The sequence below is a fragment of the Herbaspirillum frisingense GSF30 genome, from assembly GCF_000300975.2.
Classification (GTDB): domain Bacteria; phylum Pseudomonadota; class Gammaproteobacteria; order Burkholderiales; family Burkholderiaceae_D; genus Herbaspirillum; species Herbaspirillum frisingense.
Genome location: NZ_AEEC02000002.1, coordinates 112,215 through 223,551 on the forward strand (window position 1 = coordinate 112,215; position 111,337 = coordinate 223,551).

Sequence of the window (111,337 nt, forward strand, 5' to 3'; positions counted from 1 at the left end):
GTCGCGGGCCAGCTTGATCTCTTCCTCGTGGGTCAGCATGGGCAGGCGGTTCACTGCGGAAATATACGCGTCGATATTGCCCAGGCTGCCGGAAAAACCCAGCGCGAGTGCATTGGACTCGGCAGGCATGAGTGCAGTTTGTGCAGACGCAGTTTTCATGGATTCTCCTCGTTCCTAGCGGAAACAGTATGAAGCGGTAAGCTTGGGGGCCGGCGTCGGTGGCTTGGCGCGGCAGATGCGCAGCGGGCGCGCATCGTCTCGGTTTGTTGCAGTGCTCACATAAAACTGGAGCAATTCGATAAGGTATTCTAGCACTCGTCACCCCAGAGTGCTAATAGCATGATTGGGAAGCGTTGATAGCCGACGACTATTGCCGATCAGTCCCTCATTGCATTATTTCCCCTTCATATTAGTCGCCTTTGGGCGACAAAAGTTGCGATGCGGGTCAAAAGCAGGCGAGAAACTTGTAACAATTTTTGCAGCGCGCCACGGGGCTGGAAAGAGGCAGACGCCAGGGCAGAAAAGGGAGCACAGACAGAAGTGCCGCTTTGCCGGCAGGGACCGGCGACCACCCTTGGGAAGACGTACGAGACTTGGAATTATTGCAGGGCGAGGAGTTCCACCGGTGTTTCCGATGCCAGAAAAACCGAAGCCCGCTACTGCGGGCTTCGATCTGGAGGCGCCAGGAACAGCCTCAGGCCTTGCGGGCCAGCTGCCGATGCACCGACAGCATTGCCCCGAACAGGCCCAGCAGGGCGCTCACGGCCAGCAGCAGGGCGATGGCCATGGGGCTGGGCAGGGCCAGCTGGAATTCCGACGCATACAGGTGCGCAAAGTCGAGGATGGCCGCATTGAGCGGTTGCTGTGCCGCCACCACCAACCCCAGCGCCACCAGTCCGGCGCATCCGCCCAGCAGCGCGCCGGTGTAATAGAAGGGCCGGTAGATGAAGGAATTGGTCGCCCCGAACAGGCGCGACACCTCGATCTCGTCGCGCTGCGTCATCACCTGCAGGCGGATCGTATTGAACACCACCGCCACCACCACCGCACCCAGCGTAATGCCGAGGAACAGCAGCACCAGCCGCAGGATGCGCAGCAACGCCGCCAGCCGCTTGACCCATTCCGAGTCGATCTGCACCGTATCCACGCCGGCCTGTTTCTTCAGTTGCTGGGCGATGTCATCGACGCGGCCGGCATTCATGGCGTTCTCGAAGCCCGGCAGGCGCACCACGAAGCTGTCCGGCAGCGGATTGCTGCCCAGGGTATTGAGCACATCGGCCAGGCCGGTCTTGCTCTTCAAGGCATCGAAGGCCTTTTCGCGCGGGATGAACTCGACCTTGCCGTTGGTGTTGCCGTCCTTCAACACCTGGTTGATGGTCTTGCCCACTACCAGTGCAGCATCGCGGCTGGCCTCGGGTTTCATGAAGATGCTGATTTCCGGCTCCACCGACATCTGGTCCGAGATCGGGCGCACGTTTTCCAGCGCCGACAGGCCCGCGAAGGGCAGCGCCAGCGCAATCGAGACCACCAGCACGTTGAGCACGAAGTTGCCCGGCGAGCGCAGCAGGTGGCGCAAGGCGTCGGCGATGGCGGCGAAATGCTGTCTCAACCAGTTCATGGCGATACCTCCACCGGATTGGCCACGCCGTTGTGCCAGCCATCGACGATGCGGCCGCGGTCCAGGTAGACGATGCGGTCGGCACCGGTCAGGAATTGCTCATCATGGGTCGAGATCAGGCAGGTCACGCCCACGCCATGGAAGGATTTCAGGGCCGCCAGCACCTTGTTGGCATTGGCGCGGTCCAGGTTGGCCGTCGGTTCGTCGGCCAGGATGATCTGCGGACGGTTGACGATGGCCCGTGCAATGGCCACCCGCTGCTGCTCGCCACCGGACAGTTCCAGCGGTTCACACATGGCCTTGCCCAGCAGGTCCACCTTGTCCAGCGCGGCGCGGGCGCGCTTTTCGGCGTCCTGGCGCGAGGAACCGGTGACAATCAGCGGCAGCATCACGTTGGCCAGCAGGTTGCGGTCCAGCAGCAGCTTCTGCTGCTGGAAGATCAGCCCCAGATTGCGGCGCAGGTAGGGCAGGCCGGAAGCCTTGATGCCACCGATGTCGGTGCCGTTGACGCTCAGCTTGCCCGCCGTGGGGCGCTCGATGGCCGCGATCATCTTCAGCAGCGTCGATTTGCCGGCGCCCGAAGGGCCGGCCAGGAAGATCAATTCGCCCTTCTTTACCGACAGCGTGATGTCGCGCAGGGCGTAGACCTCGCGCGCGTATTGCTTGGAAACCCGGGTAAATTCAATCATCAGTTCAGCTCAGGAGGGCATCGACGAATTCGGTGGCGTTGAACGGTTGCAGGTCTTCGATCTTCTCCCCCACGCCGATGAAATACAGCGGCACCGGGCGGGTCTTGGCGATGGCAGCCAGGATACCGCCCTTGGCGGTGCCGTCCAGCTTGGTCACCACCAGGCCGGTCAGCCCCAGCGCATCATCGAAGGCCTTGACCTGGGCCAGCGCATTCTGGCCGGTGTTGCCGTCGATGACCAGCAGCACTTCATGGGGGGCCGAGCTCATCGCCTTGGCAATGACCCGCTTGATCTTCTTGAGTTCATCCATCAGGTGCAATTGCGTGGGCAGGCGGCCGGCGGTATCGACCATCACCACATGCGTACCGCGCGCCTGCGCCGAATGCACCGAGTCATAGGCCACCGCGGCCGGATCACCGGATTCCTGCGCGATCACCTGCACATTGTTGCGCTCGCCCCAGACCGCCAGCTGCTCGCGGGCGGCGGCGCGGAAGGTGTCGCCGGCGGCCAGCAGTACCGACTGCCCATGGGCCTGCAGGTGCAAGGCCAGCTTGCCGATGGTCGTGGTCTTGCCGGCACCGTTGACGCCGGCGATCATCATCACCAGCGGTTTGTCGCGGCCCAGCACCAGTGGACGCTGCAGCGGTTGCAGCAGGTCGATCAGCAGCGTGCGCAAGGCAGTACGCACCTGGGCGGCTTCGGTCAGGCGCTCGGCCTTGACCTTCTTCTTCAGTTCGTCCAGCAGCCACTGGGTGGCCTCGACACCAGCGTCCGACACCAGCAGTGCCGATTCCAGTTCTTCGTAGAGATCGTCATCGATGCGCGCTCCCACGAACAGGGTGGTGAGGTTGCTGGACGTCTTGGACAGCCCCGCCTTCAGGCGCGACAGCCAGGAGCGCTTGACCTCCGGTTCCGGCTCGGGCGCGGCGACGATTTCCACTTCCTCTTCGACCGCATCCTCGATGGGCAGAACCGCCTCGGGCAGCACTGGCGGCGCAGGGGCCACGGTAGGCGCCGCTACAGGCGCGACTGCGGGTGCTGACACCATCGGCGCGGGGGCAACGGGAGCAGCAGGTGAGACGGGGGCTGCCGGTACGGGCTCTACCGGAGTGGGAGCCGGCTGCGGCGCCGCTTCGGGCTGGGGCGGCAGCGCGGGCTGCGCTTCCGGTTTGGGTTTTCTCTTGAAGAAACTGAACATCGGATGGCGATAGGCTGGATTCGGGCTGCGGCCGGGGCGGGAAGGCGGGAGGGGAGGCGCGCATGGCTGTCCTGACAACCGCAGTGGACAGGTTACAATTGCCCTTCCACAAGCCCCGCGCATGGCCGCCAGGGTCAATGAATCCAGCATTTTATCAGAGCACAGCCCATGAATTTGAAGATCAGAGCCCTTCTCGCCACTGCCCTCTTCAGCCTGCTGGCCGGTGGCGTCACCCCGGCACAGGCCGAGCCGGCGCGCGAATTCGTGCTCGGCAATGGCATGAAGGTGGTGGTCAAGGAAGACCGGCGCGCGCCCACGGCGGTGCAGATGGTCTGGTACAAGGTCGGTGCGGTCGACGAGTTCAACGGCACCACCGGTGTCTCCCACGCGCTGGAACACATGATGTTCAAGGGCACCCGCAACCATAAGGTGGGCGAGTTCAGCCGCCTGGTGGCCGAACTGGGCGGGCAGGAAAATGCCTTCACCGCCAATGACTACACCGCCTACTTCCAGCAGATCGAGAAGAGCCACCTGGAAAAGGTCATGGCCCTGGAAGCCGACCGCATGGCCAACCTGCAATTCGACGCCAACGAATTCGCCAAGGAAATCCGCGTCATCATGGAAGAGCGCCGCTGGCGCACCGATGACCAGCCCATGGGCCTCCTGAATGAAGCCCTCAACGCCGCCGCCTGGACCGCCCATCCCTACCACCATCCGGTGATCGGCTGGATGGATGACCTGCAGCACATGACGGTGCAGGACATCGCCAGCTGGTACCGCCAGTGGTATGCCCCCAACAACGCCACCCTGGTGGTGGCCGGCGACGTCGATGCCCAGCGCGTGCTGGCGCTGGCCAAGAAGTATTTCGGCAAGATTCCCTCCCACGCCCTGCCACGCGGCAGGCCGCAGAACGAACCCCAGCAGATCGGCATGCGCCGCGTCACCGTCAAGGCGCCGGCCGAGAATCCCTATGTGGTGATGGCCTGGAAGGTGCCGGCCCTGCGCCAGGTGGAGCAGGACCAGGAAGCCTATGCCCTGGACGTGCTCTCGGCCGTGCTGGATGGCTATGACAACGCCCGCCTCACCGCGCAGCTGGTGCGCACCAGCAACCAGGCCACCTCCGTGGGCGCCAGCTACAGCGGCGTGGCACGTGGCCCGGTACTGTTCACGCTGGAAGGCAGCCCGGCCAATGGCGTCACCACCGAACAACTGGAAACCCTGCTGCGGGCCGAAGTCACCCGCATCGCCAACGAGGGCGTCTCCGAACAGGAACTGCAGCGCGTGAAGACCCAGCTGATCGCCTCCCAGGTCTACAAGCGCGACTCCGTCTTCGGCCAGGCCATGGAAATCGGCATGCTGGAAACCGTCGGACTGGGCCAGAAGAACATCGACCGCATCATCGATCGCCTCAACAGCGTCACCGCCGCCCAGGTACAGGAAGTGGCTCGCAAATACTTCGGCGATGACACCCTGACCGTGGCCACGCTGGTGCCGCTGCCGCTGGATGGCAAGAAGCCCGCGCCGCCACCGGCCGGTCTGTTGCACTGAGGCGCGTGCCGCCAGCGGCCACCGAGAGTCTTCCCAGTCCTTGCCGGAGGAAAACATGCCCGTCATCGTCGTCGCCAACCCCAAAGGGGGTGTCGGCAAGACCACCCTGGCCACCAACCTGGCCGGCTATTTCGCCAGCCAGGGCCATGGCGTCCTGCTGGGGGATATCGACCGCCAGCAGTCTTCACGCGCCTGGCTCGCCATCCGCCCGGAGCAGGCCCGTCCGATTGCCACCTGGGAAGTCAAGGAAGACTACGTCGCCAAGCCCCCCAAGGGAACCAGCCACGTCGTGCTCGATACCCCGGCCGGGCTGCATGGCTGGCGCCTCAACGACGCCCTCAAGCTGGCCGACAAGGTGCTGGTGCCGCTGCAGCCGTCGATCTTCGACATCCTGGCCACCCAGGACTTCCTGCGTCGGCTGGCCAGTGAAAGGGCGGTGCGCGAAGGGGAGATCGACGTCGGCATCGTCGGCATGCGGGTCGATGCCCGTACCCGGTCGGCCGAGCAGCTGCAGCGCTTCATCGAGGGCCTGAAACTGCCGGTGCTGGGTTATCTGCGCGACACCCAGAACTACGTCCAGCTGGCCGCGCACGGCCTGACGCTGTGGGATATCGCCCCGTCCCGCGTACAGCGCGATCTGGAGCAATGGCAGCCCATCCTGCAGTGGCTGGCCAGCGCCAAGGGCAATGAACAAGATGCACAACGCGGATGATCCGCAGGTTTCGATTCCAGGCTTCCATGAAAAAATACTTAGGTTTTCTCCTCCTTCCGCTGAGCCTGCTGAGCAGCGCCCCTGCTTCGGCAGCCCTGGCGATCCAATCGTGGACCCAGCCCGACGGCGCCCGTGTACTGTTCGTGGCCAACCATTCCATCCCCATGCTGGACGTGAGCGTGCAATTCGACGCCGGCCAGCGCCGTGATCCCGCCGCCAAGGCCGGCCTGGCCGAACTGACCGTGGCCAGCCTCACGCGTGGCGTGGACGCCGGCCAGGGTGCTGAGGGCGTCAGTGCCACCCTGTCCGAAGCACAGATCCTGGATGGCTTCGCCGATGTCGCCGCCCAGCAGCAGGGTGGGGCCGGCCAGGACCGCGCCGGTGTGAGCCTGCGCACCCTGTCTGCTCCGGCCCAGCGCGACGTCGCATTAGGCCTGCTGGCGCGCATGCTGGCCCATCCCAGCTTCCCGCAGGCCGGGCTGGATCGCGACAAGGCCCTGGCCATCGCCAACATCAAGGAAGAACTGACCAAACCTGAAGCCATCGCCGAAAAAGCCTTCATGCAAGCGGCCTATGGCACGCACCCCTACGCCGTCGACGCGGATGAAGCCAGCCTGCAGGCCATCACCCGTGACGACCTGGTGGCCTTCCACCGCGCCCATTACGTGGCCAATCGCGCCGTCATCGCCCTGATCGGCGATATCACCGAAGCCCAGGCCCGTGCCATTGCCAGCGCACTCACCCGTCAGTTGCCGCAGGGTGCAGCCTTGCCGGCGCTGCCACCGGTGCCCACGCCTAAAGGGGGAGAAACGCGTATCGCCCATCCGGCCTCGCAATCCCATATCCTCATCGGCGCCCCGGCCCTGCAGCGTGGCGACAATGATTTCTTCGCGCTGACGGTGGGCAACTATGTGCTGGGCGGCGGCGGTTTCGTCTCGCGCCTGACCGACGAAGTGCGTGAAAAGCGCGGCCTGAGCTACAGCGTCTATAGCGGCTTCTCGCCACTGGCCCAGCCCGGTCCTTTCCAGATCGGTCTGCAGACCAAGAAGGAACAGACCGCCGAAGCATTGCGCGTGACCCGCGCCACGCTCGACAAATTCCTCCAGGACGGCCCCACCGCCGCCGAGCTCAAGGCCGCCAAGGACAACCTGGCCGGTGGTTTCGCGCTGCGCATCGACAGCAACGCCAAGCTGCTGGAAAACCTCTCCGTCATCGGCTTCTACGGCCTGCCACTGGATTACCTGGATCACTGGATCGAACGCGTCCGCGCCGTCAGCGTGCAGGACGTGCGCGCCGCCTTCCGCCGCCATGTGCAGCCGGCGCAGCTGTCCACGGTCATCGTCGGTGACGACGCCCCATAAAGGCACAATCAGCAGCAAGGAAAGTCATGAGCAAGAGCAGTCCCCCCAAGTCCGCCCCACCGGGCAAGCCCGTCAATCGCGGCCCGCACCAGGTCCGCATCATCGGCGGCCAGTGGAAGCGCACCCCGCTCCCGGTGCTGGATGCCGAAGGTCTGCGCCCCACGCCGGACCGCGTACGCGAAACCGTCTTCAACTGGATCACCCACCTGATCGATGGCGACTGGGCCCAGGTGGCCTGCCTGGACCTGTTCGCCGGCTCCGGCGCCCTTGGTTTCGAGGCCGCCAGCCGTGGCGCGCTTCGCGTGGTGATGGTGGAAAACAGCAGCCCGGCGGTACGCCAGCTGGAAGCCAATCGTGACAAGCTCAAGGCCGACGCCGTCGCCATCCTGCGCGGCGACGCCCTGGCGGCCGCCCAGAATGCGGCCCAGCGCGAGCCCGGCGGCTATAGCCTGGTGTTCATCGACCCGCCGTATCACCAGGGCTGGCTGGAAAAAGTGTTGCCTGCCTGCATGACTTTGCTCACCCCATCCGGGCTGGTCTATGCCGAAGCCGAATTCCCGCTCGACGGCGACGATGCCCCGGCGTGGATGCAAGACTGGGAAGTGGTCCGCGCCGACAAGGCCGGCATGGTCTTCTATCATTTATTGCAACGCAAAAGCAGTGCCCGAATTGAGGCATAATGCGCCTTCTGATTGAATAGCCGGTGAGGAGACACCATGGTCACAGCTGTATATCCAGGGACATTCGATCCGTTGACGCGTGGGCATGAGGACCTGGTCCGCCGCGCTTCCGGATTGTTCGACAAGCTGGTCGTGGGCGTAGCCGACAGCAAAAACAAGAAACCCTTCTTTTCGCTCGAAGAGCGTCTGTCGATCGCCAATGAAGTGCTGGGCCACTATCCGAATGTCCAGGTGGAGAGTTTCTCCGGCCTGCTGAAGGATTTCGTGCGCCAGAACAATGCCCGCGTCATCGTGCGCGGCCTGCGCGCGGTGTCCGACTTCGAGTATGAATTCCAGATGGCGGGGATGAACCGCTACCTGCTGCCGGACGTCGAGACGCTGTTCCTGACGCCCTCCGACCAGTACCAGTTCATCTCCGGCACCATCGTGCGCGAGATCGCTCAGCTGGGCGGCGACGTCTCCAAGTTCGTCTTTCCTTCGGTCGAGAAATGGCTCAAGGAAAAGATCGCCAAGCAATAAGGCCAGGCGATCCACAAGAGGTAAAGGTAGGGCAATGATGTTTCAAGCAAGCGAGGTGCGGCAATGGCACTGATGATTACCGACGATTGCATCAACTGCGACGTCTGCGAACCGGAATGCCCCAACGAGGCCATCTACATGGGTCCGCAGATCTACGAGATCGATCCGGACAAGTGTACCGAGTGCGTCGGTCACTTCGATGAGCCGCAGTGCCAGCAGGTCTGCCCGGTGGCCTGCATCCCCTTCAACCCGGCCTGGCGTGAAAGCCGCGAGCAGTTGATGGAAAAGTACGAGCGCCTGCAGGCCGGGGCCAAGGCTTCCTGATTCCATTCCCGCCGTCCTTTCCGAGATGCCGTTCAGTGTCGCGCTGAACGGCATTTTGGTTTTGTGGATGCGCATGGAAAACACCATAGGCCAGGCTTGATACCGGCTATCGGCAGGCACAGATCGGCCCCGGTGCAGAAAATGCCAGACTCGTGCCAGCCTCAGATTCATCCGCCCGGTATTCATCCACCCGGCTTCATCCTGCTACAACATGCATTCACTGCAAAAATCCGCCGTCGCCGCGCTGCTGCTCAATTCCACCCTCTGGGGCTTGTCCTGGACCGGCACGCGCGCGCTGGAAGGCATGGGCCTGCATCCGGTGTGGGCCACGGCCGCCATCTTCAGCGCCTGCGCACTGCTGCTGGTGCTGCTGCGCTGGCGTGAGCTGCCGCAACTGTGGCGCCACCCGACGCTGTGGTGCGTGGGCCTGGCCACGGGCCTGACCAACTGTTCCTTCAACGTTGCAGTGGCCTATGGCGATGTAGTGCGGGTGATCCTGCTGTTCTACCTGATGCCGATCTGGACCGTGATCCTGGCGCGCCTGGTCCTGCACGAAGCCATCACCCCGCGCTCCCTGGCCCGGGTGGCGCTGGGCCTGGGCGGCGCCTTCATCGTGCTCTATCAGCCGCGCCTGGGCCTGCCGCTGCCGCAGAGCCTGCCGGACTGGATGGCCGTGCTCTCCGGTCTGCTGTTTGCCATCACCAACGTCTTGCTGCGGCGCCTGCACGGACTTTCCGATGGCGCCCGCGCCGTCGCCATGCTGGCCGGTAGCGGTGTATTGGCGGGTCTGTTGGGTGTGGGGTTGTCCCTGACCGGCATGATCGCCTGGCCGCTGCACGTGCCGGTGGCTGCGTGGCCGGTGGTGGGACTGTGGGCAGTGCTGTTCCTGGTATCGAACCTGTGTCTGCAATATGGGGTGGCGCGCCTGCCGGCCAACATCACGGCCGTGATCATGCTGGCCGAAATCCTGGTGGCCAGCAGTTCGGCCTGGGTGCTGGGCGCGGCCGGCCTGCGTACGCAGGACATCGTGGGCGGCATCCTTATTCTGGCCGCACCCTGGATCGTGCGCGACCGTCGGCCTGCCGTGCAGCCGGCCTGATCAGTCCGCCGGCGCCAGCATCACGCGGTTGCGCCCGGCTTCCTTGGCCTGGTACAGCGCCTGGTCGGCCGCCTTGAGCATGGCCTGCTTGACCTCGCCCGCCGGCCGGCTGCGATCCGGCGGCGACAGCGAGGCCGCGCCGATGGAGGCACTGATTCTCAAGGGATCGCGCGAGCCCTCGATCATGATTCCCCGGCTGCAGATGCCGGCACGGATACGCTCGGCGATGCGGGCCGCATCGTCACGGGTGGCATGCGTGAGCAGCACCACGAATTCCTCGCCGCCGAAGCGCCCCAGCGCATCCGACAGGCGCAGCTCCTTCTTGATCCGCGCTGCCACCTCGCGCAGCACATCGTCCCCGCTCTGATGCCCGAACTGGTCGTTGACCCGTTTGAAATGATCGATGTCGATGAACAGGCAGGACAGGGCCGAGCGGTCGCGCTGGCTGCGCGCCACTTCTTCCTGCATGCGTTGCTCGATGTAGCGGCGGTTGTTCACGCCGGTCAGCGGATCGGTCAGGCCGATGTGCTTCAGGCGTTCATTGTTGATGACGTTTTCCAGGCAGACCGCGGCAATGGTGGCCAGCCGTTCGATGAAATCGGTGGCCAGTGAACGGGTGAATCGTTCGCCATAGGCACTGCCCAGCGACAGGTAGCCCAGCAGCCGGTGCTGACGTACCAGCGGCAGCACCGCCACGCTGACTGGCTGGTAGTGCGGGAACAGCGGGCCATGCAGCGCCGGCACATATTCGCCCAGGCGCGGCTTGTCCTCGGGCAGGGCATGCTGGTCGTCGATGAAGGCCAGCGGACGCGTCAGGAACAGCAGCTTGGGGAATTCGTTCACGCCGATCTGCAGGTCGCGCAGGATGCGCTGGATCGCATAATCGCCGTCGATCAACGACAGGGTCACCGTCTCCAGGCTGAACACGCCCGGCATCACGGTCAGCATCACATCGATCAGTTCGCGGAATTCGCTGGCGCCGATCAGCTTGAGGTCGAACGCCTGATGACGCTCGATGATGGACTGGTTGATGTGCGCCTGCTGCAGCAGGTCCTGCAGTTCAGCCCGCAGTTGTTCGTTGTCGGCAATCAGCGATTCCATAGCGATGGTCGATCTCATGTGCTCATCTGCATTTTCCGGCACCCGGCCGGCCCCTTGCCCTGACCGGTCGCCCGGCCTCCCAGCGGCCGGTTGCGCTTGTGGCGGCCGGCCTTGCTCTCATGCAATATATCGACAGCATCGGCGCCGGCTTGATGCCGCCGCGCCTGATTTTTTACCAGCAAGAAACGTTCCTGTCCCGCTGCCTGCTCAGGCCGCCTGCGGCGCGAAGAAGCGCGTCCCCATCTCTTCCAGGCCCAGCGTGCGCAACACCTCCTGCAGGCGCTCGGCCGGACGGCGGCGCGGCAGGTCGCGGTATTGGGCGATGATCAATTCATTCTTCATCGAATGTTCCCAGCCCACCAGTTCGGTCACGCTGACCTTGTAGCCATGCGCTTCCAGCTGCAGGCAGCGCAATACATTGGTGACCTGGCTGCCGAATTCGCGGGTATGCAGCGGATGGCGCCAGATTTCGGTCAGCGAATTGGCCAGCGACTTGCCCTTGTTGCGGTTCAGGACCGAGGCCACCTCGGCCTGGCAGCACGGCACCAGGACGATGAATTTCGCCTGTTTGGCCAGCGCGAAATGGATGGCGTCGTCGGTGGCGGTGTCGCAGGCATGCAGGGCGGTCACCACGTCGATGCGCTCCGGCAGGCTGGGTGAGCTGATCGAATCGGCCACCGACAGGTTGAGGAAGGACATGCCACCAAAACCCAGGCGCGCCGCCAGTTCCTCGGACTTGCGTACCAGTTCTTCGCGGGTCTCGATGCCATAGATGCGCGGCGTACCGGCCAGCGCCTTGAAGAACAGGTCGTACAGGATGAAACCGAGGTAGGACTTGCCCGCGCCATGGTCCACCAGGCTCACGTCCGGATGGGTGGCCAGCACTTCCTGCAGCAGCGGTTCGATGAACTGGTAGAGGTGATAGACCTGCTTGAGCTTGCGGCGGCTGTCCTGGTTCAGCTTGCCGTCGCGGGTCAGGATGTGCAGTTCCTTGAGCAGTTCGATGGACTGGCCGGGACGGATCTCATGCGCCTGCGGCGCAGTGTCGGCATGGCCGGTGGCATTGGCTGCACCGGCGGCATCGGCGGGTTTGCCACGGCGCTTGTCGCGGCCGGGGGCGCTGGGGGCTTGCTTGCTCATGGTGCTGCACTGGCGAAGAGCCGGCGCGGAGCCGGCGGGTTGGAATCGGGGGCGGGACGGGTGGCGCGCGTGCGGGTACAAGTGCAAGTACCACAAGTGCGCAGCCAGGGCCTGCCGTGGCCGGGCATTTTACCCGATCCCGATGTCAAGCTCGTGAAGTGTCGTCGCCGCGCCAAGCCCTGTTGTCAGCCTGAAAACATCCCTGCCCCGGGTCTGCAGACCGGTGGTGAATTCAGTGGCCGCTGAACACCGCTGCCCGTTTCTGCTGGAAGGCCGCGATGCCTTCCTGGCGATCGGCACTGGCGGCCATCAGCGAAAAGGACTTGCGCTCCAACAGCAGCCCGGCCTCCAGGCCCAGTTCGAAGGATTGCAACATGGCCTCCTTGGCCAGGCGCACCGCCAGCGGCGATTTCTGCGCAATGGTGGTGGCCAGCGCCAGGGTGCGGCCCAGGGTGTCGGCATCGTCCACCACCTCGGCCACCAGGCCGGCGCGCAGGGCCTCCTCGGCCGCGATGAATTCCCCCGACAGCACCATCTTCATCGCCAGCGGCTTGCCCACCGTGCGGATCAGGCGCTGCGTGCCACCGGCGCCGGGCAGGGTGCCGACATTGATTTCCGGCTGGCCGATGCGGGCGCCGCGCCCGGCGATGGCGATGTCGGCATGCATCAGCAGTTCACAGCCGGCCCCCAGCGCATAGCCGTTCACCGCCGCCAGCAGCGGTTTGGGGAAACGGGCGATGGCGCGCCAGTACTGGGCACGCACATCAAGCTGGGTGGCGATGGCGTCCTTCTGGATCATTTCATTGAGATCGGCGCCGGCAGCGAAGGCCTGCTCGTTGCCACTGATCACCACCGCCCGCACGCTGTCGTCGATTTCGGCGCGTGCCAGTTCGCCGGCGATTTCCCGCAGGCTCTGGTTGCGCAGGGCATTGCGCAGCGCCGGCCGGTTCAGGCGCAGATGCAGCACGTGCGGCCCATGCCGCGCTACCAGGATGTCTTCCGGTTCTGGCTGCGCCGACATCAGGCCACCCTCTCGATCACCAGCGCGATCCCTTGCCCCACGCCGATGCACATGGTGCAAAGCGCATAGCGGCCGCCGCTGCGTTCCAGCTGGTTGATGGCCGTGGTCACCAGACGCGCACCCGAAGCGCCCAGCGGATGGCCGATGGCGATGGCGCCGCCATTCGGATTGACGTGGGCGGCATCATCCGGCAGGCCGAGCGCACGCATCACCGCCAGCCCCTGTGCGGCAAAGGCTTCGTTGAGTTCGATCACGTCCATCTGCGCCAGCGTCAGGCCCACTTGCGCCAGCACCTTGCGCACCGCCGGTGCCGGGCCGAAGCCCATGATCCGTGGTGCCACCCCGGCACTGGCCATGCCCAGTACGCGGGCGCGTGGCCGCATGCGGTAGCGGTCGACCGCCTTGGCCGAGGCCAGCAGCAGCGCGCAGGCACCGTCGTTGACGCCGGACGCATTGCCGGCCGTGACCGTGCCGTCGGGCCGCACCACGCTCTTGAGCCGCGACAGCGTCGCCAGCGTGGTCTCGGGGCGCGGATGTTCGTCGGTAGCCACGAGGAGCGGATCGCCCTTCTTCTGCGGGATCGCCAGCGGCGCGATCTCTCCCGCGAAGAAGCCGTTCTCCTGCGCCGCGCTCCAGCGTTGCTGGCTGCGCAGGGCGAAGGCGTCCTGGTCGGCGCGGGCGATGCCGAATTCCTCGGCCACGTTCTCGGCCGTCTCCGGCATGGAGTCGATGCCGTGCAATGCCTGCATCAGCGGATTGACGAAACGCCAGCCGATGGTGGTGTCGAAGATCGCCGCGCTACGCGAGAAGGCAGTGTCGGCCTTGCCCATCACGAAGGGCGCGCGCGTCATGCTCTCCACGCCACCGGCGATCATCAACTGCACCTCGCCGGAGCGGATGGCGCGGGCGGCCATGCCCACCGCATCCAGGCTGGAGCCGCACAGGCGGTTGATGGTGGTACCCGGTACCTCCAGTGGCAGGCCTGCCAGCAGCCCCGCCATGCGGGCCACGTTACGGTTGTCCTCGCCAGCCTGGTTGGCGCAACCGTAGAGGATGTCGTCGACCTGGCCCCAGTCCACGCCGGGATTGCGCGCCATCAGGCTGCGTATCGGTGCGGCTGCCAGGTCGTCGGCGCGCACCGCGCCCAATGTGCCGCCGTAGCGGCCGAAGGGTGTGCGGATGGCGTCACAGATGAATGCGTCCATGTGTATTCTCGTCGCTTGTGTCGTGAAGCTGCGGGGTTCAGGCCGGCACGGCCGGGGAAGAGGTGGCAGCTCCCAAGGCGGGCGCGCCCTCGTTCTTCCTGCGGTTGTCGATCACGCGCCGGGCCTTGCCCACGGAGGACCGTTCGATCATGCCCGCCGGCACCACGGTGACCTTGGTGGAGATGCCCACATAGGTCTTGATGCTGTGCTGCAGCTCCTTCTCCAGTGCCTCCACATGTTCGATGGAGGCATCCTCGCGCAGTTCGGCGAAGACGCACATGCTGTCCATGTGACCATGGCGCTCGATCTGCAACTGGTATTGCGGCGCCAGTTGCGGCAGCTTCAGGATCAGCTCCTCGATCTGGGTCGGGAACACATTCACCCCGCGGATGATGAGCATGTCATCCGAACGCCCGGTGATCTTGCCGATGCGGCGCATCGAGCGCGAGGTCGGCGGCAGCAGGCGCGTCAGGTCACGGGTGCGATAGCGGATCATCGGGAGTGCCTCCTTCGACAGCGAGGTAAAGACCAGTTCGCCCTCCTCGCCATCGGGCAGCACTTCGCCGGTATCGGGATCGATGATTTCCGGATAGAAGTGGTCTTCCCAGATCACCGGGCCATCCTTGCTCTCGATGCATTCGCTGGCCACGCCCGGCCCCATCACCTCCGACAGGCCATAGATGTCCACCGCATCGATGCCGGCGCGTTGCTGGATTTCGCCGCGCATGGCATCGGTCCAGGGCTCGGCACCGAAGATGCCGACCCGCAGCGAACTGGCCGCCGGGTCCAGGCCCTGGCGCTGGAATTCCTCGATCACGTTGAGCATGTAGGAGGGCGTGACCATGATGATGCTGGGCTTGAAGTCGCGGATCAGCTGCACCTGCTTCTCGGTCTGGCCGCCCGACATGGGGATGACGGTGCAGCCCAGTTTTTCCGCACCGTAGTGGGCGCCCAGGCCGCCCGTGAACAAGCCGTAGCCATAGGAGATCTGCACGATGTCACCACGCCGGCCGCCGGCTGCCCGGATCGAGCGCGCCACCACGGTGGCCCAGGTATCGATGTCGTTGCGCGTATAGCCGACCACCGTGGGCTTGCCGGTGGTACCGCTGGAAGCATGCACCCGCACCACCTGCTCCCGCGGTACCGCGAACAGGCCGAAGGGATAGTGGTCGCGCAAGTCTTTCTTGCTGGTGAAGGGGAAACGGGCCAGGTCCGCCAGGCTCTTCAGGTCGTCCGGATGCACGCCGGCCTGGTCGAAGGCGTGGCGATAGTGCGGCACATTGTCGTAGGCATGCCGGAGCGACCACTTCAAACGCTGCAGTTGCAGTGCCTGCAGCTCGTCGCGGCTGGCGGTCTCGATGGCGTCCAGCTCGCCGGGTTGGGGGGTGCGGGTGGTCATGCTCGTCTCCAGTCTCGTTGTCGTTGTTCGGGATGTTCTGGTTCTGGTGGTGCGGTGGTGCTGCCGTAGGTACGGCCTGGTGGGGTCAAGGCGCGGCGTGCAGGCCGGCGATCACCTCTCCCTTGATGCGATAGGACTTGCCCCGGAACAGCGCGATCAGCTTGCCGTCCTGGTTGTTCACGGTGATGTCGTAGACACCGGTGCGCCCGCTCAGCAAGCGCTCCTGCGCTTCGGCGGTCAGCACATCGTTGCGCAGGGCCGGTGCCACGTATTCGATGCTGCACCCCGATGCCACGGTGTTGAGGTTACGGCTGTTGCAGGCGAACGCAAAGCAGCTGTCGGCCAGTGCAAAGATCAAGCCGCCATGGCAGGTGGCATGGCCGTTGAGCATGTCGCTGCGCACCAGCATGCTCATGCGTGCGCGGCCCGGTGCGATGGCCAGGATCTTCATGCCCAGTCCCTGGGAAGCGTTGTCACGCGGGTACATGGCCTGGACCGTGGCCTCGGCCAGGGTTTGCGGGTCCGGCCCGGTGTCCGGGGTGCAGGTGGAAAGTGCGGACTCATTCATGGAATTTCCTCTTCGCGGCTTGCAGGCGTTGCAACAGCGGCGAGACGCGGTAGCGGTCCTCGCCATAGGTGGCGCTGAGCCGTTGCAGCACCTTGACCACGTTATCCACACCGATTGCATTGGCCCATTCCAGCGGTCCTCGCGGATAGTTCAAGCCCTTCTGCATGGCCATGTCGGCGTCGGCGGCGCTGCACACGCCCTGGTTGACGGCATCGGCGGCTTCGTTGATCAGCATGCAGACGGTGCGCATGACGATCATCCCCGGCACATCGTCCATCGGCGAGAGTGCGAAGCTGCAGGCCTGCAATACCCCGGCCACGGCCTGATAGGCGCGCGGGCTGCACTGGTCGGACCGGGTCACTGCCAGCCGGCTGGTGGTGGCATAGTCCAGCGCCAGGTCCACCAGCACCACGTCAGGCATGTCGTAGTCGTAGGATTGCTGGGTGGCGGTGCGCCCTTCGGTGACGTACAGCCGACCGGGGCCAGCCTTCAGGAGCAGGTTGTCGGCGCGTGCCCCATGGTATTCAATGCGGCCCTTCTTGTAGCGCTTCCGGATGACTTCCACCAGCGGATGGGAGCCGAAGATCTGCAGTGCCACCGGAGGCGTGCTGCACGGCAGCTCGTCGTCGATCGGAGGTGGTATGTGCTCCGGACCGTGATGATAGAAACCGCGCCCGGTCTTGCGGCCGAGATACCCCGCATGCACCAGTTCCTGCTGGATCAGCGACGGCGTGAAGCGCGGATCATTGAAGCAGGCCTGGAACACCGATTGGGTGACCGCGAAATTGATATCGTGGCCGATCAGGTCCATCAGCTCGAACGGCCCCATGCGAAAACCACCGGATTCGCGCATCACGGCATCGAGAGTGGCCGGCTGGGATGCCCGCTCATTGAGTACCCGCAGGCCTTCGGCGTAATACGGACGGGCCAGGCGATTGACGATGAAGCCGGGCGTGGAACTGGCAAACACCGGCGTTTTGCCCCAGGCGAGGGCGGTGTCGTGCACGCATTGCACCACGGCGGCGTCGCTGGCCAGGCCGCGGATGACTTCCACCAGCTCCATCTGCGGCACCGGGTTGAAGAAATGCATGCCGACCAGGCGCTGCGGGTGGCGCAGCGAGGCAGCGATGCGCGTGATCGAGATCGACGAGGTATTGCTGGCCAGGATGCATTCCGGGCTGACGATGTCTTCCAGCTTGCCGAACAGTTCCTGCTTGGCCGGCAACTGCTCGACGATGGCTTCGATCACCAGCCCGGCACAGGCCAGTTCCCGCAGAGACGTGGCCGGGGCCAGGCAGTCATTGGCCTTCTCGGCCTGCTCCCTGGTGATCTTTCCCCGGCTGGCCAGGCGGTCCAGGCCGAGGCGGATGCTGGCGATGGCACGGGCGCAAGCACCTTCGCCGCTGTCGTAGATCAGCACGGGGTGCCCGGCGGTGGCCGCGACCTGGGCGATGCCGGCGCCCATGGTGCCGCCGCCGACCACGGCAACGGTGGTGTCCACGGGTAGCGCCCGCGCTCCCGGTTGCGACTGTGGCGCCAGTCGCGACCGTTGCGTGACGCGTAGATATTTCGGTGTGCGTTCTGCCTCCATCTCACTGCCCCGTAAAGTGTGGCGCACGCTTTTCCTGGAAGGCGGCCACGCCCTCCCGGTAATCACGGCTATGGCCGAGGGTGCGCATGGTGTCGCGCTCCAGGTCCAGTTGCTGTTCCAGCGTGTGCGCCGGGCTACGGTACAGGGTGGCCTTGGTCGCGGCCAGACCCAGGGTAGGCGCGCTGGCGAAATGACGGGCCATGGCGCGGGCCTGTTCCATCAGTTGTGCATCGTCCACGCATTTCCAGATTAGGCCCCATTGCTCGGCCTGCTCGGCGCTGATCTTCTCGCCCAGCAGCGCCATGCCCATGGCGCGCGCGGTGCCGACCAGGCGCGGCAGGAAATAGGTGCCGCCGGTATCGGGGATGAGACCCAGCTTGCAGAACACTTCGACGAAGCTGGCCGAGCGTGCCGCGATCACGATATCGCAGGCCAGCGGCAGGTTGGCGCCGGCCCCCGCGGCGACGCCATTGACGGCGCAGATCACCGGAAAGCGCAGGGCGCGCAGCGATTTCACCAGCGGGGCGTAATACTGATCGATGGAGTGGCCCAGGTCGACGCCTGCGCTGCCCTCGTCCCCGGGCTTGACGGCGCGGTCGCCCAGGTCCTGGCCGGCGCAGAAACCGCGTCCGGCGCCGGTCAGCAGCAGCACGCGCACCTCGGGATCGGCTTTCAGCTTGTCGATGGCCTCGCGCAGTTCCAGATGCATCGCCACCGTGAAGCTGTTGAGCTTGTCGGGACGATTGAGGGTGATGACGGCAACGCCGTCCTGTTTTTCGAAGAGGATGGTTTGATAGCTCATGGCATGGAGGGGGAGGAATCAGTGGGCCCGGATCAGTTGTCCTGGTCGAAGTCCAGCAACAGCTTGTCGGTGACCGGGAAGGACTGGCAGCTCAGGACGAAGCCACGCGCGATCTCGTAGTCTTCCAGCGCGTAGTTGGCGTCCATATCGACGTTGCCCTCCACCACCTTGCAGCGGCAGGTGGCGCACACGCCACCCTTGCAGGAGTGGCGCAGGTCGATGCCGCTCTTGAGGCCGGCTTCCAGCACCGACTCCTTTTCCTTGTCCATGGTGAAGACATTGTGGGTGCCGTCCACGATCACCGTCACCTCGCACTGGCTGCTGCCGATCACCGGGCGCGCTGTGTGGTTGCGCGCCGGCACGCTGGCGGCGAACAGTTCGGTCTTGATCTGCGACTTTGGCAGGCCGTGCGCCTGCAGCGATTCACCGATGGCGTCCACCATCTGCTGCGGGCCACACAGGAAGGCGGCATCGATATCGTCCAGCCTGATCCAGGACGCCAGGAAGGCATCGCACTTGGCGCGATCGATGCGGCCATTGAACAGTTCCACATCCTGCTGCTCGCGGCTCATTACGTAGACCACGTTCAGGCGGTCCAGGTAGCTATCCTTGAGGTCGGTGAGTTCGTCCTTGAAGATCACCGAGGACGACGCCCGGTTGGCATAGACCAGCGTGAACCGGCTGCGCGGCTCGGTCAGCAGGGTGGTCTTGATGATGGACATCATCGGCGTAATGCCGCTGCCGGCGGCAAAGGCCAGGTAGTGCTTGCGGTTGGCCGCATCCAGCGGCACATTGAACTGCCCCATGGGCGGCATGACCTCGATCTGCTGGCCGGCCTGCAGGTGGTCATTGGCCCAATTGGAAAACAGCCCGCCCGGCGCACGCTTGATGGCCACCCGCAGGCGCCTTTCCTGCACGGCCGAACAGATCGAGTAGGAGCGGCGCAGTTCCTCGCCATTGACCTGCGAGCGCAGCGTCAGGTGCTGGCCCGGCAGGTAGGAAAAGCTGTCCTGCAATTCGCCGGGAACGGCGAAGGAGACCACGATGGTGTCGCGCGTATCCTGCTTCACGCTGTCGATGGTCAGTGGATAGAATTTGCTCATGTTGTTGTGCCTTCTGTCATGTTCTGGGTGAGACCGGGTGCCACGCTGCGGTCCGGTTCAGTGGGCCTTGAAATAGTCGAATGGCTCGCGGCAGTCCTTGCACTGGTACAGCGCCTTGCACGAGGTCGAACCGAACTGGCTCACGCACACGGTCTGCGTCGATCCGCAGTGCGGGCAGGGCACTTTCGGCGCGGCGTGACGCTGCGGGCTGATACCGCCGATGTCGATCACCTGTTGTGCCGGCGGGGCAATGCCGTAGTGGTTCAGGTTGCGGCGGCCTTTCTCGCTCATCCAGTCGGTGTTCCACGCTGGTGCCAGCTGGGTGCGCACGCTGACCTGGGCTACACCATGTTGTTGCAGCGTGCTAACGATGTCTGCGGCGATCACGCCCATGGCCGGGCAGCCGGAGTAGGTGGGCGTGATCACCACCGTGCAGTGCATCTGCTGCGCCGGGTCGCGCTGCAATTCCACCGCACGCACGATGCCCAGGTCGACCACCGAGATCGCCGGGATCTCGGGATCGGCGATCTGGTCCAGCCAGTGCCAGATCTGCGCTTGCAGCGCCTCCAGGTCGCTCTCCGCCTGCGCGGGAAGCGGCCTGGCCTGGATTGCCGGGCTCACGCTCACCACGCCGCTCCGGGATAGCTGCGCTGCAGGAACTGCATTTCCGCCAGCAGGTAGCCGAGATGTTCGGTATGCCGGCCCTGCTTGCCACCGCTCTGCATCCACAGTCCGGCCGCCGGGATGCGCAGGGTGGCCATCTGCAGGACCTCGGTCACATGCTGCTGCCACTTCTGCTGCAGTTCATCCAGGGCAGGCGCCAGGCCCTGTTGCTGCATCGCCGTGTCCAGCGCGTCGGGCGTGAACAGTTCGCCGGTGTACATCCACAGATCATCGATGGCGGCCTGCATGCGGCGATGGCTTTCCTCGGTGCCATCGCCCAGGCGGACCACCAGGTCCGTGCTACGGCGCACGTGGTAGGTCACCTCCTTCAAGCACTTCTGGGCGATCTCGACGATGCGGGCATCGTCGGACTGGCACAGGCCCTGCAGCAGGAAGTAGTGCCACACATCGAACAGGAACTGGCGCGCCAGCGTATCGGCATAGCTGCCATTGGGCAGCTCCACCAGCAGCAGGTTGTGGAACTGGTGGGCGTCGCGCAGGAAGGCCAGCTGGTCTTCGCTGCGGCCCTGTCCCTCCAGCTCGCCGGCGTAGCTCAGCCACAGGCGAGCCTGGCCGATCAGGTCCAGCGAGACGTTGATCAGGGCCATGTCCTCTTCCAGCGCCGGCCCCTTGCCACACCATTCGGAGAGGCGTTGCGAGAGCACCAGGACGTTGTCGCCCAGGCGTCGCACGTAATCGGTTTTGCTTGTCATGTCGGGCTCCGGTTCAGAGGTTCTTCAGTTCGGCCGGCATGGGGAAGAAGGTCGGGTGGCGATAGACCTTGCTGTTGGACGGCTCGAACAGCGGCGCCTTGTCACCCGGGCTGGAGGAGACGATATCGGCGGCGCGCACCACCCAGATGCCCACGCCTTCGTTGCGGCGGGTGTAGACATCGCGGGCATTGTTGATGGCCATCTCGCCATCGGGGGCATGCAGGCTGCCGACGTGTTTATGGGCCAGACCGTGCTGGCTGCGGATGAAGACTTCCCAGAGAGGCCATTCCTTGCTCATGATCGATTTCCTTGTTGGCGGGCCGCGCAGGGGGCGGCCACTGGCATTGTTGTGAATTGAAGCGAAAGGGATTGAAATCGGACAACCGGCGGATCAGGCGGCCTTCCGGCTGGCCTGTTTGTCGGCGTGCGCTACCAGGGCATCGCGGAACCAGGCGCCGTCCTCGTACGCCTGCCTGCGGGTGGACAGGCGCTCGCGGTTGCAGGGGCCATTGCCGCGCACGACGTTGTGGAATTCGTCCCAGTCGACCTGGCCGAAGTCGTAGCGACCGCGTTCTTCGTTCCACTTCAGATCGGGGTCGGGCACGGTCAGGCCCAGGTATTCGATCTGCGGGATGGTCTGGTCCACCATGCGCTGGCGCAGTTCATCATTGGAGAACAGCTTGATGCGCCACTGCATCGATTGCGCGCTGTGCACCGAGGTCGCATCGGACGGGCCGAACATCATCAGTGCCGGCCACCACCAGCGGTTCAACGCATCCTGCGCCATCTGCTTCTGCTCGGGGGTGCCACGACACAGCGCCAGCATGATGTCGTAGCCCTGGCGGGCGTGGAAGGATTCTTCCTTGCACACCCGCACCATGGCGCGCGAGTAGGGACCGAAGGAACAGCGGCACAGCGGAATCTGGTTGATGATGGCCGAGCCATCCACCAGCCAGCCGATGGCGCCCATGTCGGCCCAGTTCAGGGCTGGGTAGTTGAAGATGCTGGAATACTTGGCACGACCGGCGTGCAATTCGGCCAACAGGTCTTCGCGGGATACACCTAAGGTCTCGGCGGCGCTGTACAGGTACAGGCCATGGCCGGCCTCGTCCTGGATCTTGGCCAGCAGGATGGCCTTGCGTTGCAGCGTGGGCGCACGCGTGACCCAATTGCCCTCGGGCAGCTGGCCGACGATTTCCGAGTGCGCGTGCTGCGAGATCTGGCGTACCAGGGTCTTGCGATACGCCTCCGGCATCCAGTCCTTGGGTTCGATCTTGACGCCCGCATCGATGCGCGCCTGGAACGCCAGTTCTTCCGGCGACATCTCCTCGGCTTTGCGCACCTGGGTCAGGCCGGTGTCTACCATCTGTGCATACATGGTACTTCTCCGTGAAAAGGTTGCACGCTGAGCGACGGGCGAACGAGATCCTGACCGCATTGGCCCGCTTCAGGTGGGTGAAACTGAAAAGCTGAAAAGCTGAAAAAACTGCTGAATCGAAAATCGGTAAAACTGTCCTGTCGCAACGCTACGCGCGCCTGGCGGCGATCAAGGGCTGGACCCGGGGCGCGGCAAGGACCGGCCGGTTCTCCTCGATCTCGCTCAACGGGCTGACCTCGCGCAGACTGCGCAGGCTGCGCCGGGTCAGGTCGTGATACGTGCTGGTGCCGGCCTGCTTCCAGTCGATCTCCTCGGGCGAGAGTTCGCGCACCACCTTGGCCGGCAGGCCTGCCACCAGCGTGCGCGGTGGCACCTGCATGCCGGCCCGCACGAAGGCACAGGCCGCCACGATGGCCTGCTCGCCCACCACCGCTTCATCCATGACCACCGCGTTCATGCCTACCAGCGCATCGCGTTGCACGGTGCAGCTGTGCAGCACCGCGCCGTGGCCGATATGGCCGTTTTCCCCGACCACCGTGTCGTGACCGGGAAAGCCGTGGATCACGCAGGTGTCCTGCACGTTGGCACCACGCTGCAGCACGATGCGACCGAAGTCGCCGCGCAGGCAGGCCGCCGGGCCGACATAGCAATCGGCACCGACGATGACGTCGCCGATCAATACCGCCGTGGGATGCACATAGGCCGTGGGGTCGACCACCGGAATCACATCTTCGATTGCATAGCTGGGCACCGCGTCTCCTTGTGCAGCGGCCCTTGCCGGGCTGCGCCGCCTTGTCGTTGCAGCGAAACTGGCTGGCTTGTCCGCTGCTTTCTTCCTGGCTGAAGGCGGGAAAAAAGCATTTGCCTGTCGCTGTTTTTTAGGGAATAATAATTTCGACCGACCGGTTGGTCAATAATGTTTTTAGAGTTTTTCCTGACCGATATCGGAAAGTTCGGGATGCACCGGTGGTCGGGCAGGGCAGCTGGAGAGGTCGGACGCTGTGCTGGTTGCAGATGTTGCGTAGATGTTTCGTAAGAGTTTTGATTTACGGCACAATCATGACTTTGCGGAAATATCAAAGAGGACGCACTTATGCCACGCAAGCGTGCAGCGGGATACGACAACCAGCGCGAGACCATCATCGAACAGGCGGCAGCCTTGTTCGCGCGCAACGGTTTCGCCGGCACATCGATGAATGAAGTGGCACTGGCATGTGGCCTGTCCAAGGCCTCGCTGTATCACTACTACACCGACAAGCATCAACTGTTGATGACCATCTGCGAAGGCCATATCGACCGCCTGTGCGCTCTGGTCGATGAAGTGGCACAGCAGGACCTGCCACCCGAGCCACGCCTGCGCCTGCTGATCCAGCGCTTCGTGGAGGAATACCGCGACGCCCAGAACGAGCATCGCGTGCTGACCGAGGACGTGCGCTTCCTGGCGCCGGAGGACCAGGAAAGCATCCTGACCGGCGAACGCAAGGTGGTCAAGGCAGTGGCCGATGCCATGTGCGCGGTGCGCCCGGAGCTGGATCGCAGTCGCATGGCCAAGCCGCTGGCGATGCTTCTGTTCGGCATGATCAACTGGATGTTCATGTGGCTCAAGCCCGATGGCGAGCTGACCCATGAGCGCATGGCGGTGGTCGTGTCCGATCTGTTGTTCGGTGGTATCGGCGCCGTGGGCCTGGACGGCGTCCCCAGGAAGAAACGATGACGTGAGCCCTTGATCGGTCGCGTCATTGCAGGCATGCAACACCACAATGACAACACCATCAAGGAGACTCCATGCCGTACCGCTTGCCCTCTATTTGTCCACCTCGACTGCAGTTTTTCCGTCCGCTGTTTGCACTGGCCCTGGCCGGCTGCATGCACCTCGCCCACGCCGACATCAACGTCGGCGTCACCGTCTCCACCACCGGTCCGGCCGCCTCGCTGGGCATTCCGGAGAAGAACACCATCGCGCTGCTGCCGACCACCATCGTCGGGCAGAAGATCAACTACATCGTCCTCGATGACGCCTCCGACACCACGCAGGCGGTCAAGAATGCACGCCGCTTCGTTACCGAAAACAATGTCGATGTCATCGTCGGTTCCTCCGTCAGCCCCAACTCGATCTCGATGATCGAGGTCGCCGCCGAGGCGCAGACGCCGATGATCTCGCTGGCCGCTGCGGCCCGCATCGTCGAGCCCATGGACGCCAAGAAGAAGTGGGTCTTCAAGACCCCGCAGAACGACATCATGATGTCGCTGGCCATCGCCCGCGACATGGTGGCGCGGGGCTATCAGCGTGTGGCCTTCATCGGTTATGCCAATGCCTACGGTGAAGGCTGGTACGAGGAATTCAAGAAGGCTGCCGGCCTGAAAAAGCTGGAGCTGGTGGCCAACGAACGCTTCGCTCCGACCGATACCTCGGCCACCGCACAAGCCCTGAAACTGGTGGCGGCCAAGCCGGACGCGATCCTCATCGCCGCCTCCGGCACCCCGGCCGTGGTCCCGCAGCGTGCTCTCAAGGAGCGCGGCTTCAAGGGCCAGATCTACCAGACCCATGGCGTGGCCAATGCCGACTACCTGCGGGTGGGCGGCAAGATGCTGGATGGCACCCTGCTGCCGGCCGGCCCGGTGCTGGTGGCAGCGCAACTGCCGGCTACCAATCCCATCCGCAAGGTGGCGCTGGACTATACCGCCCGCTATGAGGCCGCCCACGGCAAGGACAGTGTCTCCCTCTTCGGCGGTTATGCCTGGGATGCCGGCGTGCTGCTGCAATCGGCCATTCCCGTGGCAATGAAGCGTGCCAAGCCCGGTACCCCGGAGTTCCGCGCCGCGCTGCGCGACGCGCTGGAAGCCACCCGTGAAGTGACCGGCGTACACGGCGTCTACAACATGTCGGCCAGCGACCACCTGGGTCTGGACCAGCGCGCCTCGGTGATGGTCAAGATCGTCGATGGCGCCTGGCAATACCAGCCCTGATCCGCTTTGCAGGTCGGCCTCTTCAGGCCATTTGATACCCATGCCGGCCATGCACCCGGGCTGACCTTCAGCCGGGTGCGCCAGCATCTTCACGTCTACAGGAGTTCCCATGACGGTACGTACACCGCAGCTACAGAGTTTCATTGCCGGCCGCTGGCTCGGCGAGAGTCCAGCCCAGATCTTGCACAGCGCCGTCAACGGCCGCGCCGTCGCATCCACCCACGCCGAGGCGATCGACTTCGGCGAAGCACTGGATCACGCCCGCCAGCAGGGGCTGCCCGGCCTGCTGGCGCTGGACTTCCAGCAACGCGCCGCCCGCCTCAAGGCCCTGGCGAAATACCTGACCGAACACAAGGAGACGCTCTACGCCATCTCCGCCCACACCGGCGCCACCCGCGCCGATAGCTGGATCGACATCGAAGGCGGTAGCGGCACGCTGTTCACCTATGCCAGCATCGGCACCAATGAATTTCCGTCCTCCAACTTGCTGCATGAGGGGCCGGCCTTTGCGCTGGGCAAGCAGGGTCGCTTCGCCGGCAGCCACATCCTGGTACCGCGCGGCGGCGTGGCGGTGCATATCAATGCCTTCAACTTCCCGGTCTGGGGCATGCTGGAAAAATTCGCGCCGAGCTTCCTGGCGGGCATGCCCTGCATCGTCAAGCCGGCCACCGCCACCAGCTATCTGGCCGAGGCGGCAGTGCGGCTGATCCAGCAATCCGGGCTGCTGCCGGCCGGCAGCCTGCAGCTGGTGATCGGCAGCACCGGTGACCTGCTGGATCGCCTGCAGCCGCAGGACGTGGTGACCTTCACCGGCTCGGCCGACACCGCCGCCCGCCTGCGCGTCCACCCCAATCTGGTTGCCAATGCCATTCCCTTCAACGCCGAGGCCGACTCGCTGAACTGCGCCATCCTTGGCCCGGATGTCGGCGCGGATGATGAAGAGTTCGAGCTCTTCGTCAAGGAGGTGGCACGCGAGATGACTACCAAGGCCGGCCAGAAATGCACCGCCATCCGGCGCGCCATCGTGCCGCGCCAGCATGTCGATGCGGTGGCTGAACGGCTGGCGGCGCGGTTGCGCAAGATCGTGGTCGGCGACCCGGCGCTGGAGTCGGTGCGCATGGGGCCGCTGGCTTCCCGTGACCAGCAGCGCGATGTCGAGCAACGGTTGGCGCTGTTGAAGCAGGGCGCCGACATCCTGCTCGGTGCCGGCACGGCATTCCAGCCGCAGGGCGAGGGTGTGGCCGAGGGCGCCTTCTTCGCGCCGACCCTGCTGCTGGCACGCGACACGGCCGCCGGCAGCCCGGTGCATGAAGTCGAGGCCTTTGGCCCCGTCAGCACCCTGTTGCCCTACGATGACCTGGACGAAGCCTTGGCCCTGGCCGCCCGCGGACGCGGCAGCCTGGTGGCCAGCCTGGTCACGCGCACGCCCGCCGTGGCGGCGCGGGTCATTCCTGCGGCCGCCGCCTGGCATGGTCGCCTGCTGGTATTGGATCGCGAATCGGCACCGGAATCCACCGGCCATGGTTCACCCCTGCCGCAGCTCAAGCACGGCGGCCCCGGTCGTGCCGGCGGCGGCGAAGAACTGGGCGGGGCCCGGGCGGTCAAGCATTACCTGCAGCGCAGTGCGGTGCAGGGTTCGCCCACCATGCTGGCGGCGGTGGTCGGCGAGCATGTGCGCGGCGCCCAAGTCCGCGAATCGGACATCCACCCCTTCCGTCACTACTTCGAAGACCTGCAGATCGGCGACTCGCTGAGCACCCATCGACGCACCGTGACCGAGGCTGACATCGTGAATTTCGGCTGCCTCTCCGGTGACCATTTCTACATGCACTTCGACGACATCTCGGCACGCCAGTCGCCCTTCGGCAAGCGCATCGCCCACGGCTACTTCGTGCTTTCGGCGGCGGCCGGGCTGTTTGTCTCGCCGGCACCCGGGCCGGTGCTGGCCAACTACGGGCTGGACACGCTGCGCTTCGTCAAGCCGGTCGGCATCGGCGACACCCTGCGTGCCCGGCTGACCTGCAAGCGCAAGATCGACCGCAACAAGAAGGACGCCAATGGCCAGGGGCAGGGCGTGGTCGCCTGGGATGTGGAGGTCAGCAACCAGGAGGACGAGCTGGTCGCGTCCTACGACATCCTGACCCTGGTGGCCAAGCGACCGGTGGCAGCATAGTCATATGACAGAACGGCTGGATGCCGGCAGTCATTGATTGCGTAAATGATATAAAAAATATAAACGGCTCGACGGAGCCGGAGACCTGCCCGGCCAGCCGCAGCCCGAACTGCGAGGCCCGGGCAGAACAGGAGGAGACAAATGGATGCAAGCATATTGACCGTGCTGGTGCAGGACGGCATCACCACCGGCGCCATCTATGCGCTGTTGTCGCTGGCGCTGGTGCTGGTGTTTTCGGTGACGCGGGTGATCTTCCTGCCGCAGGGCGAATTCGTCGCCTTTGGCGCCTTGACACTGGCGGCGATCCAGAACGGCCAGGCACCCGGCACGGCCTTGCTGTTATTGGCACTGGGTGGCGTGACGCTGGCGGTGGAAGCCGGCAGCGCATTGCGCCTGCCGCAATCCCGCGCGCGCCTGCGGCGCCGCTGGCCCTGGATGCTGGCCACGCAGGTACTGATGCCGCTGCTGGTGGTCGCAATCACCCGTTACGTTGACCTGCAGACACTGGCCATGCCGCTGCAGATCCTGCTGGCACTGCTCATCGTGGTGCCGATGGGGCCGATGATCTATCGCGTGGCATACCAGCCGCTGGCGCATTCTAGCGTGCTGGTGCTGCTGATTGTCTCGCTGGGTGTACACCTGGCCATGGTCGGGCTGGGGCTCTTGATGTTCGGGCCGGAAGGCAGCAACACCCGGCCCTTCACCGATCTGCAGTTCAACCTGGGCGAGAGTCCCGTATCGGGACAGAGCGTGATCGTGCTGGTGTCGGTGGCGGCGCTGATCGCGGTGATCTATCTTTTCTTCGAACGTACGCTCACCGGCAAGGCCTTGCGTGCCACCGCCGTCAACCGGCTCGGCGCCAGGCTGGTGGGCGTGGGCATCAACCAGGCCGGCAAGCTGTCCTTTGCGATGGCGGCCGGCATCGGTGCGCTGTGCGGCATCCTGATCGCGCCCTTCACCATCGTCAATTACGAATCGGGTTTCATCATCGCCCTGAAGGGCTTCGTGGGGGCCATCTTCGGCGGACTGGCCAGCTATCCGCTGGCGGCGCTGGGTGCGGTCTCGGTGGGCCTGGTCGAGAGCTTTTCCTCATTCTGGGCCAGCTCGTTCAAGGAATTGATCGTCTTCACGGTCATCCTGCCCATCCTGCTGTGGCGGTCGCTGACCAGCCACCACATCGATGAAGAAGCCTGAGGTCTCCACCATGCCATCCATGCCATCCTTCATGACCCATCGCGCCGCATGGCCGGTGCTGTTCTTCGCCATCGTACTGGCCCTGCCGCAGCTGGGCCTGCCGCCGTTCTGGGTGACCCTGCTGTCCTATGTCGGCCTGTATGCCATCGTCGCCCTGGGGCTGGTCTTGCTGACCGGCGTGGCCGGCCTGATCTCGTTCGGGCAGGCGGCCTTCGTCGGCATCGGTGCCTACACCACCGCCTATCTCACCTCGCAATTCGGCCTCTCGCCCTGGGTCGGCTTGTTGGCCGGTATCGCCCTGACCGCCTGCTCGGCGCTGGTGATCGGCGCGCTGACCATGCGCATCTCCGGCCACTACCTTCCCTTGTCCACGATTGCGTGGGGGCTGTCGCTGTACTACCTGTTCGGCAATCTGGAGATGCTGGGTAAGCACGATGGCATCAATGGTATCCCCGCCATCAGCATCGGCAGCTTCGAGTTCGGCAACGGTGGCTCGATGTATCTGTTGATCTGGGGCGTAGTGATCCTGGCGCTGGTTTCGGTCGTCAACTTCCTCGACTCGCGCGCCGGTCGTGCGGTGCGGGCGCTCAAATATGGGTATGTCATGCCCGAGTCCATGGGTGTGGATACCGCCCGGCTGAAGATCGTCATCTTCGTCTATGCCGCCGTACTGGCGGGCATCTCGGGGTGGCTCTACGCGCATCTGCAACAGGCGGTCAATCCCACGCCCTTCGGACTGAAATACGGCATCGACTACCTGTTGATGGTGGTGGTGGGCGGTGCCGGCCATGTCTGGGGTGCGCTACTGGGCGCGGGATTGCTGGCGGTGTTGAGCAACTTCCTGCAGGAGTGGCTGCCGGGCCTGTTGGGGAGCGGCGGTAACTTCGAAGCCATCGTCTTCGGCATTGCCCTGGTGATCTTCCTGCAGTTCGCCAACGAAGGCCTGTGGCCGCGCCTGCAGGCGCGCTTCGGCCAGCGCCGGGTGCATAGCTTGCGAACAGGTGGCGCGCCGCTGGCACAGTTGCCCAAGCCGCAGCGGGGAGAAGTCATCCTGCAGGTAGAATCCGCCCGCAAGCAGTTCGGCGGACTGGTGGCGGTCAACGATGTCAGCTTCGCGGTCAAGGCTGGTGAGATCGTCGGCCTGATCGGGCCGAACGGCGCCGGCAAGTCGACCACCTTCAACCTCGTGACCGGGGTGTTGTCGATCACCAGCGGCAAGCTCGACTATCGCGGCCAGTCATTGGCGGGATTGTCGTCACGCGAAATCTGCAGTCGCGGCATCGCCCGCACCTTCCAGCATGTGCGCCTGGTGCCGGGCATGAGCGTGCTGGAGAACGCTGCCATGGGGGCCTTCCGTCGTGGTGAATATGCCCCGCAGCGCGGCATCCTCGCCAGCCTGGTGCGCGCCAATGCCTCCGAGGAGGCGCGCATCCTGCAGGAAGCCCGTCACCAGCTGGAGCGCGTCGGCCTGGGCAACATGCTGGACCGGCCTGCCGGCAGCCTGGCGCTGGGCCAGCAGCGCATCCTCGAAATCGCTCGCGCACTCTGCTGCGACCCCGCGCTGCTCCTGCTGGACGAGCCCGCCGCCGGCCTGCGCCTGAAGGAGAAGCAAGCCTTGGCAGCCCTGCTGGACAAGCTGCGCGGCGAAGGCATGGCGGTGCTGCTGGTGGAGCATGACATGGACTTCGTCATGCAATTGACCGACCACATCGTGGTCATGGAATTCGGCACCAAGATTGCCGAGGGCACGCCGGCACAGATCCAGGTCCACCCGGCCGTGCTGGAAGCCTATCTCGGAGGAGCCCAATGATGACCGCCGCCACCATGAGCCTGCCGCTGCAGGAGCAGGCTGAAGTACGCACTGCCGTCGCCCCGGTCCTGCTGGAGGTCAGTGGCCTCTCGGCCCGCTACGGCAAGGTCGCCGCGCTGACCGATGCCACGCTGTCCCTGCGGGCCGGCCAGATCGTCACCGTCATCGGCCCCAACGGCGCCGGCAAGTCCACCCTGCTCAACGCCATGATGGGCGCGCTGCCCACGGGCGCCACGGCCAGCGGCAGGATCGTCTTCCAGGGCGAGGATGTGGGGCGGATGGAGATCGAAGAGCGCGTCGCACGCGGCCTCTCGTTGGTGCCGGAAAAGCGCGAACTGTTTGCCAGCATGACGGTGGAAGACAACCTGCTGCTGGGGGCCTACAAGCGTCGTCGCCATGGTGAAGCGGGCTATCTGGATCAGCAGGATTTCGTGTACACCCTGTTCCCGCGCCTGAAGGAACGCCGCAAGCAGGCCGCCGGCACGCTCTCCGGCGGAGAACGCCAGATGCTCGCGGTAGGCCGAGCATTGATGGCCAAGCCGCAGGTGTTGATGCTGGATGAGCCCAGCCTGGGCCTGGCACCATTGGTGACGCGCGAAATTCTTGCCATCATCAGCCAGCTGCGCAGTACCGGCGTGGCGACCTTGCTGGTGGAACAGAATGCGCGGGCGGCTTTGCAGGTGGCTGATTATGGCTATGTGCTGGAGATGGGGGAGATCGCCTGCGAAGGGGCGGCGGCGGTGCTGGGGGCGGATGGGCGGATTGTGGAGAGTTATCTGGGGGTGGGGAGGGGGTGAGCCTCGGAGCGGGCGGCGGCGATAGTCGGTGGACGTGATTTTCGGAACTTTCCCTCGCCAGGCGTTGCATACAGATTCCTCACGCAATCGCCTGGATGCCTTTCTTTTCGACCACGGTCAGCAGACGAAGAGCCGGTCCGCCTGGTTTCTTGACACCTCGCTCCCAATCCGAGATCAGGTTCCTGCTCACATTCAGATAAAGGGCAAAGATGGGCTGCGACAGGCATTCACGCTCGCGCAGCGCACGGATGCGCTCGGGTGGCATGGCTTGTATCGGCGTCAGGCAGCTTTCGTCGAACGCGCGCATGGTCTGCTTGTCGATGGCACCGATGTCATGCAGGGCCTCCATCGTTTCATGGAGTGCCGCATAGGCTTGGCTACGGTATTTCTTGGTCATGGTGGTCTATCTCCGTCAATTGCCCCTTGTCTATCAATGCGACGAGCTGGTCTTCCGTCAGCCGGAGGATATGCTGCGCTGCTTTTTTGAACGCGACCTCTTCATCAGCATCGATGTTGTCGCGATCATTCTTGGCGAATCCGTACACAAAGAAGGCACGCTCCGCCGTGCGATACAGGATGATGGTGCGAAAACCTCCGGCCTTGCCGTGGCCGGTGCGTGCTACGCGTTGCTTGATGACGCCGCCGCCAAGGTCCGCATCAAGCTGTCCACGTTCGGCTCGAGCAACCGCTGCCAGGAGCGCCGCGTCCGCGATACCCTGCTTGCGGCTGAAACGCTCGAACCAGGCGTTCTTGAAAATCCGCATTGAGCGGGCTCCTTAAAATATAACACAAAGTATTATATTTTTAGCTGGGAGCTGGCGGTGCGACTGGTGTGCGTAATGAAGCCGGTCAGCAGCGAACAATAAAAAACCCCGAAATTATTCGGGGTCTTTGGATGGGCCTGACTTGGGGATGTCTGGGTGGATAGGGCTCAGACGTTAAACAGGAAATTCATCACATCCCCATCCTTGACCACATATTCCTTGCCTTCTGCCCGCATCTTGCCTGCTTCCTTGGCACCGGTCTCACCCTTGCAGGCGATGTAGTCCTCGAAGGCGATGGTCTGCGCACGGATGAAGCCGCGCTCGAAGTCGGTGTGGATCACACCCGCCGCTTGCGGGCCGGTGGCGCCGACAGGCACGGTCCAGGCGCGCACTTCCTTCACGCCAGCGGTGAAGTAGGTCTGCAGGCCCAGCAGCTTGAAGGCAGCACGGATCAGGCGGTCCAGGCCCGGTTCTTCCATGCCCATGTCGGCCAGGAAGTCGACCTTGTCGGCGTCGTCCAGGTCGGCGATCTCGGCTTCGATGGCGGCGCAGATGGCGACGATGGGGGCGTTCTGTTCCTTGGCGTAGCCGGTCAACTGGTCCAGCAACGGGTTGTTGGTGAAGCCGCTATCGGACACGTTGGCCACATACATGGCCGGCTTGGCGGTGATCAGGCACAGCGGCTTGATCAGCAGCATCTCTTCGGCATCCAGGCCCAGGGCGCGCACCGGCTTGGCTTCGTCCAGCGCCGGCATGATGCGTTCCAGCAGGGCGACCAGCTTGGCGGCGTCCTTGTCGCCGGAACGGGCTTTCTTCTGTTCGCGGTGGATGGCCTTCTCGACCGTGCCCATGTCGGCCAGGGCCAGTTCGGTCTGGATCACGGCGATGTCGTCCAGCGGGCTGACGCGGCCGGCAACGTGGATCACGTTGGGGTCTTCGAAGCAGCGCACCACGTTGACGATGGCGTCGGTCTCGCGGATGTGCGAGAGGAACTGGTTGCCCAGGCCTTCACCCTTGGAGGCACCCGCCACCAGGCCTGCGATGTCGACGAATTCGACGGTCGCCGGCAGGATGCGCTCAGGCTTGACGATCTCGGCCAGCGCCTTCAGGCGCGGATCGGGCACTTCCACGATGCCGACATTGGGCTCGATGGTGCAGAACGGATAGTTCTCGGCGGCGATGCCGGCCTTGGTCAGCGCGTTGAAAAGGGTGGACTTACCGACGTTGGGCAGACCCACGATGCCGCATTTGAGGCTCATGACAGATTCTTCCGAAAGCAAAACCGACATTGTAGCAAGCCGTGCGCCGCAACCCTATGCTTTGCTTGGCGGCATTGTTCTTCCGGGCTGGTCCTCCGGATGCCGGCATCCCTGTCGCGAAACCATCAGGCCCCCTCCACATGGAGCGTTTTGGGGGCGAATCACACCTGTATTGTCTTTTATGTATTAATTCGTTGCGTATATGCCACGCAATGGGAAATATCTGAAATGCACAATATTTAACTGACTCATTCGTCAGCAAGTTGGTTGTTGGCAATAGTTATCAAGTTCCTCTAAATTGCAGGCAACTTGTAAAGAAAAGGCTCGTTTCGCCGCGGCCATTTACACGCTGTATTGCCCTCTTGAAAGCGATTTGTAAAATTTGCTCTACAATGTCGGTTTTCCAAAGAACTCGAAGAATCCCTTTGCCTAATATCGTTGAAATCCGCGATCTGCACTTCCGTTATGGCGACCGGCCGATCCTGTCCGGTCTCCATATGGATTTCCCGCGCGGAAAGGTGGTGGCGGTCATGGGCGGTTCCGGTTCGGGCAAGACCACCATCCTGCGGTTGATCGGCGGACAGTTGCAGCCGCAGCAGGGCAGGGTGGAAGTGGATGGCGAAAACGTGCCCGACCTGGGGACCGGACAACTGTATTTGTTGCGTCGCAAGATGGGCATGCTGTTCCAGAACGGCGCGCTGTTTACCGACATGACGGTGTTCGACAACGTGGCCTTTCCACTGCGCGAGCATACCGACCTGGATGAAACGCTCATCCGTGACCTGGTCCTGATGAAGCTCAACGCCGTCGGCCTGCGCAATGCGGCAGCGCTGAAGCCGGCGGAAATCTCCGGCGGCATGGCGCGGCGCGTGGCGCTGGCCCGGGCGATCGCGCTGGACCCGGCGCTGATCATGTATGACGAGCCCTTCGCCGGCCTCGATCCGATTTCCATGGGTGTGACCGCCAACCTGATCCGTCGTCTCAATGATGCGCTGGGGTCGACGTCCATCCTGGTGTCGCACGACGTCAATGAATCCTTCGGTATCGCCGATTATGTGTATTTCCTGTCCGCCGGCAAGATCGTGGCCCAGGGTACACCGGAAGAGATGCGTCATTCCACCGATCCCTATGTGAAGCAATTTGTCCACGCCGAGGCCGATGGGCCGGTGCCTTTCCACTATCCCGGCAAGTCGCTGGCCGAGGACCTGGGTCTGGGAGGCGGCGCATGATCGTCGGTCTCGTCAGCGGCCTGGGCCGCAGTATCCGGGAGTTCGTGGTCGGGGTCGGTTTTGCTGCACGCATGTTCGTCAACATGCTGGGCGCCTCGTTGGGCTTGCTGCGTCGTCCGCGCCTCATTACCGACCAGATCCACTTCATCGGTAACTATTCGCTGGTGATCATCGCGGTGTCCGGCTTGTTCGTGGGCTTCGTACTGGGTCTGCAGGGTTATTACACGCTCAATAAATACGGTTCCGAACAGGCGCTGGGTCTGCTGGTGGCCCTGTCGCTGACGCGTGAACTGGGTCCGGTGGTGACTGCGCTGCTGTTTGCCGGGCGCGCCGGGACCTCGCTGACCGCCGAGATTGGCCTGATGAAGGCCGGCGAGCAACTGTCGGCCATGGAGATGATGGCCGTGAACCCGCTGCAACGCGTGGTCGCGCCGCGTTTCTGGGCAGGTGTCATCGCCATGCCGGTGCTGGCGGCGATCTTCAGTGCCGTGGGCGTCATGGGCGGTTATGTGGTCGGCGTGCTGCTGATCGGCGTCGATGAAGGTGCCTTCTGGTCGCAGATGCAGGGCGGGGTGGACGTCTGGAACGATATCGCCAACGGCGTGCTGAAAAGCGTCGTCTTCGGCGTGGCAGTGACCTTCGTGGCGCTGTTCCAGGGTTACCAGGCGCAGCCCACGCCGGAGGGGGTGGCCCGCGCCACCACCCGCACCGTGGTGATCGCTTCGCTGATGGTGCTGGGCCTGGACTTCCTGCTGACCGCGCTGATGTTCAGCTGATCGCGGCAAAGAATGTAGAGCGCCCGTACGCGGGCGACGATGAATATAGAGGGTTGAACTATGCAACGTAAATCACTGGATGCCTGGGTTGGAATCTTCGTGCTGCTGGGCGTGGCTGCGCTGGTGTTCCTGGCGCTCAAGGCCGGCAACATGAGCTCGATGTCCTTCGGTCAGAAGACCTATGCGCTCAAGGCCAGCTTCGACAACATCGGCGGCCTGAAGTCGCGTGCGGCGGTCAAGAGCGCCGGCGTGGTGGTGGGCCGCGTGGACTCGATCCGCTTCGACGACCAGACCTTCCGCGCCGTGGTGATGCTGAACATGGACGAGGGCTACAAATTTCCCAAGGACAGCTCCGCAAAGATTCTGACTTCGGGTCTGTTGGGTGAACAATACATCGGCATCGAACCGGGCGGCGATACTGCTAACCTGGCTTCGGGCGATACCATTAAGATGACGCAATCCGCAATCGTGCTGGAGAACCTGATCGGTCAGTTCCTCTACAGCAAGGCGGCAGAGGGAAAGGATGATTCAAAATGAATAAGAAGACCATCAACACCGCCTACGCGAGCCACCTGGGCGCCATCGCCCTGGCAGCCGCAGCCCTGACCGGCTGCGCCAGCACCAGCAACAATCCCAATGATCCGCTGGAAGGTTTCAACCGGACCATGTTCAGCTTCAACGACACGGTCGACAAGGTGGCCCTGAAGCCGGCAGCGCAGGCCTATGACGCGGTGGTGCCCAATCCGGTGCAGCATGGTGTGGGCAACTTCTTCGGCAACATCGGCGACCTGTGGTCGTCGATCAACCAGCTGCTGCAGGGTCGCGTCGAGCAGGGTGTATCGACCTTCATGCGCGTGGCCATCAACACCACCTTCGGTCTGGGTGGCGTGCTGGACGTGGCGACCGAAGCCCGCCTGCCGCGTGAAAAGTCCGATTTCGGCCAGACCCTGGGCAAGTGGGGCGTAGGCTCGGGCCCGTACGTGGTGCTGCCGTTCTTCGGCCCGTCGACCGTGCGTGATACCGCCGGCCTGCCGGTGGACCTGTATGGCGACCTGTGGACCTACAAGCGTCCGGTTCGCTGGCGCAACGTCGGTGCGGTGGTGCGCATCGTCGACCGCCGCGCCCAGTTGCTGGATGCCTCGACCCTGCTGGAAGACGCCGCGCTGGACAAGTACGACTTCGTGCGTGATGCCTACCTGCAACGTCGCCAGAGCCAGATCAATGGCGCCGGTGGTGGCAAGGATCAGCCGGAAAACACCATCGAGCCGTAAAGGCCTGATCGGCTGGCCGGGCTGAATGGCCCGCCAGCGCCGCAGCCCTTGAAAATCCGCTGAACTGCATTATCTGTAACACCCGTAGCCAACTGTGACGGCACGGGAACCCCGTCATTTGGCGGGTTTCGAAGGAGTTGCCGGCGCTGGTCGCCGACGCTGGTTGCCGGAAGCATGCCGATGCGCATGCCTGCCCGTGCAGAATCCGGCCCCTTCCGCTGACTCGAATGGAAAACCACTTATGAAGATGCTTGCCAAACTTTTCGCCATTGCCGCCATCGCCGTTCCCGCCCTGTCCTTCTCGGGCGCCGCTTCCGCCCAGGAGGCTCCGGATGCCCTGGTCAAGCGCATCAGTTCGGAGGTGCTGGACACCGCCAAGAACGACAAGGACATCCAGGCCGGCAACAACGGCCGCATCATGCAACTGGTCGAACAGAAGATCCTGCCGTACGTGGACTTCGAGCGCATGACCCAGCTGGCTGCCGGCCGTTACTGGCGCCAGGCCACGCCGGAACAGCAGAAGCAGCTGATCACCCAGTTCCGCAGCCTGCTGGTGTTCACCTACTCCGGCGCCCTGTCGCAGGTCCGTGACCAGAAGATCGAATTCAAGCCGCTGCGCGCCGCTCCTGGCGATACCGAAGTGGAAGTGAACTCGCAGGTCATTTCCTCGCGTGGCGGTGAACCCATCCAGCTGAGCTATCGCCTGGAAAAGAAGGCCGACGGCTGGAAGCTGTATGACGTCAACGTGCTGGGCGCCTGGCTGGTCGAGGCCTACCGCGGCACCTTCTCCAGCGAGATCAGCAAGGGCGGCATCGACGGCCTGATCAAGGCGTTGAGCGACAAGAACCAGCAGCTGGCTGCCCGCAGCAACGGCAAGAAGTAATTTTCTTCACCGATCCGAAAGAACCTGCACCATGTTCAAGCCCGGCGCCTCGCTGACCTTCACCAATGCCAGTACTGTCCTGCGCGACGGCCTCTCGGCCATCGCCGCCGGACAGGGCCGCATCGATGTGAGCGAGGTGACCGTGGTCGATTCCTCGGCCGTGGCCACACTGCTGGCCTGGCGGCGCGCGGCTGCCGAGCGTGGCGCAGCGCTGGAATTTGGCACCCTGCCGGCCAATCTGCAGAGCCTGGCCGACCTCTACGGTGTTTCCGCCCTGCTGCAAGGCACGGCGGCGCCTACCTCCGCGACCGATCGACATCACTGACCGGTCCAGTCCCTCCGGCCGGTGCGGATGACCCGCGGCGGCCCGGAAAATCGAATTCCCCTATAATCGAATGTTTTGCAGGCGCGCTTGCGGCCTCGTGCACCGGATTTTCCTCCCTTGAACGTGGCTTCACCTGAGCCCGGCAAAACCTGAATACCAGCGATCTGCGGCCTGACCGCGATAGCATAACGACAACATGGCTGCGTCACCGCCGTACTTCCCCTACAGGACGGCAGGCGGCACGGGGCCAGGGCGAGGCGGGTGAGGGATTCCTGGTGGATTCCCGCTCCCTCATTTCTTTCTGGCAAATAACGTATCGAATGGGCGAGGCAATGGCCGCTCTCCAAATCACAGACATCAAGAAGCGTTACCAGTCGCTGCAGGCGCTGGGCGGCGTTTCGCTGGCAATCGAGGAAGGTGAGTTCTTCGGCTTGCTGGGCCCCAACGGCGCCGGCAAGACCACGCTGATCTCCATCATCGCCGGCCTGAACCGGGCTGATTCCGGTTCGGTCACCATCCACGGTCACAACGTCGTCAGCGACTATCGCGCGGCCCGCATGAAGCTGGGCGTGGTGCCGCAGGAACTGGTGTTCGATCCCTTCTTCACGGTGCGCGAGACGCTGCGCATGCAGTCCGGTTACTTCGGCCTGCGCAACAACGACAAGTGGATCGACGAGGTCATGGAAAACCTGGGCCTCACCAACAAGGCCGATACCAATATGCGCGCCCTGTCGGGCGGCATGAAGCGCCGCGTGCTGGTGGCCCAGGCGCTGGTGCACAAGCCGCCGGTGATCGTGCTGGATGAACCCACGGCCGGCGTGGACGTCGAGTTGCGCCAGACCCTGTGGCATTTCATCGGTCGCCTCAACCGCGAAGGCCATACCATCGTGCTGACCACGCACTACCTGGAAGAGGCGCAGGCGCTGTGCAACCGCATCGCCATGCTCAAGTTCGGGCAGGTGGTGGCGCTGGATTCGACCGAGGGCCTGATCCGCCGCATCTCGGGCTCGCAGATGGTGCTCAAGCTCAAGCGCAGCGCGCTGCCGGACGGCCTCAAGGCGCTGGTGACGCATCCGGAAGAACTGCTCGCAGGCAACACTGCCAACAAGTACACGCTGCGCGTGAATGACTACAAGGAAGTCGAACCCATCCTGGCCACGTTGCGCGCCGCCGGCGCCGAGATCGACGATCTGCAGTTGCAGCAGGCCGACCTGGAAGACGTCTTCATCCAGATCATGGGAGATGAAAAATGATCGGTTTCCGTACCCTTTTCTACAAGGAAATCCTGCGTTTCTGGAAGGTCGCCACCCAGACCATCACGGCCCCGGTGGTGACGGCGCTGCTGTATCTGCTGATCTTCGGCCATGTGCTGCAGGACCGCGTGCAGGTCTATCCGGGCGTGAACTACACCGGTTTCCTGGTGCCGGGCCTGGTGATGATGAGCGTGTTGCAGAATGCCTTTGCCAACAGTTCGTCCTCGCTGATCCAGTCCAAGATCACCGGTAACCTGGTGTTCGTGCTGCTCACGCCACTGTCGCACTGGGAAATGTTCGGTGGCTATGTGCTGGCGGCCGTGGTGCGTGGCCTGATGGTGGGCGCCGGTGTGTTCGTGGTGACGGTCTGGTTTGGCCATCTGGACTTCGTGGCACCGCTGTGGATCCTGGTGTTTGCACTGCTGGGCGCAGGCATTCTGGGGACCATGGGCCTGATCGCGGGTATCTGGGCCGAGAAGTTCGACCAGCTGGCGGCGTTCCAGAATTTCCTGATCGTGCCGCTGACCTTCCTGGCCGGCGTGTTCTATTCGATACACTCGCTGCCCCCGTTCTGGCAGGCGGTATCGCATTTCAACCCGTTTTTTTATATGATCGATGGCTTTCGCTACGGCTTCTTCGGTCAGTCCGACATTCCCCCCATGACCAGCCTCGGTATCGTCGCCGTGTTCTTCGTGGCGCTGTCCACGCTGGCCGTGCGCATGCTCAAGAGCGGTTACAAGCTGCGCGCCGGTTCGCATTGAGCCCCCCGGCAATCCCCCTATTCCTGTGAAGAGCCTCACCATGCTACCCACCCCCGAACTCGTCAAAAGCTATATCGCCGCCGGCCTGGAGTGCCAGCACCTCGAAGTGGAGGGCGACGGCCAGCACTTCACCGCCGTCATCGTCGCCGATGCCTTTACCGGCAAGCGCCTGATCCAGCGTCACCAGCTGGTCTACGCCGCCCTGGGTGACCGCATGCGCGAAGAAATCCACGCGCTGTCGATGAAGACCCTGACCCCCGAAGAATTCCAGAAATAAGGCAATACGATGGACAAGCTCCTGATCCGTGGCGGCAAGCGCCTCTCCGGCGATGTCACCATTTCCGGCGCCAAGAATGCCGCCCTGCCCATCCTGTGCGCGGGTCTGCTGACGGCCGATGATCTGCACCTGACCAATGTGCCGCACCTGCAGGACGTGGTCACGATTACCCAGCTGATGAAGCAGATGGGCCTGCGCGTGCGCGAGAACGGCGAGGAGATGGTGCTCAACGGCAACGACATCACCCGTCCCGAAGCACCCTATGAGCTGGTCAAGACCATGCGCGCCTCGATCCTGGTGCTGGGTCCGCTGCTGGCCCGCTTCGGCCAGGCCAAGGTCTCGTTGCCGGGTGGCTGCGCGATCGGTTCGCGGCCGGTGGATCAGCACATCAAGGGCCTGCAGGCCATGGGTGCCGAGATCCATATCGAGGGCGGCTACATCCACGCCAAGGCCAAGCGCCTCAAGGGTGCGCGCATCGTGACCGACATGATCACCGTCACCGGCACCGAAAACCTGCTGATGGCGGCAGTCCTGGCCGATGGCGAGACTGTGCTGGAAAACGCCGCACGCGAACCTGAAGTGGGCGATCTGGCCCAGTTGCTGGTGAAGATGGGCGCCAGGATCGAAGGCATCGGTACCGACCGCCTGGTGATCCAGGGCGTGGACAAGCTGCACGGCGCCTCGCACCAGGTGATCGCCGACCGCATCGAAACCGGTACCTTCCTGTGTGCCGTGGCTGCCACTGGCGGTGACGTGACCCTGCAGCGCACCCGCGCCGGGCTGTTGGATGCCGCGCTGGACAAGCTGCGCGACGCCGGTGCCATCCTCACCTCGGGCGAGGACTGGATTCGCATCCAGATGGCACGTCGGCCCAAGGCCGTGAGTTTCCGCACCACCGAATATCCTGGCTTCCCGACCGATATGCAGGCGCAGTTCATGGCGCTGAACTGCATCGCCGAAGGCACCAGCCACGTTACGGAGACCATCTTCGAGAACCGTTTCATGCACGTGCAGGAATTGAACCGCCTGGGCGCGGCCATCGATGTGGAGGGCAATACCGCCATTGTCACCGGCGTGGAAAAATTCATCGGCGCGCCGGTGATGGCTACCGACCTGCGTGCTTCGGCCTCGCTGGTCATCGCTGGCCTGGCTGCGCAGGGCGAGACGGTGGTGGAGCGCATCTACCACCTCGACCGTGGTTACGACCGCATGGAAGCCAAGCTGTCGGCCATCGGGGCGGACATCCAGCGCATCAAATAAGTTTTCGGATTGAAAAGTACAACATCATGACCCAACAACTGACGCTGGCGCTCTCCAAGGGCCGCATCTTCGAAGAGACCCTGCCGCTGCTCAAGGCGGCCGGCATCACCGTGTCCGAGGACCCGGAGTCGTCGCGCAAGCTGATCCTGCCGACCAATGATCCTGACGTGCGGGTGATCATCGTGCGCGCTTCCGACGTGCCGACCTATGTGCAATATGGTGCGGCAGATTTCGGCGTGGCCGGCAAGGACGTGCTGCTGGAACACGGCGGCGAAGGCCTTTACCAGCCGATCGACCTGAACATCGCCAAGTGTCGCCTGTCGGTGGCGGTGCAGGAAGGCTTCGACTATGCCAGTGCGGTGCGCCAGGGTGCGCGCCTGCGGGTGGTGACCAAGTACGTCAAGACCGCACGCGAGCACTTCGCCGCCAAGGGCGTGCACGTGGACCTGATCAAGCTGTATGGCTCGATGGAACTGGGTCCGCTGGTCGGCCTGTCGGACGCCATCGTCGACCTGGTCAGCACCGGTGGCACGCTGCGCGCCAACAAGCTGGTGGAGGTCGAGCACATCATCGATATCTCCTCTCGCCTGGTGGTCAACCAGGCCGCGCTGAAGTTGAAACGCGAGCGTTTGCAGCCCATCCTCGATGCCTTCGAGAAGGCGTCCAAGGCCAAGTAATATCCGTCATTCCAACGACCCCAGATTTCCTCGCAGAGCAGGTGAGACCATGAGCATTGCCATCCGAAAACTCGATTCCGCCGATGCCGGCTTCCGTGACAAGCTGTCGGCCGTGCTGGCCTTCGAAGCCAGCGAGGACGAGGCCATCGACCGCGCCGCTGCCGGCATCCTGGCCGACGTGAAGGCGCGTGGCGATGTCGCCGTGCTGGAATACACGCAGCGTTTCGACCGCGTGCAGGCCGCGTCCGTGGCCGCCCTGGAAATCGGCAAGGAAGCGCTGCAGGCGGCACTGGCCGGCCTGCCCGAGGCACGTCGCCATGCGCTGCAGACCGCCGCCGACCGTGTGCGCGCCTATCACGAGCGCCAGAAGAAGGAATGCGGTTCCGACGGCTTCCTTTATCGCGAAGCTGACGGCACCGAGCTGGGCCAGAAGGTCACGCCGCTGGACCGCGTGGGCATCTACGTGCCGGGCGGCAAGGCGGCCTATCCTTCGTCGGTGTTGATGAATGCGATTCCCGCCAAGGTGGCGGGCGTGCAGGAAGTGATCATGGTCGTGCCCACGCCGGATGGCGTGAAGAATGAGCTGGTACTGGCCGCCGCGGCCATTGCGGGCGTGGATCGCGTCTTCACCATCGGGGGCGCGCAAGCGGTCGGTGCGCTGGCCTATGGCACCGCGACCATCCCGCAGGTGGACAAGATCGTCGGCCCCGGCAACGCCTATGTGGCCGCTGCCAAGCGCCGCGTGTTCGGCGTGGTGGGCATCGACATGATCGCCGGCCCCTCGGAAATCCTGGTCATCTGCGACGGCGCCACCGATCCCGACTGGATCGCCATGGACCTGTTCTCGCAGGCCGAACACGATGAACTGGCGCAGTCGATTCTGCTCTGTCCGGATGCCGACTACATCGCCAAGGTCGAGGCCTCGATCAACCGCCTGCTGGACGAGATGCCGCGCAAGGAAGTGATCCGTACCTCGCTGACCGACCGTGGCGCCCTGGTCAAGGTGCGCGACATGGAAGAGGCCTGCGAGATCGCCAACATGATCGCCGCCGAGCACCTGGAGATTTCGGCACAGGAGCCGCAGCAATGGGCGGACCTGATCCGTCATGCCGGTGCCATGTTCCTGGGACGTTTTTCGTCCGAATCGCTGGGTGATTACTGCGCCGGCCCGAATCACGTACTGCCGACCTCGCGGACCGCGCGTTTCTCCTCGCCGCTGGGGGTGTATGACTTCCAGAAGCGTTCCAGCGTGATCCGCGTGTCGGAAGAGGGCGCGCAGACGCTGGGCAGGATCGCCGCCGAACTGGCCTATGGCGAAGGCCTGCAGGCGCACGCCCGCTCGGCTGAATTGCGGCTGAAGAAGTGACCCCATGACGGCGGCCATCGACTCCTGTGCAGGCGACGGCTGGCTGGACCGCGTGCATTGCGAGGATGCGCTGGACGCCGTGGGTGGACTGGCGCGCATCCCCGATGGCAGCATCGATCTGCTCATCGCCGATCCGCCCTATGGCTTGGGCAAGGACTACGGCAACGACTCCGACAAGCTCGATACGGCGGCCTACCTGGCCTGGACCGAGCAGTGGGTGGATGCCGCACTGCCCAAACTGAAGGCCAACGGTAGCCTTTACATCTTCCTCACCTGGCGTAATTCGCCGGAGATTTTCGTCATGTTGAAGCAGCGCATGATGATGATCAACGAGATCATCTGGGACCGCCGCGTGCCTTCCATGGGCGGCAGTACCCGGCGCTACTCGTCGGTGCATGACACCATCGGCTTCTTCGCCCGGGCCAAGGATTACTTTTTCGATCTCGATGCGATTCGCATCCCTTACGATGCGCAGACCAAGAAGGCACGTTCACGCTCCATCTTCGTCGGCGCCAAGTGGCTGGAGATGGGCTACAACCCCAAGGATGTGTGGAGCGTGTCGCGCCTGCATCGCGAGCACCGGGAGCGCGCCGACCATCCCACGCAAAAGCCGCTGGAAGTGGTGGAGCGCATGGTCAAGGCGTCCTGTCCGCCGGGCGGGGTGGTGCTCGATCCCTTCATGGGCAGCGGTACCACGGCGGTGGCGGCGCGACGCTGCGGGCGCCATTTCACCGGTTTCGAACTCAATCCCGATTATTGCGAACTGATCCGCCAGCGCCTGGATGCGCTGGCCCCTGCGAGCCAAGATGATGAATCCCTCCAAGCCTGATAGCGCCGAAGCCGTGGTCGCCAACGTGATTCGCCCCGTGGTGCGGGACTGGCAGTCCTATCACGTGCCCTCGGCCGAGGGCATGGTCAAGCTCGATGCGATGGAAAACCCCTACGTGCTGCCGGCCGCATTGCGCGAGGAACTGGCGCAGCGACTGGCGGCGCTGGAGCTGAACCGTTATCCGGTGCCGTCCTATACGCGCCTGAAGGCCGCCATCTGCGATCGCCTGGGCGTGCCGGCGGGTTACGACGTGCTGCTGGGCAATGGCTCGGATGAGCTGATCACCATGCTGTCGGTGGCCTGTGCCATTCCCGGTCGGACCATCGTGGCGCCGGAACCGGGTTTCGTCATGTATGGCGTCTCGGCCAGGATGGCCGGGCTGGATTACGTGGGCGTGCCGCTGCGCGCGGATCTGACGCTGGATCTGCCGGCCATGCTGGCCGCCATCGCGGAACACAAGCCGGTGGTGACCTGGCTCGGCTATCCGAACAATCCGACCGGCACACTCTATGAGATGGCCGACGTGTTGCGCATCGTCGAGGCCGCCGTCCCCTATGGACTGGTGGTAGTGGATGAGGCCTACCAGCCGTTTGCCGCCTCCACGCTGATGCCGGCATTGCCCCAGCACAACAACCTGATCGTCATGCGCACCGTTTCCAAGCTCGGCCTGGCGGGGGTACGCCTTGGCTACCTGGCGGCCGCGCCGGCGCTGTTGCGGGAATTGGACAAGGTCCGCCCGCCCTACAACGTCAACCTGCTCACCGAGGCGGCGGCGCTGTTCGTGCTGGATCACCTGCAGGTGCTGGAAGGGCAGGCGGCGCGCCTGCGCGAGGCGCGGGGTGCGCTGGCGGCCGAACTGGCGGCGCTGGACGGGGTGCAGGTCTTCCCGTCGGCGGCCAATTTCATCTTGATCCGCGTCCCGGATGCCGATAAAGTCTTCGCCGCTTTACTGGCGCGCAAGGTACTTGTGAAAAATGCCGGTAGAATGCATGTACTGCTGCAAAACTGTTTGCGCATTACCGTCAGTTCGGAAGAGGAAAACAGTCTCTTCCTGACGGCCCTGAAAGCGGCACTGCGCGACCTGTAGAGGACGGCGGCGCCAAGGCAATCCCCCAGGCATCACCCAACGATAGAACCCCGTCTAACCCTGACCATGTCTACACCGAGAACCGCGGAAGTCGTCCGCAACACCAACGAGACGCAGATCCGCGTTGCGATCAACCTGGATGGGACCGGCCAGCAGAAGCTGGATACCGGCGTTCCCTTCCTAGACCACATGCTGGACCAGATCGCCCGCCATGGCCTGATCGACCTGGATATCCACGCCAAGGGCGACCTGCACATCGACGCGCACCATACGGTGGAAGACGTGGGCATCACCCTGGGCATGGCCTTCGCCAAGGCCATCGGCGACAAGAAGGGCATCCGCCGCTACGGCCATGCCTATGTGCCTCTGGATGAAGCCCTGTCGCGGGTGGTCATCGATTTTTCCGGCCGTCCCGGCCTGGAATACCATATTCCCTTTACCCGTTCGATGATCGGCTCCTTCGATGTGGACCTGACCAGCGAGTTCTTCCACGGTTTCGTCAACCATGCGCAGGTGACCCTGCACGTGGACAACCTGCGCGGCATCAATGCCCATCACCAGGCCGAGACCGTGTTCAAGGCCTTCGGTCGCGCATTGCGCATGGCCGTCGAACTCGATCCGCGGGCTGCTGGTACGATTCCGTCGACCAAGGGCAGCCTGTAAGCTGTCGTCCGCTGGGTATCGCTAAATCATCTGGGTCTACCGGTGCGTGAGCATCGATCATTTTCGCCATGAATAAAATTGTTGTAGTCGATTACGGCATGGGCAACCTGCGCTCGGTGGCGCAGGCGCTGCGCCATGTCGCGCCTGAAGCCGATGTGCGTATCTCCGGCGAGGTCGCCGATATCCGTGCCGCCGACCGCGTGGTCCTGCCTGGTCAGGGTGCCATGCCCGATTGCATGCGCAGCCTGCGCGAATCCGGTGTCCAGGACGCCGTCATCGAGGCTTCCCGCACCAAGCCGTTGTTCGGCGTGTGCGTGGGAGAACAGATGTTGTTCGACCGGAGTGAAGAAGGCGACACCCCTGGCCTGGGGCTCTTGCCCGGCAAGGTGGTGCGTTTCGAGCTGGAAGGTGTGCGTCAGGACGATGGATCGCTGTTCAAGGTCCCGCAGATGGGCTGGAACCATGTCCACCAGACCAGCGCCCACCCGCTGTGGGAAGGCATTGCCGACAACGCCTTCTTCTATTTTGTCCACAGCTACTACGCCGTACCGGCCGAGACCGCCCATGTGGTCGGCCAGACGCCGTATGGCCGCGAGTTCGCCTGTGCCGTGGCCCGCGATAATATCTTTGCAACCCAGTTCCACCCGGAAAAAAGTGCCGCGGCGGGTTTGCAGCTGTATCGGAATTTCGTACACTGGAAACCTTGATTTTTGTCTTTCAGGCAAGAACCTCGTAGCTGATCGTCGACAACCCTTCTCTTTTACTGACTAGTCATCCCCTAGCCATGCTGCTCATACCCGCCATCGACCTGAAAGACGGTCATTGCGTACGCCTCAAACAAGGTGATATGGAACAAGCCACCGTTTTCTCCGAAGATCCGGCGGAAATGGCCCTGCACTGGCTCAGGCAGGGCGCGCGTCGCCTGCACCTGGTCGACCTGAATGGCGCCTTTGCCGGCAAGCCCAAGAACGAGGCGGCGGTCAAGGCCATCCTCAAGGCGGTCGCCAGCTTCGCCGAGGAAAACGACGTCGAGGAAATCCCGGTGCAACTGGGTGGCGGTATCCGCGACCTCGATACCATCGAGCGCTATCTGGACGATGGCCTGTCCTACATCATCATCGGCACCGCCGCGGTGAAGAACCCCGGCTTCCTGCATGACGCCTGCAGCGCCTTCCCGGGCCAGATCATCGTCGGCCTGGACGCCAAGGACGGCAAGGTGGCCACCGACGGCTGGAGCAAACTGTCCGGTCACGAAGTGGTGGACCTGGCGCAGAAGTTCGAAGGCTATGGCTGTGAGGCCATCGTCTACACCGACATCGGCCGCGACGGCATGATGGGCGGCGTCAACATTGAAGCCACTGTGCGCCTGGCGCAGGCGGTGACCATCCCCATCATCGCTTCGGGCGGCGTGCACCATGTGGGCGACGTCGAAGCCCTGTGCCGCGTCGAGGATGAAGGCATCGAAGCCGTCATCTGTGGTCGTTCCATCTACGAAGGTACGCTGGATCTGCGCAGCGGCCAGGATCGCGCCGATGAACTGACGCGCGAACTGGAAGCCAACCGCCTGTCCGGCAGCAAATAACATGGCCCTTGCTAAACGCATCATCCCTTGCCTGGACGTGACCGCGGGTCGCGTGGTCAAGGGCGTCAACTTCCTGGAACTGCGCGATGCCGGCGATCCGGTCGAAATCGCCCGTCGTTATGACGACCAGGGTGCCGACGAGCTGACTTTCCTCGACATCACCGCTTCTTCCGATGGCCGCGACCTGATCCTGGACATCATCGAAGCCGTGGCCTCGCAGGTCTTCATCCCCCTGACGGTAGGGGGCGGCGTGCGCGCCGTCGAAGACGTGCGCCGCCTGCTCAATGCCGGCGCCGACAAGGTCGGCATCAACACCTCGGCCGTGACCAATCCGCAACTGGTGGCCGATGCCGCCAGCAAGTACGGTTCGCAGTGCATCGTGGTGGCCATCGACGCCAAGCGCGCCGGTGACGGCAAGTGGGAGGTCTACACCCACGGCGGTCGCAAGGCCACCGGCCTGGATGCGGTCGAATGGGCGCGCAAGATGGCGCAGCTGGGCGCGGGCGAAATCCTGCTGACCAGCATGGATCGCGACGGTACCAAGAGCGGCTTCGACCTGGACCTGACCCGCGCCGTCTCGGAAGCGGTCAGCATCCCCGTGATCGCCTCCGGCGGCGTGGGTGGCCTGCAGGACCTGGCCGATGGCATCACCAAGGGCAAGGCCGACGCGGTCCTGGCCGCCAGCATTTTCCACTATGGCCAGCACACCGTGCAGGAAGCCAAGCGCTTCATGGCCGATCAGAACATTTCCATGAGGCTGGCATGAGTATCAGCGCCAAATGGCTCAACAAGGTCAAATGGGACGAAGTCGGCCTGGTGCCGGTGATCGCCCAGGAAGTCGGCAGCAATGACGTACTGATGTTCGCCTGGATGAATCGCGAGGCGCTGGCGCGCACCGTCGAAATCGGCCAGGCGGTCTACTGGAGCCGCTCGCGCAAGAAGCTGTGGCACAAGGGCGAGGAGTCCGGTCACTTCCAGAAGGTGCACGAGATTCGCCTGGATTGCGACGAAGACGTGGTGCTGCTCAAGGTCGAGCAGGTCGCTGGCATCGCCTGTCACACCGGTCGTCATTCCTGCTTCTTCCAGAAGTTCGAAGGCAGTGCCGACAGCGGCGAATGGGTCACGGTCGAGCCTGTCCTCAAGGACCTGGCTCCCGGCGCCGGTGGCGGTCCTGCTGCCACGGCGGCAGAGCCGGCCCTGGCCAAGCCCAAGCGCGTGCGCAAGAGCATTCCCAAGCCAGTCGACAGCGACAAGACCCCATCATGAGTGAAACCCTGAAGCGACTGGCCGAAGTCATCGAGTCGCGCAAGCTGGCCAATGGCGGCAATCCAGAGAAATCCTACGTCGCCAAGCTGTTCGCCAAGGGCGACGACGCCATCCTCAAGAAGATCGGCGAGGAGGCCACCGAAACCGTGATGGCGGCCAAGGATGCCCGTGTCTCCGGCGACAAGTCCAAGGTGCTCTACGAATGTGCGGACCTGTGGTTCCATTCCATGGTGTTGCTGGCCCAGTTCGACCTGCAGCCCCAGGATGTGCTCAATGAACTGGCGCGGCGCGAAGGCCTCTCCGGCCTGGAAGAAAAGGCAGCCCGCAAGGATTGATTTCCCCTCATACCGTGTTTCCCAGGAGTACGGCGTTGGATAATTGCATTTTCTGTAAGATCGCTGCTGGCCAGATTCCCTCGAAGAAGATCTACGAGGACGAGGACCTGATCGCCTTTCACGACATCAATCCGGCGGCGCCGGTGCATTTCCTGATCATCCCGCGCCAGCATGTGGCCACGCTGGCCGATTGCGGCGCGCAGCATGTCGAACTGCTGGGCAAGATGCTGGCCCTGGCACCGCGTCTGGCGGCAGAGCAGGGCTGCGGCTACGGGCTGGATGCCGAGGGTCAGCCCACCGGGGGATTCAAGACCCTGATCAACACGGGACCGGATGGTGGCCAGGAGGTGTACCATCTGCACATGCACGTCATCGGCGGCCCCCATCCGTGGCGGGTACGGTTCGTGCAACAATGAGGATTCGCCGGCCCGGGGGCCGGCAGGTTTGTTCGTACACAGGGCAGGGATGTCCGCTTAGGAGAAGAGAATGGGTTCGTTCAGTATTTGGCATTGGCTGATTGTTCTGGTGATCGTGATGCTGGTCTTCGGCACCAAGAAGCTCAGCAACATGGGTTCCGACCTGGGCAAGGCAGTCAAGGGCTTCAAGGATGGCGTCAAGGGCGGCGAAGGCGAAGAAGAAGCTAAGAAGGAAGCCGCCATCGACGTGCAGGCCAAGGAAAAAGACAAGTCCGGCAGCTGATCTGCTGGCGTCCGCCCGGCCTGGTTGGCGGGTGCTTCGGGGTGCCTGTGCTCCTGCGGTGCAGGCAACCCGGTCTTCGAGGCGCTACAGGCGCCATCGCTGTCCTCTTAATGTCCACACAGACTCATGATTGATATCGGCCTTACCAAGCTGGCCTTGATCGGCGTGGTCGCGCTGGTCGTGATCGGCCCCGAGCGCCTGCCCAAGGTGGCGCGCATGGCCGGCACCCTGTTCGGGCGCGCCCAGCGTTACATCAACGACGTCAAGTCCGAGGTCAGCCGCGAGATGGAACTCGACGAGCTGCGCAAGATGCAGAAGGACGTGCAGGATGCGGCCAGCGACGTCAGCAACAGCATTCACAAGAGCATGTCCGACACCGAATCCTCAATCAATGCGGCCTGGAATGGCGCCGATGAGAGTTCGGATGAATACGGTGACGGTAGCAGTGGCAGCAGCTGGAAGCGCAATCCCGACCCGTCGCTGCTGGCGATCAAGGCCAAGGCCTTCCGTCGCAAGAAGCTCTCGCGCACCACCGGGGTCCCGGCCTGGTACAAGCATCAGAGCGGCCACAGGACCCGCGTGATCTCTGCCTCCGCCCGCGTGGCCAAGTACCGCCGCCCGGTAGGTGTGGGCAAGTCGGCCGGTTTCTTCTAATTTGGCGCAGCGCGTCTCACTTCATCAGAATGCTCCGAATCCATGGCTGAAGAAAACACCCAGGCCGAAGATACCTTCATCTCGCACCTGATCGAACTGCGCAGTCGCATCGTCAAGGCGGCTGCGGTGGTGTTGGTGGTGTTCCTGTGCATGATGCCGTTTGCGGCCCATATCTTCGACGTGCTGGCTGCACCGATGATCCATGCGCTGCCCGCTGGCAGCAAGATGATCGCCACCGGCGTCATCACCCCTTTCCTGATCCCCATCAAGGTCACCATGCTGGTGGCGGTGCTGATTTCACTGCCATGGGTGCTTTACCAGTTGTGGGCCTTTGTCGCTCCCGGCCTGTATGCGCATGAAAAGCGCCTGATCGCGCCGCTGGTGATTTCGTCCTCGCTGCTGTTCGTGACCGGTGTTGCGTTCTGCTATTTCTTTGTGTTCGGCGTGGTCTTCCCGTTCATCAACAACTTCGCACCCAAGTCGGTCTCGGTAGCGCCCGATATCGACAGCTACGTCGACTTCGTGCTGACCATGTTCGTGGCCTTCGGTGTCACCTTCGAGGTGCCGGTGATCGTGATCGTGCTGGTGCGCATGGGTCTGGTTCCACTGGCCAAGCTGAAGCAGATTCGCCCTTACGTCATCGTCGGCGCTTTCATCGTGGCCGCCGTGGTCACCCCACCCGATGTGATGAGCCAGTTGATGCTGGCCGTGCCGCTGGTGTTGCTCTACGAAGTCGGCCTGCTGGTCGCGCCCATCTTCGAGCGTGCCACGCGTGCGCCGGATGCCGAGCCCAGCAGTACCGCCTCTCCGGAGTAGGCTGGATCGCAGACGCTGATGACAACCCAAAGACAAAGCCCGCTGATGAAGCGGGCTTTGTCTTTGGTACATGCGCTGAGGCGTTGGATTACTCCTCCGTGCTCACCAGCGGGATATCTCGCAGCCACTGCACGAGCGGATAGGCATTCTTGAAACCTTCCAGGACGTGCTTGCCCAGGTCGGTCGGAATCTTCTTGCGGATATCTTCTTCGGACCAGACGATGAAGCTCTTCAGCTTCACATATTCGATATTGGGACTGTCCGGATCGAAGCCCTTGGGTGGACGTTGCAGCTTCCCTTCCTTCTGCAGGTCACCATAGGCGGTCGTCAGCTTCTTGTTCTTGCGCATCTTCGTAAAGCCGGCCGCATCTTCCACGACGCGGTTGCGGATGGCGCGCAGGCGCGGTGTCGGCGGCATGTACTCGCCCCCGGCGATGAGCAACTGCCCGGCTTCGTTGATGTGGAAGTAGTAGGCCGGGCCGCCGCCCTGGCTGGGCTTCTTCAGCCCGCTGGCCGTGATGGCCGCCGAAAAATGTGTCTTGTAGGGGCGCTTGTCGTGCGAGAAGCGCATGTCACGATTGATACGGAACAGCGCTTTCTTCGGATTGCAACCGGCGATGGCCGGATCGAACTTGCTGATTTCGGCGATCAGCTTGATGGTCAGCGCCAGGAATTCCTCACGCAGGATGTCGTAACGCGGCTTGTTCATCACGAACCAGGCGCGGTTGTTGTTCTCGGACAGTTCACCCAGGAACTGGATCAGGTCACGCACATGCATGGATGGCTTCTCCTCGCTTATTCTTCGTCGCTGTCATCGCTCTTGGGCGGCGGCGGCCGCTTGCCCACGGTGATGTTCAGCTTGGTTTCCTGCGACTTGCGCAGGACCGTCATGGCGATCTCCTGGCCCGGCGTCAGCTGGGCGATGACGTTGAGCATTTCGGTGGTATCGGCCACGACCTTGCCGTCGATGCTCACCAGGATGTCACCCGGACGCATGCCGGCGCGATCAGCAGGACCGCCCTTGAGCACGCCGGCGATGATGGCGCCGGTCTTCTTGCCCAGTCCGAAGCTTTCCGCCAGTTCCGGCGTGATGTCCTGTGGTTCCACGCCGATCCAGCCGCGCACCACCTGGCCATGGCTGATGATGGCTTCCATCACCGTCTTGGCGGTCGACATCGGGATGGCGAAACCGATACCCAGATTGCCGCCGGTGCGCGAGTAGATCGCCGTGTTGATGCCCAGCAGGTTGCCATTGGTATCGACCAGCGCCCCGCCGGAGTTGCCGGGGTTGATGGCGGCATCGGTCTGGATGAAGTTCTCGAAGGTATTGATGCCCAGGTGGTTGCGGCCCAGCGCCGAGACGATGCCCATGGTGACCGTCTGCCCCACGCCGAAGGGATTGCCGATGGCCAGTACCACATCGCCCACCGAACTGTTCTCGGGATGGCCCAGGGTGATGGCCGGCAGGTTGGGCAGGTCGATCTTGATGACCGCCAGGTCGGTCTCGGGATCGATACCGACCACCTTGGCGCTGGCCTTGCGACCGTCGGCCAGGGCCACTTCGATCTTGTCCGCCGCTTCCACCACGTGGTTGTTGGTGAGGATGTAGCCCTGCGGGCTCACGATCACGCCAGAACCGAGGCTGGACTGCTTGTCGTCCTGCTGCTGCTCATCGAACTGGTCACCGAAGAACTTGCGGAAGAACGGATCATTCTGGAACGGGCTCTTCTGGGGGCGTGCCTCGGTGGTGGTGAAGATGTTCACCACCGATGGCATGGCCTGGCGTGCGGCGTTGCGATAGGAGTCGAGGGCCGGTGCATTGGGCGTGGCTTCCTGCATCTGGACCGTGGACTGGGCGGGCCTTGCACGCGAACTGAAGGAACCGGACAGCCAGTCCGGCTTCAAGGTCGCTACAATGAACCACACGGCCAGACCTACTGTCACGGTCTGTGCAAACAACAGCCATAAACGTCGCATAAATAATTCTTGGTATTGATTTGAAATCGGATGAGGAAGAGATGACCCGCCACATTAACAGAGATGAGTTCTCGGCATATCTGGGACAGACGCTTAACGCGGCGCAATACCGCGATTATTGCCCAAACGGCTTACAGGTGGAAGGGCGCACCACGATTGCGCGCGTGGTCAGTGGCGTCACGGCCAGTCTGGCCTTGATCGAAGCAGCCAGGGACTGGCAGGCTGATGCCATCCTGGTCCATCATGGCTATTTCTGGCGCGGTGAAGATATGCGCGTGATCGGTCAGAAACAGCGTCGCCTCAAGCTCTTGCTGGCGCATGACATCAATCTCTTCGGCTATCACCTGCCCTTGGATTCACATCCGGAGCTGGGCAACAACGCGCAACTGGCAAAGCGACTCGACTTTGAAGCCACCGGCCGCTTCGGCGAGAACGATATCGGCTGGATCGGACGTTGCCATGCGTCGTCGGTGAAGACGGCTGCCGATCTGGTGATGTTGATCGAAAAGCGCCTGGGCCGCATGCCACTGCTGATCGGTGATCCACAGCAGCCAGTGGGCAAGGTGGCGTGGTGCACCGGCGCAGCGCAGGGCATGCTGGGCGAAGCAATCGACGCCGGTGCTTCGGTCTACATCAGCGGGGAGATATCCGAACCGACCGTGCATCTGGCACGCGAGACCGGCACCCTCTATCTCGCCGCCGGCCACCATGCCACCGAGCGTTACGGCATCCAGGCTCTGGGTGAACATGTGGCGGCACACTTTGGCATCGAGCACCGTTTCATCGACATCGACAACCCGGTGTAGGCCGCCTGCCCTGCGCGGCGGCTTGTCCTGGCGCGGCGCTTAGCCCTGCTTCTTGAGCGAATCGCGAATTTCGCGCAGCAGCAGCACGTCCTCGGGTGTCGGCGCGGGAGCCGCCGGTGTGGCTTCCTCATGCTTGCTGGCCAGGTCGCGGGCCTTGTTGATGGCGCGGACCATCTGGAAGATGATGAACGCCAGGATCAGGAAGTTGATCAGGATGGTCAGGAAGTTGCCATAGGCAAAGACGGCGCCGGCCTTCTTGGCTTCGGCCAGCGGCATGCCGTAGGCCTGGCCGTTGAGGGGCAGGTAGTAGTTCGCGAAATCCAGGCCGCCGAAGATCTTGCCGACAAGGGGCATGATGATATCCTCCACCAGCGAACTGACGATCTTGCCGAAGGCCCCGCCGATGATGACACCGACGGCCAGGTCGACCACGTTTCCCTTGATCGCGAAGGCGCGAAAATCCTTGAGCATGCTCATCCCTGGTTTCTCCTTTGAAAGTTGCTGTTTAAACATGAGGCGGGCTTACAACGGGTTATATCCTGCCCGCCGTCAAAAGTAAATCGGACAAGCGCTGACGCCGCACTGCAAGAAAACCGATAAAAAGAGCAGATTGACAATGGGTTGCGCTGCGTCAAATGTCGATTTTTGCCAGCCTGTACCATACCGGCCGTTAGCTACAAAACCCTATTCAGCTTATATATAATCGAAAAGTTGCATGAGGGTCACTTAGAAGGTCCACGCTAACTTACATTTGGAGATTGGGGTCTTTATGACTGACGAGAATCAGGTCGACGCAAGTCGACGAGGTTTGCTTGTTGCGACTTGTGCGGCCGGCGGTGTAGCGGGTTTGGCCACCGCTGGAGCGTTTGTCTCCACCCTGCAACCTTCTGAACGTGCCAAGGCTGCGGGTGCACCGGTGGAAGTGGATATTTCTTCACTTGTTCCCGGTGAGATGCGCACCGTCGAGTGGCGCGGCAAGCCAGTCTGGATTCTCAAGCGTACACCCGAAATGATCGAGTCCCTCAAGAAGACCGATGGCGAGGTGGCCGATCCCAATTCCAAGCGCACCGATTTCTCCGAAACTCCCGACTACGCCCTCAACGAGTGGCGTTCCCTGCGCAAGGACATCCTGGTCGTGGTGGGTATCTGCCCGCACCTGGGTTGCTCGCCCAGTTCGCGCTTCCAGAGCGGCCCCCAGCCCTCGCTTCCGGACGACTGGCACGGCGGTTTCCTGTGCCCGTGCCACGGCTCGACCTTCGACCTGGCTGGACGCGTGTACAAGAACAAGCCGGCGCCGGACAACCTGCAGGTCCCGCGCTACATGTTTGAAGGCGAAAACAAGCTCGTCATCGGCAAGGACGAGAAAGGGGAGGCCTGATCATGGGAGCATTTCACGAAAAGAAGCTGCCGGATGATGCGCCGGTCGCAGCCAAGGCCCTGAACTGGGTCGATTCCCGCTTTCCGCTGACCGCTACCTGGAAAGCCCATCTGTCCGAATACTACGCACCGAAGAATTTCAACTTCTGGTACATCTTCGGTTCGCTCGCCCTGCTGGTGCTGGTGATCCAGATCGTCACCGGCATTTTCCTGGTGATGCACTACAAGCCGGATGCCACCCTGGCATTCGCCTCGGTCGAGTACATCATGCGCGATGTACCCTGGGGCTGGCTGGTGCGCTACATGCACTCCACCGGCGCCTCCGCCTTCTTCATCGTGGTCTACCTGCACATGGTGCGGGGCCTGTTGTACGGCTCCTACCGCAAGCCGCGTGAACTGGTGTGGCTGTTCGGCGTGGGGATCTTCCTGTGCCTGATGGGTGAAGCATTCTTCGGTTACTTGCTGCCCTGGGGGCAGATGTCCTACTGGGGCGCGCAGGTGATCGTGAACCTGTTTGGTGCCATTCCCTTCATCGGCCCTGACCTGTCGCTGCTGATTCGCGGCGACTACGTCGTTTCCGACGCCACCCTGAACCGCTTCTTCTCCTTCCACGTGATCGCCATTCCGCTGGTGCTGATCGGGTTGGTGGTCGCCCACATCATCGCGCTGCACGAAGTGGGATCGAACAACCCGGACGGCGTGGAAATCAAGGAAAAGACCGATGCCAATGGCGTGCCGCTGGACGGCGTGCCGTTCCATCCCTACTACACGGTGCATGACATCTTCGGCGTGTCGATCTTCCTGATGGTGTTCTCGGCGGTGGTGTTCTTCGCACCTGAAATGGGCGGCTACTTCCTGGAATACAACAACTTCATCCCGGCAGACTCGCTCAAGACCCCGCCGCACATCGCCCCGGTGTGGTACTTCACGCCGTTTTACTCGATCCTGCGCGCGACCACGGCGGACTTCATGGGCTGGCTCATCGCTGGCGTGGCAGCCTACGTGGCACTGCTGGCCATCAAGTCGCGCCTGAGCGCAAAACTGAAGATCGCTTCCATCGTCATCGGTCTGGTAATCATTGCCGGCATGCTGGTGTTCGACGCCAAGTTCTGGGGCGTGGTCCTGATGGGCCTGTCGGTGGTCATCCTGGGCGGCCTGCCGTGGCTGGACAAGTCACAGGTCAAGTCCATCCGTTACCGCCCGAGCTGGCACAAGTACGTGTACCTGGTCTTTGGCATCGCCTTCGTCATCCTTGGCTACCTCGGCGTGCAACCGCCGACGGCCATCGGCACCACCGTCTCGCAGGTGTGCAGCTTCATCTACCTCGGCTTCTTCCTGCTGATGCCCTGGTGGAGTGCTGCCGGTACCTTCAAGACGGTTCCCGAGCGCGTCGTCTACCACCCGCACTAAGCCAGCCGCCAAAGGACAAGAACATGACATTGCTCAAGAAAGTGATTGCCGCGCTGGCCTTGCTGCCAGCGCTGGCCTGCGCCAACGAAGGGGGCTTTCCGCTGGATCACGCCCCGGACCGGACCAAGGACGTGTCGTCGTTGCAAAACGGCGCCAAGTTGTTCGTGAATTATTGTCTGAATTGCCATTCGGCCTCCGCGATGCGCTACAACCGCCTGCGCGATATCGGCCTGAGTGAGGACCAGATCAAGAACAACCTGATGTTTACCGGGGAAAAAGTCGGCGACCTGATGAAGATTTCGATGTCGCCGCAGGATGCCAAGGCCTGGTTTGGCGCCGCACCACCGGACCTGTCGGTGATTGCGCGTGCCAAGGCATCGGAGGCAGGCAGCGGTCCGGACTGGATTTATACCTACCTGCGCAGTTATTATACGGACGACAGTCGTCCCACCGGCTGGAACAACATGCTCTTCCCCAACGTCGGGATGCCTCATGTGTTGTGGGAATTGCAAGGAATTCGCAAGGCCAAGTTCGTCGAGGAGAAGGACCCCCACGACGCCAACAAGACCACCCACAAGTTTGCCGGCTTCGAGCAGGTCAAGCCCGGCAAGATGAGCACGGCGGAGTATGACAACAACGTCGCCGATCTCGTTGCCTATTTGCAATGGATGGGTGAGCCGGCGCAGAATACGCGCAAGCGACTCGGGGTCTGGGTTCTGTTGTTCCTGGGCATCTTCTCGGTATTGGCGTGGCGTTTGAACGCGTCCTATTGGAAGAACATCAAGTAAAAACGTACAATCACGTATCCGCGCGGTTTTGCGGAATTGCGTACCGGGGTGAGCGTTATGCGTCTCGCCCCCCTTTTGTTTTTAGGGCTCTGAAAAAATGATGGTTCTCTACTCGGGCACGACCTGCCCATTTTCGCAACGTTGCCGTCTCGTCCTGTTCGAAAAGGGCATGGATTTCGAGATCCGCGACGTGGACCTGTTCAACAAGCCGGAAGACATTTCGGTCATGAACCCCTACGGCCAAGTGCCGATCCTGGTCGAACGTGACCTGGTGCTGTACGAATCGAACATCATCAACGAATACATCGATGAACGTTTCCCGCATCCGCAACTGATGCCGGCCGACCCGCTGATGCGCGCCCGTGCCCGCCTGATGCTGTTCAATTTCGAAAAGGAACTGTTCGTCCACGTGCACACGCTGGAAAACGAAAAGTCCAAGGCGGCCGAAAAGAACCAGGAAAAGGCGCGCAACGAAATTCGCGACCGCCTGACCCAACTGGCACCGCTGTTCCTGAAGAACAAGTACATGCTGGGTGACGAGTTCTCCATGCTGGACGTGGCACTGGCACCGCTGCTGTGGCGCCTGGATCATTACGGTATCGAGCTGTCCAAGACTGCAGCCCCGCTGATGAAGTATGCCGAGCGCATCTTCTCGCGTCCGGCCTACATCGAGGCGCTGACCCCGTCCGAGAAGGTGATGCGTCGTTAAGCCGCATCCCGGAGTATCCGCTGCGCGTCTGCCATTAATGGGCGCGCAGCGTGTTCCACCTGCAGTCCGATTTGCAGTTTCACCCCGGCTCAGCCGGCAGATGCGGGCATGCCTCGCATCGCACACCACATAGTCATGCAAGAAGTCTCCACCAAGCCCTACCTGCTGCGCGCCATCTACGAGTGGTGCACCGACAACGGTTATACGCCGCACATTGCCGTGGTCGTCGACAGCCGCACGCGCGTGCCGATGCAGTTCGTCAAGAATGGCGAGATCGTACTGAATATCAGCTTCGAGGCCACCAGCGGCTTGAAGATGGAGAATGACAGCATCCATTTCAGCGCCCGCTTTGGCGGTGTCTCGCGCGACATCATGATCCCGGTAGAAAACGTCATCGCCATCTATGCCCGTGAAAACGGCCAGGGCATGGCCTTTGAAGCGCCGGTTGCCGTTGGTGAGGATAACGCCCAGGACTCACCTGTGTCTGAAAGCGTCGCGCCGGCCCCGGCACTGTCCTCGGTTCCCGTTTCCGAACCCGAGAAGAAGCCTGCAGATACTGGCTCAAAGGACGATGACGATCCGGAACCACCGAAAAAAGGTGGCCGACCTGTACTGACCCGGATCAAGTAGGCTATAATCGCGGGCTCAAGTTTTGCTGGCTTAGCTCATCTGGTAGAGCACCTGACTTGTAATCAGGGGGTGGCGGGTTCAAGTCCTGCAGCCAGCACCAGTATTTAAAAGGCTCTCCGACCGGAGAGCCTTTTTATTTTGCTCCGCAATTCCGGTTTTGCTCCGCAATTTTTTCACTTAAGCGATATTGCCAAAAAATACTCGCATTATACTGAGCGAAAATATAGTGAACTGCGGGGCTGAGCCGCTCTGCATTTCGCCCACTCAACATCGAGGTGCAGACGTGCCGATCTATGAATATGAGTCCCCAGCGCGTGAGTTTCGATATAGGGTCTGGTATTCACAACACACAGAGGGATGGAAGGTGGATGCCGCCCAGGTTTTACGTTTCAACAATCCGTTGACGCCACGGCAACCTCTGCGCGGCGCCTATGCCGAATCCTCAGAAGCAATAGCGAAAGGCGTTCAGTGGTGCGAAGAAATCGTCACGCAGCTGAAACCGATTGATCGCAATAAGATGTGAAAAGCCGCCTGATGGCGGCTTTTCTATTCGGTCGGCATGACCTTCCGTCCGCGGCGCTTTCGGACGTAGTTCTCCGTCATTACTACACTAGCGTGGCCGAGCTGCTGCTGGGCCTCACGGATATCCTTGGTTTTGTCCGTCTTGTCAGTGGCCGCCTTTGCGCGCAGGTCGCGGAATTGGAAGTCGTCACCCTCAATGCCGGCGGCAGCTCGGGCGGCCTCGAATCGGAATCGCAGCGCAGCTCTGCCCAGCGGCTGGCCCTCTTCATTGACTATTAGTCTTGTCGAAACCACGACGCCAGAGATGCCGCGTTTTCTTGCCTTGATGCGCTCGATCAGCTCCGCGAGCTTTCCTTCGATGGCGATGCGCAGCTTATGCCCAGTCTTATTCTGCCGCACCTCGATACTGCCATCACGGAGGTGCATTTCATCGATCTTCAGTAGGTCCGCCGGGCGGCCGCCGGTGAGGTATGCTAGGTCCATTGCCTCGCGAGTTGGTACGTCGGCTTTGCTCCACACTGCCTGGAAGGCGTCGTCATAGACATAGGTTTCACGGCCATACTCGCGGAACGATTTGATGCCGGCGCATGGATTCGGAAGGTCGGTCAGCCCCTCTGCCCGCGCCGCATTCCAGATGTGCGAAATGAGCGACTTCTCACGATTGGCCGCTACTCGGCCTTCGTTGCCTTCCACCGGTTCCCCCTTCTTGCGTAATGCATCTTGGGTTCGCTGGACGCGCCACGACAGGAACTGCTTGATGTGGATAGGCTTGATTTCCTCCAGGGGCGCCGGCGGATTGTCGAAAAACTCAAGCAGCGTTTCTATCTGCCTCAATTTTTCTTCCCGCGTCTTTGGCGCGTTCTCGATCAGATACTTTTTTTGATAGACCTCACAGGCGTAGCGGAACGTCACCACCTTGGAGACGGCGGCCTGCGGGAGCACCTCCAGCTCGGCCCATTTGCGCACGGCCTCGACGTAGTTCGAGCCGAGTGGAATCTCACGGCGTGGCGTACCGCCGGCGTCATAGTAGTAATAAATCATCCCACTGCGTTGCTTGCGCGCACGCACGCCGCGTGGAAGATTCGAATTTTTCGATGGCCTGCGCCCCATGTCATGCCCCAATCACTGCTGGTTTCCATCCCTTTTTCGGGGCCTCTGCCGTGCGGCGCGATTCTACCGCCGACAGCAGGACCACCGGACGGCCGCGCGCATTTGAGATAAAGGGAATCCCGATTTCGCGCAGGAATGCCGCCTGCATCTCATACTTGGTCTGCTTGACGCCGGCGCGGGTAGAACCGCGCCGAATGCCTGTGAGACGATCCAAGCTCTCGTCATCAAGAAACAAATCACTCATGACCGTGGTTCCCTCTTCCCCATTTCAACACTCAGATTGCCGCTGTAGTCGCCCAAGCAAAGACGCCTGGCTTTACGATTCGCGGTATTGCGGCGTAAATCTCCCGCATCATCGCAAGTGAGGATGTCCGCCAGCGGCACACCCCGGAATTGCCCCGCCAGCTCGTTGTCCAGCTCCACCCATGCGAATTTCTGGCCGTTGCCCAGGTGCTGACGGATGACCGACACATAGCCCGCCAGCACGCCGTCATCGGGTGTATTGAACGTAATGCGGTCCAGGGCCTGCGGTGGCAACATGACGAAATCACGCTGTTTCGGCTGCTTGGCGAAATACTTGGCAGCGTAGCCTTCGGCGCGGTAAGACAGAGCGGGATTGGTGGTTGTGGTTGCGTTCACTTCTGGTTCTCCTGAATGGCCGTAACAGAACACACGCCAAAGCGATCGACGGCGGCGGCGATCACGTCGCAGCTATGGGCTGCGATGGCGGTGTATGAATGGCGTGCGCTGGCGGTGCGCACGACGACACGAAACGCTGTCATAGGGCGTTCCCTTTCGTTGGGTTGGTATCAATCGGAAGTTCGGTCACATCGAGCCGGCCAGCGCGCCAGTCGGCCACCTGGCGCGGCGTGCCGAGGCGCGGGGACTTGTCCGGCACAGGCACCACGCGCGGCCAGGGGCACGCCTTGATGGCATCCCAGGCGGCCAGGGCCCGGCGCTGTTCGTCGGCCGTCATAGCCGGTGCTGGCCATGTCTGCATGTCGTCCACCATCGGTCGAGGCCAGGGACATGCGCCCAGGACGAGCCATGCATGCTCGATTTGGGCAGCCTGGTCCGGCTTGAACATGACCGGTGCGGGTGCTGTCTTCTGTTCGAAGGACGCATTGGCCGAAGATCCAGTCCCGGCGGGGGCCGTACAGTTATTTACACGAGTCCAAGGGAACCGCGAACCCGCCGTAGTGCGGGCGTCGTGCCCTTGAACTGGCGTCCATGTGTGACGAACGGATTTAAAGACCACTCCGACCATCTGACGGCATTGCACGCCATAGGGCATGACACGCTCGCACTCTTCATAGCGGCCGGTGACAGTCTTGGTTTCTTTGGCCAGTGTGACCATCAGATCGTCGCGCTTCACCAGGGCGCCACCTTGGGCACGCAGGTAACTGGCCCAGCAGGCACGCTTCTCGCCCTCGATCTTTTGCACCGCACCCCATGCAGCGGCCATGGCAGGCGGGGCCTCTTTGACCATGTCTGCCGGAACGCGCCGCAGCTCGCGCCAGACGCTGACTGGTGCGCCACCCCATTGCTGGAACTGACGAATCCCCCAGCGGGCCGCCCAGGCTTCCACGCGGGCAGAGGGTGTTAGCTCCCGATCTCCCGCCATATCGGTAGTGATGAGGTAGCCTTCTTTGGTCTTGTGGTCGGCCACGCCATCAATGTTCTTGGCCACGTACTTGGCGATGTAGCCTGCAGCACTGCCTTTTGCCCAATCAATGCGTTTCACATCCAGGCGACGCTTGAATGCGCCTGGTTCGCCGCGATCCACGCGCCAGGCGTATCGCTTCATCACGCGGATAGCGCGGCTGGCCACGTCCTTGACGTGCGGCGTGGTGTAGTCCGGCAGAGCCCGCACGAATACCAGCATGTGCCAATGCGGGCAGCCATCGTGATGCGGTTCAGCAATCCGAAAACCGTACAGACCGATCCCGCGACGGGCCAACGCCGAGCGAGCCAACGCAGTCATCTTGCCTAGGTATCGATTGGCTGTGCGCGGGTCCGAACCGTCATACTTCGGATTCGGCTTGCCCGTATGCAGCGTCGCATGGAAGCGCGATGGGCATGACCATGTGAGGAACAGACCCTGATCGTTGCACTCCTTCGCGATGACCTCGAAACCGTTGATGCGCAGCATGAGCTCACCGCGACGAAGAGTCTTGTTCGCGGTCGTCTTCTCCGCCAGTTCTGCAATGCTGAATTCCTGGCCAGCCTCATTGCGCACAATGGTTGCTTCCAGAGCGGCGGCATTTCTCCGGTTCTGTGCGAGGCGAGAGAGTACGGCGTCATTACTGGCATAGGGCTCGCCGTGGTAGTGGACATAGCCCAGGCGGATATTCCCGCCCTCAAAGGCGCGGCCGACCACCTTGCGCAGCTGCCGACGCCACCAGCGCGGATCCACCACGCGGGCAATAATGGCGCGCAGGTCATCATCGTCGACTTCCGGCATATCAATGCCGTAGTCGCTGCACTCTTGTTCGATGAGGTCGCGTGCGTGGGTATCAGAAATCGCCCTCCACAAGAGCTTTTTGACGTTCTCGGCGGCTTTCTCGGCCGTGGCGCAGATATCGGCGTCATCCTGAGACAGATCCACCCCGGCCGGCACGTACTGCTCAGCGAACTCACGGACGAACTGAACGGCGACCGGTTCAAAGATCTTGTTCCAGTGCCATACCGACATCAGTTCCAGGGCCTGGCTCACGACACGCCCGCGCCACTTCAGCGGAATACGTGCCAGTTCCCCGGAAAACTGGTGCGACTCGACGAAAGCCCGGTGCCGACGCCGTGTCTTCGCATCGACTTTTCTAGACTGCATTGAGAGCTCTTTCATACGTCGTAATGGCACGCAGCACCGCATGGCGCATGGCCAGGCGTTCGGCTTCAGTGAAGGAGTGAATAGGACATTCCCAGCGATCCGCCGAGAGTCCTGCCAGGGCCAGAATGTGTCGACGCACTGGCCTAGCCATTGCCGCCCAGGAATAGGCAATGCCAGTTTGTAGGTTGGGCCGCCTGCGATTGCGCAGCAGTGAAATGGATTTACTTAGCTCAGCCTTGGCAGCTTCATTACCCGGAGGTGTGGGCACCCATGCCGCTCGCTCGCGCAGCAGGTCCGCTGCCGGACGGAATGACGCATGGTCCTTAATTCGTGCACCGCGCATGATCACCCTTTCACTAGCCCGAGTGCCGCCAGAAGAGCCGGTGCAAGCAGCAACAGAACAGCGATGCCATGAGCGATCAGAGTACGCATTACCATGCTCCCATCAGGCCACCGAGGCGCTGCAAGCGCTGGACAAGACGCGCCGCAATAGCGCTCTTACCTTCCCAGATCACATTCCACTGCAGGTCATCCTGTAGCACTGCCTTGCGCAGCAACATCCGCTGCGCGCACTGAAATTCTCTGATGTCGTCGCCCAGGCGAAGCCGCAGCGAGGCGATGGCAAGGACGGCCGGTTGCTGATCGAGAGCCATGGTGAGCTTTCTTTAGGGTGAGCGAATCCCGCGTGCGCCGAACGGCGCACGACAGGTCCTAGTTAAATTGGGATTCAGCGACCGGCTAAGCGGTCACCAGCAGGTCAGGCAGCGCCTGTTCCTTGGGGCGCGAGATAGGCACGTGGCGAGATGGGAAGGCTCACCTCGGGATTAGGCATCGCGGACATCGATACAGTACGGGAAATCTCCAGCGTGGCTACGAAGGTATGGCCGCAATCGACGTTCTGGCATCGATAGGTGATTTCCTTCATCAGCGTAGACATGGTCCGGCTTTTGGCTGCACGCACAGCGCTTTGGCAATGAGGGCACGGCAGGCTGATTACACGCATGTTGTTTTCTTTCCCTTGATGGCATAGAGTGCACGCCCCTTGCCAGTAATACGTTTGATACCTTCTCGAACAGATTGCGCTAGAGCGAACTCAGCGGCCTGTTCAATCGTGTCAAAGCCTTCGCGGTTCATGATCACTTCCAGGGCTTCGACTAACGCAGGATGGGTGAACGGCAGTTCGATATCAGGCATTGCGAGGCACTGAAAAGTGGCTCGTGAGCGCCTTGGCTTGCACGTTCTGCTCGGATAAGATCGGCATCGAATAGGATTGCGCCAGGGCGATGGCCTGATGCATCAGCAGATCATGGGCCAAGGTGGCCAGGTTCTCACCCTGGTATTGGGCCAGGGCCTTCATGATGTCGTAGTTGTCGTCGTTGACGCGCACAACGATGCGGCGATGACGGATTTTGCGGGGGTCGTCGTACATAGCAGCCTCCGTGCTCAAGCCCGTTCGGCTTTAACGTCGTTGTCGTAGGCGGCCATGCCGCGCAATATCAGCAGGCGCACAAAGGACGAGCGCGTGCGCAGATCCTGGCGGGCCAGCTCAGCCAGTCGTTCTTCTTCATCAGCTTCAAGGCGGAAGGTAACGGCCACCGAGGTATCGGTGTGGGGGCGGCATACGGGCTTGGAGAGAGTGGGCATATGGGATAATGGTTGTACACGTCACTTAGCAATGACGTGAATATAGCGGTCGTATGACCGCAAGTCAAACAATATATTGCGGTCAAATGATGGAATTTAACGAGCGTCTAAAGTTGGAGCGTAAGCGGTTAGGTCTGAGCCAAGAGAAGTTTGCTGCCTTGGGTGGCGTTACGCGTGATACGCAAATGAACTATGAGAACGGATCGCGAAAGCCCGACTCGGCTTATCTCACTGCTATGGCAGTGGCGGGAATTGATGTGTTATTTCTCTTAACGGGAGAGTCGAGCAATGCTCCGCTAACCAAAGATGAAAGCGATTTACTTGAAGGATTTCGCAGCCTGGATATTCGAGGCAAAGCTGGCGTGCTTGGAATGATTTTTGGATTGACCTCCGGCTCTGAGTCGTCGCCGGGAGCGCGGACGCCAGCCATGAACATTAAAGGTAACGTTGGTCACCAAATTCACGGAGATGTATTTGGCACCATTAAAGGCGTCGTCATGGGGAACAAGATCGTCAAAAAGAAATAGGAGAGCCAGCCGTCTTGTATTGATCGTTTCAAAGACGCTGTATATGGAGCCAGGAGGCTTTTGAGAGTACGGATGCCGCGAGTCCTGCAACGGGAAATTCCGCGACGCACTAGTCAACAGAGAAATCTTCTATACCCGCCGAGAAGCTCTGGTCGTCATCGAGCGATGGTGTCGCCAGTACGATACCGATGGGCCGTACAGCGTAATGAGATACCGCCTGCCGACATCGCAGGCAACAATGCCGGTAATGGGAACGGTCACAGCCGTCCAGAATCTACGCAGAGCGGCTTGTCGCGTACCTTTAAGCACTCCCTTTACAACCGCCTTGCTTGAACACTCGCTCAGTCGTTGCTGGACTATTCACGAGCTTTTCCACGGGCCTTCGAGGACGTGCGACCAGTTCGCCGCCGCAATTAGGGCAACTGCCTTTCAATATGTCGATAGTGCAATCAGTACAGAAGGTGCACTCGAAGGAACAAATCCTTGCCTCAGTCGATTCTGGCGGGAGGTCTTTATCGCAGCATTCACAGCTGGGTCGTAATTCAAGCATTTTTTCTCCGTTGCGGAACAACTTTTTTTGGCCGAATGGAATATCTCAAGAGCGTAGACGAAGATCTGCTGGGGACTCGATCATAGTTATCACAGACCCGATGATAAATCAGATTCAAGTTCTCGCAACGATAGCTTTCGATGGGTAACTTGCCAAAATTACTGAAGTAGTAACAGGCCCAAACTTTGCCAAGGTGTCGATAGCGGCTTCCAGCTGCGCCATCTCTTCAACTAGGAGCCGAACAAGAAAGCAATCTTCTCCGGTGATGCGGTTGGCATCAATAATCTCGGGCATTGTCACGAAGGTAAGCAAGCAGCGTTTGATCTCCGCGTGCGTCTTCCACAGGCCTGAGTGGCAGATTTTTGCAGCAGCGGATATTGGTTTGGTGCGGAAAATTTTATTGCACAGGCCTGTCATTTCAATAATAATTGAAATATTGAATTAATGAGGCAGGCCATGGAAACAAAATCCGTTATCGCCGCGCTTAGCGCGTTGGCCCAAGAGTCCCGTCTGGGCATCTTTCGCCATCTGGTTCAGGTCGGGCCGGACGGCAGTGCAGCGAGCAAGATTGGCGAGGTGCTGGACATCGCACCATCTTCGCTGTCCTTTCACATGAAGGAGCTGTCACACGCAGGCCTGGTGACGTCGCGGCAGGAGGGGCGTTTCGTCATCTATGCCGCCAATTACGACGTCATGAACGAGGTTCTCAGCTTTCTCACCGAGAACTGCTGCGGTGGCAATCCCTGCTCTCCAGTTAGTGCATGCTGTCCACCATCAGCTGCTGCTACTTGAGGCGGAGTAAGCATGCTGGTAGCGTTTTTCATTTTCCTGATTACCTTGGTGCTGGTCATTTGGCAGCCCCGGGGTCTGGGCATCGGTTGGAGCGCTTGCGGGGGCGCAGCCGTGGCGTTGCCCTTGGGCGTAATCCATTGGGCTGATATTCCAACGGTTTGGCACATCGTCTGGAATGCCACTGCGACCTTCATTTCCATCATCATCATCAGCCTGCTGCTGGACAAGGCTGGTTTTTTTGAATGGGCGGCGCTTCATGTGGCTCGCTGGGGAAAAGGTAACGGCCACTGCCTGTTCGTATTGTTGGTGCTGCTGGGTGCCACAGTATCGACGATCTTTGCCAATGACGGTGCCGCTCTGATCTTGACGCCCATCGTCATCGCTATGCTTCAGGCGCTGCGGTTCTCGCCGCAAGCGACCCTGGCATTCGTCATGGCGGCGGGCTTCGTTGCGGATACAGCGAGCTTGCCGCTGGTGGTGTCGAACCTGGTCAACATCGTTTCGGCGGACTACTTCAAGCTTAGCTTTGCTCAGTATGCCGGTGTCATGATTCCGGTCGACCTGGCCGCGGTAGCCGCTACGCTCCTCGCGCTCGTTGCCTTCTTCCGCAAGGATATTCCAAAGAACTACGACCTTTCGCAGCTAGCAGCGCCGGCTGCGGCTATACGCGACAAGGCCACTTTTACGGCTGGTTGGTGGGTGCTTGTGCTGCTCCTCTTAGGCTTCTTCTTGCTAGAAGGCCTGGGTGTTCCCATTAGCGTGGTAGCAGCCGCCGGTGCGTTGATTCTTTTTACCGTGGCCGCGCGGGGGCATGTGATCGCGACGAGAGATGTGATCAAGGGCGCACCATGGCAGATCGTCTTCTTCTCATTGGGCATGTACCTGGTGATCTATGGCCTGCGTAACGCGGGCCTGACGAATCTGCTGACACAGGTGCTGAATGGTCTGGCGGAGCATGGACTCTGGATCGCTACACTCGGGACTGGCTTCCTGACGGCAATTCTGTCTTCCATCATGAACAACATGCCGACCGTGCTGGTCGGTGCACTATCCATAGACGCCGCAACGGCGCATGGCACGGTACGCGAAGCCATGGTCTACGCCAACGTGATCGGCTGCGATCTCGGGCCGAAGATCACGCCAATCGGTAGCTTGGCGACCCTGCTTTGGCTCCACGTGCTGGACCAAAAGAAACTCCACATCTCGTGGGGATACTACTTCCGCGTCGGTGCTGTACTCACGATGCCAGTGCTGCTGGTCACGCTCGCAGCGCTGGCGATCCTCCTCCAATAGAACCTGACACATCACCCTGGAAACTCCATGACCACCATCTTTCACAATCCTGCTTGCGGTACATCCCGTAACACTCTGGCCATGATCCGCAATAGCGGGGAAGAGCCAACTGTCATTGAATATCTGCAGCATCCGCCAAGCCGGGAGCAACTGGCAAAGATGATCAAAGATGCCGGCCTGACCGTACGCGAGGCGATTCGCCAAAAGGGCACGCCCTACGCGGAGCTGGGACTGGATAAGCTCAGTCTCACGGACGACCAACTGCTGAATGCCATGCTGGCGCACCCCATCCTGATCAACCGGCCGTTTGTGGTGACAACCAACGGTACTCGCTTGTGCCGCCCGTCGGAGTTGGTGCTGGATATCCTCTCCAATCCGCAGCAGGGCACATTCACAAAGGAGGATGGTGAAGTCGTAGTGAACGCGGAGGGGCAACGTGTCGCACCGGCTCAGTGATCTGCCGAACATCGCGGCAGGCGAGTTTCAAGTCCCGGCGACTAGCGATTTCAAAGGACTCGGCGTATCTAGCCATAGGCCGCGCTTCCTCCTGCTTTACGGCTCCGTCAGAGAGCGCTCATATAGCCGACTGTTGACGATGGAGGCGGCCCGCCTACTGGAGGCATTTGGCGGTGAGGTCAAGGTTTTCGATCCGCGTGGGCTGCCTTTACCGGACAGCGAGCCGGATACGCACCCGAAAGTTGTAGAGCTGCGCGACCTGGCCAACTGGTCCGAGGGGATGGTCTGGTGCTCACCCGAACGCCACGGGGCCATGACCGGCATCATGAAAGCCCAGATCGACTGGATTCCGTTGTCGCAAGGGGCGATTCGCCCCACTCAGGGAAAGACTCTCGCCGTCATGGAAGTATCGGGCGGCTCGCAGTCTTTCAATGCGGTTAATCAGATGCGAGTGCTCGGCCGTTGGATGCGGATGCTGACGATTCCAAACCAGTCTTCGGTCGCCAAAGCGTACCAAGAGTTTGATGACGCAGACAGGATGAAAGCCTCGCCCTACTACGAAAGAGTCGTCGACGTAATGGAGGAGCTGTTCAAGTTCACCCTGCTGACCAGGGATATCTCACCATATCTGACCGATCGCTATAGCGAACGGAGGGAAGCTGCGGCAGAGTTGGAAAAGCGTATGAACCAAGACAAATTGTAGCTGGCGTTTCACCATTGCAGGATGCCTACTCTTGGCTGGGAGAAGATATTCCATCCTATTCGTAAGTCTTCCCCATTAACAGGATATCGGCAACCTTACGCCAGGGATTTATTGAAACTTCGTAGAAATGGGGACCATTTCTTGAATTCTCCACCCAACGAACGGAGGCATTTAGAAATGCACCGATATTGCCGTTCTTCCAGCCCAATATACCCGAAGAGTATGGTGATGGAAGTAAAGCCGCGTGTAATTCAGTTTCTGCGAACCAGTCTGCGGAGAGTACATTCAGAAAATTGATGAAACTCACTTCATCCACCACAGCATCTCGTGCGGACTCAAGTTGTCTCTCCATTTCTTGTTTGATGTATTTCGCGCTCGTCTAATATCCTCGTCACATAGCCCGCTTCTGGGCGATAAGCCGTAGCCTCCAATGCAAAGCCGCTATGGGTAATCCAAGGCGGATTCCCCCATGTCCTATTTTCTAGCTGACTGGCCGTTTTTTGACTACCAAACGATGCCTGGAGGTAGATGTCGTTTGCTTGATGTTTGCCTCATTATCGGTTATTGGCAGTGTATTCGTGACTATTTTGCTTGTCGGAAATGGGCGCTGCATAGACTGTAAAGCATCTGACGCAGCCCGCCATATGAGTGCAGAAAAAGGGCACATAACGATCACGACCAAGGAGCGCGTCCAGGAAAATGCAGCGGGCGAGAATGAAGAACACTCGAACAAGGGGAAATTGAGCGCGGTCACGAGATGCTAATGTGGCGGGAAAAGTTGCAGCTGATTAGGAGCTGTCTGAGCCGTCGCAATCGAGAATCGCCCAGGCTAGTGAGTCGGACATACGCCGATAGCCGAAGCCCGGGAGCTCTTACGCTGCCGCGATGAATTACTACGTGTGGCTCCGATCCTTTTCAGGTTGTAGCAGCTGATAATCCTCTAGGCCTGAGAAAGCGCAACTACTTCTGCGCACGCATTTAACGGGACATCATTTCTAGGTTATTGCTATTTGATGCGTTCCCCACTGAGCTTCTTCCATTAATCCTACGTGTCTGTCGGAGATAGACTCTCCGCTTTAGCGAATTGCCTGATGTTCATAAGGCAGATTTTTTCTCATACTATTTGTAGCCCTCTGATATCCGACTCTGGACCCATGGCCACTATTTGGGAGGGGGCATGGGCGGATTGTTTCGAGGGCGCACAATATTACTTGTCGAGGACAATGTCGATGTTCGGACCATCTTTTCAGAGGTGTTTAAAAATGAGGGTTACCGCGTTCTGGAAGCTACAAACGGTCGAGAAGCCTATGACCTAATGATGGGGTCTGATGATTCTGTGAACGTTGTTTTGACAGATTTGCGAATGCCGATCATGGATGGGTTAGAGTTGGCGACCTTACTCAAAAATAACCCGCGATTTTCTTCCATTCCGATTGTTCTCCTGAGTGCGACCCCTTTGAAAAACTCTTGGAAAGCATTGGAGGTTTTTGACGCGTTGCTTGTAAAACCCTGCCTCTTCGATGAAGTGGTCTCGACCGTTAAAGCTGTTCAGTAGAAGCGATTCCATATAGCTCACTTTTAGTTTCTGTTATCGTTGCATAGGTCCTCGGGTGCTTCACGCGATGGGCCCGACGGTAAAAAATCGAAGATTGGCCCTAAAAATTACGTGAGATCACTTCGTCTTAGCTTCGTTTCTTCTCTTGCGTCTTCGACGAGCCGTCTAATAACAACCCTCCTTCGTACAATTTCTGCGTGAACCGTTGAGCTCATCGGCATAGTTGTTGTTAGCTCCTTGAGGCTGGCAGTGCTTTCGTTAAATCGCTTCTTCATTAGATCTTCTATTGAGAGGTGCCATTTGAACACGATTTCTGCGCCCTTTACTGCGTCGGAAAAATAATTGGACAGGACGCATGTCTCGACGCTATCACCATGACTCCACCGATAGAAAAATAAATGAGGTGCATTTCCGTTTTAGAGAAGTAATGGGAGTAAGGTCTGTGCATCCCTTTGCGAATCAAGGTCAGGTAAAAAGCAACTCGCTTGATTCGTTTCCCCCATCCCGACTCTGCCGCCTCTTCAGTTCATTGAGTCCCTCCGTTGAGATGCTTTGCTATCTTTCCCATTGGAGAATCATATGAACAAGATGAATCGCCTTCGAATGGCGGAGCCGGTTCCCGATCACCAAAATTTTCTGGTTGCGGGAAGTGCTCTCTACGTAGACTATTCGGGGCAGCTTGCGGATATCGAATGCATTCAGCAAGTTCTTGAGGACCTCGCGCGTAGTCGTGGAAAGACAAACGACCTTTGTAACGCAAGGCCTCCCATTTCGTCTGAGGACTAGAGCGCGAAAGTGCGCATATACATCGTCCGCAAACCGGTTTTAGTATTCCGAATTTGGTGTCGCCACCTTGCTTGGGGCCAGAAGTTTGGCTCTCGCCAAAACTTTCTTGAAGTTGAGCGAAGGCATCGATCGTCTTATTTCATTCACCTCTTCCTGCCTGGAGGCAGAAATGCGAAATTACTCTAATGGCCGCTTTAACAGTGACGAAATTGTGGCAGCAATAGATAAGCATCGACGAGAACACGGCGACTGTTATTTTGAAAATAGCGAGATCAAAGATTCCACAACTCTTAGTGCAAAGGCGCTGAGCTTTCGTGAAAAGAAGTTGGGGTGGCCAATGAGTCCGAACAGCTTTCGACGGGTCACGTCAGTAAAGATTAAAAAATAGCTGAGAAATTGAAATGAAATATCGGGTTTTGACACCTATTTTTTGGGAGCCACCGAACTGATGGGCGGCCCATGCGGAGGATCTTCCCAGACCTGAAACTCTTATACATAGACAATACACAAAGGACGAATATGTCAGATACCAAACTACCCATGGATCAAAGAAACGAAGACCGAGAACATTTGTCGCCACGCGGACATCCGCAGCAGCATCAAGGGCATAAACCGAATCAAGAGCAAGTAGGTGGGGGCGAGGATCGCATTCGTAAACCTGCTAATGATGTCGGAAGTAATGGTTCCCAACCTCAGCAGCATGAAGTCTCTAAAGGGCTATATGAAAAGCCTAATAAAGACCACCTTACATTGGTGAAAAAAGCAGGTTCCCGCGACTGATCTTGCAAAAGTTGGCTGTAAAGAATCCGTGGACTAAGTAAGGGTTAGGCATGGAAAAAAATTGATCGATGCCGAATATCGGCTTGCGAACTTTCAGGGTAATTCGAATAAAAATACTATCCCAGGTCGCCGAAAAGATCGCCAGAAATGCCACCCTAACTCAGGATTCCTATGTCCATTTTTCAAACTGTAGACAGCTCCGGAAACTTTTCCTACGAGCTCAGATATTCGCACCACTCAGATGGGTGGCAAATGAATAGCATTTCGATTCAACGACGCGATCATCAGATTTTTTCAAAGAAGAATCTCGCAGGAGTTTACCGCGCGGAAGCGGTATTGCTTGAGCAGGGCGTCAACATGTGCGAAGCGGTAATTACCCGTTTTAATCTGAAGCCGCTTTTGCATGCATAGTAGTTGTACGCGCCTTTGAAACCTTTGATGGTATCGCCTGAGTCCAGTGCGATATCCCTATTAGTAGGAGAAGTTATGAGCAAGGTAAACCGGTGGCGTGAGTTTTCTTTCATAAAGACTGTTTCCTCACCAGAAAAAGGTGTTGAGGCGGACTTGTCGACGAGAAATGATGAGAAATTGGCTGCCAGCCAAATCTTCGGAGCGGACGCTGTTCGAGATCAACAAGCAATCTTAGCAGCTGAGTCGGAAGGACTAGCGATTCAAGAGGACTAGATCTCGTACGTTATCCGTCGGACAGAGAGCCTCAATTGTTGCCCTTGTCTTTCACGTCATTTTTCATTCATTAATATGGATGAACAGCATTTTAATTGAATGATTTTCGCGATCAAATATCGCGACAACGGACATCGCGGCCTGTTCCATTGAATCCTTAACCTGACCGCGATACGAAGGAATGATCGTGTCAAACTTCAATAAGACCCAAGGCTCTCATCGACTGGAGCAGCAAGGATTTACTCTCCACAAGGAGAAGACGTCGAAATCTAACGATGGTCGCTATTCTTCACGCGATGGCGAGAAGGGAAAGCAAGAGCAAGCTGATCAGCAAAGTGACGCTGGCCCACGCCGCTATGAAGGGGGTGACATCTATCGCAGGAACTACACGAGAGAGACTGAGAAGGCTGATCGCTCGCGGTAATGTTGTGTGTGGGCAGGCAGTCCAATTTATTAAAGGGGCCGCAGTTGCGGCCTTTTTAAATGAGGAGATTGACATGCGATTTCATTTCGAAGATAGAGGCCATGAGGCTGGCTTCGTATGGCTGCGGATTGGGAAGATCGAGGTTATTGAAGTAACTAGTGGTTTAGGAAGCAGCCGTACACGAACAGAGTTTCAAATTCGAAACGCACCTATCAATCTAGAAAGTCAGATTATCGTCTGTCGAAAAGCAATAGCTCAATTTATTCGTGAATCTACTGGCGCAAAGGAAATGTCGATTTCAATTTTCGATGATTCGATTGAGCCGTGGAAAGGACAATTGTTTGCGATAACCCCGCTGGATGATCATTTCGATGTGGAAGTGAATCGCTGATCCAGGCCCTTTCCTGATGCACATGCCAGCCATTTGTGTTGAATGGTTGTGCACCTTGCCCGTGATAGCGGGCCGATATCCCAATAGTAGGAGTTTCCCATGGCAGAAAAAGAGCAAAAGCGCGGCAACCGAGAACCGAAAAAACCTAAGAAAAAACCAGTGCCAGCAGTCCCGGTGCAGCGCGCTCATCAAGGACTGTAGTGAAAACGATTCTTAATCATAAAAATCCTGACAACCGCTGGGCCACATCGCCTAGCCTTTGCCTCTGGGGCTATACGGCCTTGCTTCTTCACAGCGGGTTTATCGCGGGGCGTCTCTCCCTGCGGTGCCCTGAAAGGCCAACATGCGCCGATTTTTTCAATTTGCGTCCCAACGCTCCGCCCCAGATCCGTGGGCCGATACCGCACCTGTGCGCGAGGAACTGTTCGGCATCGAGCGCCTAGAGCAGCACGCGCGCAGCCTCGCGACGGCTCAGTTAGTTAGCATCCATCCACCTCGGGTTCGGTCGTTGCACAATCGGTTGCGCGAAAACGCCGTTGATCTGCTGCTGGCCTATCGCGCAGGTGCCGCAGAAGTGGCTGCTGGACGCCGTGTAGTCCCGGCCGCTGAATGGCTGCTGGATAACTATCACGTTGTTGAAGCGCAGGTGCGCGAGATTCGCACCGACCTACCGCCCGGCTACTATAAGCAGTTGCCCAAGCTGGCAGATGGTCCGTTGGCGGGCTATCCACGCGTCTTCGGAATTGCGTGGGCATTCGTCGCCCACACCGACAGCCACTTCGATCCTGCCGTCCTCCGCCGCTTTATTGCAGCCTACCAGGAGGTCCAACCACTGGACATCAGCGAACTATGGGCTGTGGCGATCACCCTACGTATCGTGCTGGTGGAGAACTTGCGCCGATTGGCCGATCAGATCACTGTCGGACGCGCGGCGCGCGCCGATGCCCAAAGGCTCGCCGACCGCTTACTGGAACCGGGCGCAGCCTATGCCGCGTTGAACCAAGATATCGCCACGCGCGCGAGCAGCCCTGTGTCCGAACTTTTCGCGGCACAGCTCGCCAAGCGTCTGCGCGACCAGGACCCGCGCGTCACGCCTGCCCTACAGTGGCTGGATGAGCGGCTGCGTGACCAGGGCACGGATGCTGACCAGGCTATCCTGCATGCACAGCAGCGTCAGGGTGCCTCCAACGTCTCGGTGCGCAACGTCATCACCAGCATGCGCCTGATGTCTGACATCGACTGGGCAGATATGTTCGAGAGCACTAGCTTAGTGGACACGCGTCTGCGCGCTAGCAGCACCTTCGCGGAGATGGATTTCCCCACACGCAATCGCTACCGTACGGCGATCGAGCAACTGGCTCGGGGATCACCGTTATCCGAACTCGCTATTGTTGAGCGAGCGTTGGCGTTGGCGCAGGCGGCTTCGTCGAAGTCGCCTGAGCTTCTCGTCCAGAACTCCAGCAGGATAGATCCCGGTCATTACCTGATCGCCGAGGGACGCAGCGAATTAGAGCATGCCATCGGATTCCGGCAGCCACTGGTTTTTCGCATCGACCGTTTTATTGTCCGTGTCGGGCTTAGCGGATACGTGACCGCCATCCTCGCGCTCGCGGCCATGCTGCTGGGTCTCGCGTTCTGGGCCATGTTTGGCATCGGCAGCTTGGCGATAGCTCCCACAGGGCTGCTGGCGGTGCTCGCGATGGCCGCATTCATTCCCGCGACCGAGGTAGCCACAGCGCTGGTCCAGCGCGCAATTGCGTCCCGCGCTGGCGCAGTGACGCTCCCGGCTTTGGCGCTGGCCGACGGGGTTCCAACCCATTTGCGCACACTAGTTGTCGTGCCCACGCTGCTCTCCGGCGAGGCGGAACTGCGCCGGCATATCGAGAGCCTTGAAGTTCACCATCTGTCTGGTGCCGGTGGTGACCTATCTTTTGCTCTGCTATCGGACGGCCTTGATGCAGATTCGGAAGTGCTAGACGGTGACGCCTACCTGATTGGCATTGCGCAGGACGCCATCGACGCACTTAACCAACGGTATGGACCAGCCCCAGGTGGTAAGCGCTTTTACCTGTTGCACCGGCAGCGCCGATTCAACGCAAGTGAAAACCGATGGATGGGATGGGAGCGAAAGCGTGGAAAGCTCCATGAACTCAATCGATTATTGCGCGGCGCAACTGACACCAGTTTTATGTCGCTGGGTGGTGCTGCCGACAAAGCTCATCAACCCGAGATCCTTGCCAGAGTGCGCTACGTCATCACGTTGGACGCCGATACCCGACTGCCCCGTGACGCAGCGCTGCGCCTGATCGGCAAGATGGCTCACCCCTTGAACTGTGTGCGCTGGAACAATGCCGAACAGCGTGTAGTGGGCGGTTACGCCATCTTGCAGCCACGCGTGACACCAACACTGCCATTGGGCCGCGAGGGATCGCTCTATCAGTGCATTTCGGCCGGTTCGGGTGGCATGGACCCCTACGCGTCCGCCGTGTCTGACGTTTACCAGGACCTTTTCGGTGAGGGATCCTACACCGGTAAAGGCATCTACGACGTCGATGCCTTCGAGGCAGCGCTTGCTGGGCGTATTCCTGAGAACACGATGCTTAGCCACGACCTGTTCGAAGGCGTGTTCGCTCGCGCGGGGCTTGCCTCGGACGTCGAAGTGGTCGAAGAATTCCCTGCCCGCTACGACGTCGCTGCCAGGCGCCAACACCGCTGGACGCGCGGCGACTGGCAACTCCTGCCCTGGATACTCGGGCGACGCCATTCAGGTGCGACCCTACCGCCAGTGGGCCGCTGGAAAATGATCGACAACTTGCGGCGCTCCCTGCTGGCGCCCACGAGCCTACTGGCTCTAGCGCTGTGCGCTTGGTTGCCCTGGCCTCAATCATTACAAGCCATGGGGATGCTGGTACTGGCACTGGCGGTGCCGTTCTTTCTGCCCCACATCTCCGGACTAGCGCCAACGCGCGCGGGCATCGGGCTGGGTAGCCAACTACGCCGGTTGGCCAGCGATCTTCGGTTAGCCGTAATGCAGACACTCTGGACGCTAGCTCTGCTTCCGGATCAGACCTGGCGCACGATGGATGCTATCACGCGTACCCTGATCAGACTCTACGCGACGCATCGGCATCTGCTGGAATGGACAACCGCAGCCCAGTCCGCCGCTCGCCCGCGCCCCGGTATAGCTGGCTTCTATGGCCAGATGGCCGGTGGCGTGCTGTTAGCCCTAGTATTCGCCGTGGGCGTTAGCGTGTTCTTTCCTGCAGCATGCGCAATTGTGTTGCCGCTGTCGGCGCTCTGGGTCGCAGCGCCGGTCTTGGCCTGGCGCGTCAGCCGCCGCCCGCCGATCGTGACATCCGGTGCGCCCGAATTCACAGATACCTTGGCTCTGCGCCTTACAGCACGTCGCACTTGGCGTTTTTTCGAAACCTTCGTGACGCCGGCTGAGCACATGCTTCCACCGGACAATTTTCAGGAAGATCCGAAGCCAGTGATCGCTCACCGCACCTCGCCCACCAACATAGGCTTGTACTTGCTGTCGACGGTGGCGGCCCGCGATTTTGGCTGGGCTGGTGCCCTGCAGACTTGCGAGCGTCTGGAAGCGGCTTTCGTCAGCTTGCAGACATTGGAAAGGTTCCGAGGCCATTTCTACAACTGGTATGACACGCGCACGAACCAGGTGCTTGCACCGGCGTATGTGTCGTCTGTGGACAGCGGTAACCTCGCCGGCCACTTGATCGTACTAGCTAATGCCTGCGAAGAATGGATGGGTGCGTCGCTGTCGACGGATTGGACGGAGGGTGCGAGCGACGCACTCGCGCTAGCCCGGGAGTCGGCGTCTGCTAAACCGTCGACCCAAGGGGCACAGGGACAGCGGCTGCTGAGCGTCTTTGCCGAGATCGAGGCAGGGTTCCACGATCCTGCCAGCATGTCACTTCCGGTATTTCAGCGCCTGGCCGATAAGGCGGCAGAAGAAGCGCAGGCACTGGTCCCGGCAATACAAGCGGAAGGTGACGATCTTCTATTCTGGACCAATGCGCTGCAAGGGCGGATCGAGCAACAGGCACGCGACGCCAAGTCATTCGGCGTCGCGGCGAATGCTATCGATGCCCGCTGGCAGGCGTTGGCGCAACAGGCGCGTGCGCTAGCGCTAGGGATGGACTTCGCCTTCTTGCTGGATCCTGAACGCAAACTGCTTTCCATAGGTTATGCCGCAGTGGAGAACGTGCTCGATCCCAACTGCTACGACCTACTAGCCTCTGAGGCGCGACTAGCCAGCCTCTTCTCAATCGCCAAGGGCGACGTATCCACGCGCCACTGGTTCCGCTTGGATCGGACAGCCATCCCCGTAGGACGTGGATCGGCCCTGGTATCTTGGTCAGGGTCGATGTTCGAGTATCTGATGCCCTCGCTGGTGATGCGCGCACCGGCAGGTAGCCTACTGGAGCAGACCAATCGCCTGATCGTGCAGCACCAGATGGCCTACGGTCGGCGGATGAGCGTGCCGTGGGGCATCTCCGAGTCGGCGTACAACGCTCGCGACCTGGAATTTACTTACCAGTACTCCAACTTTGGCGTGCCAGGCCTGGGCCTAAAACGCGGGCTGGCTCAGGATCTGGTGATCGCGCCTTACGCGACCGGTCTCGCTACCATGGTCGATGCACCACTCGCACAACGCAACTTTGAGTACCTGCAGACGCTTGGTGCGCTCGGGCGCTATGGCTTTTACGAGGCGCTCGACTTCACCCGTGCCCGCCTGCCCGGCGGGTCGCAGGTCGCCATCGTACGCAGCTTTATGGCGCATCACCAGGGCATGACACTTGTCGCAATCGCCAATACACTCCAGGGCGCCCGCATGCGGGAACGCTTCCATCGTGAACCGATGATCCAGGCCTGCGAATTGCTGCTGCACGAGCGTATGCCGCGCCTCGTCTCTGTGGCGCGTGCGCGCGCTGAAGAGGTGCTGTCTGGCGCAACCAATCCACATGGTGACTTACACGCGGTACGGCACATAGACCCGTCTGTTACGGCGGCCCCTGCTACGCACCTGCTGTCCAACGGGCGTTATGCCGTTATGCTCACCGCAGCGGGTGCTGGCTACAGCCGCTGGCGTGAGTTGGCTGTGACGCGCTGGCGCGAAGACGCGACCCGCGACGACTGGGGCGCCTACATCTATCTACGTGACACGGATACCGGTCAGATATGGTCCGCTGCGGCGCAGCCGCTGGCCGTGTCACCCGATAGCTACGAGGTAGTCTTCGCCGAGGACCACGCCGCCTTTACGCGGCACGACGGCAGCCTGACGACCACAATGGAGGTGCTGGTGTCCGCCGAAGTTGACGGCGAGGTACGCCGCGTCACAGTCGTCAATACAGGCCGCAAGACTCGTGAAATCGAACTCACCTCCTACTCTGAGGTGGTGTTGGCGTCGCCCGCGAGTGATGATGCCCATCCGGCCTTCTCCAAGATGTTCGTGCAGACTGAATATCTCCCAGAGTTCGGTGCCCTGATCGCTACGCGACGCCCTCGCGGGCCGCACGAGCAGCGGATCTGGGCCGCACACTTCGCCGTGGTCGAAGGCATCGTCACGGCACCCGTGCAGTACGAATCCGACCGGGCACGGTTCCTGGGCCGAGGTCGTACATCCGCCACGGCGCAAGCCATGGCGGACGGAGCCATGCTGTCTGGTACGGCCGGTACGGTACTCGATCCGGTTTTCTCGGTGCGACACCGCGTGCGTATCGCGCCCGGTCGTATGGCGCGCCTGGCCTTCTGGACGCTGGTGGCGCCTACTCGCGAAGCGCTACTGGAATTGGTGGACCAGCACCATGACCGTAGCGCCTTCGAGCGTGCTCGGACCTTGGCCTGGACTCAGGCCCAGGTACAGTTGCGACACATCGGCGTCGAAGCCGACGAAGCCGCAGACTTCCAGCGGCTGGCGGCACCTATCCTCTATGCGGATACACGCTTCCGCCCACCGGCCGAGGAGATCGCTCGTGGTGCAGGCCCGCAGTCGGGCTTGTGGCGGCACTCGATCTCCGGCGACTTGCCAATCGTGGTGTTGCGAATCGATGACATCGAGGATATTGCTCAGGTGCGCCAACTACTTCGTGCGCATGAGTACTGGCGAATGAAGGGGCTGAGCGTCGATCTGGTGATCGTTAATGAGCGAGCTTCCTCTTATGTGCAGGATCTGCAGTCCGCTATCGAAACGGCCGTGCGCCGGAGCCAGTCGCCCCTTCGACCACACGGCGAGACGATAGCCCAGGGGGTGGTCCATACATTGCGCGCAGATCTGATGGATGTGTCAGCCCGGGCCTTGCTGCATTCAGCAGCTCGCGTGCTGCTGCTAGCGCGTCGGGGCGACATCGCTCGGCAAATCGGTCTCCTGCCGGAGACGGTGCACTACGCAAGTGCAGGGCTCGAATTAGCTGCCTATACCCAATCTTCCAACCTGACGAGGCAGGGGCAGAGCACAGAAACGGTGCGGCTGGAGTTCTTCAACGGAATCGGTGGCTTCGATCAGGGCGGTCGCGAATACGTCACCGTACTCACCGACGGACAGACCACCCCCGCCCCCTGGATCAACGTCATCGCCAACCCTGCCTTCGGATTCCAGGTCTCGGCCGATGGCAGCGCAAGTACTTGGGCCGGTAACAGCCGTGAGAATCAACTTACCCCATGGTCCAACGATCCAGTGATCGATCCGACCGGCGAGGCGTTTTTCGTACGAGACGAGTCGAGCGGCGAGCTCTGGAGCCCTACAGCGCAGCCAATCCGCGACGGCGGTACCTACGTTGCACGCCACGGTCATGGCTATAGCCGCTTCACGCACGAGGCGCACGGTATCGCGCTTGAACTGCTGCAGTTCGTGCCACTGGACGACCCAATTAAGGTGTCGCGCCTCACCTTACACAATCTCAGCCCACAGACGCGGCGCCTATCCGTCACGGCCTATGCAGAATGGGTGTTGGGCGCCTCGCGTGCGGTTTGCGCACCCTTCATCCTTACCGAGATCGATGCAGCCAGCGGCGTGCTGCTGGCGCGCAATCCCTGGAGCACAGCCTTTCCGGGTAGAGTCGCTTTCGCCGATCTCGCGGGTCTGCAGACCACTTGGACCGCTGACCGTACAGAATTCCTTGGCCACCGCGGCAGTCTGGCGGCACCCGCTGCATTGCAGAGCCACGCGTCCCTGTCCGGTACGGTGGGTGCGGGCCTGGATCCCTGTGCTGCGCTGCAGTGTAGCCTGGTGCTGCGGCCCGGTGAGTCGGTAGACATCATCGCTCTACTCGGGCAATGCGGCAGCGCGCAGGAAAGTTTGGAACTAGCGGCGCGCTGGCGTGAGACTGATCTGGAAGCCGAACTGCAGCGGGTGCGTGACCATTGGGAAGGGCTGCTCGGTGCCGTGCAAGTGCGCACGCCAGACCGTGCGATGGACATCCTGCTCAACGGTTGGCTTCTCTACCAGACGCTGGCCTGCCGCATCTGGGCCCGCTCGGCGTTCTATCAGGCCAGCGGTGCCTACGGCTTTCGAGACCAACTGCAGGATGGCATGGCGCTCACATTCGCGCGGCCTGAAGAAACGCGTCAACACTTGCTGCGCGCTGCAGGCCGTCAGTTCCTCGAAGGCGACGTGCAACATTGGTGGCTGCCGCATTCGGGCCAAGGCGTGCGCACGCGAATCTCGGACGACCGCATCTGGCTGGCTTTCGCCGCGGCCAGCTATGTGGTCGTCTCGGGCGATACAGCGGTACTTGACGAATCCATCGCCTTCCTAGAAGGCCCCGCGTTGCAGGTAGGCGAACATGATGCCTTTTTCCAACCGATGCTCGCAGGCACGTCTACAACGCTGTTTGAGCACTGCGCGCGCGCATTGGACCAGAGTATCGACCTCACTGGCGAATTAGGGCTGCCGCTGATGGGGACCGGCGATTGGAACGATGGCATGAATCGTGTGGGCCAGGAAGGCCGGGGTCAGAGCGTTTGGCTCGGCTGGCTGCAGGTACGCACGCTGATCCTCTTCGCTCCTCTGGCCGAGGCACGCGACCCCACCCGTGCCGCGCGCTGGCGGGGCCATGTCCAGTCTGTGACGGCCTCGCTGGAGCGCGAGGCCTGGGACGGCGCCTGGTATCGGCGCGCCATATTCGATGATGGCACGTGGCTGGGCAGCCGCCACAGCGAGGAATGCTGCATCGATTCGATCGCCCAATCCTGGGCCGTACTGTCAGGAGTCGCCGATCCTGACCACGCACAGATGGCGATGGACTCGCTGCGCTCGCACCTGGTGCTGCCAGAGGCGGGGCTGGCGTTGCTCTTTACCCCACCTTTTGACCACACACAGAGCGATCCTGGCTACATCTTGGGTTACCCGCCGGGCTTACGTGAGAATGGAGGTCAATACAGCCACGCGGCCATGTGGGCCATCCTAGCGTTCACGCAGTTACGCGGCGACCCGCAGGCGGGCGCGCACGCCCATGCCCTGTTCGCTCTGGTCAATCCTATCAACCATGCTCGGACACCTGCTCAGACGGCGCGCTACCGCGTGGAGCCGTACGTGGTGGCTGCCGATGTGTATTCGGTATCGCCGCACGAGGGCCGGGGCGGCTGGACCTGGTACACCGGTGCCGCTGGCTGGATGCACCGTGCGGGTATGGAGGGGATTCTAGGCATTCGCCGCGAAGGCGAGGTGTTAATCCTCGATCCGTGTATTCCAGCCGGTTGGCCTGGCTTTGAGGCAAAAATCGTCTTGGGTGCGGCACGCTACATCATCCAGGTCGAATCGCCGGGGATGCGCTGCGCCGGTATCTCGGCAGCTGAACTGGACGGCATGCCACTCACCTGCGATGGTGGCGCATTGCGAGTGCCCGTCACACCGGGTGAGCACCGGCTGGTTGCTACGTTGTGAAGGTATGCTTGTCCCACTGACCCGGCAATGAAAGCCAGCAGAAAACGGCTTCGACTTATTCTTCACCGCCTTCGGGTGTCCATGTATTTTTTCTCTGACGAGTAACGGACCAGCCTCCCAAATGCGACAAACTCGTCGATGCTGGCCCAGGCCAGATCTGTGGCTCACCAGGTCATCGCAGCCCGTACTCGCGGGAAAGTTATTAAAAAAACAACTTTAAAGCGTATGGGAGGCGGCGCGCGCAGTTGCCCCCACCCCGCGCCTGCCCGCTACATAGGGCGGTTTTAACTCAAGTTTGTATCAGCCGCCCACCTCTGCCCAGCCTGGCCGAGCGTCTCAGCAGACCGACCTCAAATGTGACGCGTTTTGACGCGCACTGCGGCGCTACTCGATCCATCGCATATGTCAATAGGGAAAATAGAAGTGGTTTCGCCGCGAAAAGCGGTAGCTCATCCTAAAATTCGATAGAAAAACCAAATAAAAACAAATAAACTGAATTTATTGATTTATATGATCCTAAACCAAATTAAACATTTATAGTTCAACAACGAAAGGATGCGCAATGAAAGCCATCATGAATATGAAAATTGGGACAAAGCTGGCGGCTGGCTTTGGCTCGTTACTGATGTTGATGGTGATCCTTGCCGCAATCGCTTGGGCCAGCCTGAATTCGGTTACTACTGCTATGGAGAGGGGTAACGACGTGCAGGTTGATAAGTTGGGGCCAATTTACGTGATGCGTGAAGCACTTGGCCAGACTGGCTTAGCCGCCCGTAACGCATACATCTTCAAATCCGATAGCGACGCACAAAAGGAGCTCGCTATCGTCGATCAGCAAAAGGAAATATACCTTGCTGCGCTCAAGGAACTACGGACCACCATGGCTGAGAACAAGGAGTTCGAGGCGGTCAGCAAAGGTTTACTTCAGATGGCTGAAGAATTGCGGCGCCCGCGTGCTTATCGCGAAGCTGGCAAGATGAGTGAATATGGGGACTTCCTGGTTCATGAGTGCAGTCCATTGCGCCGCCAGATTGTTGCTGACATGGACCTGTTATTGGCCCGAGTTAAGCGCGAAGCCGATGTCGCGCGAACGAGCGCCAGTCAGACCTCAGACCATTCGCGCGCAGTGATCTTGACTTTAGCCAGCATCGCACTCGTCGCCAGCACCGCCATCGCGCTCCTCATTACAAAGGGCTTGCTTAAACAGCTCGGCGGCGAACCTAGTTACGCGGCGGAGATAGCGGCCAAAATTGCGAGCGGCGATCTCTCAATTGAGGTTCGCACCAAGCAAGGCGATAGCACTAGCCTCTTGTTTGCAATTCGAACCATGCGCGAAAGCTTGGCATCAATCGTCACGCGCGTTCGAGCCGGCACAAGCAATATCGAAACTGCCGCAACCGAAATCGCTACCGGAAATCATGACCTGTCACGCCGCACCGAAGAGCAAGCGGGGTCTTTGGAGGAAACCGCTGCCGCGATGGAAGAACTTACTTCCACCGTTAAGCAAAATGCTGATAACGCGCGGCAGGCTAATGACCTGGCCGCATCCGCGTCGGCGATTGCGAGCGAAGGCGGCGTTGTTGTCGATCAGGTTATTTCAACAATGAGTCAAATCAATGACTCCTCTAAGAAAGTGGTGGACATCATTAGCGTGATTGACGGCATTGCATTTCAGACCAATATCCTAGCGCTCAATGCAGCGGTGGAAGCGGCACGCGCGGGTGAGCAAGGCAGAGGCTTCGCGGTGGTCGCCAGTGAGGTGCGCAGCTTAGCGCAACGGAGTGCCGCCGCTGCGAAAGAGATTAAGGTTCTGATTGGAGATTCGGTCCAGAAAGTGGAGACTGGTAGTCAACTGGTGACACAAGCGGGCCAAACTATCGGAGATATTGTGGAAAGCGTTAAACGGGTCACAGCCGTGGTATCAGAAATATCCGCAGCGAGTATCGAGCAAAGTGAAGGTATTGGTCAGGTCAACATGGCTATCAACCAGATGGATAACGTCACACAGCAGAATGCAGCTCTTGTAGAAGAAGCTACTGCCGCAGCTCAATCTCTGCAGCTAGAGTCCGTAGACCTTTCCAAAGTGGTCGCCACATTCAAAATCTAGGCCCGTTCCATAGTCTCAGGCGCCACATTGATAGCGCCGCCAATTTACTCAGCGAAAGATTCAAATGGAAATTGACCCCATCAAACAGTTATCTTCTGACGACATGGCTCTGCTCCTGAAGGCGATGGAAAAGCTCAAAGACGACTTGCATGAACTGTCGCAAGCTTTGGATCAAGTGGCCTTCGAAATGGAAGAGGAAGAAGCGCAGAAATTTGAACAGGTGGTTTTAGATACTATCAGCAAGATCAAAAGACAAATACAACAGTTCCATTAAAAGAAGGCTAATGTCCATACGGAGTTTTCGAGAAGCATTAATAGCATCTACCGCCATATCGCTTCTAAGTGCGATCTCACAACACACTGGAGCGGCGACAGCTTCCGCAAGCTTGACCGTGTCAGCGATTGTGACAATCACTTGTCGCGTGACCCAAGATCCAGTGCGCCCCACGATAGCTTGGAGTATATGCACTAGTGGCACGGAATTTGCCACTTTAGGGCCCAGCTCCTACATTGCGACGATCCAAAGAACTGAACGCGGAGCCATAGTGATTTTCTGAGAGGATCTTTATCGGATCGGCGCCAAGTGAAAGCCCTCGCGCTGAATTCAAGCGCTTATCGAAAGGGCTCCTTGAATAGCAATTGGTTGATAACGTTGCGACAGCTCTTGGTCGAAAGCGGAAAATCTTGAGCAGCTCATTTTTAGCTACGCGTCAAGACGGCATCAAAATAGTGGTTACCGCCCTTGTCGACATACACATTCCTAAGAAGCATACCTGCCGTATTCAGCATGTGCCTGTACTCCACTTCTCCTAGTGATAACGATAGCTGCCCTGTTTGAATGTCTTTCCACTCACATTGGGTGCGTGGGGTGCTAAATAAGAAGCGCCCACCTGGTCGAAGAGCTTGTCCGACCTTGTCAATCATCCGTCGCTGATCACTCGCAGAAAGAAGGAAAAGAAGTCCGACGGCGACCGCGCCGTCAAACTTTCGGTCAAAAAGTGTGCTGCTCTGAATCGTTTCACAACGTGCACGCGCTTGGGGAAATCGTTGGCAAAACATCGCTAGAAGTGTCGGGGAGGCATCGATCCCAAAGACAGTAAAGCCGGCATTGATTAACGCTTGAGAAATTGGCACACCTGATCCGCAACCAATATCCACCACCTCACTGCCCGGCTTAAGGCCGTTAGCCCACTGCCGCACGATCTCACCCCCAACACTGGATCGAGCGGCGGCAAATTCTGAAGCAACTGCTTCCCAGGTCTTTGCATTGTCCATTTATGATTTCTCTGGCTTGACATGCACACACATAACGGCGGCTTCTGTCCGACAGGCGCCGTTAATTGCTCTCGGCGTCAGTAGTGAAAACGATTCGATTACCAAATGGGTCCAGAATCGACATATCTCGGCTGCCCCAGGGAGTTGCCTGGACCTCAGGAAAATATCCCGTATATGGACGGCCTTTCATGGATTGAGAACTTAATTTACTTACACAGACGACGCCGATTCGCACTCTGCCCGCAACTGGCAGAATTCGGGCGTTCGGAGCAGTATAGACCTCTGCAGTATGGGAAAAGCTGCGAACAGTCACCACATTCGGGAGACCACCCGAAGCGGACATAGCTCTTAATAGCTTGGTGGACAAAAAGACTGATCTTAGAGGCTTGGTTCAGTTCTCGGGTCACCCACAACCTCTTCATCTTTGTACGCGGCCTCAAGTACTTCCCGTCCCATCTTAATCTGATCGACCGATGCAAGGGTGGTAATGCCGGGAAACGCACGTCCTACGTGCTTCAATTTCGATTGTGCATCAGGATTATCTGCAATCTTTTCTGGAAACACGGCGACAAACCATGCCTGAAAGACCTGCGCCTCTATGGGGCCGCCTCTCCGATACCGTAAATAGTCTTCCACTGCTAGAAATAGCAAAGCCTGTACGTTGGATACACTCAGTTCAACGGAGCTACCAGGGTCCGGGTCTTGGTTGGCGTGTTTGAAGAAATTTCGACAGGGCTCATTTATGTAATATTTCAGTGTGTGCCCCGCCTGCAAGCTCTCACGTGCCTCCTTTGAGAAGCTTTCTACATTTGCTTTTTCACATAGTGCATCGATGACCTCCCATGCATTCGAGGCTAGGGAGTACACAGAGACAAAGTCACCGCCGTCAAAGAAAAGGCGAATTGCTGTAACAAGCTGCCTACGGGCACTGTCAAGTTTGGTTACGCGCATGTGCTCTTCGTCAGAAATGTATAAAGGTTCACTCTTGGCCGATACCGGTCTGCGACTGAAATCCATGCACGACACTTGAGCACATGCTTACCGATTTGAATGGCAGGTCGAGAATGTAGCAATCACGTCTCATTAAGCCGTATGGTGAAGAGAAGAAAGTCAGCTGCTACTCGCAAAAAATTGGACGCTGACATCACATAGTATTGCAAGCCGGATTACCCATTTTTGAATTCCTCTGCTCGATGGTGAGCCATGTATTTCTCGTGCTCGGGCCTCAGTTCGATCTTCATCGAAGGCACGATTCCAAGTTTGGCTGCATCGGAGAGAAGAGGAGAAAGGCGGATGTACCCCTTTTTCTCGAAGGTAATAAAGCCTTTGTCGAACGCCTTGTCTAGGTTTGGCGAAAGCAGCAATCCGTTCCACGGATCCAATCGCTCACTGTTCGTCGATTTTTTCCACGGTTTGATATGAGACGCGACAAGAAGACTGGTGTCGCTGAATCCCGTAACAGCACAGCGGGCCCAATGTAGCAATACCTTTTCTCGGAATGCGCCTTGCCCAATTCTAGATTTTATTAAAGCCGTTTTCTCGGTCAATGTCGTGGTGGTGTCGCTGATGATCTGTTCAAGATCGATTTGTACATCGTCGCTCCCATTGCCCGTTAGGTATTCAGAGAACTTCGACAAAGTAGCGCTGTACATGTGATGCCCACGAGCGTTTCTTTCTTTGAAAATGGGCAGTTTCTGGATGTCTCGGGAAAGGGCTTCAAAGTCTAAAGCATTGGTCGAGGCGCTCAGCGGGCCAGAGATCAAATCGTTGTCCATAGCCCATTCGGAGAGTACACCGCGGAGCGCACCGTCGTAGCTCCTCGCTGACGACTCTGACAGTCCTTTGTAAATCATCCAGTCGTAGAAATTCATGTTCTAAGAGAATCGGGTTAGACCCGATCATTCTGACACGGTGTTAGGTAGAGAACAATCTACCACTATGTCCGCTCATGCCGATTGCGGACATCAGCGACTGTAACAAACATTCGCATCTGGAAATGAAAATTCCGCTTCGCAACTTTCAAGCGACCGAGGCCCAATAAGGGCTTGCGAGGTGCAAAATTTTTTGATTGCGAAGCAAAAGATGAGCTAAGTATTTGAAATGATTGGAATTCGCGCCGGACTTGTAATCAGGGGGTGGCGGGTTCAAGTCCTGCAGCCAGCACCAGTATCTAAAAGGCTCTCCGACCGGAGAGCCTTTTTATTTTGCTTCGCCATTCCGGCTCTTTCCCTGCCGACATCCTGTCAAGTCGACTGCGCATAGCTTAATAGGCATATCCAAAGCCGAATCTACGGCACGCCGTAACCGCGCAATTCTCCTCCACATGAAGCGGGAAGAAAATCCATCAATACGTAGCAGTGAGTGGGGTGATGAAAAATCTACCCCGCACTTTTCACGAGGCGGCCGGTTGTGGTCGTTGCGGGTGTTATGCCGGTATCAGAAGGTGTAGCGCATACCTACGCGTAGAACAGGGTACATGCGATAGCCGCGCAGCTTGTCATTGAGCTTGATGTTTTCGGTAGCGATGTCCGATGCCAGTTGTGCGCAACCGGCTGAACCCAGCGTGCAATTCGTGCTGTCGATCGAGGTACTTGCGCGCCCCTGGAACATCACCCCCGCATCCGCTGTGAACCCCCAGCCTTTGTCAGGTGCGGTCGCATTGCCATAGCCGAGGCCTAGATAGGGCGCATATTTCTTGAACGCGACATTGCCGTGGATCTTGCCAACCAGGTTTGCGGAATAGTCAGTACCGTTTAGCTGGTAGTTATTGTTTTCATCAGGCTTGCCTTCGATGTCAACGGTGTTGCGGTTATAAATCGCACCAGCAGTCAAGCGAAAGCCGTTCTCGAACGGGAACCAATCCATCAACGCATCAAAGGTGCGGAGCTTGGCACTGGCTTCACAACCAATACGATAAATGCGCGAGTAGAAAGAATAGTTAAAGTAGTTCGCACCAACCCGGGCATTGAGGGTGGGCGTGATCGGCACACTGACGTGTATTCCCGCGCCAGTGGTACCGACCTCGGTGCTGAGACCAAGGTTGATTGCATATGCCTCTCCAGTCGAAATCGCAGCCAGCACGACAAGCAGAAGAGCAGGTCGGATTAGTTTATTGTTGTTTGCCACGGTAATCCCCCTTGTCGTTTTCTTTAGAACAGCCTTGGGGCAGTCTATTCAGAAAATTTTGTCTGAACGATCGGGGTCTTCCTGATGAGGCAACGTCAGCGATTGCATTTCAAATCGGCAGATTGCCGGGAGCTGGGAAATTTTCTGCAGTGTAGTTCTGTAATGACCCACTAAAAATCCAGCTCGGTGGATAACTCCGAGAGAAAGTCAAAACGAGCTAGGCCATGAAAGAAGAATTCGCGGGTTTGGCAGCCAAGCGCAGCGGGACTGGCGACAGACGTGATCCAGGGTAAGACAACGGTAGCGGAGGTCGACCGGTCGTTTTATATCCCCCATGCGAGATCGAAGAATGGGGTAACGAGGGACTCAAAAAGATGGTAAATGCCCTTCGTGCCATACCACTTGGTGTGACTTTCAGCTCATGGTGAAAGCCTTGCCTTCAAGCTGTGGGGCAGTTAGAGGCGACAAGAGACGGATTTCCTTAATCCGCTTGCACAGAGAATCGATCAGTTACCGCGCAACGGTAGCTGATCGATTCAACGAATCGCTGCGGTCAGCTTCATTACACCGCGTGCGTCCCGGTTCCTCGATCACACAAGCTTACCCCCGCCCAGGCGAAATACGCTTACCGACTGTGCCAGTCGTCGCGCCTGTTCCTTCAATGCTTCGGTGGCGGCAGCGGCTTCTTCCACCAGGGCGGCGTTCTGTTGCGTCACAGTGTCCATTTGCGCAATGGCTTGGTTGACCTGTTCGATCCCGGCTTCCTGCTCGCCGCTGGCGGCCGAGATTTCACTCATGATCTGGGTGACATTGCGTACGCTTGTTACCAGTTCCTCGATGGTCGATCCGGCGCTTCTGACCAGCCTGCTGCCGTCTTCCACCTTCTCGACCGAGTTGCCGATCAGCGCCTTGATTTCCTTTGCCGCTGTGGCCGAGCGTTGGGCCAAGGTGCGTACCTCCGAGGCCACCACCGCAAAGCCACGTCCCTGCTCACCGGCACGGGCTGCTTCCACCGCTGCATTGAGCGCGAGGATATTGGTCTGGAACGCGATGCCGTCGATGACAGAGATGATCTCCTCGATTTCGCGGGCAGAGGCCTGGATTTCGTCCATGGTGCTGACTACGTCGGAAACCACCAGTCCGCTGCGCGACGCCACCTCGGAGACCGAGCCTGCCATCGCATTTGCCTGGCGCGCATGATCAGCGTTACGTCTCACGGTCGAAGTGATCTGCTCCATCGCCGCCGCCGTCTCTTCCAGCGAACTGGCCTGTTGCTCGGTGCGTGCGGAGAGATCGAGATTGCCACCAGCGATCTGCGTCGAGGCCGTGACGATGGTATCGCTGCCAGTGCGCACGCCACCGACCACGCGTTGCAGGCTGCTGTTCATATCCTTGAGTGCTTGCAGCAGTTCACCGGTCTCATCCTTGCGAGTGACTTCGATCCGGCTCCCAAGGTCACCCGCGGCGACGGTCTTGGCGATTCTTACTGCCTCGTGCACCGGTCGTGTGATCGAACGCGTTGCCAGCACCGCCAATAAGGCGGCTAGTGCCATCACCAGCGCACCGACGGCCAGGTCGATGGACTTGCCGGTACTGATGGCGTTGGAGATATCCCGGCCAGTACCGTTGGCATTCTCGCGCGCGATCGCCAGCAAACCGGAAAAGCCTGCCGCCAATACCTTGTCAGCGCCACTGATGGAAGCATCGATTTCCGTCACGGAGGTAGCCGCTGACTTCATGCCTTGCGCCTTCGCTAATGCCTCTCGGTAATTTTTTTCGCCTGTAGCGATCTTCTGCAGCAGTTCATCTTCCTTGGGATTATCTACGCCAAGCTTGCGGTACTCGATCATCAGCCGGTTGATGGCATCCATATCGGCCAGGAAGTGCTTGTCATAGTCCTTGCCGCGGACGACGTAGTTCTTGAAGTTCTGTACACCATCGCCTAGTTTGATGTAACCCTGGGTGGCATAGTCCTGCTTGCTCAGCACGGTGCCCGAAAAGTCTTCCCAGTGTCGTCCGATCTGGTTCAGGATCAGAATTGAAGCGACGATCAGGCTGCAGGCAAGCAGCGTGACCAGCATGAATGAACCACCGAGCCGCGTGCCGATTCTCATACCTGTTCCTTGAATAGTATTTATAGGATTACCAGATTCTGACCGCGATTAGCGACATGGAAAGGTAAGTGGAAGCGGTAAAAACCGGTTCAGCTCGCAATTTGATGATCTAACTGATGCTCTAACTGCTGCAAGACAGACAAGATTCGCGTGCACATTCTTTCAAGTGCCGCAATACAGCATTACCCGTTCACCGGTTTTTCTCTCCTGGCCGGACCGATAGACTTCTCGCATGAGAATGCAGCATTGATAAAGGATAAGCATAGGGCTATGTCCGCTTGCATTCACCGAGGAGTAGATCATGAGCAACATCACCATTCGTCATTGCGCGGTCGCCATTAGCTTGGCCTTGACCGCCTTCGCGGCCCATGCAGCCTACGCAGCCGACATCCCATCAGGTACATCTACCGAGCAGTCGGCGGTCAAGCGGGTTGCCAGCGTTACCGGCTCGCAAATTGCTGAAAAGGGATATACAGGGCTCACCCGCGAACAGGTCAGGGAAGACCTCAAGCGTTATCAGCGTGAGCACGCCAATCCTAGCTATGCAGAGTTGGTTTTCCTGCGCTGATCCAGCCTGGCCCGGGCTGATCTAGGCTTGTGTCAGAGATCCTGAGCGTGCTGCCGATGATCCGTTGGTGATCGAAAAATCGGCAGCCATGGAGGCCTCTGGTATTCCCCACAGAAATCTGGCTCTTCAAGCTCAGGGCAAGGTGATAGTCAGGTTGGCTGCCCGCGGGGCAAGTTTGACGATATCGGCATAGCCGGCCAGCTGATTTTCGGTGCCCTTGGTCAGGGTCCAGTTCAGTCCTATGTAGGCAAACATAGCGGTCAATGCAAATAGGGAAGCGACTACCCATAACGGCACATCGTTGCGCAACTTGTTGACGATGGCATCAGGTCGCTCGCCATTCGGTGCGAACCCGGCAGTCTTGCCCTTCAGGTGGGCAATCTCATCACCCAGTCGAGCGGTCAGGTAATCGAGTTTTTCCGGCCCCTCCAGCGCATATTTTCCCTGGAATCCCAGCAGCAGGCACATATGGAAGACTTCCAATGGTTGGAGTCGGGCGGTACCGCGAACGCGCAGATCTTCTAGCCGATTGAAGAAATTTTCACCTGCCAATTGATCACCAAACATCGCCAACTGAAGGGGGCGGCGTTGCCACGTATCGCGGATGCTGAAATTAGAGCGCAGGACAATCTCATCCACGGAAGCACAGAAGGCATATTTGGCTGCATAGACATCCTCGGGCGACACTTCCAGTTTCTTGGCGCCGCGTTCGACATCTCCCAGAAACTTTCGTATTTTCGCCATGAATGACACCTCGTCCACCGGCGTGCCACCGTTCTTGAGCATGAACAACGCATAAAAGCCGTCGTACATCAGGTCCAGGAGCGAACTGGCGTTAATCGGCGCGCCGGCTTCATAAGTGGGCGAAGAATCCGCAGGATCCAGCAGGGAAGGGATGGTTGTCGTGTTCATTGGGTCACCGCCAGAAGTTCAATATTGAGGTCACGAATGCCGGATGGCACATAGATGCAGATCGACTGTGCCTGAAGCATGCGCTCGTACATCGCGCCCTTGCTCTCGAGCGTGAAGTAATAGGTGTCGGGCCGAACCGGTAGTGCAGCTGGCACCTGAGGAGAGTGCACAAGCTTGACGCCGGGCAGCGCCGCCAGCACGAATTTTTCAACATCGTCAGGTGCGCCGATCTTGAAGCGCAACGGTACGATATCGACCAGTTCGATTGCCGGCAGGTCTGCATGGACCGCGAGGTAGAAGTTGGTCTTCTCGTCGATCTTGCCTGAGTCCAGCATGCCCATATGGTAGGACGGCTTGCTCTCGTTCAAGGCAATCGCAAAATAGCGAGAAGAGATTACGGTATCGAGTAACTCGCGAATGATCGCGTCCAGCTTTGCGAAAGCCGGCCCCGGATCGCGGTGATCGTAAGGGGGAAGGTCGGACAGGGCCAGGCTGCGCGAGAAGGTCATGAGCGATCCGGCCAGTGACAATAACTGTTCAAAAAGGCGCTCCGGGTGATGCATCGGATGATTCAGGTAGTGCGACAGATTGGCATAAGCGGTACTGGCGGTATGCAATAACCAGAACGATGTGATGTCGCCAGAACGGAATTCGACCACACTCTTGCTAGGCTCGCGATGATGCCCGTACAGGGCGCTGACCTTGGCTTGCAGCGCGTCCATGAGGCGTCGCAGGCGCTGGAACAGCAAGGTAGACGCATGCACTGACAGGCTGGGCGGAACGAAGTCGGGGTCCAACTCGAAGCCAGGCCCGCTCGCGCGACGCAGGCGCGCCACAGGAATGCAGACCAATGAATCTCGGGGCTCGTTTTCTGACACCAGGCGTACTGCCTTTTTCAGGTAGCTTACTTCTGCTTTGGCAGCTTGCGTGAACAGGTCCGGCGTCTGGACGCCATCCTGAATATAGCGGGTGGATTGCTGATTTCCGGTGCCAACGGAGAAATTGCTACCGAAGCTTTTCAGCATCGGTAATCCCGCATAAAAGGTGATGGAGTTTTGGGACAGCGGAATTTCTGTCAGTTCGATGGGGGCCGGGAGGTCATCCCCGTCTGGCGCCCTGAAGATTTCTCCGTCGTGGAAGATTGCCGACAGCTCCAGCAGACGAAGGGTACTGTTGTTAAGTGCGTCTCCATCGATCTTCAGGGATAAAACACCCCAGCAATAGGGATTGAGAGCGAGCGCGGTCTGATGCAGACGCATTTCATGGTAATGATCCTGACGCTGAAAGTGCTGAGGTCGAAGGAAAAGGCCCTCGCCCCAGAGTACCTTGTTGGGATGGTTCAATTGGTTAGCTCCGTAATTGATGATTGTCGCATCGTGATCTGCAGTTAATAGATTGTTGATTTCTAATGACACTCGACTGGCGCGAGCATCAGGTTCCGGTCCAGTGGCTTACCCAGGGTATCCACCGCAATAGCCCCCGCACCTACGGTGACCGAACAGGATTGCAAGCCTGCCGTAATGCCGTTCTTTTCGGATTCGTCGGCCCTGAAGGTGGCCCGCCAACGTTGCTGATCTGGATTGATGAACAGCGCCACCAGACCGATATATCCCGCCTCGTAGCTCACCTTTTCATCGACTTCGTAGCGTTGTCCTGGCACTAGCGTGACTTCCTTTACCTCCAGCAGATCGGCTCCCAGAACCTCTTTCTCCCTTTGCGGATTCAGAAAGGCGTCATATGACGCCTGCTGGAAACTAACGATCTGTTTCAATTTATAAATTCTGACGACCAATGCCAGGGGACGCTGTTGCGAATCCATGTTGAGCGCCTTGGAAGCATGCAGCTTGATGAGTACCTTGCGTGGCTGCTTCATCGCATCCGGTACTTCAGGCGCGTCAGGCTTCTTCAGGCCCAGTGCCTCCAGTGTCGACTTGGCAACCTGCCCCACCTTGGAAGCCGCGCCCACTGCGGCGCAGCCGGTGATGCAAGAGATGATCAATCCCAGTGCCACAGCATTTCTCTGTCGTTTATTCAACTTTACCCCGCATGTTTTATCTGATTTCTGATTGGCGTGAATTTCCCGCGTGCCGAAAAACTTTTAGGAAGCGTTCACATATGGAGTGGCTCCATTTTGTAAAAGGGGTCTATGGGATACATTCGAGTGATCCTCAGTTGCCTTACTTAAAAACTAAGTCTTAGCAGCAAGCCGATGGCGGAAATTGAAACGTGGCGTGACTGAAGAGCCGGAATGAATGAAGCGCCAATTTTCACCAGAAATTCATCGCCGCGTTTCATTCCAAGTTTAAAAGTCGTGACAAGCCGAATATCTTCCGGTCTTCTCCATTCGAATGCATGTGAGAGATCGGATAGGTTCTCCAGAATTAAAAATCTAAGGATTAAATCCCCATGAATGCAAGAAAGAGACGAATAGATCTGTTGATTCCAGCTCTGCTGACGCTGGCATTGATGATGACGGGGTGCGCCAACAGCGACTCCAAGCAGGGGGCGGAGGCAGAAGCCAAGAGCAGCCTGGAAAGCAGTGTGGAAAAGGTCGAGGCGGCACTGGTCGAGGGTCGGACCGATGATGCCGTGAAGATGCTAAGAACCTTGGCTTCGCGTTTCCCTGCAGACAAGACGCCCTGGTTGCGCATTGCGCAGATTTGCTTCGATGCAGGTGACTACAGCGACGCCATCATCAACGCTCAGGAGGCAATAAAGCGGGACCCTTCCGAAAAGGGTGCCAACAGCATCCTGACCCTTTCCAGCCTACGCCTGGCCACCAAGTCGCTCGCGGACTTGCGCTCGCAGAATGCACTCAATGGATCAATCAAGAGCGACGCCCAGGAACTGACCAGGACGCTGCGCGAGATCACGGGGGAGGCGCCGGTATCGGTGCCGGGGAAGCCGGCCGCAGCGGCGCCTCCGCGCGGCAAGATGGTTCGCAAGACGGCGCCGGCACCTGCCAGCGACGTCGGCAGCGGAAGCGGACCCAATCCGTTCATCAACCTGAAGTAAGAGGTCAGGCGGGAACAGGTTGAGCGTCTCCCATCGATCAGTAGCCTCAGAAAATGAGGCGCGTGGACCAAACCAGAAACGGAGAAGAAATGTCGAAAAAGGAAAGTATTCAGAAGAAGCTGCAAAGGGTGCGACCTCCGCGTGTGCAGATGACATATGACGTCGAAATTGGCGACGCCATCGAGAAGAAAGAGCTTGCCTTCGTCACTGGCGTGATCGGCGACTTCAGTGGCAATTCGGAAGTGCCCCAGCCTCGACTGAAAGACCGCAAGTTCGTCAATATCGATTCGGATAACTTCGATGAGGTAATGAAGGGTCTGGAGCCGCGCGCTGTCTATCGTGTCGCTAACGAGCTCTCCGACGCCGGTGGGGAGTTTGCCGTGGAACTGAAGTTTCGTTCGATGGAGGACTTCCGGCCGGAATCGGTGGTGCAGCAGGTCGAACCCTTGCGCAAGCTGCTCGAGGCGCGTACCAAACTGGCGGATCTACGTAACAAGATCGCTGGTAACGACAAGCTCGAAGATATCCTCAACGATGTGCTCAGCAGTACCGAAAAGCTCGCAGAGCTCAGCAAGCAAACCACCAAATAATCGAGATCTGCATGTCTGCTCAAATCAATAACGAAGTCGCTCAAGGCGCTTTGCCCACTGCCGCCGGCGGCACTCTGCTGGATGATATCGTCGAACAAAGCAAGGTCGCGAAATCCGCATCTGAGCACAATCGTGCCAAAGACCTCATCGCTGAACTGGTCAGTCAGGTGATGGAAGGTAACGTGGTCGTATCGCCGAATCTCTCCGTCACCCTGGATGCGCGTATCGCAGAAGTGGATCGACTGATCTCCAATCAGGTAAGTGCCATCATGCATGCTCCGGAATTCCAGAAACTGGAAGGAAGCTGGACCGGCCTGAATTACCTGGTGCGTAACACAACTGTGGGGGAGGGACAGAAGATCAAGCTCCTTAACGCAACCAAGAAGGAACTGGTCAAGGATTTCAATTCGGCACTGGAGTTCGATCAGAGCGCGATGTTCAAGAAGGTCTACGAGGAAGAATTTGGTACTTTTGGCGGAGCGCCTTTTGGCTCGCTGATCGGTGATTTCGAGATCACCCGTCAGCCGGAAGACATGTACTTCATCGAGCAGATGTCGCGTATCGCAGCAGCATCTCATGCACCTTTCATTACGGCAGCCTCGCCCGAGTTATTCGGTCTTGAAAGCTATGCCGATATGGGCAAGCCTCGTGATCTGTCCAAGGTGTTCGACACCATCGAGTATGCGAAGTGGAAGTCCTTCCGCGAATCCGAGGACTCACGCTATGTTGGACTGACGCTACCGCGCTTCCTTGGACGCCTGCCCTTCAATCCAAAGGACGGAACGACGGTAGAGGGCTTCAATTTCGTCGAGGATGTCGATGGCACTGACCATTCCAAATATCTGTGGTGCAACGCTGCCTACGCGTTCGGAACCAAGCTCACCAAGGCGTTCGAGGACTTCGGCTGGTGCGCCGCTATTCGCGGTGTGGAGGGTGGTGGCCTGGTCGAGGACCTGCCGACACACACCTTCAAGACCGATGAAGGAGAGGTGGCATTGAAGTGTCCTACCGAGATCGCGATCACTGACCGCCGCGAGAAAGAGCTTTCCGATCTTGGGTTCATTTCTTTGGTCCACTGCAAGAACTCTGATTATGCAGCTTTCTTTGGCGCCCAGTCCGCGCAGAAACCCAAGAAGTACAACACGGACGCAGCGAACGCCAATGCCGTTCTATCCTCGCAATTGCAATATATCTTCGCAGTTTCCCGCATCGCTCACTACATGAAATCGATGATGCGCGACAAGATCGGTAGCTTCGCTGCCGCCTCAAATGTCGAAGACTTCCTCAACCGCTGGATCGCGCAATACGTGCTGTTGGATGACAACGCCACGCAAGAGGCCAAAGCGCAATTCCCGCTGCGCGAAGCTTCGGTACAGGTGTCGGAAGTGCTGGGACGACCGGGTGTTTATCGCGCCGTGTCGTTCTTGCGTCCGCATTTTCAGTTAGATGAACTGTCTGTTTCGCTTCGGTTGGTTGCGGAGTTGCCGCAGGCAGGGAAATCCTAACTATTTTTCCTACCTCATATTTACAGGATGAGTTATGGCAATTGACGTTTATCTGCAAATCGATGGCATCAAGGGTGAATCCACTGATGACCTGCACAAGGACTGGATCGAATGCAAGACCGTAGACTGGGAAGTTCTGCAGCCGAAGTCTGCGACGGCATCGACCGGCGGCGGCCATACTGCGGAGCGCTGCGAACACAAAGACATCGTGCTCACCAAGGTCGCCGATCTGGCATCGCCGCTGCTGCTGCAAAATTCTTCGTCGGGCAAGACCATTGCAAAGGCCAAGTTCGAATTCATGCGTGCCGATGGCAAGGGCGAGCGCGTGCGCTACTTCGAAATCGAACTGACCAACGTCATGATCAGCAGCGTGAAGCCCTCCATCGAGGCGGGTGAGATCCTTGGCGAAAGGGTTGGTCTGAAGTATTCCTCCGTGAAGTGGAAGTACACGCAACAGAAAAAGGATGGTGGTGCTGCTGGTAACACCTCGGGCGGTTGGGACCTCGCGACCAACAAGGTCATCTGATTCCATCCAGACGAAATGAACTGTAGGTAAAAAGAACAGGATTTCGCCTGTCCCTATGACATCCGCCTGACTTTCAGGCGGATGTCCCTTTTTTGAACACATGGCGTTCGACGACCTTTTTAAATTGGGTAAGCGCAAATGAAGGGTTTTGCACCGAGTCTGTTCGACAAACTGATGAATGACGGGGCGAGGTCTACGATCAGTCCAGTAGTCACCCGATTTTCGATGGAAGAACTCAAGGATGCCGTTGCGCGCGATCTTGAAGCCATGCTCAATACGCGTTCGGTTATTTCTGACGAGCTATTGGATAGCTATCCGGAATGCAGCCAGTCCATTCTTGCCTACGGTCTAAGTGATTTCGCCGGCTTGAGCCTGGCCAGCATGGACGATCGCATGGCTATCTGCCAGGCCCTGCAGCAATCCATATCACGGCACGAACCCAGATTGCAAAATGTGCTCGCCAATCTGGAAATACAGGAGGGGTCCATCAATCGGCTCAACTTCGCCATCAGCGCTTTATTGGTCGTCAATGCTGCGCGAGAGGCGGTCAATTTCGACGCAGTGCTGCAGCCATCTACGCTGCAATACTCGATCAGCAAGGCGCGGCCAAGCCGCATTGGAGTGTAAGTGCAGGATTTGCTTCCCTATTACGAAAGAGAACTGAGCTTCCTGAGACGCTATTCGCGTGATTTTTCAGAGCGCTATCCCAAGATCGCCGGCGGGCTGCTGATGGCCGGCGAGGTATGCGAAGACCCGCATATCGAGCGCATGATACAGTCCTACGCACTGCTCAACGCGCGCGTGTCAAAGCGCCTCGACGATGACTATCCGGAGTTTACCGAGGCACTGTTCGAGGTCCTGTATCCTCACTACTTGCGCCCGTTTCCGTCCTGCTCGATTGCGCGCATGGACTATCTCGCCTCGGCAGATCAGCTCACTGCGACCACACAAATCCCCCGAGGCAGCTTGTTGGCGAGCGGCCAGGTCAAGGGTATCGTCTGCAGATTCAGGACTGCCTATGATGTGTCGATAGCGCCGATCCGTCTGTCTCAGGTGACCTTCGCGCCCATTATCGACGCGCCGGAGGCCGTGATGTTGCAGCCCGGGATCAGCTCCTCGCTGTCGCTCACCTTCGAAACCATCGCAGATAACGTGGCCTTTACGTCCCTCGGATTGGCCTCGTTAAGATTGTTCATAGATGGAGAGGCTTCATTCTGCGCGGCATTACGCGACAGCCTTTTCATGCGTACCGAGGCTGCCTGGGTCGAAGCATCCGGGAACGGTCGGTGGATCGCGCTGCGCCAGCCGCCGCTGGCAGAGGTAGGTTTTGCCGAGGAGGATGCGCTCATCGATTTTCCCGCCCAATCGCACCCCGCATATCGACTGCTGACGGAGTATTTTGCCCTTCCTGAGAAATTCAACTTCTTCGATCTCGATCTCAATCCCGTTTTCGCGGTACTGCCCTCCGATGTCAGGCGATTTACCATACATTTCGGGCTGTCGGGCTTGCGCGCAGACTCGCACATTGCGCGACAACTGGGTAGCATCAGCAATTCCAACATCTTGCTGGGCTGTACGCCGGTGATCAATCTGTTCCCCCAGGCCGGCGACCCGATCAGATTGACACATGCCGGTGCCTATCATCCTGTACTGGTCGACGGACGCCACTCGTTCGGATACCAGGTACATTCAATCAATTCGGTACAGCTCATCAGGCAAACTCCGCAGGGTGAATCGTTCACGCAATTCCGGCCTTTCTATTCCTTGCGTCATGGGCAATCTCCTGAGCACGATGGGCATTACTGGGTAATGCGACGGGACGAATTGGTTGCGCTGAAAAGTCCGGGCCACGAAACCGAGATTTCCATCGTCGATATCGACTTCGATCCCGCCAAGGTCGAGACGGATACGATCAGTCTTGAGCTGACCTGTTCCAATCGGGATCTTCCTGCCTCGTTGACCTATGGTCTGCCCGGCGGGGACTTGAGCATGGAAGGCGGTGGCGTAATACGAAAGGTCGCTCTGCTGCGTAAGCCGACCCATCCCTTACGGTTCAAACGTGGCAGAGGCGCCCAGTGGCGGCTCATTTCCCATCTGTCGCTCAATCATCTCTCCTTGATGCAGGGCGGGCTGGAAGCTTTTCAGGAAATGTTGATGCTCTATGACCAATCCAATTCACCTATTTCACAACGCCAGATCAGCGCCATTTCAGCGATTGAACACAAGGCTGCCGCGGCATGGCTGCCAGGTAACCCGTTTGCAAGTCTGGTGCGCGGTATCGAGATCAGGTTGACGGTGGATGAGGATGGCTTCGTCGGTAGCGGCTTACATGCATTTGCAGGCCTCATCGATCGCTTTATGGGGCTATATGTCCAGGCCAACAGCTTTTCCCAATTGACCGTGCTATCAAAAAGAACAGGGGAGGAATTGCTGAGATGCAGCCCACGCAGCGGAGATTTGAACCTAGCGTGATCGAGAGGATATTCTCCACTCCTCATCGCTTTCAGTTTTTTCAGGCAGTGCGCATGATCGAACTCTGGTTCAAGCGCAATGGCGTGCCACATGAACGAGCAGTATGCGACTTCCTGCGGTTCGCCAATCGTACCTTGCTCGCGTTTCCTGCCAGCGAGATAGAGCATATCGAGACCTATCCGCCACGAAATGGCGTGCCGTGCTCGGCGGATGAATTGAGGAAGTCCTTTCTCAATGGCGAGCTGAAGTATGTCCAGATCACGCCGACATTCATGGGTTTCCTGGGCGGAAATGGGTCTCTGCCAGCACATTACACGGAACGCGTCGCACGACATCTGCTGGAGCAGCGCGACGAAGGACCGCGCGCCTTTCTCGATACGTTTTCCTCACGATCACTAGCCTTGTTCTATCAGGCGTGGTGCAAGTACCGGGTGGCCTTCCATTACGAGGCCGGGCGCCGCGATACCTTCCTTCCATTATTGCTGTCGGTGGCCGGGCTGGGCTTCCGCTCACTGCACCATCGGCTGTATGGCAGCGATGGTAAAGGGGTGCGAGACGAATCGTTGGCGCACTTCGCTGGGGCCCTGCGGCATCGTCCGGCATCGGCGTTCTATATGCAGCGGGTACTGGCCGACTATTTCTCGGTTCCTTTGGAAGTCATGCAATTTGCGGGAGACTGGTACCACGTTCCGCGAGAGCACCAGACCATCCTCGGATCGACCAACTCCTTGCTCGGCAAGGCAATGGCAGGCGAGCGGGTCTGGCAACGCGACTTGCGCATGCGGCTGTCTATCGGACCGTTACAGATAGAGAAATTTGAACAGTTCCTACCCGGAGGCGGGGGCGCGCTGGCGCTGTCACGGCTGCTTGGTCTGTTTACTGGCGCTGCGCTGGAATACGAGATCCAACTGATCCTGCTTGCGCGGGACGTACGTGGCGTCACCCTAGGTAGCACTGGTAATGGCGGTCGTCTAGGCTGGGATGCATTCATTTCCACAGAGCCGGAAACACAGGATCGCGCCGATATCCAGTACGAGGTCACCTTGCATTGACCGTGTGGGTGAAAAGAAAAAATTCAGGCCGCACCGCGGTCAATATGACAAGGAAAAAGCAGAATGGGCATCAATCTGAAATCGCTGATCGGCAAACTGAACGAAACCAGCCGCATGGCTACTGAGCGTGCCGCCACGCTGTGCATGTCACGCGGGCAGTACGAAGTCGACCTGGAACACTTGTTCCTCGCCTTGCTGGAACAGCCGCAATCCGACTTCAGTCTGATTGCTCACCAAAGCGGGGTCAGTAGCGATAGCCTGCAGACTGATCTCGAGTATGAGATCGCCAGCTTCAAGAATGGAAATACGCGCACGCCAGTCCTTTCCCCCCACTTGCAGACCCTGTTCGAGCATGGGTGGCTGATCGCCTCGCTGGAAGGCAGCAATCCGCAGATCCGCAGCGGACATCTCTTGCTTGCCCTGCTGACCCATAGCGAGCTATCACAGCTAGCCTATCGAGGCTCCCGGCTATTCGCCCATTTCAAGGTTGAACAGATCAAGCATGACCTGCGCAAGCTGACGGTGGGGTCGGTTGAGTCTACTGTAGGTATTGAGTACAGCGCAGCGCCTGAAGATAGTGGACTCTCACAGGGTGATCCTGTCGGTGAAATGCAGGTGGGGTCCAGTGGAAAGACGGCAGTGCTTGATCAATACACCATCAATCTGACGCAGCTTGCCCGTCTTGGAAATATTGATCCGGTGGTGGGGCGCGATGCCGAGATCCGGCAGGCTGTCGACATCCTGCTACGTCGCAGACAGAACAATCCGATTCTCACCGGGGAAGCCGGTGTCGGCAAGACTGCGGTGGTCGAGGGGCTGGCTCTGAGCATTGTCCGTGGCGACGTACCGCAGGCTCTTCAAGGTGTTGAGATCCACACTCTGGACATGGGCTTGTTGCAGGCCGGTGCCAGCGTCAAAGGCGAATTCGAGAGCCGCCTCAAGAACGTGATCGATGCAGTAAAGAGAAGCCCGCATCCCATTATTCTCTTCATCGACGAGGCCCATACCATGATCGGAGCGGGTGGACAGGCTGGCCAGAACGATGCCGCCAATCTGCTCAAGCCGGCCCTGGCACGTGGCGAGTTGCGTACCATCGCCGCGACGACCTGGAGTGAGTACAAGAAGTATTTCGAGAAGGACGCCGCCCTGGCGCGGCGCTTCCAGGTCATCAAGGTCGAAGAGCCCAATGAGGAAACAGCCTGTGCCATGCTGCGGGCGATGGTGCCCTTGATGGAGAAGCATTTCGGCGTACGCATTTATGACGAGGCAGTCAAGGAGGCCGTGCGACTTTCTCACCGTTACATCACCGGTCGGCAACTCCCGGACAAGGCGGTGAGCGTGCTTGATACGGCCTGTGCCAGGGTTGCGCTGGGACAGAACGCCACGCCGCCATCGCTGGGGGGGATGAATCGACGACTGGAAGAGATCGACGCCGAAGTGCTCGCCCTGGAACGCGAGGCGGCCATCAATATCGCCCATGAGGCGAGATTGACCCAGTTGAATCGACAGCGGGTGGAAACGCTGGCCCATCTGGAGGAGTTGAAGGCCCGTTGGCAGCAGGAACGTGAGCTCAATGAACGCATACAGAGTCTTCGCGCCACGCTGGAGACGCAGACGCAGGCAGATAGTCCGGACCAAGATCCTACCCAGCCGCGCGCCGAGCTGCGACAGTTAATGGATAAAATCAGGCTGTATCAGGGTGAGACTCCGCTGCTGCCCGTGCAGGTCGACGGCCAGGTCGTGGCGGAGATCGTCGCCGGCTGGACTGGCATCCCGCTGGGCAAGATGGTCAAGGACGAGATCAAGACCGTACTCGGTCTGGATACCTTGCTTCAGGAGCGTGTGCTCGGTCAGCGACACGCGACGGATGCCGTTGCTCAGCGGGTGCGCACCTCTCGGGCCAATCTGGATGATCCTGGCAAGCCGAAGGGCGTCTTTCTCTTTGTTGGTCCTTCCGGGGTAGGCAAGACCGAGACCGCCCTGACGCTGGCTGACGTGCTGTATGGCGGCGAGCGCAAGCTCATCACCATCAACATGAGCGAGTATCAGGAGGCGCATACGGTCTCGGGACTCAAAGGCTCGCCTCCAGGCTATGTGGGTTACGGCGAGGGGGGCGTGCTGACCGAAGCGGTACGTCGCAACCCTTACAGCGTGGTCTTGCTTGATGAAGTGGAGAAGGCCCATCCGGACGTGCTGGAACTATTCTTCCAGGTCTTCGATAAGGGTGTACTGGACGACGGTGAGGGGCGTCAGATCGACTTCAGGAACTGCATCATCATTCTGACCAGCAATGTCGCCTCTGCGCAGATGATGCAGGCTTGCCTGAACAAGGTCAGCGACGAGCTGCCCACTCCTGATGAACTTGACGCCCTGATCCGGCCGCAGTTGGTCAGGGCCTTCAAGCCAGCCTTCCTCGGGCGGCTGAAGGTGATTCCGTATTACCCGATCGCTGATGACATATTGGTGAAGATCATCGAGCTCAAGCTCTCGCGCATCGCCAAGCGCATTGAAGCGAATCACAAGGCCGAATTCGTCTACGACAAGACCCTGGTGGATGCCGTGCTGGCCCGTTGTACGGAGGTCGATTCCGGCGCGCGCAATGTGGACAATATCCTTAACGGCAGCCTGCTGCCCGAGATCGCTGGGAGCGTGCTGGCACGCATGGCCGAAGCGCAGGGCATCAGTCGTATCAAGGTGTCGGCCAGCAAGAAAGGCGTTTTCAAGTACGTCATCCAGTAAGCGCTACGGGACACGCACCGGCGCGCTTCAGGCGTCCCCGATCAGAAACCAAGCAGATACCGACCATCAACCTGGCCCTCATGAAAATGCCGATTCTCAACTCCTTAGGGGGAGACACCCCTGCCACTGTCGCCATCGCCCATTTGCTCAAGCCCATCAATGACAAGCAACCAGGCGGGGAGGACCTTTCCTTCAGTGCCGATCTGGACGTCATCGTTGAGGCGCGGCGCTTCGATGATCCCACCCTTGACCAAGGTGAATGGGTTACCGATATCAAGGAAGCGGACTGGGCGTTTGTCGAACAGCGATGCGCGCAGTTGATCGAAACGCGCAGCAAGGATCTGCGTCTGGTGGTGTGGTACTGCGAGGCGGCTTGCAAGACGCGGGCAATGCGTGGACTGGGTGATGGCTTCCTTCTGCTGGCCGGGCTCTTCGATCAGTACTGGGATCATCTCTATCCTCCCTCGGAGGATGGAGATCATGACCTGCGCATCGGTAACCTGACGTGGCTCCTCTCGCGTACGGTCCAGATGGCACGCGAGATCCCGCTGACGGAGGGTCGGGGAACAGCTTTCTCCCTGCTGGACTTCGAAGCAGCACGCTCTCGCGCCGCCAATGCGGAACGGGTTGCAACAGAGGGCGGAAGGCCGGAAGAGGGCGTCAAGCTGGCTACGATGGATGCGGCCCGTAAGCGCAGTTCGCATGCATTCTACGAAGCCATGATGGCCGATGGCCTGTATTGTCTGCAATCTCTTGCTCAGCTGGAGAAGTCTGTGGATGAGCGCCTGGGCCTCGATGGTCCCGGTTTTTCAGCGGCGCGCGAGGCATTGACTCAGGTACATGAAACCCTGATCCGCTTTGCCGCCGATACCGGTCTGCGCTCGGCAGCATCCAGTGAGACGCGACTGAAGGACGAAGCCGTCACGCCGATGCTTGCGTCACGACAGGAAACTAACGTCCATGCCAATGCGCAGCCGGGCCACGGTGGTCCCATACGCAACCGGGCAGAGGCGATTGCGCAGTTGCGTGCCGTAGCGGAATTTTTCCGGCGCACGGAACCTCACAGTCCCGTCACGCATCTAGCCGACAAGGCGGCACAGTGGGGAGAGATGCCCCTGCATGCGTGGCTCAAGACCGTCATCAAGGACAATGCGGCGCTGTCACATGTGGAAGAACTGCTGGGACTGCAGGCGCCCACGGCCGAATGATTTGTGCGTCACGGGTAGCGGCGAAATGAATAGCGGAACTGGTTCACCAGTTCCGCTTTTTTACGGTCACCGAGAGCTGCGCTACTTTGCAATACGGAATTCGATGCGGCGATTCCTGGCGCGACCTTCGGCGGTGAGATTGGACGCGACCGGGCGATCCGGACCTTGTCCCGATGTGCTCAGCAGACGTTCGTCCACGCCCTTGCCGTTGAGGTAACTCCTGACCGTCTCTGCGCGCGCCATCGAGAGCGATATGTTGCTGGCGCGCAGACCTTCGTTGTCGGTATTGCCGACAATTTCCACCCGGCGTCCCTTGAGCGTGAGCAGCGTGGCAGCGATCTCATCCAGGATGCGCTTGCCTTCTGGCGTCAAGGCAGCCTGGCCGCTTTCGAAGGAGACCACTCGATTGCCCAGGGATGTATCCAATACCCCCTGTTCGGAGACCGGCACGCGTAGCGCGTTATTGATCGTATAGGTCGAGTTGAGGCTGGTGGTCATGGCGCTGGCGATATTCTGGCGCTGGGCTTCGTTGGCGACTTCGCCGGAAATGCTCACCGTAGTGCCGTCGATCTTCAGTTGCCCCCGACTGACCGATGTGAGATTGAAGGAAATCAGTCGTTGTACGTGAGTGTTCCAGTTGGCCGGCAATACGACCTGTCCGATGGCGATCTGGTCTACCACGCGTTCCGCACCGTAGATTTCCCGAAGCCGTGCCAGGGCTGCGGACTTGCTGGCCTCATCCGGGACCGTGCCGGTGACCAGAACCTGCCCGGGAGCGGGTGTGGCAACCGGTGGCGCGATGTTCTGGGCGTGACCCCAACCGGTGATCAGGAGTGCTGCCCCCAGCAGCGCGATGCGTGGGGCGAATTGCGGGAGAGAAGTTTTCATGATTCAGGCACCAATGAAGGCTTGATGGAAAGAGCCCATGACCGACTTCAACGACAGGTCGGGATGAGTCAGGTAGCTGGACAGTTTCTGGATGCCGGGGCCGCTGTACACATGCTCTTCGACCCAGTCTGCCTTGTCGAAGGCAATGTTGTGCTCCGCGCCTGACCCGCTGTCGATGACCGCGTGCAGTGTGCGCGGGGAGGCTCCGGAAAATCCCAGAAACATGCATGGTTTCCCACGCAGACTGGTCTGAAATAGCAGCAATTCGAAATCGGCGCGCGACAGAAAGGGTGTCAGAAGATGCATCCAGAAACTGGTCACCAGACCACGATAGAGCGGGTCGTGCGGTAGTGGCAGGATGAGGCTCTTGTCCAGGCGGCTTGAAGTACTCGTCATCACAGGATGTAACAGCAGACCCAGAGCCAGGAGCAGGTGGCGCAGGTCGCCCTGGAATCCTGCGTGCTGCAACAGCTGCCCCAGCGACGCCAAGGTCTGTAGTTCCAGGAAATCCGTAAAGATGGCGCTATACCCGGTGCGGTCGATATCCAGCTCAAGTTCGGCCGCAGTAAGCGCCTGCAGCGGTGGGCCCGGGTCGGACGCATCCAATACATCGTCGGTCAGCATTTCCAGGCGTGACCAGAGCCGTGACAGGATCATCGCACTGTGATTGACAAAGGCAATCGGGTCGTCCACATCGAAGGTACTCATCGAGATAAACGGGAAGCGACGTTGCGACTGGTCCCCGCTGGCGCGCAGGTGGCCGGCGACGGCCCTGCGACTGCGAGGACCCATTACGACGAAATGCAGTGGCTTGAGCGCGTCATAGATATCCTTCCAGCGTGGATCGTTGGAAAGCAGCTCCATGGCTTGCGCCAGCCAGTTGTCGAGGAGCGTGATCAGTGCGGCATTGTCGGTGGCCTTGATGAAGTCTCCGCGCGCAGGGATCTTGCCGAAATAGCCGACCCGGATCGGTGTGCTGGTGCGGCTCATTATTTCATCCCCATGTCGATCTGCGAACGCTGCAGAAGTGTCGCCGGATCGCCCGTCATTGCGCCGGCCTGCTTGACCGGTGAGGAGGCAGAGGTCGCGCCGGAGTGAACGTCGGAACTGGATGGCGCGCTACCGACGATGATTTCCGGTAGTTTCAAACCACGCAGCGCTGCTGTTCCACGGGCAGCTCCATTGCCGCTGCCGGTGACCGCAGCGCTGCTGATGATCTTCAGATTGACCGCGACCGTCACTCCTTCACTGGTCCACGACAATTCAAAGATCCCGTTGTCCCTGCGCTTGCGCTGTGCGCTGTTGATCAGCCGTTCCAGCCCGAAGCGGCCAGGCTGATTCGCCAGTTCCACCGTACGGCCGTCATAGGTTACGGCCGTCACGCGTGCGCCGGGCGCGCCTTGCGGATTGGGCCAGATGAAGTTGGTCCATTGCGACTGGGTATTGCGGTAGCGCAGTTGCTGACCGTCGATCTCGATGGAGTATTCGAGCGCACCCGGTGCTGGTTGCGCCTGGATCTGGAATACCGTCTGGCCATCGCCGGCGCCGCCAGCAGCGCCCCCGCCGCCGGCGCTACCTGAGGTATTGATCCAGTCAGCGAAGCTGCCCGTGATGGTCGGCGAGAGGTTGATGCCCATGTCGGCCCACCTGCGTGGGGACAAGGCGTCGCCGCGTCGTACCACCAAGGGGCCCATCGCCGTGTTCACGAACTTTGCGATCGCGCCGTTCTCACCGAAGACCGTACCGATCTCGCCGCTATTGGCTTCGATCTTGGATGCGGGGGAGAACGGATATTTGGCAGCCAGATTGTTCTGGAACGGTTCGTAGACCTGGGCACGCCAGATCTTGTTGACTTCTCCTTCGGTCGGAAGGATCAGCGCGTTGAAGCCCTGGATCAACGGGCGGACCAACAGGGGGCGCAGCACGGCCTTCTGCTGGTCGTTCAGGCCGGGCAGCATTTCTTCATCGACAAACTTGAGCGAATCGGACAGCTCGGAACCTGTACCTTCCAGCGTCTGCTGCATCAGCTGCTTGGCCCCCGGGCCGGTATCGCCCTGGTTCTTGATGGTATTGAGGCGGGTGCGCAACTTGGAGAGGTTATCCATGTAGCCGCTCATGTATGAGCCTCCCTTGTCCTTGCTGGCCACCAGTCTTGCCACTCCGGCAAATTCCTGGCCGACAGCCCCCATTGCGCCTGTGCCGTCACCATTGAGCTGGTTCGGCGTTGGCACGGCGATCGGCGTCGGTGAGCGACGCAGGATGTTTTCCTTGACCCACCCCGTCAAACCATTGCTGACGGTGGCCACGCCTGCCGACACCATGGAAGGGTTATCCCAGGAGGTTTCCTCGTAGACGGTTTTGATCACCTTGTTGATCGGTGAGGTGACGGGATCGCCAAGGCGGTTCATGGCGTTGGTGGCGTCGTCCAGGTTGCGCAGTTCTAGAATGCTCACGCCTTGCAGGAATTTCTGCCATTCACGCGCATACTCGGCCTTGTACTGCGTTACCAGGGCTTTCTGGATCTGTTCGGGACTGCCTTCCAATGTCAGGTCGTCCTTGGAGGATGTCTTCAATACCCAGTCGGCACTTTGCAATTCCCTGTTGGCAGCATCCTTGAACGCATCGCCGACGAATTTGTTCCAGGCGTCGCGGGTAAAGGTGCCGGGGACTGCGTAGCTGCCCATCACCAGCTCTCTGTCCTTGTCGCCCACGATACGCGCCACCGTCACGGAAGCGAAGCGGGTGGCGGCTCGGGCCTTCACGTCCGCGTAGACACGCTCGCGCGCCGGCATGCCGCGCACCACGCGACGCAGGTTTTCTCTCGTCTGGTCGACCAGGGTGAGCTTGTTTTCGACCGTCGGCCAAGAAGGATCGTTGATCTGCTCCAGCGAGAAACTGATGAGCCGTTCGGCATTGCGTATCATCTGCTCGCGCGGCATGGTCCCGCGATTGGCCTCCAGCCAGCCACGCCAGAAACGGGTGATCTGGTCGCTCAGGTGGCCGGATTCCGCACGTGGCTTGTCGGCCAGCATCAGATAGGTCTTCAGGGCGTTGTAGGCATCCTCCACGTTGGTGGCCGAGCTATCCTTGTAGGTGCGCAACGCCGGGGCGGACTGTGCGCTGGCGTCCGCGACTGCAGTCACGGCGCTTGCCTGCGCCGGACGCGACATGGGCTCCAGCTTTCCGGCGTTGGCATTCACTTCCATCAGGTAGGTTTCGATGTTGGAAGCGACCGGCTTGAGCATGATCTCCCTGATGCCGGCGAAATACTCTTCGCGTAGCTTGCGCTCCAGCAGATCGCCCTGGTATAGCCCCAATCCGACCGAAATCGGGCGGCTGCTGCGGTAATGTTCAAGCTGTTCGATGCGATCCTGCAGCAGTTCCAATGCCTCAAAGCGTGACTGCAGGTCAAGCCGGTTGTCCTGGAGCTTGATGGCCTTGTCCATATCGGCCTGGACATTGATGAGCAGTTGTCGATTGCCCATATACGACCAGCTCCAGCCACCCAGCAGGGCACCCAGCAGGGTGACGGCACCGAAGAAGGTCACATAGCGCAGCCGGATCTTGTTGCGGCTGGTGTACTGCGACACCAGCTGCTTGTCAGCAAAGATCACCTGCTTGAACAGGTTATGAAGGAAGAAGCCATGCTTGGAGATGATCGCGCGCTCGGGCTTCTTCTCCAGCGTCAGTCCGAAACGTTCCGCGATGCGTTCGGATGAGGAGCTTACCGTCTCCCCTTCCTGCAAGGCACTGGTGAAGTAGAAGCCACGGAAGACCGGTTTGAACTGGAAAGGATTGTCTTCGAACAGTGTCGAGACGAAGGAGCGCAGCGTGCCCTTGATGGCAGAGAATTCCAGCGGGAACGTCAATACGCCAGGCGCCAGATTTTCGCCGCGCCTGACGGACATGTTGGCCAGGCTCATTTCCTTGAGTCCGGCATACAGTTCATCAAAGCGCTCCGAGAAGAAGCTGGTGACATCCTGGCCACCGCGCTGGCGGTCATAGGTGAGGGTAGCGCCCCACACCCGATCACGCTCGCTGCGTTCGGTATCGAGGAAGAATTCATTGAATCCGGTGATCAGGTCGGCCTTGGTGAAGACCACGTAGACCGGGGCGAAGACTTCCAGCTTCTCGGTCAGTTCCTGCACGCGCTGGCGCAGGTTCTTGGCCAGCGTGACCGAGAACT

Annotated in this window: 116 protein-coding genes, 1 tRNA gene and 1 pseudogene (2 of these 118 only partly in view); 69 read left to right on the forward strand and 49 right to left on the reverse strand. The window is 60.0% G+C overall.

From position 1 onward, the window contains the following. The 4 genes from rpoH to ftsY all read right to left on the reverse strand — a co-directional run. Positions 1–159, reverse strand: the 5' end (the start) of a protein-coding gene (gene rpoH / locus HFRIS_RS01905) for an RNA polymerase sigma factor RpoH (protein ID WP_039873983.1). It extends 741 nt beyond the left edge of the window; 159 of the gene's 900 nt are visible here — the first part of the coding sequence; it begins with the start codon at positions 157–159; the stop codon falls past the left edge of the window. Positions 160–694: 535 nt separating this feature from the next. Next, complete coding sequence (locus tag HFRIS_RS01910) at positions 695–1,618, reverse strand: cell division protein FtsX (protein WP_006461526.1); 924 nt, start codon at positions 1,616–1,618, stop codon at positions 695–697. Beyond that, the gene (locus HFRIS_RS01915; protein WP_006461527.1) at positions 1,615–2,307 is read right to left on the reverse strand and encodes a cell division ATP-binding protein FtsE; all 693 of its coding nucleotides are present in this window, start codon (positions 2,305–2,307) and stop codon (positions 1,615–1,617) included. The genes HFRIS_RS01910 and HFRIS_RS01915 overlap by 4 nt, the downstream gene beginning before the upstream one ends. A gap of 4 nt (positions 2,308–2,311) precedes the next feature. Continuing rightward, on the reverse strand, positions 2,312–3,505 hold the full coding sequence (ftsY, locus tag HFRIS_RS01920) for a signal recognition particle-docking protein FtsY (RefSeq protein WP_081626814.1): 1,194 nt from the start codon (positions 3,503–3,505) through the stop codon (positions 2,312–2,314). Between the two features lie 168 nt (positions 3,506–3,673). Between ftsY and HFRIS_RS01925 the strand changes: the two genes are divergently transcribed. From HFRIS_RS01925 to HFRIS_RS01955, 7 genes are all read left to right on the forward strand, one after another. Further along, positions 3,674–5,053, forward strand: coding sequence for a M16 family metallopeptidase (locus HFRIS_RS01925; protein ID WP_006461529.1), 1,380 nt, complete (start codon positions 3,674–3,676; stop codon positions 5,051–5,053). Positions 5,054–5,108: 55 nt separating this feature from the next. After that, on the forward strand, positions 5,109–5,765 hold the full coding sequence (locus HFRIS_RS01930) for a ParA family protein (RefSeq protein ID WP_006461530.1): 657 nt from the start codon (positions 5,109–5,111) through the stop codon (positions 5,763–5,765). Positions 5,766–5,791: 26 nt separating this feature from the next. Further along, complete coding sequence (locus HFRIS_RS01935) at positions 5,792–7,126, forward strand: M16 family metallopeptidase (protein WP_209442991.1); 1,335 nt, start codon at positions 5,792–5,794, stop codon at positions 7,124–7,126. A gap of 26 nt (positions 7,127–7,152) precedes the next feature. After that, complete coding sequence (gene rsmD, locus HFRIS_RS01940; RefSeq protein ID WP_006461532.1) at positions 7,153–7,806, forward strand: 16S rRNA (guanine(966)-N(2))-methyltransferase RsmD; 654 nt, start codon at positions 7,153–7,155, stop codon at positions 7,804–7,806. 36 nt (positions 7,807–7,842) lie between these two features. Beyond that, a complete protein-coding gene (gene coaD / locus HFRIS_RS01945; RefSeq protein ID WP_006461533.1) occupies positions 7,843–8,325 on the forward strand; it encodes a pantetheine-phosphate adenylyltransferase in 483 nt (160 codons plus the stop codon). 63 nt (positions 8,326–8,388) lie between these two features. Further along, positions 8,389–8,649 (forward strand): YfhL family 4Fe-4S dicluster ferredoxin, encoded by a 261-nt coding sequence (locus tag HFRIS_RS01950; protein WP_006461534.1) that lies wholly within the window; start codon positions 8,389–8,391, stop codon positions 8,647–8,649. A gap of 211 nt (positions 8,650–8,860) precedes the next feature. After that, positions 8,861–9,748, forward strand: coding sequence for a DMT family transporter (locus tag HFRIS_RS01955; protein WP_006461535.1), 888 nt, complete (start codon positions 8,861–8,863; stop codon positions 9,746–9,748). Here HFRIS_RS01955 and HFRIS_RS01960 read toward each other — a convergent pair whose 3' ends face one another. The 14 genes from HFRIS_RS01960 to HFRIS_RS02025 all read right to left on the reverse strand — a co-directional run bounded on the left by HFRIS_RS01960 (position 9,749) and on the right by HFRIS_RS02025 (position 23,183). Beyond that, complete coding sequence (locus tag HFRIS_RS01960) at positions 9,749–10,867, reverse strand: sensor domain-containing diguanylate cyclase (RefSeq protein WP_039873992.1); 1,119 nt, start codon at positions 10,865–10,867, stop codon at positions 9,749–9,751. It abuts the gene before it with no gap. Between the two features lie 189 nt (positions 10,868–11,056). Next, complete coding sequence (locus tag HFRIS_RS01965) at positions 11,057–11,989, reverse strand: class I SAM-dependent methyltransferase (protein WP_006461537.1); 933 nt, start codon at positions 11,987–11,989, stop codon at positions 11,057–11,059. A 232-nt stretch (positions 11,990–12,221) separates the two neighbouring features. Next, positions 12,222–13,010 (reverse strand): enoyl-CoA hydratase-related protein, encoded by a 789-nt coding sequence (locus HFRIS_RS01970; RefSeq protein ID WP_006461538.1) that lies wholly within the window; start codon positions 13,008–13,010, stop codon positions 12,222–12,224. Beyond that, positions 13,010–14,215, reverse strand: coding sequence for a 3-oxoadipyl-CoA thiolase (gene pcaF / locus HFRIS_RS01975; protein WP_006461539.1), 1,206 nt, complete (start codon positions 14,213–14,215; stop codon positions 13,010–13,012). The genes HFRIS_RS01970 and pcaF overlap by 1 nt, the downstream gene beginning before the upstream one ends. A gap of 37 nt (positions 14,216–14,252) precedes the next feature. Further along, positions 14,253–15,614, reverse strand: a complete 1,362-nt coding sequence (paaK, locus tag HFRIS_RS01980) for a phenylacetate--CoA ligase PaaK (RefSeq protein ID WP_006461540.1) — start codon at positions 15,612–15,614, stop codon at positions 14,253–14,255. An 85-nt stretch (positions 15,615–15,699) separates the two neighbouring features. After that, entirely contained in the window at positions 15,700–16,182 is a 483-nt protein-coding gene (paaI, locus tag HFRIS_RS01985; RefSeq protein ID WP_006461541.1) for a hydroxyphenylacetyl-CoA thioesterase PaaI, read from the reverse strand. Further along, positions 16,175–17,647: a 3-hydroxyacyl-CoA dehydrogenase gene (locus HFRIS_RS01990; RefSeq protein WP_244436251.1), complete on the reverse strand. Its 1,473-nt coding sequence runs from the start codon at positions 17,645–17,647 to the stop codon at positions 16,175–16,177. The genes paaI and HFRIS_RS01990 overlap by 8 nt, the downstream gene beginning before the upstream one ends. Before the next feature lie 127 nt (positions 17,648–17,774). Next, positions 17,775–18,575, reverse strand: coding sequence for a 2-(1,2-epoxy-1,2-dihydrophenyl)acetyl-CoA isomerase PaaG (paaG, locus tag HFRIS_RS01995; RefSeq protein ID WP_006461543.1), 801 nt, complete (start codon positions 18,573–18,575; stop codon positions 17,775–17,777). A 32-nt stretch (positions 18,576–18,607) separates the two neighbouring features. Further along, on the reverse strand, positions 18,608–19,678 hold the full coding sequence (paaE, locus tag HFRIS_RS02000; protein ID WP_006461544.1) for a 1,2-phenylacetyl-CoA epoxidase subunit PaaE: 1,071 nt from the start codon (positions 19,676–19,678) through the stop codon (positions 18,608–18,610). A gap of 57 nt (positions 19,679–19,735) precedes the next feature. Further along, a complete protein-coding gene (paaD, locus tag HFRIS_RS02005) occupies positions 19,736–20,305 on the reverse strand; it encodes a 1,2-phenylacetyl-CoA epoxidase subunit PaaD (protein WP_006461546.1) in 570 nt (189 codons plus the stop codon). Next, on the reverse strand, positions 20,302–21,054 hold the full coding sequence (gene paaC, locus HFRIS_RS02010; protein ID WP_006461547.1) for a 1,2-phenylacetyl-CoA epoxidase subunit PaaC: 753 nt from the start codon (positions 21,052–21,054) through the stop codon (positions 20,302–20,304). Before paaC ends, paaD begins: the two co-directional genes overlap by 4 nt. A 13-nt stretch (positions 21,055–21,067) precedes the next feature. Next, positions 21,068–21,352 carry a 1,2-phenylacetyl-CoA epoxidase subunit PaaB gene (paaB, locus tag HFRIS_RS02015; protein WP_006461548.1) on the reverse strand — a complete coding sequence of 95 codons (285 nt, stop codon included), beginning with the start codon at positions 21,350–21,352 and terminating at the stop codon, positions 21,068–21,070. 93 nt (positions 21,353–21,445) lie between these two features. Then, positions 21,446–22,432, reverse strand: a complete 987-nt coding sequence (gene paaA, locus HFRIS_RS02020; RefSeq protein WP_006461549.1) for a 1,2-phenylacetyl-CoA epoxidase subunit PaaA — start codon at positions 22,430–22,432, stop codon at positions 21,446–21,448. 148 nt (positions 22,433–22,580) lie between these two features. Continuing rightward, positions 22,581–23,183, reverse strand: coding sequence for a carbonic anhydrase (locus HFRIS_RS02025; RefSeq protein ID WP_006461550.1), 603 nt, complete (start codon positions 23,181–23,183; stop codon positions 22,581–22,583). 342 nt (positions 23,184–23,525) lie between these two features. On the opposite strand from HFRIS_RS02025, the gene HFRIS_RS02030 reads away from it, so the two are divergent. The 6 genes from HFRIS_RS02030 to HFRIS_RS02055 all read left to right on the forward strand — a co-directional run bounded on the left by HFRIS_RS02030 (position 23,526) and on the right by HFRIS_RS02055 (position 31,373). Further along, positions 23,526–24,146, forward strand: coding sequence for a TetR/AcrR family transcriptional regulator (locus tag HFRIS_RS02030; protein WP_006461551.1), 621 nt, complete (start codon positions 23,526–23,528; stop codon positions 24,144–24,146). A 107-nt stretch (positions 24,147–24,253) separates the two neighbouring features. Further along, positions 24,254–25,399 (forward strand): ABC transporter substrate-binding protein, encoded by a 1,146-nt coding sequence (locus HFRIS_RS02035; protein WP_039874095.1) that lies wholly within the window; start codon positions 24,254–24,256, stop codon positions 25,397–25,399. Between the two features lie 109 nt (positions 25,400–25,508). Beyond that, positions 25,509–27,572, forward strand: coding sequence for a phenylacetic acid degradation bifunctional protein PaaZ (gene paaZ, locus HFRIS_RS02040; RefSeq protein WP_006461553.1), 2,064 nt, complete (start codon positions 25,509–25,511; stop codon positions 27,570–27,572). A gap of 141 nt (positions 27,573–27,713) precedes the next feature. Continuing rightward, positions 27,714–28,766, forward strand: coding sequence for a branched-chain amino acid ABC transporter permease (locus tag HFRIS_RS02045; RefSeq protein WP_006461554.1), 1,053 nt, complete (start codon positions 27,714–27,716; stop codon positions 28,764–28,766). Positions 28,767–28,785: 19 nt separating this feature from the next. Further along, positions 28,786–30,576, forward strand: coding sequence for a branched-chain amino acid ABC transporter ATP-binding protein/permease (locus tag HFRIS_RS02050; protein WP_006461555.1), 1,791 nt, complete (start codon positions 28,786–28,788; stop codon positions 30,574–30,576). Continuing rightward, positions 30,576–31,373, forward strand: a complete 798-nt coding sequence (locus HFRIS_RS02055) for an ABC transporter ATP-binding protein (protein ID WP_006461556.1) — start codon at positions 30,576–30,578, stop codon at positions 31,371–31,373. The genes HFRIS_RS02050 and HFRIS_RS02055 overlap by 1 nt, the downstream gene beginning before the upstream one ends. Positions 31,374–31,452: 79 nt before the next feature. Here HFRIS_RS02055 and HFRIS_RS02060 read toward each other — a convergent pair whose 3' ends face one another. The 3 genes from HFRIS_RS02060 to ychF all read right to left on the reverse strand — a co-directional run bounded on the left by HFRIS_RS02060 (position 31,453) and on the right by ychF (position 33,396). Beyond that, positions 31,453–31,770, reverse strand: coding sequence for a helix-turn-helix domain-containing protein (locus tag HFRIS_RS02060; RefSeq protein WP_006461557.1), 318 nt, complete (start codon positions 31,768–31,770; stop codon positions 31,453–31,455). Next, positions 31,751–32,137 carry a type II toxin-antitoxin system RelE/ParE family toxin gene (locus HFRIS_RS02065; protein ID WP_006461558.1) on the reverse strand — a complete coding sequence of 129 codons (387 nt, stop codon included), beginning with the start codon at positions 32,135–32,137 and terminating at the stop codon, positions 31,751–31,753. Before HFRIS_RS02065 ends, HFRIS_RS02060 begins: the two co-directional genes overlap by 20 nt. A gap of 167 nt (positions 32,138–32,304) precedes the next feature. Continuing rightward, positions 32,305–33,396: a redox-regulated ATPase YchF gene (gene ychF / locus HFRIS_RS02070; RefSeq protein WP_006461559.1), complete on the reverse strand. Its 1,092-nt coding sequence runs from the start codon at positions 33,394–33,396 to the stop codon at positions 32,305–32,307. Positions 33,397–33,821: 425 nt separating this feature from the next. Between ychF and HFRIS_RS02075 the strand changes: the two genes are divergently transcribed. The 24 genes from HFRIS_RS02075 to tatC all read left to right on the forward strand — a co-directional run bounded on the left by HFRIS_RS02075 (position 33,822) and on the right by tatC (position 51,405). Next, positions 33,822–34,625: an ABC transporter ATP-binding protein gene (locus tag HFRIS_RS02075; protein ID WP_006461560.1), complete on the forward strand. Its 804-nt coding sequence runs from the start codon at positions 33,822–33,824 to the stop codon at positions 34,623–34,625. After that, positions 34,622–35,401, forward strand: a complete 780-nt coding sequence (mlaE, locus tag HFRIS_RS02080; RefSeq protein ID WP_006461561.1) for a lipid asymmetry maintenance ABC transporter permease subunit MlaE — start codon at positions 34,622–34,624, stop codon at positions 35,399–35,401. Before HFRIS_RS02075 ends, mlaE begins: the two co-directional genes overlap by 4 nt. Positions 35,402–35,461: 60 nt before the next feature. Next, positions 35,462–35,938: an outer membrane lipid asymmetry maintenance protein MlaD gene (gene mlaD / locus HFRIS_RS02085; RefSeq protein WP_006461562.1), complete on the forward strand. Its 477-nt coding sequence runs from the start codon at positions 35,462–35,464 to the stop codon at positions 35,936–35,938. After that, positions 35,935–36,672: an MlaA family lipoprotein gene (locus HFRIS_RS02090; RefSeq protein ID WP_006461563.1), complete on the forward strand. Its 738-nt coding sequence runs from the start codon at positions 35,935–35,937 to the stop codon at positions 36,670–36,672. Before mlaD ends, HFRIS_RS02090 begins: the two co-directional genes overlap by 4 nt. Positions 36,673–36,913: 241 nt before the next feature. Beyond that, positions 36,914–37,555: an MlaC/ttg2D family ABC transporter substrate-binding protein gene (locus HFRIS_RS02095; protein WP_006461564.1), complete on the forward strand. Its 642-nt coding sequence runs from the start codon at positions 36,914–36,916 to the stop codon at positions 37,553–37,555. Positions 37,556–37,586: 31 nt separating this feature from the next. Beyond that, positions 37,587–37,880, forward strand: coding sequence for an STAS domain-containing protein (locus HFRIS_RS02100; protein WP_006461565.1), 294 nt, complete (start codon positions 37,587–37,589; stop codon positions 37,878–37,880). Positions 37,881–38,212: 332 nt separating this feature from the next. Continuing rightward, complete coding sequence (locus HFRIS_RS02105) at positions 38,213–39,133, forward strand: ABC transporter ATP-binding protein (protein ID WP_039874102.1); 921 nt, start codon at positions 38,213–38,215, stop codon at positions 39,131–39,133. Continuing rightward, positions 39,130–39,894 (forward strand): ABC transporter permease, encoded by a 765-nt coding sequence (locus HFRIS_RS02110; protein ID WP_006461567.1) that lies wholly within the window; start codon positions 39,130–39,132, stop codon positions 39,892–39,894. The genes HFRIS_RS02105 and HFRIS_RS02110 overlap by 4 nt, the downstream gene beginning before the upstream one ends. Positions 39,895–39,934: 40 nt before the next feature. Beyond that, entirely contained in the window at positions 39,935–40,171 is a 237-nt protein-coding gene (locus HFRIS_RS02115) for a BolA family protein (protein ID WP_006461568.1), read from the forward strand. A gap of 9 nt (positions 40,172–40,180) precedes the next feature. Beyond that, positions 40,181–41,431, forward strand: coding sequence for a UDP-N-acetylglucosamine 1-carboxyvinyltransferase (gene murA / locus HFRIS_RS02120; protein ID WP_006461569.1), 1,251 nt, complete (start codon positions 40,181–40,183; stop codon positions 41,429–41,431). A 26-nt stretch (positions 41,432–41,457) separates the two neighbouring features. Beyond that, positions 41,458–42,108: an ATP phosphoribosyltransferase gene (hisG, locus tag HFRIS_RS02125; RefSeq protein WP_006461570.1), complete on the forward strand. Its 651-nt coding sequence runs from the start codon at positions 41,458–41,460 to the stop codon at positions 42,106–42,108. Between the two features lie 49 nt (positions 42,109–42,157). Beyond that, positions 42,158–43,474 carry a histidinol dehydrogenase gene (gene hisD / locus HFRIS_RS02130; RefSeq protein ID WP_006461571.1) on the forward strand — a complete coding sequence of 439 codons (1,317 nt, stop codon included), beginning with the start codon at positions 42,158–42,160 and terminating at the stop codon, positions 43,472–43,474. A 4-nt stretch (positions 43,475–43,478) separates the two neighbouring features. After that, entirely contained in the window at positions 43,479–44,303 is an 825-nt protein-coding gene (locus HFRIS_RS02135) for a DNA-methyltransferase (protein ID WP_006461572.1), read from the forward strand. Then, entirely contained in the window at positions 44,284–45,390 is a 1,107-nt protein-coding gene (hisC, locus tag HFRIS_RS02140; RefSeq protein WP_006461573.1) for a histidinol-phosphate transaminase, read from the forward strand. Before HFRIS_RS02135 ends, hisC begins: the two co-directional genes overlap by 20 nt. 66 nt (positions 45,391–45,456) lie before the next feature. Continuing rightward, positions 45,457–46,053 (forward strand): imidazoleglycerol-phosphate dehydratase HisB, encoded by a 597-nt coding sequence (gene hisB / locus HFRIS_RS02145; RefSeq protein ID WP_006461574.1) that lies wholly within the window; start codon positions 45,457–45,459, stop codon positions 46,051–46,053. A 68-nt stretch (positions 46,054–46,121) separates the two neighbouring features. Further along, positions 46,122–46,760, forward strand: a complete 639-nt coding sequence (gene hisH, locus HFRIS_RS02150) for an imidazole glycerol phosphate synthase subunit HisH (protein ID WP_006461575.1) — start codon at positions 46,122–46,124, stop codon at positions 46,758–46,760. A gap of 77 nt (positions 46,761–46,837) precedes the next feature. Continuing rightward, on the forward strand, positions 46,838–47,635 hold the full coding sequence (gene hisA, locus HFRIS_RS02155; RefSeq protein WP_039874008.1) for a 1-(5-phosphoribosyl)-5-[(5-phosphoribosylamino)methylideneamino]imidazole-4-carboxamide isomerase: 798 nt from the start codon (positions 46,838–46,840) through the stop codon (positions 47,633–47,635). Between the two features lies 1 nt (position 47,636). Further along, on the forward strand, positions 47,637–48,401 hold the full coding sequence (gene hisF, locus HFRIS_RS02160; protein WP_006461577.1) for an imidazole glycerol phosphate synthase subunit HisF: 765 nt from the start codon (positions 47,637–47,639) through the stop codon (positions 48,399–48,401). Then, positions 48,398–48,901 (forward strand): phosphoribosyl-AMP cyclohydrolase, encoded by a 504-nt coding sequence (gene hisI / locus HFRIS_RS02165; RefSeq protein ID WP_006461578.1) that lies wholly within the window; start codon positions 48,398–48,400, stop codon positions 48,899–48,901. Before hisF ends, hisI begins: the two co-directional genes overlap by 4 nt. Further along, positions 48,898–49,236, forward strand: a complete 339-nt coding sequence (locus tag HFRIS_RS02170; RefSeq protein WP_006461579.1) for a phosphoribosyl-ATP diphosphatase — start codon at positions 48,898–48,900, stop codon at positions 49,234–49,236. The genes hisI and HFRIS_RS02170 overlap by 4 nt, the downstream gene beginning before the upstream one ends. A 35-nt stretch (positions 49,237–49,271) precedes the next feature. Next, on the forward strand, positions 49,272–49,652 hold the full coding sequence (locus tag HFRIS_RS02175) for a histidine triad nucleotide-binding protein (protein ID WP_006461580.1): 381 nt from the start codon (positions 49,272–49,274) through the stop codon (positions 49,650–49,652). A gap of 70 nt (positions 49,653–49,722) precedes the next feature. Beyond that, positions 49,723–49,935, forward strand: a complete 213-nt coding sequence (gene tatA / locus HFRIS_RS02180) for a Sec-independent protein translocase subunit TatA (protein WP_006461581.1) — start codon at positions 49,723–49,725, stop codon at positions 49,933–49,935. 126 nt (positions 49,936–50,061) lie between these two features. Continuing rightward, positions 50,062–50,589: a Sec-independent protein translocase protein TatB gene (tatB, locus tag HFRIS_RS02185; RefSeq protein ID WP_006461582.1), complete on the forward strand. Its 528-nt coding sequence runs from the start codon at positions 50,062–50,064 to the stop codon at positions 50,587–50,589. Positions 50,590–50,631: 42 nt separating this feature from the next. After that, positions 50,632–51,405, forward strand: a complete 774-nt coding sequence (tatC, locus tag HFRIS_RS02190) for a twin-arginine translocase subunit TatC (RefSeq protein WP_006461583.1) — start codon at positions 50,632–50,634, stop codon at positions 51,403–51,405. Positions 51,406–51,493: 88 nt separating this feature from the next. On the opposite strand, the gene HFRIS_RS02195 is transcribed toward tatC, so the two are convergent. Both HFRIS_RS02195 and HFRIS_RS02200 read right to left on the reverse strand, forming a co-directional pair. After that, complete coding sequence (locus HFRIS_RS02195; RefSeq protein ID WP_006461584.1) at positions 51,494–52,183, reverse strand: DUF2461 domain-containing protein; 690 nt, start codon at positions 52,181–52,183, stop codon at positions 51,494–51,496. A gap of 17 nt (positions 52,184–52,200) precedes the next feature. Beyond that, on the reverse strand, positions 52,201–53,382 hold the full coding sequence (locus HFRIS_RS02200) for a Do family serine endopeptidase (RefSeq protein WP_006461585.1): 1,182 nt from the start codon (positions 53,380–53,382) through the stop codon (positions 52,201–52,203). 53 nt (positions 53,383–53,435) lie between these two features. Between HFRIS_RS02200 and HFRIS_RS02205 the strand changes: the two genes are divergently transcribed. Continuing rightward, positions 53,436–54,188: a Nif3-like dinuclear metal center hexameric protein gene (locus HFRIS_RS02205; RefSeq protein WP_411910025.1), complete on the forward strand. Its 753-nt coding sequence runs from the start codon at positions 53,436–53,438 to the stop codon at positions 54,186–54,188. Positions 54,189–54,227: 39 nt separating this feature from the next. Here the strand turns inward: HFRIS_RS02205 and mscL are convergent, their stop codons facing one another. Beyond that, the gene (gene mscL, locus HFRIS_RS02210; protein WP_006461587.1) at positions 54,228–54,665 is read right to left on the reverse strand and encodes a large conductance mechanosensitive channel protein MscL; all 438 of its coding nucleotides are present in this window, start codon (positions 54,663–54,665) and stop codon (positions 54,228–54,230) included. 292 nt (positions 54,666–54,957) lie between these two features. Between mscL and petA the strand changes: the two genes are divergently transcribed. From petA to HFRIS_RS25395, 7 genes are all read left to right on the forward strand, one after another. After that, positions 54,958–55,566, forward strand: a complete 609-nt coding sequence (gene petA / locus HFRIS_RS02215; RefSeq protein ID WP_006461588.1) for a ubiquinol-cytochrome c reductase iron-sulfur subunit — start codon at positions 54,958–54,960, stop codon at positions 55,564–55,566. Between the two features lie 2 nt (positions 55,567–55,568). After that, complete coding sequence (locus tag HFRIS_RS02220) at positions 55,569–56,975, forward strand: cytochrome b (RefSeq protein ID WP_006461589.1); 1,407 nt, start codon at positions 55,569–55,571, stop codon at positions 56,973–56,975. Positions 56,976–56,998: 23 nt separating this feature from the next. Continuing rightward, positions 56,999–57,763, forward strand: a complete 765-nt coding sequence (locus HFRIS_RS02225) for a cytochrome c1 (RefSeq protein ID WP_006461590.1) — start codon at positions 56,999–57,001, stop codon at positions 57,761–57,763. Positions 57,764–57,860: 97 nt separating this feature from the next. Further along, a complete protein-coding gene (locus HFRIS_RS02230; RefSeq protein ID WP_006461591.1) occupies positions 57,861–58,472 on the forward strand; it encodes a glutathione S-transferase N-terminal domain-containing protein in 612 nt (203 codons plus the stop codon). A gap of 135 nt (positions 58,473–58,607) precedes the next feature. Further along, on the forward strand, positions 58,608–59,102 hold the full coding sequence (locus HFRIS_RS02235) for a ClpXP protease specificity-enhancing factor (RefSeq protein WP_006461592.1): 495 nt from the start codon (positions 58,608–58,610) through the stop codon (positions 59,100–59,102). A gap of 24 nt (positions 59,103–59,126) precedes the next feature. Continuing rightward, positions 59,127–59,202, forward strand: a tRNA-Thr gene (locus HFRIS_RS02240). A gap of 264 nt (positions 59,203–59,466) precedes the next feature. Continuing rightward, positions 59,467–59,625 (forward strand): hypothetical protein, encoded by a 159-nt coding sequence (locus HFRIS_RS25395; protein ID WP_161625958.1) that lies wholly within the window; start codon positions 59,467–59,469, stop codon positions 59,623–59,625. A 23-nt stretch (positions 59,626–59,648) separates the two neighbouring features. Here HFRIS_RS25395 and HFRIS_RS02245 read toward each other — a convergent pair whose 3' ends face one another. The 10 genes from HFRIS_RS02245 to HFRIS_RS02280 form a co-directional block, all read right to left on the reverse strand. Next, on the reverse strand, positions 59,649–60,665 hold the full coding sequence (locus HFRIS_RS02245) for a tyrosine-type recombinase/integrase (RefSeq protein ID WP_006461593.1): 1,017 nt from the start codon (positions 60,663–60,665) through the stop codon (positions 59,649–59,651). Positions 60,666–60,735: 70 nt separating this feature from the next. Then, complete coding sequence (locus HFRIS_RS02250; protein WP_006461594.1) at positions 60,736–60,978, reverse strand: DUF4224 domain-containing protein; 243 nt, start codon at positions 60,976–60,978, stop codon at positions 60,736–60,738. Then, positions 60,975–61,373 carry a hypothetical protein gene (locus tag HFRIS_RS02255; RefSeq protein WP_006461595.1) on the reverse strand — a complete coding sequence of 133 codons (399 nt, stop codon included), beginning with the start codon at positions 61,371–61,373 and terminating at the stop codon, positions 60,975–60,977. The genes HFRIS_RS02250 and HFRIS_RS02255 overlap by 4 nt, the downstream gene beginning before the upstream one ends. Continuing rightward, positions 61,370–61,516, reverse strand: coding sequence for a hypothetical protein (locus tag HFRIS_RS25525; RefSeq protein WP_008331387.1), 147 nt, complete (start codon positions 61,514–61,516; stop codon positions 61,370–61,372). Before HFRIS_RS25525 ends, HFRIS_RS02255 begins: the two co-directional genes overlap by 4 nt. Continuing rightward, positions 61,513–63,564, reverse strand: a complete 2,052-nt coding sequence (locus HFRIS_RS02260; protein WP_006461596.1) for a replication endonuclease — start codon at positions 63,562–63,564, stop codon at positions 61,513–61,515. Before HFRIS_RS02260 ends, HFRIS_RS25525 begins: the two co-directional genes overlap by 4 nt. 431 nt (positions 63,565–63,995) lie before the next feature. Further along, entirely contained in the window at positions 63,996–64,217 is a 222-nt protein-coding gene (locus HFRIS_RS02265) for a hypothetical protein (protein ID WP_006461597.1), read from the reverse strand. Positions 64,218–64,321: 104 nt separating this feature from the next. Next, positions 64,322–64,567 (reverse strand): Ogr/Delta-like zinc finger protein, encoded by a 246-nt coding sequence (locus HFRIS_RS24675; protein WP_006461598.1) that lies wholly within the window; start codon positions 64,565–64,567, stop codon positions 64,322–64,324. Next, positions 64,558–64,758, reverse strand: a complete 201-nt coding sequence (locus tag HFRIS_RS02270; RefSeq protein ID WP_006461599.1) for a hypothetical protein — start codon at positions 64,756–64,758, stop codon at positions 64,558–64,560. The genes HFRIS_RS24675 and HFRIS_RS02270 overlap by 10 nt, the downstream gene beginning before the upstream one ends. Then, positions 64,751–64,993, reverse strand: a complete 243-nt coding sequence (locus HFRIS_RS02275; protein WP_006461600.1) for a hypothetical protein — start codon at positions 64,991–64,993, stop codon at positions 64,751–64,753. The genes HFRIS_RS02270 and HFRIS_RS02275 overlap by 8 nt, the downstream gene beginning before the upstream one ends. A 14-nt stretch (positions 64,994–65,007) precedes the next feature. Continuing rightward, entirely contained in the window at positions 65,008–65,208 is a 201-nt protein-coding gene (locus HFRIS_RS02280; protein ID WP_006461601.1) for a hypothetical protein, read from the reverse strand. Between the two features lie 53 nt (positions 65,209–65,261). On the opposite strand from HFRIS_RS02280, the gene HFRIS_RS02285 reads away from it, so the two are divergent. Together HFRIS_RS02285 and HFRIS_RS26055 are read left to right on the forward strand one after the other, a co-directional pair. Next, positions 65,262–65,735 (forward strand): helix-turn-helix domain-containing protein, encoded by a 474-nt coding sequence (locus tag HFRIS_RS02285; protein WP_244436248.1) that lies wholly within the window; start codon positions 65,262–65,264, stop codon positions 65,733–65,735. Between the two features lie 85 nt (positions 65,736–65,820). Beyond that, positions 65,821–65,946, forward strand: a pseudogene (locus HFRIS_RS26055) (integrase core domain-containing protein); the annotation flags it as partial. Between the two features lie 90 nt (positions 65,947–66,036). Here the strand turns inward: HFRIS_RS26055 and HFRIS_RS24680 are convergent. Together HFRIS_RS24680 and HFRIS_RS24685 are read right to left on the reverse strand one after the other, a co-directional pair. Continuing rightward, complete coding sequence (locus tag HFRIS_RS24680) at positions 66,037–66,285, reverse strand: DUF1272 domain-containing protein (protein ID WP_006461603.1); 249 nt, start codon at positions 66,283–66,285, stop codon at positions 66,037–66,039. A gap of 114 nt (positions 66,286–66,399) precedes the next feature. Next, the gene (locus HFRIS_RS24685; RefSeq protein WP_081626816.1) at positions 66,400–66,702 is read right to left on the reverse strand and encodes an Lrp/AsnC ligand binding domain-containing protein; all 303 of its coding nucleotides are present in this window, start codon (positions 66,700–66,702) and stop codon (positions 66,400–66,402) included. A 39-nt stretch (positions 66,703–66,741) separates the two neighbouring features. Here HFRIS_RS24685 and HFRIS_RS02295 point away from each other — a divergent pair, with 39 nt between their 5' ends. The 4 genes from HFRIS_RS02295 to arsH are packed head-to-tail and all read left to right on the forward strand — an operon-like array spanning position 66,742 to position 69,529. Then, complete coding sequence (locus tag HFRIS_RS02295) at positions 66,742–67,077, forward strand: ArsR/SmtB family transcription factor (RefSeq protein WP_039874105.1); 336 nt, start codon at positions 66,742–66,744, stop codon at positions 67,075–67,077. A 12-nt stretch (positions 67,078–67,089) separates the two neighbouring features. After that, positions 67,090–68,370 (forward strand): arsenic transporter, encoded by a 1,281-nt coding sequence (locus HFRIS_RS02300; protein WP_006461605.1) that lies wholly within the window; start codon positions 67,090–67,092, stop codon positions 68,368–68,370. 27 nt (positions 68,371–68,397) lie between these two features. Further along, entirely contained in the window at positions 68,398–68,826 is a 429-nt protein-coding gene (gene arsC, locus HFRIS_RS02305; RefSeq protein WP_006461606.1) for an arsenate reductase (glutaredoxin), read from the forward strand. Further along, a complete protein-coding gene (gene arsH, locus HFRIS_RS02310) occupies positions 68,807–69,529 on the forward strand; it encodes an arsenical resistance protein ArsH (RefSeq protein ID WP_006461607.1) in 723 nt (240 codons plus the stop codon). The genes arsC and arsH overlap by 20 nt, the downstream gene beginning before the upstream one ends. Before the next feature lie 55 nt (positions 69,530–69,584). Here the strand turns inward: arsH and HFRIS_RS24690 are convergent, their stop codons facing one another. Next, a complete protein-coding gene (locus HFRIS_RS24690) occupies positions 69,585–69,881 on the reverse strand; it encodes a hypothetical protein (protein ID WP_081626817.1) in 297 nt (98 codons plus the stop codon). An 825-nt stretch (positions 69,882–70,706) separates the two neighbouring features. On the opposite strand from HFRIS_RS24690, the gene HFRIS_RS02315 reads away from it, so the two are divergent. The 8 genes from HFRIS_RS02315 to HFRIS_RS02345 all read left to right on the forward strand — a co-directional run bounded on the left by HFRIS_RS02315 (position 70,707) and on the right by HFRIS_RS02345 (position 85,435). Further along, the gene (locus HFRIS_RS02315; protein WP_006461608.1) at positions 70,707–71,084 is read left to right on the forward strand and encodes a response regulator; all 378 of its coding nucleotides are present in this window, start codon (positions 70,707–70,709) and stop codon (positions 71,082–71,084) included. Between the two features lie 1,305 nt (positions 71,085–72,389). After that, complete coding sequence (locus HFRIS_RS25135; protein WP_146012865.1) at positions 72,390–72,650, forward strand: hypothetical protein; 261 nt, start codon at positions 72,390–72,392, stop codon at positions 72,648–72,650. 171 nt (positions 72,651–72,821) lie between these two features. Beyond that, on the forward strand, positions 72,822–73,061 hold the full coding sequence (locus HFRIS_RS25140) for a hypothetical protein (RefSeq protein ID WP_152486614.1): 240 nt from the start codon (positions 72,822–72,824) through the stop codon (positions 73,059–73,061). A 75-nt stretch (positions 73,062–73,136) separates the two neighbouring features. Beyond that, entirely contained in the window at positions 73,137–73,334 is a 198-nt protein-coding gene (locus HFRIS_RS02325; RefSeq protein ID WP_039874028.1) for a hypothetical protein, read from the forward strand. A 275-nt stretch (positions 73,335–73,609) separates the two neighbouring features. After that, entirely contained in the window at positions 73,610–74,149 is a 540-nt protein-coding gene (locus tag HFRIS_RS02330) for a hypothetical protein (RefSeq protein WP_006461609.1), read from the forward strand. 343 nt (positions 74,150–74,492) lie between these two features. Next, complete coding sequence (locus tag HFRIS_RS02335) at positions 74,493–83,054, forward strand: glycoside hydrolase family 94 protein (protein WP_006461610.1); 8,562 nt, start codon at positions 74,493–74,495, stop codon at positions 83,052–83,054. Positions 83,055–83,616: 562 nt separating this feature from the next. Next, positions 83,617–85,161 carry a methyl-accepting chemotaxis protein gene (locus HFRIS_RS02340; protein WP_006461611.1) on the forward strand — a complete coding sequence of 515 codons (1,545 nt, stop codon included), beginning with the start codon at positions 83,617–83,619 and terminating at the stop codon, positions 85,159–85,161. A gap of 64 nt (positions 85,162–85,225) precedes the next feature. Beyond that, on the forward strand, positions 85,226–85,435 hold the full coding sequence (locus HFRIS_RS02345; RefSeq protein WP_006461612.1) for a hypothetical protein: 210 nt from the start codon (positions 85,226–85,228) through the stop codon (positions 85,433–85,435). 425 nt (positions 85,436–85,860) lie between these two features. On the opposite strand, the gene HFRIS_RS24695 is transcribed toward HFRIS_RS02345, so the two are convergent. The 6 genes from HFRIS_RS24695 to HFRIS_RS02365 form a co-directional block, all read right to left on the reverse strand. Then, on the reverse strand, positions 85,861–86,436 hold the full coding sequence (locus tag HFRIS_RS24695) for a class I SAM-dependent methyltransferase (RefSeq protein WP_006461613.1): 576 nt from the start codon (positions 86,434–86,436) through the stop codon (positions 85,861–85,863). A 61-nt stretch (positions 86,437–86,497) separates the two neighbouring features. Beyond that, on the reverse strand, positions 86,498–86,779 hold the full coding sequence (locus HFRIS_RS25995) for a glyoxalase superfamily protein (protein WP_338033703.1): 282 nt from the start codon (positions 86,777–86,779) through the stop codon (positions 86,498–86,500). 35 nt (positions 86,780–86,814) lie between these two features. Further along, entirely contained in the window at positions 86,815–87,453 is a 639-nt protein-coding gene (locus HFRIS_RS02350; RefSeq protein ID WP_244436249.1) for a hypothetical protein, read from the reverse strand. A gap of 149 nt (positions 87,454–87,602) precedes the next feature. Next, a complete protein-coding gene (locus tag HFRIS_RS02355) occupies positions 87,603–88,307 on the reverse strand; it encodes an HNH endonuclease (RefSeq protein WP_006461615.1) in 705 nt (234 codons plus the stop codon). A gap of 565 nt (positions 88,308–88,872) precedes the next feature. Further along, entirely contained in the window at positions 88,873–89,562 is a 690-nt protein-coding gene (locus HFRIS_RS02360) for a hypothetical protein (RefSeq protein ID WP_006461616.1), read from the reverse strand. Positions 89,563–90,152: 590 nt separating this feature from the next. After that, the gene (locus HFRIS_RS02365; protein ID WP_006461617.1) at positions 90,153–91,676 is read right to left on the reverse strand and encodes a methyl-accepting chemotaxis protein; all 1,524 of its coding nucleotides are present in this window, start codon (positions 91,674–91,676) and stop codon (positions 90,153–90,155) included. A gap of 301 nt (positions 91,677–91,977) precedes the next feature. Between HFRIS_RS02365 and HFRIS_RS02370 the strand changes: the two genes are divergently transcribed. Further along, positions 91,978–92,244 carry a hypothetical protein gene (locus HFRIS_RS02370; protein ID WP_006461618.1) on the forward strand — a complete coding sequence of 89 codons (267 nt, stop codon included), beginning with the start codon at positions 91,978–91,980 and terminating at the stop codon, positions 92,242–92,244. Between the two features lie 132 nt (positions 92,245–92,376). Here HFRIS_RS02370 and icmH read toward each other — a convergent pair whose 3' ends face one another. The 3 genes from icmH to tssJ all read right to left on the reverse strand — a co-directional run bounded on the left by icmH (position 92,377) and on the right by tssJ (position 95,191). Beyond that, on the reverse strand, positions 92,377–93,156 hold the full coding sequence (gene icmH / locus HFRIS_RS02375; protein WP_006461619.1) for a type IVB secretion system protein IcmH/DotU: 780 nt from the start codon (positions 93,154–93,156) through the stop codon (positions 92,377–92,379). Continuing rightward, positions 93,153–94,499: a type VI secretion system baseplate subunit TssK gene (gene tssK / locus HFRIS_RS02380; RefSeq protein WP_039874030.1), complete on the reverse strand. Its 1,347-nt coding sequence runs from the start codon at positions 94,497–94,499 to the stop codon at positions 93,153–93,155. Before tssK ends, icmH begins: the two co-directional genes overlap by 4 nt. 62 nt (positions 94,500–94,561) lie before the next feature. After that, positions 94,562–95,191, reverse strand: a complete 630-nt coding sequence (tssJ, locus tag HFRIS_RS02385) for a type VI secretion system lipoprotein TssJ (RefSeq protein WP_039874033.1) — start codon at positions 95,189–95,191, stop codon at positions 94,562–94,564. A 371-nt stretch (positions 95,192–95,562) separates the two neighbouring features. Here tssJ and HFRIS_RS02390 point away from each other — a divergent pair, with 371 nt between their 5' ends. From HFRIS_RS02390 to tssA, 9 genes are all read left to right on the forward strand, one after another. Further along, entirely contained in the window at positions 95,563–96,171 is a 609-nt protein-coding gene (locus tag HFRIS_RS02390) for a tetratricopeptide repeat protein (protein WP_039874036.1), read from the forward strand. 89 nt (positions 96,172–96,260) lie between these two features. Further along, positions 96,261–96,761: a type VI secretion system contractile sheath small subunit gene (tssB, locus tag HFRIS_RS02395; protein ID WP_006461623.1), complete on the forward strand. Its 501-nt coding sequence runs from the start codon at positions 96,261–96,263 to the stop codon at positions 96,759–96,761. Positions 96,762–96,772: 11 nt separating this feature from the next. Further along, complete coding sequence (tssC, locus tag HFRIS_RS02400; RefSeq protein WP_006461624.1) at positions 96,773–98,266, forward strand: type VI secretion system contractile sheath large subunit; 1,494 nt, start codon at positions 96,773–96,775, stop codon at positions 98,264–98,266. Positions 98,267–98,300: 34 nt separating this feature from the next. After that, positions 98,301–98,792, forward strand: coding sequence for an Hcp family type VI secretion system effector (locus HFRIS_RS02405; RefSeq protein WP_006461625.1), 492 nt, complete (start codon positions 98,301–98,303; stop codon positions 98,790–98,792). Between the two features lie 138 nt (positions 98,793–98,930). Then, positions 98,931–99,419, forward strand: coding sequence for a type VI secretion system baseplate subunit TssE (gene tssE / locus HFRIS_RS02410; protein WP_006461626.1), 489 nt, complete (start codon positions 98,931–98,933; stop codon positions 99,417–99,419). Continuing rightward, on the forward strand, positions 99,420–101,264 hold the full coding sequence (gene tssF / locus HFRIS_RS02415) for a type VI secretion system baseplate subunit TssF (RefSeq protein WP_006461627.1): 1,845 nt from the start codon (positions 99,420–99,422) through the stop codon (positions 101,262–101,264). It begins immediately after the preceding gene. Next, positions 101,228–102,316 (forward strand): type VI secretion system baseplate subunit TssG, encoded by a 1,089-nt coding sequence (tssG, locus tag HFRIS_RS02420; protein WP_006461628.1) that lies wholly within the window; start codon positions 101,228–101,230, stop codon positions 102,314–102,316. The genes tssF and tssG overlap by 37 nt, the downstream gene beginning before the upstream one ends. A 63-nt stretch (positions 102,317–102,379) precedes the next feature. Further along, positions 102,380–105,055: a type VI secretion system ATPase TssH gene (gene tssH, locus HFRIS_RS02425; protein ID WP_006461629.1), complete on the forward strand. Its 2,676-nt coding sequence runs from the start codon at positions 102,380–102,382 to the stop codon at positions 105,053–105,055. Between the two features lie 80 nt (positions 105,056–105,135). Further along, entirely contained in the window at positions 105,136–106,263 is a 1,128-nt protein-coding gene (gene tssA / locus HFRIS_RS02430) for a type VI secretion system protein TssA (RefSeq protein WP_039874039.1), read from the forward strand. An 81-nt stretch (positions 106,264–106,344) separates the two neighbouring features. Here tssA and HFRIS_RS02435 read toward each other — a convergent pair whose 3' ends face one another. The 3 genes in view from HFRIS_RS02435 to tssM are tightly spaced (at most 3 nt apart) and all read right to left on the reverse strand, a layout consistent with a single transcriptional unit that may run on beyond the window. Next, positions 106,345–107,151, reverse strand: a complete 807-nt coding sequence (locus tag HFRIS_RS02435) for an OmpA family protein (protein ID WP_006461631.1) — start codon at positions 107,149–107,151, stop codon at positions 106,345–106,347. Between the two features lie 3 nt (positions 107,152–107,154). Then, positions 107,155–108,141 (reverse strand): type VI secretion system-associated protein TagF, encoded by a 987-nt coding sequence (gene tagF / locus HFRIS_RS02440; RefSeq protein WP_006461632.1) that lies wholly within the window; start codon positions 108,139–108,141, stop codon positions 107,155–107,157. Beyond that, on the reverse strand, positions 108,141–111,337 hold the 3' portion of the coding sequence (tssM, locus tag HFRIS_RS02445) for a type VI secretion system membrane subunit TssM (protein ID WP_006461633.1). Its footprint extends 682 nt past the window's final position; 3,197 of the gene's 3,879 nt are visible here — the last part of the coding sequence; its start codon lies beyond the right edge, outside the window — the gene reads right to left on this strand; its stop codon occupies positions 108,141–108,143. Before tssM ends, tagF begins: the two co-directional genes overlap by 1 nt.

Bases quoted from the DNA above. Each gene is read 5' to 3' on its own strand.
- HFRIS_RS01910 (WP_006461526.1), bottom strand. From the start codon at position 1,618: ATGAACTGGTTGAGACAGCATTTCGCCGCCATCGCCGACGCCTTGCGC.
- HFRIS_RS01915 (WP_006461527.1), bottom strand. From the start codon at position 2,307: ATGATTGAATTTACCCGGGTTTCCAAGCAATACGCGCGCGAGGTCTAC.
- ftsY (WP_081626814.1), bottom strand. From the start codon at position 3,505: ATGTTCAGTTTCTTCAAGAGAAAACCCAAACCGGAAGCGCAGCCCGCG.
- HFRIS_RS01925 (WP_006461529.1), top strand. From the start codon at position 3,674: ATGAATTTGAAGATCAGAGCCCTTCTCGCCACTGCCCTCTTCAGCCTG.
- HFRIS_RS01930 (WP_006461530.1), top strand. From the start codon at position 5,109: ATGCCCGTCATCGTCGTCGCCAACCCCAAAGGGGGTGTCGGCAAGACC.
- HFRIS_RS01935 (WP_209442991.1), top strand. From the start codon at position 5,792: ATGAAAAAATACTTAGGTTTTCTCCTCCTTCCGCTGAGCCTGCTGAGC.
- rsmD (WP_006461532.1), top strand. From the start codon at position 7,153: ATGAGCAAGAGCAGTCCCCCCAAGTCCGCCCCACCGGGCAAGCCCGTC.
- coaD (WP_006461533.1), top strand. From the start codon at position 7,843: ATGGTCACAGCTGTATATCCAGGGACATTCGATCCGTTGACGCGTGGG.
- HFRIS_RS01950 (WP_006461534.1), top strand. From the start codon at position 8,389: ATGGCACTGATGATTACCGACGATTGCATCAACTGCGACGTCTGCGAA.
- HFRIS_RS01955 (WP_006461535.1), top strand. From the start codon at position 8,861: ATGCATTCACTGCAAAAATCCGCCGTCGCCGCGCTGCTGCTCAATTCC.
- HFRIS_RS01960 (WP_039873992.1), bottom strand. From the start codon at position 10,867: ATGAGATCGACCATCGCTATGGAATCGCTGATTGCCGACAACGAACAA.
- HFRIS_RS01965 (WP_006461537.1), bottom strand. From the start codon at position 11,989: ATGAGCAAGCAAGCCCCCAGCGCCCCCGGCCGCGACAAGCGCCGTGGC.
- HFRIS_RS01970 (WP_006461538.1), bottom strand. From the start codon at position 13,010: ATGTCGGCGCAGCCAGAACCGGAAGACATCCTGGTAGCGCGGCATGGG.
- pcaF (WP_006461539.1), bottom strand. From the start codon at position 14,215: ATGGACGCATTCATCTGTGACGCCATCCGCACACCCTTCGGCCGCTAC.
- paaK (WP_006461540.1), bottom strand. From the start codon at position 15,614: ATGACCACCCGCACCCCCCAACCCGGCGAGCTGGACGCCATCGAGACC.
- paaI (WP_006461541.1), bottom strand. From the start codon at position 16,182: ATGAATGAGTCCGCACTTTCCACCTGCACCCCGGACACCGGGCCGGAC.
- HFRIS_RS01990 (WP_244436251.1), bottom strand. From the start codon at position 17,647: ATGGGCGCCGGCATCGCCCAGGTCGCGGCCACCGCCGGGCACCCCGTG.
- paaG (WP_006461543.1), bottom strand. From the start codon at position 18,575: ATGAGCTATCAAACCATCCTCTTCGAAAAACAGGACGGCGTTGCCGTC.
- paaE (WP_006461544.1), bottom strand. From the start codon at position 19,678: ATGAGCAAATTCTATCCACTGACCATCGACAGCGTGAAGCAGGATACG.
- paaC (WP_006461547.1), bottom strand. From the start codon at position 21,054: ATGACAAGCAAAACCGATTACGTGCGACGCCTGGGCGACAACGTCCTG.
- paaB (WP_006461548.1), bottom strand. From the start codon at position 21,352: ATGAGCAAGGAATGGCCTCTCTGGGAAGTCTTCATCCGCAGCCAGCAC.
- paaA (WP_006461549.1), bottom strand. From the start codon at position 22,432: ATGTATGCACAGATGGTAGACACCGGCCTGACCCAGGTGCGCAAAGCC.
- HFRIS_RS02030 (WP_006461551.1), top strand. From the start codon at position 23,526: ATGCCACGCAAGCGTGCAGCGGGATACGACAACCAGCGCGAGACCATC.
- paaZ (WP_006461553.1), top strand. From the start codon at position 25,509: ATGACGGTACGTACACCGCAGCTACAGAGTTTCATTGCCGGCCGCTGG.
- HFRIS_RS02045 (WP_006461554.1), top strand. From the start codon at position 27,714: ATGGATGCAAGCATATTGACCGTGCTGGTGCAGGACGGCATCACCACC.
- HFRIS_RS02050 (WP_006461555.1), top strand. From the start codon at position 28,786: ATGCCATCCTTCATGACCCATCGCGCCGCATGGCCGGTGCTGTTCTTC.
- HFRIS_RS02055 (WP_006461556.1), top strand. From the start codon at position 30,576: ATGACCGCCGCCACCATGAGCCTGCCGCTGCAGGAGCAGGCTGAAGTA.
- HFRIS_RS02060 (WP_006461557.1), bottom strand. From the start codon at position 31,770: ATGACCAAGAAATACCGTAGCCAAGCCTATGCGGCACTCCATGAAACG.
- HFRIS_RS02065 (WP_006461558.1), bottom strand. From the start codon at position 32,137: ATGCGGATTTTCAAGAACGCCTGGTTCGAGCGTTTCAGCCGCAAGCAG.
- ychF (WP_006461559.1), bottom strand. From the start codon at position 33,396: ATGAGCCTCAAATGCGGCATCGTGGGTCTGCCCAACGTCGGTAAGTCC.
- mlaE (WP_006461561.1), top strand. From the start codon at position 34,622: ATGATCGTCGGTCTCGTCAGCGGCCTGGGCCGCAGTATCCGGGAGTTC.
- mlaD (WP_006461562.1), top strand. From the start codon at position 35,462: ATGCAACGTAAATCACTGGATGCCTGGGTTGGAATCTTCGTGCTGCTG.
- HFRIS_RS02090 (WP_006461563.1), top strand. From the start codon at position 35,935: ATGAATAAGAAGACCATCAACACCGCCTACGCGAGCCACCTGGGCGCC.
- HFRIS_RS02095 (WP_006461564.1), top strand. From the start codon at position 36,914: ATGAAGATGCTTGCCAAACTTTTCGCCATTGCCGCCATCGCCGTTCCC.
- HFRIS_RS02100 (WP_006461565.1), top strand. From the start codon at position 37,587: ATGTTCAAGCCCGGCGCCTCGCTGACCTTCACCAATGCCAGTACTGTC.
- HFRIS_RS02105 (WP_039874102.1), top strand. From the start codon at position 38,213: ATGGCCGCTCTCCAAATCACAGACATCAAGAAGCGTTACCAGTCGCTG.
- HFRIS_RS02110 (WP_006461567.1), top strand. From the start codon at position 39,130: ATGATCGGTTTCCGTACCCTTTTCTACAAGGAAATCCTGCGTTTCTGG.
- HFRIS_RS02115 (WP_006461568.1), top strand. From the start codon at position 39,935: ATGCTACCCACCCCCGAACTCGTCAAAAGCTATATCGCCGCCGGCCTG.
- murA (WP_006461569.1), top strand. From the start codon at position 40,181: ATGGACAAGCTCCTGATCCGTGGCGGCAAGCGCCTCTCCGGCGATGTC.
- hisG (WP_006461570.1), top strand. From the start codon at position 41,458: ATGACCCAACAACTGACGCTGGCGCTCTCCAAGGGCCGCATCTTCGAA.
- hisD (WP_006461571.1), top strand. From the start codon at position 42,158: ATGAGCATTGCCATCCGAAAACTCGATTCCGCCGATGCCGGCTTCCGT.
- HFRIS_RS02135 (WP_006461572.1), top strand. From the start codon at position 43,479: ATGACGGCGGCCATCGACTCCTGTGCAGGCGACGGCTGGCTGGACCGC.
- hisC (WP_006461573.1), top strand. From the start codon at position 44,284: ATGAATCCCTCCAAGCCTGATAGCGCCGAAGCCGTGGTCGCCAACGTG.
- hisB (WP_006461574.1), top strand. From the start codon at position 45,457: ATGTCTACACCGAGAACCGCGGAAGTCGTCCGCAACACCAACGAGACG.
- hisH (WP_006461575.1), top strand. From the start codon at position 46,122: ATGAATAAAATTGTTGTAGTCGATTACGGCATGGGCAACCTGCGCTCG.
- hisA (WP_039874008.1), top strand. From the start codon at position 46,838: ATGCTGCTCATACCCGCCATCGACCTGAAAGACGGTCATTGCGTACGC.
- hisF (WP_006461577.1), top strand. From the start codon at position 47,637: ATGGCCCTTGCTAAACGCATCATCCCTTGCCTGGACGTGACCGCGGGT.
- hisI (WP_006461578.1), top strand. From the start codon at position 48,398: ATGAGTATCAGCGCCAAATGGCTCAACAAGGTCAAATGGGACGAAGTC.
- HFRIS_RS02170 (WP_006461579.1), top strand. From the start codon at position 48,898: ATGAGTGAAACCCTGAAGCGACTGGCCGAAGTCATCGAGTCGCGCAAG.
- tatA (WP_006461581.1), top strand. From the start codon at position 49,723: ATGGGTTCGTTCAGTATTTGGCATTGGCTGATTGTTCTGGTGATCGTG.
- tatB (WP_006461582.1), top strand. From the start codon at position 50,062: ATGATTGATATCGGCCTTACCAAGCTGGCCTTGATCGGCGTGGTCGCG.
- tatC (WP_006461583.1), top strand. From the start codon at position 50,632: ATGGCTGAAGAAAACACCCAGGCCGAAGATACCTTCATCTCGCACCTG.
- HFRIS_RS02195 (WP_006461584.1), bottom strand. From the start codon at position 52,183: ATGCATGTGCGTGACCTGATCCAGTTCCTGGGTGAACTGTCCGAGAAC.
- HFRIS_RS02200 (WP_006461585.1), bottom strand. From the start codon at position 53,382: ATGCGACGTTTATGGCTGTTGTTTGCACAGACCGTGACAGTAGGTCTG.
- mscL (WP_006461587.1), bottom strand. From the start codon at position 54,665: ATGAGCATGCTCAAGGATTTTCGCGCCTTCGCGATCAAGGGAAACGTG.
- petA (WP_006461588.1), top strand. From the start codon at position 54,958: ATGACTGACGAGAATCAGGTCGACGCAAGTCGACGAGGTTTGCTTGTT.
- HFRIS_RS02220 (WP_006461589.1), top strand. From the start codon at position 55,569: ATGGGAGCATTTCACGAAAAGAAGCTGCCGGATGATGCGCCGGTCGCA.
- HFRIS_RS02225 (WP_006461590.1), top strand. From the start codon at position 56,999: ATGACATTGCTCAAGAAAGTGATTGCCGCGCTGGCCTTGCTGCCAGCG.
- HFRIS_RS02230 (WP_006461591.1), top strand. From the start codon at position 57,861: ATGATGGTTCTCTACTCGGGCACGACCTGCCCATTTTCGCAACGTTGC.
- HFRIS_RS02235 (WP_006461592.1), top strand. From the start codon at position 58,608: ATGCAAGAAGTCTCCACCAAGCCCTACCTGCTGCGCGCCATCTACGAG.
- HFRIS_RS02245 (WP_006461593.1), bottom strand. From the start codon at position 60,665: ATGATTTATTACTACTATGACGCCGGCGGTACGCCACGCCGTGAGATT.
- HFRIS_RS02250 (WP_006461594.1), bottom strand. From the start codon at position 60,978: ATGAGTGATTTGTTTCTTGATGACGAGAGCTTGGATCGTCTCACAGGC.
- HFRIS_RS25525 (WP_008331387.1), bottom strand. From the start codon at position 61,516: ATGACAGCGTTTCGTGTCGTCGTGCGCACCGCCAGCGCACGCCATTCA.
- HFRIS_RS02260 (WP_006461596.1), bottom strand. From the start codon at position 63,564: ATGCAGTCTAGAAAAGTCGATGCGAAGACACGGCGTCGGCACCGGGCT.
- HFRIS_RS02265 (WP_006461597.1), bottom strand. From the start codon at position 64,217: ATGGCTCTCGATCAGCAACCGGCCGTCCTTGCCATCGCCTCGCTGCGG.
- HFRIS_RS24675 (WP_006461598.1), bottom strand. From the start codon at position 64,567: ATGCGTGTAATCAGCCTGCCGTGCCCTCATTGCCAAAGCGCTGTGCGT.
- HFRIS_RS02270 (WP_006461599.1), bottom strand. From the start codon at position 64,758: ATGCCTGATATCGAACTGCCGTTCACCCATCCTGCGTTAGTCGAAGCC.
- HFRIS_RS02275 (WP_006461600.1), bottom strand. From the start codon at position 64,993: ATGTACGACGACCCCCGCAAAATCCGTCATCGCCGCATCGTTGTGCGC.
- HFRIS_RS02280 (WP_006461601.1), bottom strand. From the start codon at position 65,208: ATGCCCACTCTCTCCAAGCCCGTATGCCGCCCCCACACCGATACCTCG.
- HFRIS_RS02285 (WP_244436248.1), top strand. From the start codon at position 65,262: ATGACCGCAAGTCAAACAATATATTGCGGTCAAATGATGGAATTTAAC.
- HFRIS_RS24680 (WP_006461603.1), bottom strand. From the start codon at position 66,285: ATGCTTGAATTACGACCCAGCTGTGAATGCTGCGATAAAGACCTCCCG.
- HFRIS_RS24685 (WP_081626816.1), bottom strand. From the start codon at position 66,702: ATGACAGGCCTGTGCAATAAAATTTTCCGCACCAAACCAATATCCGCT.
- HFRIS_RS02295 (WP_039874105.1), top strand. From the start codon at position 66,742: ATGGAAACAAAATCCGTTATCGCCGCGCTTAGCGCGTTGGCCCAAGAG.
- HFRIS_RS02300 (WP_006461605.1), top strand. From the start codon at position 67,090: ATGCTGGTAGCGTTTTTCATTTTCCTGATTACCTTGGTGCTGGTCATT.
- arsC (WP_006461606.1), top strand. From the start codon at position 68,398: ATGACCACCATCTTTCACAATCCTGCTTGCGGTACATCCCGTAACACT.
- HFRIS_RS24690 (WP_081626817.1), bottom strand. From the start codon at position 69,881: ATGGAGAGACAACTTGAGTCCGCACGAGATGCTGTGGTGGATGAAGTG.
- HFRIS_RS02315 (WP_006461608.1), top strand. From the start codon at position 70,707: ATGGGCGGATTGTTTCGAGGGCGCACAATATTACTTGTCGAGGACAAT.
- HFRIS_RS25135 (WP_146012865.1), top strand. From the start codon at position 72,390: ATGTCAGATACCAAACTACCCATGGATCAAAGAAACGAAGACCGAGAA.
- HFRIS_RS25140 (WP_152486614.1), top strand. From the start codon at position 72,822: ATGTCCATTTTTCAAACTGTAGACAGCTCCGGAAACTTTTCCTACGAG.
- HFRIS_RS02325 (WP_039874028.1), top strand. From the start codon at position 73,137: ATGAGCAAGGTAAACCGGTGGCGTGAGTTTTCTTTCATAAAGACTGTT.
- HFRIS_RS02330 (WP_006461609.1), top strand. From the start codon at position 73,610: ATGGTCGCTATTCTTCACGCGATGGCGAGAAGGGAAAGCAAGAGCAAG.
- HFRIS_RS02335 (WP_006461610.1), top strand. From the start codon at position 74,493: ATGCGCCGATTTTTTCAATTTGCGTCCCAACGCTCCGCCCCAGATCCG.
- HFRIS_RS02340 (WP_006461611.1), top strand. From the start codon at position 83,617: ATGAAAGCCATCATGAATATGAAAATTGGGACAAAGCTGGCGGCTGGC.
- HFRIS_RS02345 (WP_006461612.1), top strand. From the start codon at position 85,226: ATGGAAATTGACCCCATCAAACAGTTATCTTCTGACGACATGGCTCTG.
- HFRIS_RS24695 (WP_006461613.1), bottom strand. From the start codon at position 86,436: ATGGACAATGCAAAGACCTGGGAAGCAGTTGCTTCAGAATTTGCCGCC.
- HFRIS_RS25995 (WP_338033703.1), bottom strand. From the start codon at position 86,779: ATGTCCGCTTCGGGTGGTCTCCCGAATGTGGTGACTGTTCGCAGCTTT.
- HFRIS_RS02350 (WP_244436249.1), bottom strand. From the start codon at position 87,453: ATGGATTTCAGTCGCAGACCGGTATCGGCCAAGAGTGAACCTTTATAC.
- HFRIS_RS02355 (WP_006461615.1), bottom strand. From the start codon at position 88,307: ATGAATTTCTACGACTGGATGATTTACAAAGGACTGTCAGAGTCGTCA.
- HFRIS_RS02365 (WP_006461617.1), bottom strand. From the start codon at position 91,676: ATGAGAATCGGCACGCGGCTCGGTGGTTCATTCATGCTGGTCACGCTG.
- HFRIS_RS02370 (WP_006461618.1), top strand. From the start codon at position 91,978: ATGAGCAACATCACCATTCGTCATTGCGCGGTCGCCATTAGCTTGGCC.
- icmH (WP_006461619.1), bottom strand. From the start codon at position 93,156: ATGAACACGACAACCATCCCTTCCCTGCTGGATCCTGCGGATTCTTCG.
- HFRIS_RS02390 (WP_039874036.1), top strand. From the start codon at position 95,563: ATGAATGCAAGAAAGAGACGAATAGATCTGTTGATTCCAGCTCTGCTG.
- tssB (WP_006461623.1), top strand. From the start codon at position 96,261: ATGTCGAAAAAGGAAAGTATTCAGAAGAAGCTGCAAAGGGTGCGACCT.
- tssC (WP_006461624.1), top strand. From the start codon at position 96,773: ATGTCTGCTCAAATCAATAACGAAGTCGCTCAAGGCGCTTTGCCCACT.
- HFRIS_RS02405 (WP_006461625.1), top strand. From the start codon at position 98,301: ATGGCAATTGACGTTTATCTGCAAATCGATGGCATCAAGGGTGAATCC.
- tssE (WP_006461626.1), top strand. From the start codon at position 98,931: ATGAAGGGTTTTGCACCGAGTCTGTTCGACAAACTGATGAATGACGGG.
- tssG (WP_006461628.1), top strand. From the start codon at position 101,228: ATGCAGCCCACGCAGCGGAGATTTGAACCTAGCGTGATCGAGAGGATA.
- tssH (WP_006461629.1), top strand. From the start codon at position 102,380: ATGGGCATCAATCTGAAATCGCTGATCGGCAAACTGAACGAAACCAGC.
- tssA (WP_039874039.1), top strand. From the start codon at position 105,136: ATGAAAATGCCGATTCTCAACTCCTTAGGGGGAGACACCCCTGCCACT.
- HFRIS_RS02435 (WP_006461631.1), bottom strand. From the start codon at position 107,151: ATGAAAACTTCTCTCCCGCAATTCGCCCCACGCATCGCGCTGCTGGGG.
- tagF (WP_006461632.1), bottom strand. From the start codon at position 108,141: ATGAGCCGCACCAGCACACCGATCCGGGTCGGCTATTTCGGCAAGATC.